Here is a 115,343-nt window from a genome sequence, read left to right as displayed (position 1 = left end):
TTTTATATCCTCATCTAGTTCCGATATTACAGTAAGTATTATTGGAAGATTCATTCCGCAAATTATATGAACTCTATCACTGCAATATGGAAAAAAATTCTGAGTAACACTTCCCCCTAGTATATCTGTAAAAACAAAAACCTCATCATCTTCTTTGACACCATCCATTATCTCTTTTACCTGTTCACAAATATCTCCATTGTCTATATAGGCACTTAATTCATAAACATTAGTAAACCCAGTAAGAAATTCGACAGTTTTTTTCATACCAAATGCTAATTTATGATGTGAAGCAATAACAATTTTTTTCAACTTTTCCTCCTAAACTAATACTTTAAAATAAGCTGCAAACATGCTAAAAATAATAACCATTAAAATTATTCCTGTTATTCCTATTTTTTTCATTTTTAATACCTTATAAATTCCAAAAGTTATAAGTACAGGAACTAATGCTGGAAGTATTTTATCCAGCATAGGTTGAATTGCCATTGAAACTTCTCCATACTTTATCACCATGGGTATTTTTATATTTACAACAGAAGAAACTAATGATCCTACAACAACTAATCCTAAAATAGAAGCACATTCTGTCAATAGAGCAACTTTATTTCCAAAACTTGTTACTAACTTAATTCCCTGATTATATCCTAAATGTATAAATCTAAATCTCATAAACATAAATGCTATATTTATAATAATCCATGCAATTACTCCAGTTGGATTATTTTCTAAAGCCATATATCCTGCAATTGATCCAATAATTGTTGGCACAAGTACCCAGAAAATTGTATCTCCTACTCCTGAAAGAGGTCCCATCAAACTTGTTTTTATATTCTGAACTATTTCTTTATCTTTTATTCCCCCATTGTCTTCAATAGCTAAGGTTGCTCCCAGCACTAGAGGTGCTAGCCATGGCATACAGTTAAAATAATTAAAATGATTCTGTATTGATGCCTGAAGTTCATCATCATTTTTATAAATTTTTCTTAATGCAGGATAGAGAGAGTAAACTACAGTTCCTGCCTGTTGATACTGATAGTTATACGTATTTACAGCCATAGGCATCCATCTCATTATAACTTTATTCAAATCTTTTTTATCTAAAATTGCTTTATTTTCATTATTCATCTTCCAATCCTCCTACACTAGTGACATTATCAGATGGTGTTCCAGTTGTTCCCATTTTATTTTGATTTTCACTGTAATATTTCATTGAGGCTATTAATCCTATTATAGTTACTCCTAAAATTGGAACTCCTAAATATGCAGCAAAAAAGAACCCAAGAAATAAATAATAAACATATTTTCTTACAGGCATATAATTTAGTAACATTGCTATTCCCACAGCTGGTAAAACTTTTCCTGCTATAGTCAAACCTGAAATAAACCATGATGGTGTTATTTCTAATATCTTATTTACTATTTCAGGTCCCATACTTATAGCCAAAAATACTGGAATTGCTGCTGTCAGTCCTGTAATTATTGGCCCTACCATCAATATTTTTATCATCTTTCCAAAATCTTTTTTATTTGCATAATTTTGTGATGTACGCACTACAAATCCGTTTAAAATTTTGGCAAAAACATCTAACTGAACTCCAAGCATAGCTACTGGTAATCCTATTGCAAGTCCTGCCTCCATTCCTTTTCCTGTAACAACTGCTATTGTAGTAGCTATAATTGCAGCAGTTGAATATTCAGGAACACTGCTTCCCCCTATACTTGCTACTCCCAATGACATTAACTGCAAAGTTCCACCAATATAAAGTGCTGTCTGCATATCTCCTAATATAAATCCCATTAAAAAAGCTGGTATAATGGGCCATCTCAGTCCAAAAGTCATACCATACTTATCTACAGGAACCAAAAATGCCAATATAGTTATAATAATAACCTGCCATACTGATAACATTTTTTGACCTCCCCTTGATTTTTATTTTTCTAAAAAGTTTTTAAATTGTACTATTGTATCTGCTGGTATATATTGGATTTCTATGGCAGTTCCTCTGTCATAAATTTCTCTGTATAGCTTCATTTCTTCTTTTGTTACAGTTGCTTGCCCTGATAATTTTATTTCATTATTTTTTTCTGCTGTTGCCCCTATATTCAACTTAGGTATTTTGACTCCTGCATTTATTAATTCAAGAATAATCTGAGGATTTTTTACTATTAAAAACACTGTCTGTCCTATATACTTTCCATTTTTATAATTAGTAAGAGCTGTTTCCAGACTTATGATAGATAAGGCAGACCCAGCTGGTTTTGCCAATTTCATCCCATTTTTTTTAAGTTCATTTCCAGCAACTTCATCATCTATTATCATGACTCTCATTGCTCCTACACTTGGTGCCCATTGTGATGCTACAATTCCATGAAGTAGTCTGTTATCAATACGAGCTAATTTTACTTCCATAAATCTCCCTCCTAAAAATATAAGTTATTTTGCTTTCTTTCTAATTATTCTTCAATTTATTTTTTGGTTATTTTCAACCATTTTTATTATAAATCAATTATATCACAACTTCTTTTTTTGTCAATAAAAAAACTTTATTTTATCTTACATACTGTTTTTATATAAAGCTTTTAGCTCTATTATTTTTCATTTTTAAATTTTAAAATATAATTACACTCTTTTTAAAAAATGGTTATTTTCATTCAAATTTTCAATTATTTTATGAATAGATTTATTTCTTTTTTCATGTTATAATAATGTATAAATTATGTCAGGAGGGAATCTTAAAAATGAGATTTAACGAAAGAAAAGCTTTAATAATAAATACACTGAAAAAACAGCAGATACTATCTTTTCCTGAATTAGAACTTCTTTTAGATGTTTCTCCAACTACAATAAGACGTGATCTTACTGCGCTGGAAAAAGAAGGCATTCTTTCACGTTTTCATGGTGGGATAAAGAAAAATAATGGAATCATTGAACAATCAATGAGTAAAAAACAATCTTTAAATATTGAAGCAAAAAAGAAAATTGGAAAAATAGCAGCTTCTCTAATTCATCCAAATGAATTAATTTTTATAGGTTCTGGCTCTACTACTTATTATATGATTAACTACATAAAAGATACTTCCATTACTGTAATAACAAATGGTATTCCCCATGCAGAAGCTTTAAATGCAAAAAATATTCGTGCTTTTCTATTGTGTGGTTTTTTAAAAGACAAAACTCGTTCTGTAGTTGGGAAAGAAACTAATAAATTAATCGAATCTTATCACTTTGATCAGGTGTTTTCCAGTGCTAATGGAATGAATGCTGATTTTGATATTCTTTCCACTGATGAGTATGAGCATAATATAAAAAAATCTGCCATCAGCAGAGGTAAAGTTTCATATATTATGATTGACAGTTCTAAATTTAATAAAACTGCTATGTACACTCTTCCAAGGAATGATGATACTTACATAATTACAGAATCCCTTACTGAAGAACTAAAAAAAATTAAAAATGTTATTACCCCTTCAGAAAGAGATACTAAAAAAAAATAATCTAATACAAAAAAAGAGGATGCTTTTATAAAATTATATTTTTTATAAGGCATCCTCAATTATTTTTATTTAGCTTGTCTTACTACATCTATCACAGTCCCATCCCTATATTCTACTACAGCTACTACTGTATCAGAAGTGGAAAATTTTTCTGGAACTCCTGTCAATTTTTCAATTTCTTCTTTTAACTGTTCTATAGTTTTCAACTGAATTCCTACTTTTGTCAAAATCTCAATTAATTCTGGTCTTCTAGGGTTTACGCAAATTCCTCTTTCTGTTACTAATATATCAACTGTTTCACCAGGAGTCACTACAGTTGTTACTCTATCTGTAACTATTGGAATTCTTTTTCTCATAGTTGGAGCTACTACTACTGTTAATTTTGCTCCAGCTGCTGTATCTGGTGCTCCTCCTAATGCTCCCATTATTATCCCTGTTGACCCAGTCAGTGAATTTATATTATAATCTGTATCTATTTCTGTTGCTGACAAAATCATTACATCTAGTTGATGAGCACTGCAGCCCTTATTATGTGGATTGGCATACATAGAGGCTGACATTTCTATATGAGCTGGATTTTTTAGCATTGATTCTGCTGCTGCACTGTCAAAACTCTGAGTATCCAGTAAAACCTCAAAATATCCTTCTTCTAAGAACTCAACCATAGCAGCTGTTATTCCTCCAGCTGCAAATGATCCCTTTATATTATTTTCATGCATATATTCTTTCAAATACTTACATACTGCCAGAGAAGCCCCCCCAGAACCTGCCTGAAATGAAAATCCATTTTTAATATACCCAGTTGCTGTCAATACCTCTGATGCTTTTTCAGCAATTAAAAGTTCCTGTGGATTCTTAGTTATCCTTGTTGCTCCAGTTGCTATCTGTTCTGGATCACCTATTGATTCAATTACTACTACATAATCAATCTGAGTCATAGGAATACTGATTCTCTTTAATGGAAAAGGCATTAAATTATCAGTTATTGCTACTACTTTTTCTGCATATTGAGCATCCACCATTGGATATCCCATAGCTCCAAATGCTGATTTTCCCTCTGCACCATTCATATTTCCCATTTTGTCACAGGCTGGAGCTGCTATAAAGGCTACATCTATTTTTAATTCTCCTGCTTCTATAGCCCTCGCTCTTCCTCCATGAGTTCTAAATATCACAGGTCTTCCCAAGATATTATTTCTAGAAATCTCTTTGGCTATCTCTCCCCTCAGTCCTGAAGTATTTATCCCAGTAACCACCCCATTTCTGATGTGTTCAATCAATGGTTCATGTGCCTTTGTCAATGAAGAACAGACTAAATTAAGATTTTTTATTCCCATCTTGGCAATTTCATCCATTACCATATTAAGTACATAATCTCCATTTCTTAAATGATGGTGAAAAGAAATTGTCATTCCATCTTTTATTTCACATTTCTCTACTGCTTCTTTTATTGAAGCCAGTATTTTTGAATCTCCTGGTTTAGAAAAACTTTTTAATGGAGCATATTTTCTTCCTGTTGGTTCTGTAGCAAAAGGCCCAGCATAAGGTTTTACCTCTCCATATCCTTTAATATATTCTGGGATTTCTCTCTCTGCTTTATTTTTTATATTTTTTATTTCCACCTTATCTCGTCCTCCTAACTATTTAATCATTCCTGCACTTTTAGCCAGTCTAACTACTTTTTCTGCCTTGGCAATTACTGGAATATCCACCATTTTTCCATTTACTGTGATTACTCCCCCTTTATTGATATTGGCAGCTTCTGCTGCTCTGACTATTTCCAATGATTTTTCGAGTTCTTCCTTATTTGGTGTAAATATCTTATGAACTATCTTTATCTGTGATGGGTGAATACAAGATTTTCCAGCAAACCCCAAATTCATTGAAGTTTTTACCTCAGCTTTGAATCCTTCTTCGTCATCTAAGTCAGACCATACAGTATCAATCGCATCTACTCCTGCAATAGCAGCTGCCATTACCACCAGAGTTCTAGCCACAAACAGTTCTTTTCCCTCTTTAGTTCTCTCTGCTCCCATAGTTCTTGTGAAATCCTCTGCTCCAAAAGATATTGATGTTACCCTTGGAGATGCTGTTGCAATACTTACAGCATTCATAACTGCCAAAGGGGTTTCCAGAGAGCATTGTATCTTACAAGCCCCATTTTCTATTTCATATTCTTTCTCAACTTCAGTCAATAGTTCATCAAGTTCTTTTACCTGTTCAGGAGTTTCGCACATAGCAAGTCTCATTTTTCTAAGCCCAGCTGGAACTAATATCTTTACATCATCTCTTCCAAATTCTGTACTTAAAGGATTAATCCTTGCAAATATTTCTGTATCTCCATAATCTACTGTCTTTAAAGCTTCAGCCAATAAATCTCTGGCAGCATCTTTATCTGCATATTTAACTGCATCTTCTAAATCAAATAAAACACAGTCTGCCCCATAGAGATGAGCTGTTACCAGCATTTTAGGATTATTTGCTGGAGCAAACAACATGGTTCTTCTTGCTCTTTTTTCCATTATTTCATCCCTCCTGTTAAAGCTCTTCTCACTGCAGTTCTTGTTCTTCCTTTAATTACAAAGTCTAATGCTCCAAAATCCTGTACCAACACTTTTGCATTATCTATTTTCATGTCAGCCAATACCTCTTTCACAGCTTTTTTCATAAGATTCCCAAACATTTTTTTATTCTTTGATTCTATCTCTATTTCAATTCCACTATTATCTAAATTTACAGTAACCAAAGCATCTGAATCCTTTTCGTTTCCACATACTCCCACCATATTATCTCCTCCTTTGTTTCAATTAATTGTACAGTACAACTTTAACCCTTTTCCAGTGAAAAGTTCTAAAAATTAACCTAGCTTTTTAGTCACCTATATTATACTCAATTTTTTCTTAATATAATATTAACATAAAGTTCATAAAAGAGGAGACTTAAAAGCTAGAGTAGAATCTCTGCTTAAGTGTCATCCTCTTTTTATCAGTTCTAGTTATTTTTAGCTTTTCTTAAATATTCTTTTACTCCCTGTGTCAAATATTTAGTTATAGAAGTAAGAATAAACTTTGCTCCATATCCAGTATATTTTCTAGCTGTTTCATCATCAGTTACAAAAATTCCTGCTGTTTTTCCTTTAGCTATAATTTTGCTGATAGTTTCCTCTATAATTCTTTCCATTTCTGGATGTGAATTTGGAATTCCTAAAGATGCTGCTAAATCGTTTGGTCCTATAAAAAACATATCTATCCCTTCCACTTCTAATATTTCATCCAAATTTTCTATAGCAGCTCCTGTTTCCAGCTGAATACTTATAAAGACCTCTTCATTTGCCTTTTTCAGAAATTCAGTCTTATCTTCTATAAGACCATATGATGATGCTCTTGTAAAATATGCTATTCCTCTTTCACCCTTTGGTGGATAAAATGCTGATTTTATTACCTCTCTAGCATCTTCAGCTGTATTTATAACAGGAACAAGAATTCCCTCTGCTCCCATATCCAGTACCTTATGAATCATATCTGGAGTACTGTTTGTACATCTTACAAGGACAGAAGTTCTCTGACATTGAGCTGCTCTTATCATATCAAATATTGTTTCTTGATTCATAATCCCATGTTCATTATCAATAATAATAAAATCAAACCCAAGTCTTGAAGTATAGTCAGCAACATCTCCCAATGCAAAAGGAACAAATGTTCCAAACAGAGTCTCTTTCTTTAATCTTTTCTTTAAATTTTCCATATTTTTTATATGATAATTACAGAAATTACCATACTCCTCCTCATGTTTTAAATTTTATTTATATATCTTTCTATTAGTTATATACTCTTCTTTTATTTTCTGCAGTATTTTTTCATCATTAATTATGTCATAAGCTGTTCCAGCAATAGCTTTTGCTCCATATATTACACAATTATGAGCCTCTTCTGATTTTCCTGCATTTATATATTCCTGAGAATGTGAAGATGTTCCTGTAGGAACAAATTTTACTCTGATACAGCTTCCTGGTATTTCATGCATAACATTACCAAAATCAGTTGAGCCAGTTTTTTCTCTAGGTTTTGTAATTCCAGGAATTCCTATAAGCTCAGCATTTTTAATGAAAAGATCATTTAATGACAGCACAGGTATCTTATTATCAAGAGATTTCCCTTCTGTCAGCTCATATTCTACTCCACTCATAATAGCTGCACCTCTGATTACATCTTTAAAACGTTCTACTACAGTATCAAGATATTCTCTCGAAAAAGAACGAAGTGAGAACTTACCTACTGCTTTTGCTGGAACTACATTCTCTGGTCCAGGTAATTCTTTGACAGTATAGTGCATACGTACATCATCTTTTACATGTTCTCTCATAAATTCTATTCCTTGAAAAGATAGAAGCAGAGCATCAAAAGCACTTCTTCCACTTTCAGGCATCAAGGCAGCATGAGCTCTCTTTCCATGATAAGTCACAACAAAAGATGATTGAGCCAAACATTTTATATCTGTGCAAGTATCTGGAGCTCCATGCATCATCAATGCTACATCTATATCTTTGAAATATCCTGCTTTGAGCATATTTAATTTCCCACCAAAAGTTTCTTCTCCAGGAGTTCCATAGACCACTATTGAAAAATCTTTATCTTTAATTATATTTTTTAATGCTGCTGCTGCTCCTACACAAGAAGGTCCCTGCATATGATGTCCACAACCATGCCCCAGTCCCTGCAATGCATCATACTCACAAAGTATTCCTATTCTTGCTCCACCATTTCCTTTATTATACACAGCTCTGAAAGCTGTTGGTAAGCCTGCTATTCCTCTTTCCACCTGAAAACCATTTTCTTCTAAATAGTTTGTCAATACCTCTGCTGCTTTTACCTCGTTTCCATCACACTCTGGATTATCAAAGATAAAATCTGACATCTCTATTAACTTCTTTTTCTCTATTTCTATTTCCTTAAATAACTTTTCTTTCATTTTTTCTCCTCTTTTTTACATTGGTCCTAATTTTATAATTTGTGCTATTATAATCATAACTGATCCTACCACTAACCATAGGATAAAACATTTCCACATAAATTTCATCCAACGGTCATAAGGGATATTAGCTGCTCCTATTATTCCCATTAATGCAGTTGATGTAGGAAGAATATAGTTACAGAAACCATCTCCAAAGTTAAATGCTAAAATTGTAGTCTGTCTTGTCATTCCAATTAAGTCAGCTAAAGGAATCATTATAGGCATAACTACTGATGCCTGCCCTGAACCTGATGTTATAAATACATTTATTATTGTATTAGCAATCAACATTCCTACTCCCTGCAGATAGAAAGGAATAAGATTCAACACTTTAGCAAGGGAATGAACAACAGTATCAATGATCTGTCCATCTGCCATTATACTACCTATACTTCTTGCAAGTCCAATTATAAATGCTGCTCCTAACATTATTTTACATCCATTTAGAAATTCTTTACATATTGTATTAGCATCAAACCCAGCTATTATTCCTACTACTATTCCTAAAGTAAGAAAAATACAAGACTGCTCTTTTAAACTCCAACCAAGTAGTATACATCCATAAACTATTGCTCCCAATGCTACTACCAAACATAAAATTATAGTCCATTTACGTCCATCCATCTCTCCAAAATTTTCTAAATTAGTAGTTTCTTTAAGTTCATTTTTCAGATCTAAATCATACATAGGAGAAATCTCTGGATTTTTTCTTACTTTCTTTGCATATCTTACCAGATATATATTTGTTGCTATAAAATATACTATAAAACATATAGAACGATATCCTATTCCTGAATACAAAGGAAGATCTGCTATTTTTTGACTAATTATTGTTGTACTGACATTGAGAGTTCCTGTAGAAAAACCAATAGCTCCTCCCAATAGAATTATAGCTACTCCACAAATAGAATCCAATCCCAATGCCAATGACATCATTACCATTACAGGAGCAAAGGCAATAAACATATTTACTCCTTGAGTTGTACATATAAGTCCAAATACTAAAGTAAGAATAGGAATAAATACACCTATATGATTAGAAAATTTCTTTGCCAGTTTAGCTATTACTGTTTGAAGAGCTTCACTTTTAGTCAGCATATGAAATGCTCCCCCTGAAAATAGTATTACCAATAGAAGATCTATATTTTTAATAAAGGCTTCTACTATATACATAGGAATCATTAATGGATTCACTGGAGTATTTTTTATATAATTAAATTTAGTTGGATCTATTACTTTTATCCCTTTTTCATTAGCATATCTTGCATATTCTCCCCCTGGAATAATCCAAGTCAAAACTACTGCAGTCACTATAATAACAAAAATAATAACAAAAGTGTGTGGCATTTTAAACTGTTTTTTAGGCTTTTCTTTTCCTTTTTCCATAACTTTTCTCCTCTTTCCTATTTTTTTGTATTAAAACCATGCATAGTTTTGTATTGCTTTTTTAAATTAAAATTATTATAATACAATTATAACTATTAGTCTAATTTAAAATTGTTTTATTTAGTATAGCCTAAAGCTATATTTTACTAAAAGGAGAAAGATTATGGACTTAAGAGAACAAGAATATGTTACAGTTTTGGCTAAACATGGAAATATTACAAAAGCAGCTGAAGAATTATATGTTTCCCAGCCTACTCTTAGTATTTTTCTAAAACGTCTGGAAGAGAGAATGGGAATAAAGCTATTTCAATATATTGGAAAAAAAATGGTTCTTACCCAAGCAGGAGAATTATATGTAAAAAGAGCAAAAGAACTTCTCATAATCCAAAATCAATTTTTAGGAGAACTTTCAGATTTAGTTGCTGGATATACTGGTAGAATAAGAATTGGAACTCATATTCGTCGTACCAGCTTTTTCATTCCAGAATTACTTGTAAAATTTGAAAAAAGCTATCCAAATATAGAGATTGTTTGTTCTGAAACAAGTAGTGAAGAAATGGAAAAAATGTTATTAGAAGGTGAATTAGATATTATCTTTACAAATAAGTTAATGTCCCTTGATAAGCTAAATGTTATTTCTATCTATAAGGATAAACTTCTTCTTGCTATTTCTCCCAATAACCCTGCCTGCAAGTATGCTGTTAAAATTAAAGATCATGAATACCCATGGTTAGATTTAAATCATGTAAAAAATAATAGATTTATAATTCAAGATATTGAACAAGCTACAAGAACTTTTACTAATAAAGCTTTGGCACATGCTAAAGTCAATCCTGAAAAGATTTTTGTTATCAGAAATATGGAAGCTGCTTCTCAACTTGCTGCTGAAGAATATGGTGTTGCCTTTACTATGGCAAGTTATGCAAAATATTTTTCTTACTACAAACCAGTGAATTTCTATGAAGTGGGGGCTCCTGATTTTTTTGTAAATATTTGTGTTGCCTATAGAAAAGATTTTTATCTTCCTACATATATTCAAGATTTTATTTCCTTGATTAGAAAAACCTTTGTATAAAAAAGTTTTAAAATATATGTCTGTTTTTTATAAAACATTGGAGGGAAAATATATGATAGATAATAACACTTTATTGAGAGAAGGATTAGAAGCTTTTTCTAATTTTATAATAATAAATGCTGATGGAGAAGTAGTTTATCTAAACAAGGTCTATGCCCGACTGCTGGGAATTGACCAAAAAGACGCTATTGGAAAGAGAGTGGATAAAATCATCCCCAATACAAGACTGCTTAATGTTATAAATACTGGTATTCCTGAAATAGGGGCAGTAATGAATCTCTTTGATCATGAACATAATAAAAATATAACACTAATTTGCAACAGATATCCTATTATGTATGAAGATAAAATTATAGGAGCAGTGGCTATGACTACTCTAAACAATATGTCAGAAGTGAAAGCTCTAGAAAAGGAAATAACAAAAATTAAAGAAGAAAACAGAAAAATTAAAAAACAGCTGGAACATTATCAGCAAACTTCAAATCCTTTGTCGCGAGTAATTGGAATATCTTCTGAAATAAAGAAATCAAAAGATCTAATAGAAGAGTATGCAAAATCTAATTTCCCTATACTTATAACTGGAGAAACAGGGGTAGGAAAAGAAGTTTTTGCTGATGCAATTCAATATTTAAGTAATCGAAGCTTGAACAACTATATAAAAATAAACTGTGCTTCTATTCCAAAGGACTTGCTGGAAGCTGAATTATTTGGTTATGAAGAAGGAGCTTTTTCAGGAGCTAGGAAAGGTGGAAAAATTGGAAAATTTGAATTAGCAAATAATGGAACTATTCTATTAGATGAAATAGGAGAGATGCCACTTTCATTACAAGCAAAATTACTTCGTGTCCTTCAGGAAAAAGAGATAGAGAGAGTTGGAGGGCTGGAAACAATAAAGTTAAATATAAGGATCATCTGCTGTACAAATTCTGATTTGGAATATCTGGTAAAAGAAAAAAAATTCAGAGAGGATTTATATTATCGAATAAATGTAGTGGAACTCGATATTCCACCTTTGAGAGAGCATATAAAAGATATCCCCATTCTATGCAAATATTTTATAAATAAATTTAATGAAGAAGAGTATTTTGAAATTAAAGAAATCTCTCCTCAAGTATTAGAGATATTTAAAAAATATGACTGGCCAGGAAATGTAAGGGAATTAAAACATGTTATAGAAAGAGCAGCTTTTTTATGTAAAGGTGACAGTATTGAATTAAAAGACTGTCAATTTTTTCTGAATAAGATAAACACTTCTAAAAACTCTGTAAAAAACAAGAGTTCTCTAAAAAATATAAAGAATGACAGTGAAAAAAATGCAATAATTGAAGCTTTAAAAAAATCTAAAAATAATAAAACAAAAGCTGCTGCATTACTGAATATAAATAGAAGTCTGCTCTATTTTAAAATGAAAAAATATGATATTGAGCAATGACACCTGTTAATAACAGCAACACTTTGTCCTAGAAATAGGACTTTTTTCATTTTATAAAAAATAATTTTTCTGAAATAAAGATATATTTTGATTGGCATAAAAAATGCTTATATAATACTAACCTCTATTCACCATATCACCAAAATACAACATCTCTATAACATAAGCAAAGAATAGTATAGTAGTAAAGTAATTGGAGGTATCCTATGATTAAAAATATAAGTGTAATTGGTGCTGGAACAATGGGACATGGGATAGCAAATGCATTTGCTAGGTATGGCTATAAAATAAGTATGTATGACAGAAATAAAAAAAATCATGAAAATGTGATGGATGAAATAAAATCTGAATTAGAATTTATGGCAGAAGAAAAATATATAGATAAAGAATTAATAAATTCAACCTTATCTAATATAAAGATTTTTTCCAATTTAGAAGAAACAGTTAAAGATTCTGACTATGTAATAGAAACCATCTCTGAAGATGTAAAATCAAAACAAGAACTATTTAATCAATTAGATAAAATCTGTCCTATAGATACAATATTATCCAGTAATACATCAAGCTTATCATTATCAGAAATTACAAAAGATATTTCCAGTGAAAGAAAAAAACGTGTAATGATATGTCATTGGTATAATCCAGCTCACCTTATGCCTATAATAGAACTTTCATATTTTGGAAATATGTCTGAGGATATATTTTCAGATGTCTATGCTCTCTATATAAGTATTGAAAAGCAACCAATAAAAGTAAGAAAAGATATTCCAGGAATGATAGCTAATAGATTGCTTCATGCACTGGCAAGAGAGGTTTTTTATCTTGTTGAAACAGAAGCTGCTTCATCAGAAGATATTGAAAAAGCATTAAAATATGGTCCAGGATTTAGAAGTGCTACAACTGGAATATTAGAATCAGCCGATTTAGGAGGATTGGATATATGGTGTACAGTGGAGGATAATCTTTTTAAAGAATTGAACAACTCTGACAGAGTCTGTGATTTAATGAAGCAAAAAGTTAAAGAAGGTTGTTTAGGTTTAAAAACTGAAGAAGGATTTTTTAAATATCCTAAGGATGAAAAAGAAAAAATAAGGAAAGATTTTTTTAGACGACTAATAATTCAGCTTAAAGCAAGTAAGAATTATTAAAACAGAGGAGGAATAAACATGAAGAAGACAATTATCACAGCAGCAATAACTGGAGCAGTACATATTCCAAGTATGTCTGAATATCTTCCTGTTACTCCACAGGAGATAATAGATGAAGCTGTGGCTGCTCATGAAGCAGGGGCAGCAGTAGTCCATATACATGCAAGAAAAGAGGAGAATGGTGAACCCACAGGAGATCCTGAAATAATGAAGAATATTGTAGATGAAATAAGAAAAAAATGCAATGTTGTAATAGGAATAACTACTGGAGGAGCTATTGGAATGTCTTCTGAAGAAAGACTTGCAGCTGTTCCTTCCTGTAAAGCAGAACTTGCTTCATGTAATGCTGGTTCTGTAAATTTCTGTTTTTCTCCTATTGCAGACAAAATAAAAGAACCAAAATATGGCTGGGAAATTCCATTTGTTAAAAATACATATAATCTTCCTTTTATAAATACTTTTCAAGGAATAGAAGATTATATAAAAGTTATGAAAGAAAATGGTACAAAGCCTGAATTTGAAGTATATGAAGTAGGAATGATAAATAATATCGCATATTTTATGAAAAAAGGCTTATTAAAAGGTCCTGTATATATTCAATTTGTTTTGGGAATTATGGGGGGACTTCCTGCTACAGTGGATAATCTTCTATTTTTATACAATACAGCAAAAAAACAACTAGGAGATAATTTTGTATGGTCATGTGCTGCAGCTGGAAAAGATCAATTTGATATAGTAACAGCAGCTGTTATTCTTGGGGGAAATGCAAGAGTTGGAATGGAAGATAATCTATACATAGAAAAAGGAAGACTAGCAAATTCAAATGTAGATGGAGTAAAAAAAATAAAGGAAATCATAGAATTATTAGGAAAGGAAACAGCTACATCAGATGAAGCAAGAGAAATTCTTCTTGCTGAATAAAATTCATCTAAAATAAAAAATATCTTGGAGGTAAGACATGATTAAAAAATTAACAAATTTCTGTACAAACATGGTACAGGCATTTTTACCTGATCCTTTTATTTTTGCATTAATATTATCAGCAATAGTATTTTTATTAGGAGTACTGACAAATGGAGAAACACCATATCAAATGGTATTGCATTGGGGAAATGGATTCTGGGGGTTTTTAGGATTTTCAATGCAGATGGTACTTGTAATAATATTTGGAAATTGTCTGGCAACTGCTCCAATTTTTCATAAACTGGTAAAAAAACTTGCTTTAATTCCAAAGACTCCAAAGCAGGCAGTCGCATTTGTTACTTTTTCAGCAGCTATAGCTACTCTGATTCAATGGGGGTTTGGATTAGTAATTGGAGCTATTCTTGCAAAAGAAGTTGCAAAAACAGTAAAAAAAGTGGATTATCCTCTTTTAATAGCATCTGCATATTCAACATTTATGCTATCTGTTTTAACTAGTTCAATCACATTGAAAGCAGCAAGTAATGTAGATGAGCTTACAAAAATAACTGGGGGAACAGTTACTCAACTTATTTCTCTGGGAACTACAAGTTATCACATCACTACTTTAATAGCCCTTTTAATAATGCTTATTACTCTTCCTTTGTTAAATGCAGCTATGCATCCTAGTGAAGAACATACAAAAACTATTGATGCAAATTTATTAAAAGAAGAAACTGTAGTAATGGAAAGACCTGAAAAACCTACTGTGGCTCAACGTCTCGAATACAGTAAAATCATACCAGTATTGATATTTATCTCAGGAATCACTTTTGTAATAAATCACTTTTTCATCCTTGGTAAAAGTCTTAATATTGATATAATGAATTTCATTCTTCTTATATTTGGAATTTTACTACATAAAACACCTATCAACTATATACAGGCTGTTGGAAATGCTGCAAGAAATTCAGCAGGAATTATATTACAGTTTCCGTTCTATGCTGGAATTATGGGAATGATGACAGGATTAAATTCCACTGGAGTATCAATAGCAGGATTGATATCTGAAAAAATGGTAGCTCTTTCTTCACCTCATACATTTCCTCTGTTATCTTTTGGAAGTGCAGCTATAGTAAATATGTTTGTTCCATCTGCTGGAGGACAATGGGCTGTACAGGCACCAGTATTATTTCCAGCAGGACATGCATTGGGAGTAAGTCCAGCATTGACTACTATGTCTTTGTGCTGGGGAGATACATGGACAAATATGATACAGCCATTCTGGGCATTACCTGCTTTGGGAATAGCTAAACTTGGTGTCAGAGATATTATGGGATACTGTGTAATGGTATTCTTATGGACAGGAATTATTATTCTGGCATCAATACTTATGTGGACATATATATTTTAAAAAATCTTAAAACTAAAAGAGGGTGATTTTTGAATCAACCTCTTTTTTTTATATTCAATATGTTTTCTACATATAATTTAATCTTCTATAAAATTTACCTCTTTTATTTCTGATATTTTATTAACTTCTTTATAAAATCACTTGCAGGGTTTTTCAATATATTTTCTGGAATATCAAACTGTTCTATTAAGCCATTATTTAAAATCAGCACTTTCGTCCCCAATCTCAAAGCCTCTTCTACATCATGTGTCACAAATAGTATAGTAAGCCCTGTTTCACTTTGTATTCTGATTATCTCATCTTGTAAATTTTTACGAGTAATTTCATCTACTGCACTGAAAGGTTCATCCATGAGAAGAATATCTGGTGAGGCTGCTAAAGCTCTTGCAATCCCTACTCTTTGCTGCTGCCCTCCTGAAATCTCATCTGGATAATGTTCTAAAAGTTCTTCATCTAATCCCACAATTTTCAGCCATTTATGAACTGCCATCTTTGTTCTTTTTTTATCATTTCCATTAAGGAGAGAAGGAACATATGAGATATTCTGCTCCACAGTCATATGAGGGAAAAGTATACTTCCCTGAATAGCATACCCTATATTACGCCGTAAATCTACTGGATTGCTTTTCAAAATATCCTTTCCATCAATCAATATACTTCCCTCATCAAAACTAAGAAGTCTATTTACTAATTTTAAGAGAGTAGTTTTTCCACATCCTGAAGGTCCTAGAATTGTAACAAATTCTCCTTCTTTTATTTTCAAATTTATATCTTTGAGAATCTTTTTATCCCCATAACTTTTAGAAATATTTTTAAATATAATTTTATCTTTCATAATCTTACTCCTTCACATATCCTTTTTCAATCAAAAATTTATGTGCCACATTACTAGGTTCCATCTTCATACTTTCAACCTGATAATTCATCTCTGCCATATCTTTGTCAGTTATACTATTTTCAAGCTTTAAGAGAATATCTTTTAATTCTGGATGAGTTTCAAATACCTCTATTCTCACAACATTTCCAGCCTTATATGAAGGATAGAAAGAAAGGTCATCTTCAAGTACAACAATATCAGCATCTGCCAGCTGTCCATCTGTTGTAAATATATTCATCGCATCAATTTTTTCATCTTTTATAGCCTGATATTTCAATCCAATATCCATATCCATTGTAGATGAAAATCTCATGTGATAAGCTTTTGATAAAGCATCATATCCATCTTCACGTTCAAAGAAATCATACTCTGCTCCAAAAATTAGTTTGTCAGATACTTTTGCTAAATCTGAATAAGTCTTTAATCTATATTTATCTGCTGTTTTTTTATTCACTGCCAAACCATAAGTATTATTAAATCCATACATTCCATGCCATATCATATTAAAATCTTTCTGATACTTCTTATTCATCTCTTCAAAAAGCTTTTCTGTATAGATTCCTTTTTCTTTTAATACCTGATTCCATCCTGTTCCTGTATACTCTGGATATAAATCAAATTTTCCAGCTTCCATTCCCAGCTGAATATTAGTAGTTCCTCCTCCAACTCCAGATGTGAGCTTTACAGTTAAATCTGTATCATGTTCTATTAATTCCTTTAACATCTCTCCCAAAATATATTGCTCTGTCATAGGCTTTGTAGCTATATGAATTACATTTGAAACAGGTGTAAAAAATGCAGAAACGACAAATTTAATCAATATTGCAGTACCTATAACTCCCATAATAGCAGTATAGATATACTTGCTCTTTTTCCTTATTGACAATAATTTTTCTCCAAAATTAAGAATTGCATCAAAGAAAATTGCCAGAAAAGCAATAAGCAGACTTCCTGTCATAGTCATAATTGGATTATTTGTTGTAATTCCACGATAAATTGCTACTCCCAATCCTCCTGCTCCTATGAAAGAAGCTATCCCTGCCAGTGCAATTGTCATAGTAACCATACTTCTGAATCCTGAAAAAATAACTGGAAATGCTAAGGGAAACTTTATTCTAAAAAGAATCTGCCATGTTGTGCTTCCCATTCCCTTTGAAGCTTCTAATATAGCTGGAGAAACATTTGCAAGTCCAATATAGGTATTTCGTACCATTGGAAGCATTGCATATATAATAAGTGCAGTAATTGCTGTCTTGTTTCCTATACCTGAAAAGGGTATAAGGAATCCCAACAGAGCAATAGATGGAATAGTATATAAAAAATTTACAACAGATAAAATAATCTTTGAAATATAACGAAATCTTTCAATAAAAATACCGATCCCAAGACCTATTACAGCAGCAATTATTACAGCTGTAAATGAGATATAAATATGCTGCCAGAGTAAATCTAAAAAGAAATTTTTTCGTTCTAATAATATTTTAAAAATTTGTATAATCATAGAAACTCCTTAATCTTTTTTTAATTTGATAAAGAGAATGACTTCTAAATAAAAATATAACTTTAGTTTTTTAGCCATTCTTACAAATAGACTTTGATATTTATACATATCAATTATGTTGTTATTTAAGTATAACATTTAAAATCTGACATCAGTATGTCATAGTTTAAAAATAAAAAATTAAGAAATTATAATAAATATGAAAAAAGATATAAATAGAAAAATGGTGCTGTATCAAAAAACAGTACCATTTTGCTAAATTATAAGTTTTATTCCCTTTAAACATTAAAATATATCTTTTTCATCTACCCAGATATTAATTTTATAAACTCATTTGCAGCAGGAGTCAGAAATTTATTTTTTATATAAACATACTGTATCTCCCTTTGAATATCCTCTTCATCAAAATCAAGAGCTGTTACCAATCCACTTTCCAATTCTCTTTTTACAGAATTTACAGAAAGAATTGAAATTCCAATATTATTAATAACAGATTCCTTAATAGCTTCCTGATGACTGATAAAAAGTTTATTATTAAAATCAAAATTATATTTTTTAAATACCTTATCTAAAAATTTAGACTGAGATGAAGTTGGTTCTTTTGTTATATACAAGTCATCTGCAACATCAAATAAAGAGCAGGATTTCTGTCCAAATAATCTATGCTTATTTCCCACTATTAGTTTCAGATTATCATCAATATACTTATTAATAACGTAATAATTATCTTCTTCTACAATATAGTCTGAAAGAAAAATAAATTCCAGTTGATTTTTATGCAGCATATTCAATATATTTTTAGAAGAATTAATTATCATATTTATCTCTATTTTTGGGTATTTATTATGAAATTTTGAAATAAATTCAGGCATCAGATACACTCCAATAAAGTTTGTTGTTCCAAAATTTAAAGTTCCATGTTCTAAGTTTTCAATCTGCTTTATATACTCTCTTGCATTATAATAAGATGCCAACATCTCCTCTGCATATTTTTTAAAATATTCCCCCTGAACAGTGAGAAATATTTTCTTCCCAATACGATTAAAAAGAGGCACATTAAGCTCATCTTCCAGAGCCTGAATTCTTTTGCTTAAAGCTGGCTGTGAAATATAGAGTACTTCTGATGCCTTTGCAAAGTGCTTTATTTCTGCTAAAGTTACAAATGATTCTATTTTATCTATATCCATAAAAATCTCCTCCCACACAAATGATAACAAAAAGTTATCAAAATGTAAAGATAATTCGATTGCATTAATAAACTGAAATGTTTATAATAGATTCAACAGTAACTCATTAAATACAAAAATTACTAAAATCGATTTATTAGTAAATGTTAAAACAAAGGGAGGAAGAATTAAAATGTCAGTCACTCAAAAGAAAAATCTAGTACCCATACTCAGTACCATAGGGGCAGTTATTGTATTCTTTGTAATACTATTAATGCCTCTGCCTCAAGGAATGTCAGCAGCAGCTCAAAAAAGTTTAGCTCTGTTTACATTTGCATTAATAATGTGGATTGCTAAGCCAATTCCTATTTATCAAACTTCAATTATTATCATTTTGCTACTTCCATTAATTGGAGCTGTAAAAAAACAAAGTCAGGCTTTTGAAACTTTAGGTTATAGTATTATCTGGCTAATGGTAGCCGCATTTGTATTAACTTCAGCAATGAGTGCTTCAAATCTTGGAAAAAGAATTGCACTTATTCTAACAACTAAGTTCTCAAAAACTCCTACTCAAACATTAATAGTTTTTGTATTCATTAACTATATATTAGCATTCTTTGTCCCATCTACAACTGCAAGAGCTTCACTGATTGCTCCAATCATCTTAGTTATACTTGAAGTGTACAAAGCTGTTCCAGGAAAAAGTAATTTTGGAAAACTGATAATGCTTCAGGGAGTACAAAATAATGCCTTTGCTACATCAGTAGTAATGACTGCAACTTCAGCACAAGTATTAGCTCTTGGATTTATAAATGAACAAACTGGAGCAAGTGTTGGATATATGTCTTGGTTGTTAGGTTCTCTTCCTCAGGCTCTTCTTACTACTATAATCGCCTTTATTGTGGGACTTAAATTATACAGCCACAAAAATGAACTTGGAGATGTAATGAGTAATGCTACAATTTCATTGAAAAAACAACTGACTGATCTTGGACCTATGTCAACAAATGAAAAGAAAGCATTATTTATCTTCATGCTAACACTATTTTTATGGGCAACAGGAGATTACCAGCAAGCATGGTTTGGGTTTAAAATCAGTACTGAACAAACTGCTGTTTTAAGTATGCTTCTTTGCCTGCTTCCTGGAATTGGAGTTATCACTTGGAAACAAGCAAGTATCAAATGGGACTTGATGGTATTCTCAGCAGGAGCTTATGCTGTAGGAAATGCTGTAGACAATACTGGTGGAGCTGCATGGGCCATTGATAAATTAATAAATATTATTGGATTGGATAAAATGTCTCATTCTCTAGTGGCAATCACTTTAATTTTTATAACTGTATTCAGCCATCTTATCTTTACAAGTAAAACAGTAAGAACAACTATCTTGATTCCAGCCATTATTGCATTAGCAAAACAGCTCGGTATGGACCCAGTGTCACTAGCTCTTGTTTGTTCTTTTGGAATAGCATATACAATTACACTGCCACCACACTCAAAAGTTAATACTCTATACTTTGGTACTGGGTACTTTGATGTTAAAGATGAACTTGTGTATGGATTAATTTCTTGTTTCATAGGATCATGCTCACTATCATTGATTTACTTCACATGGATAAAATTTGTTATATAAGGAGATAAATAATTATGGAAAGAAAAGTACTTTTGGCTATAGCAGATGGATTAGGAGACAGACCTTGTGAGGCACTTGGAAATAAGACTCCTTTAGAATATGCTGAAACCGAAACTTTAGATATGCTTGCAAAAAATGGGACAACAGGAATTATGGATTTATACAAAGCAGGAGTACCAGTAGGTACAGACCTTGGACATCTGATTCTATTTGGTTATGGAATTGAAGATTATCCTGGAAGAGGTCCTATTGAAGCTTTTGGAAAGGGAATGGAATTAATAGAGGGTGACATTGCCTTTAGATGTAACTTCGCAACTGTTGATGATGATATGAATATAGTTGACCGTAGAGCTGGAAGAATCAGAGAGGGAACAAAAAAACTGGCAGACGCTTTAAGTGGAATGATGATTGATGGAATTACAGTTCTTTTCAAAGAAGCAACTGAACATAGAGCAGTTATGGTTCTTAGAGGGGAAAATTTATCTTCTGCTATCTCTGATACAGATCCTAAAAAAGAAGACCTTAAAATAAAAACTTCTACAGCAAAAGATGACAGCAAAGAAGCTGCTTTCACTGCTGATCTATTGAATAAAGTTATTGTAAAAGCTCATGAGATTTTGAAAAATCATCCTTTGAATATAAAAAGAATTGAAGAGGGAAAATTTCCAGCTAATTGTATTGTTACAAGAGGAGCAGGAAAAATGCCTAAAATAGAAAAAATAACAGAAAAATTAAAATTTAAGGCCTGCTGCATTGCTGCTGAAGATACAGTTCTAGGTGCTGCAAGATTAGCTGGATTTGAAACTGTAACTGACAGCAGTTTTACAGGAAATATTGATACAAATATTGAAAAAAAAGCAAAGGCAGCTGTGGGAGCTTTAAAAACTAATGATCTTGTAGTCTTACATTACAAAGCTACAGACTTAATGGGGCATGACAACAATCCTCAGGGAAAAGTTGAAGCCATAGAAAAATATGATAAAATGCTTAAAATTGTTCTTAACCTCATAAAAGAAGAAAAATTAAATGATGTAATTATTGCCCTTGCTGCTGACCATTCAACACCTTGTGAAAGAAAGGAACATAGTGGCGATCCTGTTCCTGTTGTTATAAATGGAAAAAGTATCAGAAAAGACTACGTTGAAAAATATGATGAAATTTCTTGCAGTCAAGGTGGGTTAAATAGAATTAAAGGTTCTGATTTTATAAGTATTCTACTTGATTATTTAGAGTTAGTAGTTAAACAAGGAAATTAATTATTTTGAATTTAATTGATATTAAAAGTTATTATGTAAAAAGGTGTCAGTCTTCAAAAGTTCTAACACCTTTTTTATTTTGGAAATACAATATCTATGACACTCATATATAAATAGATAAATATTTTCAAAGCAAATTGAAATTAGTGGATTTTTTAGTCCATAAAATCATAGTGAAAATTACAGATAAATCTATAATTTTTTCAAAAAGGACTCTCCATTATCTGGAAGTATTCTTCCAAAATATTCAGCTACAGTTTGCCCAATATCTGAAAGAGTCTTTCTTTCTCCTATATTTTTTCCACTTAATTTATTTTTTTTATAAACTAAAATTGGTACTAATTCTCTTGTGTGATTGGAATGACCAATATTTGGATCATTTCCATGATCTGCAGTCACTATAAGTATATCTTCCTCATCTAATAATTCCATAACTAATTTTAATTTTTTATCTACAACTTCAAGTCTATTCCCATATCTTACTGAATCTTCCTGATGTCCAGCTAAATCTGTTTCTTGTATATTAGCACAAATAAATCCAGTTTTATTTTCTTTAATCTCCTTAATTAGTCTGTCCATAATTTCATCACTATCTACACCAAAAATAGATTTCCCATTTAGATTCTCAACTATATCTGCAACCTTTCCTATTAAAATAGTTTTGGCTGCTCCTTCTAAAATCTTTGGCAACTGTACCCCACTATTGATTCCATATCCCATATGTTGTACTTTATATCCTTTTTTATAAACTCCAGACTTTGGAGCATTTATTCCTGCAAAAATCAAGTCTTTGCATTCATAGGCATCTTTTATATTTTCTAATGTTACTTCTTCACCACCAAAAGTTATAACCCTAGGAACTTTTACAGCTCTTCGTACAATTTTTCCTATCTTTAATAATTCATCATAGCTTATGAGATCTAAAGCTCCAGTTATATTATAAACTTGTCCTAAGTCAGCTTCAAGATTATCCCCTACAGTGGCACACTTATTTATTATTAGTATTTCTTGTGGAGAACCAAATCTTTCAACTGAATAACCATACTCTTTAAGTTTTTTCTCTACTTCATCAATAGCTTTATAAAAAGGTTCAACTTTAGGTTTTTTAGGATAGGTTCCCATAAGTTCTTGATGTCCATAAAAAGTGTCACACCAAAAGTGCATTAAATTTGCTTTTCCGTACACAGCTTCCTTTGAATATTTTACATTTCCAATTTCTAGTTCTGCTGCATTGGCAATACCTAATCTTTCTAAATTAGGTATATATAAATTAGGATTGCTCTCCAATACACTTTTATATGTATTTGCTCCTATGTCTTGAGGTCGAACCATTTCTACATCTTTCATTTCACCAATTCCAAAACTATCTAATACCAATACTACAAATCTTTTCATAATTACATCTCTCTTCCTAAACTGTCATAAATACCTATAATTTTAGGATTTTTATCCTTTATTCCTTCAATCAATGCTACATTGCTTCTTGTAACAAATATCTGAGTTCTAAAAGCTCCAATAACTGTTTCTCCTACTTTATTATTTCCACATATTTCAAAATAATAATCAATACTCTCCATAGTAGGAAACTCTATTGTTTCTCTTCTCATTTTTTCAAACTCTTTCCCTACTAAAATATTTTTCATTCCAGAGCGCCTATAGTGTCCCCCACCATAACAATAGGATTTTTTATCTAAATTATGAGATATTTCAGATACATAAACAATTGCAGGTATTTCTCCATCTAAATTTTTACTGTTAAATGGAGTTGTTCCTGTCAGAGCATGTCCTGGTTCCCCATGAGTTCCACCATGAACTTTTATATCCTCAATATTTTCTAAAGAAGTAACTGATGGCATATTCAATTGCTCCACAATAATTCCCATATCTTTCAATATTTTCTCAGCTTTTTTTATTGTTTCAATATTTTTAGTTCCTTCAATTATATTTTTATCAAAGTTATATAAAAAACATGGAAAAGATGTAAGTCCATTAATTCTGACATTTTTAAATTTCAAAATATTTTCAGACACTTCTTTTATTTCATCTAAATAAAATCCACCACTTTGACCTGAGTAAATTTTACTGTCTTTTTCCAAAACTCTTAACATTATATCTTGAATTTTTCCATATTTTTTTGCTATTGAATTAATCTCTTTTATTTTTTCTAAAGAATAAACAGTTATAATCTCAGGATTATGACAAATAACCCTTTCTACAAGAGCTGAAGGAATTTGAACTAAATGACCAACATTTCCAAGTTTTACTCCGTTGTTCATCATAACTAAAGTTTCTTTAAAATCTACAGTTACAACACCACAAAATCCAATTTCAATCAATTTTTTAGCTAAATATGGAATTCGCCCAAACTGTTTTGTCATAACATAAAGTTTTATTCCATTCTTTTGTGCTTTTTCATAAAGATCTCTTCCATTTTTTAAAATAGCATCTACATCCAAAACATATGTATCTGGTAAAATTTCACCTTTTTGATGAAGTTCTATTGCTGTTTTTATTAATTCAGAATTTTTTTCTTGCAAAACATCCAAAAACATATTATTTCACCTCTTTTGCCATTCGATAACTCTCTTTTAATATTCTAACTATTGTTTCTACCCCAGCTCTATTAGGGTTTATTCTAATCATCCTTTTTTCTAAAGTTGAATCTAGGGCTCTAAAAGTACCTGAAACTCTATAGAACAATGGTGAAAATTCATACTTTGACTCTGCACCTACAGGATTTGGCAAAGCTCCTAATTTTTCAGCATGAATCAGCATCTCTTCAGCAATATTTTCTTTTAACTCCACAATAATCACTTTAGACTGTGCATTCACAAGATAAGCTGCATTTATAAATTCTAATTCTCCATTATTAAATAAGGTGTACAATTGATCATTTACCTCTCCTTGAATAGCAAGTGATACAGGTGCATATACCAAACCTTTTAAAACATCTAATGCTTCATGTCCTTGGACTTGCCCTCCTCCAGAGTAGTTACTTTTGACTATTTTTTCAATAAATTCTTTTTTTCCAACTATACACCCAATTCCTTCAGGCCCTAATAATTTAAAAGTTGAAAATGCTGAAAGATCAGCACCTAATTCACTGCCAATTTCTTTTACCTTCATAACAGCATAATTATCATCTGTAACTATGGGTATTTGGTATTTTTTGATTTCATCAATAACTTCTTTTATATTATATGAATCATCTATTTTTTGACGAGTATATTGTATTAAGGCAGCATGAAAAATATTATTTTTTAATACCTCATTTAATTCACTTAAGTTATTAAAATCAGCCTCGACTTTTTCTATTCCCATTATTTTAAAAGTTACATTAGTTGTAGGGTAAACTGGAGCTTTATGTACTAATACTTTTCTTTCTTTTTTCTCATCTAAAATACTATAAAGTCCCCACTTTATAGCTGCTGTTCCTGAACCTCTTACAAGTACTGCTGCTTCACTGTTAAAAAACTCTGCTATAACTTTTTCAGCTTTCTCTGTAGTTAAAGGTTTATTTAATTTTTTAACAACTCCAAGATCACCTCTAGTTAAAATTTCATGCCCTTGAAAATGCCTTGTTATTATATCTATCATTTTAAATTGTTTCTCTTTTGCTGCTTCTATTCCTATAGACTCCAATGGATATGTTCTCATTATTTACTCCTAATTCCTAAAATTTTTTTTGGATTTTCTACCAATATCTTTTCTAAAAGTATCTCTTGTACTCCTATTTTTCTTAATCTTGGAAGAAAATTTTCAATTAAATATGCATAACCAATTCCACCATTGACTTTTAAATGAGATTTTCTTGTTAAATCAACAGACATTATTATTTTATCACTCCACCCTTCATCACAGAGTTTCTTTATAAACTGGGCCCTAATTTCATCAGGTAAATAGCTATTTTTTCCAATAGTATCAAATTCTATATAGGCTCCTCTTTTAAGAAGAGATCTTATATAATCTAAATTATTAGCTAAAGCTGTATGACCTAAAATAACTTTATTTAAATCTACTTTTAAATTTTCTAAAAAATCTAGCTGCTCATGTCCTAATTTTCCTAAACTTGTGTGAGTTGTTATAAAAACTCCCGTTGCTTTTTGAGCTATAGCTGCTGCATGAAAAACTTTTTTCTCAAGTTCAGTCATAACTTCAAAACCAGTTCCAATTTCACCAATAAATGTTGCACATTTCTTTTTTCCATCTATTCCAATTCTTATATCATCTATCATTTTTTGAGCTAATTTTTCGACATTTAATTCCTCAACTTCTTTTGGTAAAAATGGTTCTTTATAGTAGCCTGTAGACATATATATTTTTAACCCTGTATTTTCTTCCATTTTCATAACATAATCTACATTTCTACCAATTCCTATATTAGTCACATCTACAATTCTTGTTACTCCAAGCTCTTTTAATCTTAAGAACTCCTTTTTTGTTTCTTCAAAAGAATCTAATTTACAATCTAGATTATTTTTCTCTTTGGAAAGGTCAATTGTTACATGCTCATGCATATATGTTATATCTTTAATCATATTCCCTCCAATTTTTAAATTCTCTGTTGTCTATCTCTTTTAGTGGATAATTTAAAAAATACTCTTTGTAAAGTTCTGCTCTTTTGTCTTCACTTAAAATGAATGCTACTTCCAGTAAAGATTTTAAATATTTTTCACCCTTTGGCACTACTATAACTATTGCACTACCAATATCACCAGTTGGAATAGTTATGGCTGAACAATTCAACATATTCAAAACTTTTAAAAATCCTTTATTTGAACTTTTTTGAATTTCACTAGCTTTTTTACCCATAACCCCCAAAACAGAATCTCCTATTCCTTCAATTTCTATATCTTTTTCTAAATATATAAACATCTTGTAACTCTTAAATATATCTTTTAAAAAAGTTATCATATCCTCTCTTTTATAAGGTCTTTCACTAATCTTTAAAAAGTCTATCTCATAACTTTTACTTAACTTTTTACAATCTTCTAAATGCAAATCTATAACACAGCATTTTTCTATCTTTTCTTGAGATTCAGTTAAAAATATCTCACAAGTTTCTTGTAAATCTGAAAAATTTTGAGCAATCACTCCAATTCCTGGAATGAATTCTATGGAATCAGTAGATTTTTTTCTGCTTCTTCCCTTTATTCCAATTCCAGATAATAAAGCTGAATAAAGATTTAATCCAATGGCAGGTCCCAATACAGATCCTCCTCCATCAGTTCCAATTCCTATGGTATTTAATCCATATAAAATATTTATAGCTGTTCCACTGGATGACCCAATCATTAATTTTCCAGTAATAGGATTTAAAAGATTTAAATCTACAGCTCTTCCTCTATCACTGCAATTATCAATTGTATTCCAAGAATATCCTTTTACAAGTAATTTTTTTATAAATTCATTACTTATTTCACTGGTATCTTTAATTCCAAAAGTTTTGTAGTTAGAGTTTTTTCTGAAAAGTTCTAAAATTATATTTGGATTTTGCTTTTTTACACTTCTTCCTAAAAACTCCTTTGTCCTTTGTATTCCAGAAAGAACTTTTAAATCCATTTCTTCACCTCACTATAATTTAAGAGGAGTAAAAACTCCTCTTAAATTTTTTTATACACCATATAAACCTAAAATTGAAAATATATTTAATAAAATTCCAAACAATATAGCAGCAACTGGTCCTACTGCCATATCTACAAGTGGTTTTTTAGCTGTTTTATTTAATAAATAAACTCCAGCTACAAATAAATACCCAAGACCTGAAGCCATAGCATCAGCTGCAATCATTCCTCCAACAATTAATGCAACTTCTAAAACTTTAGACATAGCTGTTCTAATTTGATCTCCACATCCCTTTACTCCAGGAAATTTGTCCAAGAACTTAGCTATGGCACCAAGAGCATAGATCTCAATGCATATAGTTGCTGCTCCCCCAACAAAGGCAATTAAAGGATTTCCTGAAAAGATTCCTACAGCAAATACAAATGTCATTCCTGCAGGTGCATAAACCCCAGTAGCTATAGCTGTTGTAGCAACTAATGGTACAAATCCAATAGCTCTAGCAAGAGCAGCAAGTCCTGCTTCTGAAGTTTTTCCATCAGCTAAGAGATTTAAAGATATTGGATCTCCTGCTACTAGATGTAAACTTATAGCAGCAGATATTATTCCCCCCATAAGTGCTAATCCTAAAATATTTTTCTTTATTCTTTCAACTCTAGCAGCAAATATATTCAGTAACATTGTATTTGAACCTGGAGCATCTGTTACCACTTTTTCTCTCATAGCAAAAGTTATCATAATTATCATAGCAACAAGCAGAGCCATTCCATCTGGGTTTAAAACTATTTTACTTCCATCAAACATGAATGTTCCATATTTTTGAATAACCTGTCTCACAATTATTGTCAATCCAAAAGTTGTAGCCCCTTTTTTATATCCATACTGATAAGCTACCACTAAGGCTGGAAAAGCAGCAAAGGCAACTATAATAGGAGATCCTACTTTTCCAAGAGATGGTAAAAAATTTACTGGTAATTTAGCAAAAATATCTACAACAACTTTTAAACCTAAAGTTATAAGCAATCCGTAAAATCCACCAGCCACAGTTGAAAATACTGCTCCTTTTTTGTCAGAGCTAAAAGATGATCCTATTATATCAGTTCCTAAAAGAATACTATGAATTAAAATTATATGTGTAGTAAGTGAAAAAGGGATTCCAAACCCTACAACTAAACCAAAACTTAATGCAAAACTTGTAGCTGCTAATGACTTTCTATCCATTCTTCCTTCTAAAAATTCAGGAACAATAGGTCTCAATCCATCATTAAATACAGCCACTCCTCTGTTAGCTAAAAGTGCTGCTAAACTTCCTAATAATACTGCAACTATATAGTTCATCTATACCTCCTATTTTAAAATCTCTGCTAGAATAACTGGTACAACCACATCTATATGTTGAGCTGTAAATCCAAAAGCCTTTTTTCCAGCTGCAATTTCAGCTATAATTTCTTCATTACTTTTTATATTTCCTGGCATTGAAACTGTAGCACAGTTATTTGCTCCTAAAAGTGCAATAGCCATAGCTAAAGCTCCACCACCACCTGTATTACAAGCTCCTAAATAATAATCTGCTGTATTTGTTTTTACATCCATAGCTGCTTCAATATCCGTTTTTACTGTTACAATTGCTTTGTCACCACAAATATTTATTACCATTTGTGCTAATCTGTCTTTATCAATTTGTCCACCTATTACTATTCTTTTCATACTTTTCACTCCCTCATTATTTTTAATAATTAGATATTTTCTAAAATCACACAAATATTTACCAACATATATTTTTTTTCATTTTCTGGTAAAGTCACATCTAAAACTTTTGATAAATCCTTATAGATAAGATGGGCTTTTTCAATATATTCACTTTCTAGTGCCTCTTTAAATACATCTTCATCTATAGCTTTTACTGGCTCATTATTTTTTACTCTCATTATAGCCATTGACAGATGAGTAACCATCATTGCTCCATTCTCTTCAGTTAGTTCTATTTTATATTTTTTACTAAACATTTGGATAACATTCAACATTACATCCTTTGTGCAATCTGTTATAGCTTTTGAACTATTTAATATATCTAGCCTAGTTTGTAAATCCATTTTCCCTCCAATATTTATTTAGTCTATAAGTTTAAATTTTTCTTTATCAAAAAACTTTTTAAATATATTTTTAATAACTTCATTTCCTTTTTTTATTACTATAACAGATTCAGTAGCTAAAAGATTCCCTTCATTTTCATTAAGCTCTTCAATAACTATTCCATGTTTTTCTAAATGTATCATTTTATCTAAAACATCATCATAGTTCCATATAGCTGCATCTATTTTCTTAGCAATCAGGTTTTCAATAACCTCTGAATATTTAATATCTATAATCTTAATATTTTCATTTTTTTGAAAATTAAAATTCGTTAAAAAAATATGATCATTAGATTCAGAGTCTTTTCCAACATTAATTACTTTACAATCTTTTCTTTTTAAAATAACATGTTTTGTCACATAAGTTCTTGGACCAAATTCCTCTATAATCTCCAAATTAAATCCACTATCAATAGCATTTTGAGCAGCTAATTTTGAAACAACACCAAAATGGTAAACACCCTCTTCTATAAGTTTTTGCCTTACATATCCTCCTCTCATATGAGAAAAATATAATGGGATAGGTATTTTCAAACTATTTGTAATGTTGTCCATTATTTTTTTATACCTTTGGGAATATGTTATTGGCATAACACACAAAAGATAGTTTATTTTTAAAATTTCTAATAATTTTTTATAATCTATATTTTCAATAACAGTTCCATATTTGCCTTTTTTCTTTAAATCTATCGCTTTTATATCTGTTAATTCTTTCAAAGCTTTTTGTATTGTTCCTAAAGAAAGTTCTAAGTTTTCTGAATAATTTACTATTGTATCTAAATTATTTTCTATTTCTCTACTTAAAATATCTTTGGATAGGTTTATTATAGCCTTTTGTAATTTTCCAGTTTGATTATTCATAATTTTCCCCTTTTTTAATTTTCATTTTTTTGAAAATAAGGTTTATATATTTATTATAACCTATTTTTTTTACAATATCAACATTTTTAAGAAAATTAAAACTAATTTAAAACATAAATTTTATTATAAAAGTGGATATAATTATGAAATAATATTTGATTTTTAGGATTCATAGATAATTTATAATTATAACTTTAGTTTTATTATTAGCATAAGAAAAGTAAGCTATATGGCACTTCTTGACATAATATAAAATATAATTTATACTTTATTAAATCATTAAATTTTTATTATAACAATATGGAAATATATTGGAGGAATAATATGGGGAATTTATTAAATAGACTTTTAATCATGTTGAATGATAATGATTTAGATTCTACAAATTATCACATTGCAATGACATTATTAATGAATTTTCATTCATTGCATAAGCTTTCCATTGGAGAAGTAGCAAAATTATGTAACGTGTCAAAGTCTACAATTTCTAAATTTATCAGGATTTTAAATTTTGAAGACTATGCAGATTTTAAAGCTTCAGCTTCCTTCAAGGAAAATAGATATGGTTATAATTTAAATTATAATCAAAATATAGCTGAATATATAGAAAAATATGGATATAGCTCATATTTAAAATGTATTCAGCAGGATATAGATTCATTAAATGGAGAGGAAAATTTAAAAAATATAGAAAAACTGGCACAAGATCTCATTAGTTACAAAAAAGTTGCAAGTTTTGGTTTGCTGTTTTCAGAAATTGGAGCTATTGATCTGCAAATGAAATTAGCTTATAATGGTAAATTTTTAATTACAAATTTAGATGATGTGAAACAAGATACATTTATTAGGAGAGCAGATGAAGAAACATTAATAATTATATATTCTAACTCTGGATTTTATCTGAAAAAATATCAACTATCTGAATTTCAAGAAGAAAAAGATTATTCAAGAACAAAAGCAAAGATTGTTTTGATAACTGGAAATGAAGAGATGAAAAATTATTCTGGTATTGATAATTGCATAGCCTTCCATCATAATTCAGAAATTCAAAGTCATTCTATAATTTATCCTTTGATAAATGATCATATTGTAAATAAATATCGTCAATTAATAAAAAATAAATAGTTTTATAGAAATAGTGTATTATATCAAATTAAATAATACACTATTTTTATTTTTTAATTATTAATAGCATATAGTTTCCAAAAAACGAACTTTTAAATACTGATAAAAAAGTATGCTATGATATGGCTATAAATTCAAAAAGTAAAATATTATGGAGGTTATAACATGGTGAAACAAAATTATGACCAATTAGCAAAAGAGATTGTATTTCTTATTGGTGGAGAGGATAATATAGTAAATTTGACACATTGTGTAACTAGATTAAGATTTAAACTGAAAGATGAAACAAAAACTGATGAAAATAGTTTATCAAAACTTAAGGGAGTAATTTCAATAGTAAAAGGAAATGGTCAATTTCAAGTAGTAGTAGGAAATGCTGTAGAAGATATTTTTAATGCAATTCAAAAACAATATTCAATAGGAGAAACAGAAACAAAAGAAGAGAAAAAAAGCGGAACTATATTTACACGAGCTTTAAATATGATGTCAGCAATTCTAAATCCAATTGTTATTGCTTTAGCAGGAGCTGGTATGATAAAAGCTCTTCTTGTTATTCTTACAACAACATTGGGAATATTGGATACAAGTGGAGGAACATATAAGATATTGGCAGCAGCTGGAAACAGTGTATTTTACTTTTTACCATTATTTTTAGCTTATTCTTCTGCAAAAGCTTTTAAATGCAATCCATATATAGCACTAGCAATAGTGGCAACATTAATGGAGCCGAATTTTACAAACCTTATGTCAAAACCAGGTGATATAACATCATTTTTAGGAATTCCTGTAGTTTTGATAGGATATTCTGGAAGTCTGGTTCCTGCTATTGTTTCTATTTTGATTTATTCTAAATTAGAAAAGATTTTAAAAAAATTTATTCCTAAAAATATAGAACTATTTGCCCTTGCATTTGTTGCTCTTCTCATAATGGTACCTCTTACTGTCATTGTAATTGGACCAATTGGCGTATACCTTGCAGATCAAGTAGGTAATTTAGTTAATTTTTTAAGTGTAAAAAATGGGTTATTAACAGGAGCTGTTATTGGAGCTGGCTGGACTTTTCTTGTAATGTTAGGAGTACAGTGGGGTGTTGTACCTATTATGATTAATAATATTTCAACATATGGTTATGATGTGATACGGCCTATGATAGCAGCAGCAACATTTGCAAGTGCAGGAGCTGCATTTGGAGTATTTTTAAAAGCAAAAAACAAAGAAAATAAAGCATATGCACTTTCAGCTACAATTCCAGCCTTATTAGGAGGAATTACAGAGCCAATTGTGTATGGAATCTCTTTAAAATACAGAAAACCTTTTATAGCTCAAGTAATAGGAGGAGCAATAGCAGGTGGATTTATGGGGATGATGCATACTAAAGCTATAGTCTATGTATTTCCAGCACTGACTACTTTACCTGCATTTTTAGGAGAAACATTTATATATTATGTTATTGGAATTACCCTTGCATTTGTAATAACAGCAGTAATCACTTACTTTTTAGGAATAGATGAAAAAGAAGATGAAGAAATTAAAGTAGATAGAGAAGTTTATGAAGAAAATAGCAGTAAAACTAAAAGTGATCTTGAGGATATAATTATTAAATCTTGTATTGATGGAGAAGCAGTAGAACTTAGCAAGGTAAAAGATGAAGCCTTTGCATCTGAATCTATTGGAAAAGGTGTCGGAATCATCCCTGCAAAAGGGATTCTTTATGCTCCAGCTGATGGAGAAATTTCAACTGTATTTGTTACAGGCCATGCAGTAGGAATGGTGACTGACAGAGGTGCAGAGATACTAATGCACATTGGAATTAATACTGTTGAAATGAATGGAGAAGGATTTGTAAAAAAAGTAAAAGATGGACAGAAAGTAAAAGCAGGGGATGTCTTAATAGAATTTGATATAGAGAAAATAAAAAAAGCAGGATATGATACAACTACTATAATGGTAATTTCAAATACTGAAGATTATTCTGATGTAAAAGTATTAAATCTAGGTAAAGTAAAACAAAATAATGATATTTTAATAATCAGACAAGGCAATAAAAATCAATAAAGTTTAAAATAAACTTAATTTTAAATTTTTGAGCATAACAAAAAAGATTTATTAAATCTTTAAAATTTATATTTAATTTAAATTAGGAGGTAATTTTGTGAAAAAAAATATTTTTCCAGCAGATTTTTTATGGGGAGGAGCTACTGCAGCGAATCAATGTGAAGGAGCTTGGAATATAGATGGAAAAGGAATATCTATTGCAGATTGCACTAGAATAAAAAAGAATGTTAATAAAAAAGATTATAAATCACTTCATGAAATTAAAAGTGAAGATATTGAACGTGCAATGTCTACAAATGACACTATTGAATATCCAAAAAGACATGGAATAGACTTTTATCATTACTACAAAGAGGATTTGGACTTATTTCAAGAAATGGGATTTAAAACTCTTAGAGTCTCTATTCAGTGGACAAGAATATATCCAACAGGAATAGAAGAAGAGCCAAATGAAGCAGGATTAAAATTTTATGAAAACCTTTTCAAAGAAATGAAAAAAAGAAATATAGAACCACTTGTAACACTACATCACTATGAACTGCCGCTATATATCTGCAACAATTTTCAAGGGTGGTATCAACGTGAAGTAATAGGACTATTTTTAAAATTTTGTAAAACAGTTTATACAAGATATAAAGGATTAGTAAAATATTGGCTTACATTTAATGAAATTGATAGTGTATTCAGACATCCTTTTACAACATTAGGAATGGTTCCCGACAGATTTCCAAAAGATAAATTTGAAGAAGTTGTATATCAATCATTGCATCATCAATTTGTGGCAAGTGCATTAGCAACAAAATATCTGCATGAGATAATACCAGAAGCTGAGATGGGATGTATGATTACTAAAACATTATCTTATCCAGAGAATTGCCATCCTCAAAATGTGCTATTAGCTTTAAAAGATAATAGAAAAAATAATTTTTATTCAGATGTTCAGGTAAGAGGTACTTATCCACAGCATATAAAAAATGAGTGGGAAAGAAAGAATATTACAATTCACTTTGAAAAAGAAGATGAGGAAGTCTTAAAGAAATATACTGTTGACTATGTGGCATTCAGTTATTACATGAGTAAAATTTCAAGTATAAATGAAGAGGGAAAAGAAAGAGTAAGTGGAAATATAAGCAGTAGTGTTAAAAATCCATATCTTGATATAACAGAGTGGGACTGGCAAATTGACCCTACAGGTCTAACAACTTCATTGATTGACTTATATGACAGATATGAAAAACCACTATTTATAGTAGAAAATGGATTGGGGTATAATGATGCTATTGAAACTGATGGAACTATCCAAGACGATTATCGTATTCAATATTTTAAAGAACATATTTCAGCTATTGCAGAAGCAATAGAAGAAGGAGTAGAGGTAATGGGATATACTCCTTGGGGTTGTATAGATTTAATAAGTATGTCAACTTGTCAAATGAGCAAGCGTTATGGATTCATCTATGTTGATTTAGATGATGATGGAAATGGAAGTTATAAAAGATACAAAAAAAAGTCATTTGAATGGTATAAAAAAGTAATAGCTACTAATGGAAATAATCTTTTAGATTAAATAATATTATTTTAGGAAGTCTGATATATTAGACTTCCTTTTTATCATTTTAACTATATAATACATTAAAATTTTCACTCTAGTTTTATTTCAATTTTCTTATTTTTAAATAAAAAATGAGAAGCTTTGATTTCTCTAGCTTCTCAGTATTTTTATTAAATGCTATTATTTTTCAGAGTAAATTGAAACTTGTTTTTTGTCTTTTCCAAGTCTTTCAAATTTTACATACCCATCAATTAGAGCAAACAAAGTATGATCTTTACCCATTCCCATATTATTTCCTGCATGTATAGCAGTTCCTCTTTGTCTAACTATGATGTTTCCAGCTTTAACAACTTCTCCATCATATTTTTTGATTCCAAGATATTTAGGATTTGAGTCTCTTCCGTTTTTAACAGAACCTTGCCCTTTTTTATGTGCAAATAATTGTATATTTAAAGTAAATTGCATCTATTTTTCCTCCTTCTCTACAAGCTTTACATTTTTAGGATATTCTTTTGATAAATTTTCAACCATTAAAGCCATGCTTTCTAGAAGAGTATCTAGTTCCCTTTCTTTACCTTTATTATCCATTCCTCTCATATCTACCCTAAGGTATCCATCAGAATCTATATCAAATTTGGGTATCAGCTCAAGAACGTCCTGCATTCCCCCTAAAGGCATTTGTAATGCCATTGACAGGGCTGCACATACTATATCTTCTCCATATTCAGCATAGTCCGAATGACCAGTAGCCTTGTATCCCACAATTCTACCATTTTTTCTAAAGATTTCAACTCTTGTCATAAATTAATTAAGCGTTGATTGAAGTAACTTTGATCTCAGTAAATGATTGTCTGTGACCTTTTTTTCTGTGGTATCCTGTTTTTGGCTTGTATTTGAAGTTAACAACTTTAGCACCTTTACCTTGAGCTACTACTTCTGCTACAACCTTAGCTCCGTCAACTACAGGAGTTCCAACTTTTACAGTTTCTCCATTAGCTACTAAAAGAACTTCAGTTAATTCTACAGTTGCGTTAACTTCAGCATTTAATTTTTCTACTCTTAATACGTCACCTTCTGCTACTTTGTACTGTTTACCACCAGTTTTTATAACTGCGTACATTTTAACACCTCCAAAAGTATTGCAATCGCTGGTTTAGGGTTGCTGATGACCCTTTCCAAGCGTAATCTACGGTAAAGTATATCATAATACATATGAAATGTCAATAAAAAGAAGATATTTATTAAGCTTTAATGTAAAATATTTCCTTTTCCTTTGGATAATTAAAAACCTCTTTGATAAATTTCAATTAAAACACCTTAACTTTATAAAAAAATTTTAACTTTTGAAAAATACAATATTTATATTTACTAACCCATATTTAAAAATTGAAGTTTTATTACTTTTTGCAGTTTTACAACAGAACTTATAAATCCCCACTAAATATCTAAAAAAGAAATTTTTAACCACTATATTTTCTTTTAACCAGATTTATTTGTGGATTTCAGAAATATTATTGTATACAATTTTTATTGAAATAGTTCCTGTATATTGACTCTCAATAAATATTACTTCTTATTTTTATAGAAAAAATATACTATAATAGTAATAAGAAACATTAAGGGAGGGATTGATATTTTAAAAATACTTTTTATTCATGCTTGGAACAAAACAGAAAAATCATACAGAGGAATATTTTCCAATCTAATGACATATCCATCACTCACTTTACCTACATTGGTATCACTAGTACCAAAAGATATAAGTGCAGAAATAGATGTTTGTGATGAAATATCATATAAAGTAGATTATAATAATAAAAAATATGATATTATTGTAATTTCTTTTGATACCTCTTCCAGCAAACAGGCATATATACATTCAAAAGAATTTAAAAAAAGAGGTGCATATATTGTAATGGGAGGATATCACACCTCTGCTGTACCTAAAGAAGCAGCAGAACATTGTGATACTGTAATAATAGGAGCAGGTGAGATATCTCTTCCTGAATTTTTTCATGATTATCTCAAGGGAGAACCTAAAAAAATATATAATAATCAAAATATAGATGTAAGAAAAATAAAAATGGTTCCAAGGAATGTGATAAAAAGCAAGAGATATATGAAGGTATCACCAGTAATAGCTGATAGAGGCTGTGATAACAAATGTAGTTTTTGTGCTATAAGCGAGATGTGGAAAAGTAATCCCAGACCAGTAGAAGATGTGATTGAAGAAATAAAAAGTTTAAAAAGCGATAAAATAATATTTTTTGACCCAAATTTCTTCTATCCTAAAGAGTATTCTTTAAAATTAATGAAAGAAATGGAAAAACTAAAAATAAAATGGGCTGGAAATGGTACAGCTGATGCTCCTTTTGACGATGAGCTTATGGAAGCTGCCAAAAGAAGCGGATGTTCAGGTATTCTCATAGGGTTTGAATCTCTTAGAGAAGAAACTTTAAAAGGAGTAAATAAAAAATTTTCCAATGTAGAAAGATATAAAGATTGCATAGATAGAGCTCATAAATATAATATAGCAATAAATGGTTGTTTTGTATTGGGAATGGATGGAGACACTGAAGAAGATTTACTGGCACTCCCTGAAAAAATAAAATATTTAGGACTAGATTTGGCAAGATTTTCTATTTTGACTCCTTTGCCAAATTCTGAACTATATAGAAAAATGGACAAAGAAGGCCGAATAATTATAAAAGACTGGTCTAAATATACACAAAACAACACAGTTTTTCAACCAGAGAATATGTCTATGGAAAGACTGGATGAAATATACAGAAAAGTATGGAGAAAAACCTACACATTTAAAAATATATGGTTTAGAATAAAAAATTCTTCAAATAAAACTCTCACAGAAAAGTTCATACTCCTTGGAGCAAATATAGGCTTTAAATACCTAGGAATACAAGGAGATTAGAATGAAGGTAACAATAATAAGAGTAAATATGTTTGAGAAGAACAGCAATGACGCAATGAAACCTCTTATATTTCCTATACTTGACAGTCTTACCCCTGAAGGGATTGAGTTAGAATTTTTTGATGACAGGATAGAAAAACTTCCCACAGAAATAAATTCTGACATAATTGTTTTTTCAGCAGAAACTTTTTCTATCAAGAGAACATATATGTTATCCCAAAAATATAAAAAAGATGATAATATCACTGTTATTGGCGGATTCCATTCCACTGTATTGCCAGAAGAGAGTAAACTATACTGTGATTGTGTCTTAGTAGGAGATGCTGAAGATACATGGAGTAAAATGATTGAAGATTATCAGAAAGGCAAATTAAAAAAAATATATGTATCGAAATTTAATAGGGATCTTGGATATATCGAACATTATCACAAATCTTTTGAAGGAAAGAAATATCAACCTGTAGGAGTAGTACAATTTTCCAGAGGGTGTAAATTTGACTGTGATTTCTGCTCCATAAAATCAATGTATCAAAAAAATGTAAGACAGAAAAACTGGGATATTGTAGAAAGAGAATTGAAAGTTCTTAAAGAAAAAATACTATTCTTTATTGATGATAATCTCTTTTATAATAAAGAAAGTTTTTTTAAATTTCTTCAGATAATAAAGCCTTTAAAAAAAAGATGGGTATGTCAAATAAGTTTAGAGATAGCTTTCCAAGATGATATGCTGGAAGAAATGAAAAAAAGTGGCTGTTTTATGGTATTAATAGGTTTTGAATCTATGAACAGTCTGAATCTTCAACAAATGAATAAAAAAGCTAATCTAACAATTAGTAATTATGATAGTGCTGTGGAAAATATATATAAACATGGATTACTTATATATGGTACTTTCATATTTGGATATGACTATGATACCTTGGAAAATGTAAAAGGAACAGTAGATTTTGCTCACAAACATAACTTTGCAGTTGCAAATTTTAACCCTTTAATACCTATGCCAGGCACAAAACTTTATGATAGACTGGAAAAATCAGAAAGATTGCTATATAAAAAATGGTGGCTGAAGGAAGGGTATTGTTACGGAGATACTGTATATACCCCTGTAGGAATGTCTTCTGAAGATTTAAAAAATCTATGCAGAGATGCTCGTTTTGAATTTTACAGTATAAAGAATATATTAAAAAGATTGATAAAAAACAGACTTCATCTTTCTTTGAAAAATATGTGGATATATCTTTTGATAAATATAGTTTCTAGAAAAGAGATTCATCAAAAACAAGGAAGAGTACTGGGAGGAAGATGAAATGAAAATAACATTGATAAAGCCTAATATCGGAAAAAAGGGAGATAATCTTTATGTAGATGAAGGAAGAATGGAACCTCTCCAGTTAGGAATATTAGCTGCCCTTACCCCAGAAGATATAAAAGTAGTGATGTATGATGACAGAATGGAAGAAATTCCTTATGATGAATATACAGATTTAGCAGTACTCACAGTTGAAACTTTCACAGCTAAACGAGCTTATGAAATAGCTGAAAACTATAGAAATAAAGGTGTAAAAACCCTTATGGGGGGAATGCATGCAATGTTGATACCATCTGAAGTTCAGGAACACTGTGATTCTATTATAGTTGGGGATGCTGAACCTGTATGGGAAGAAATGATAAAAGATCTAAGAGTTGGAAAATTGAAAAAAAAATATGAGGGGGAGCAACCTCTCATTCCTCAGAAAAATATTATTGCAAGAAGAGATATTTTTGAAGGAAAGGGATATCTTCCTATAACTCTTATCCAATTTTCCAGAGGATGCAGGTATAGATGTAATTTCTGTGCTTCCAGTGCATATTTTAAAAACAAACACTTTTGCAGAAGAGTAGAAGATGTTGTCACAGAAATAAAAAGCCAGAAAAGAAAATTAATTTTCTTTGTAGATGACAATATCACAGCAGATTTTCAAAAAGCAAAGGAACTATTCAAAGCATTAATCCCATTAAAAATAAAATGGGTAAGCCAAGGAAGTATGGATATGCTTTATGACAATGAACTCATGGAACTCATGGTAAAAAGCGGCTGTTTAGGATTGGTAATAGGATTTGAATCTATAAATGAAGAAAACCTCAAAAATATGAATAAAAGTTCAAATAGACAAAAAAAATTTGATAAATACAAAAAAGAAATAGAAATATTGAGAAATTGGGGGCTTCAAACATGGGCAGCATTTACAGTTGGACATGATGGAGATACTATAGAAAGCATTCAGGAAACTTGTAACTTTGCTATTGAAAATAAATTCTGTTTTGCAGCATACAATATTTTGATGCCTTATCCAGGAACTCCCCTTTATGAAAAACTAAAGGAGGAAGGAAGACTTCTCTATGATGGAAAATGGTGGCTTCATGATGAATATAAATTTAATTATTCAGCTATTCTTCCTAAAAATATGACACCTGATGAGTTAACAGAAATTTCTTTCTGGTGTCGTAAAAAATTCAACAGCCCTTTCTCCATATTTAGAAGAGCTTTTGACTTTAAAACAAATATGAGAACACCATATAGATTTTTTACATATCTTATCTATAATCCTCTTTTTAGAAAAGAGGTACATAAAAAACAAGGAATGAAATTTGGAAATAAATAAGGGAGAGCAAATGAATCTAAAAGGAAAAATTGTTAGTATAGACAAAATTAACAATAAAGATATTGATGAAATGTATGAACTTATGACAAAATTTTATGACAATATGGAAAAGGATATTTTTACAATGGATTTTTATAACAAAGATTATTGTATAATATTAAGAGATGAAAAAGGTAATATAAAAGGTTTTTCAACACAAAAGCTAATAAATTTTTCTGTTGAAGGAAAGGAAATATATGGAATATTTTCTGGGGATACAATAATACATAAAAGTAACTGGGGAAGTTTGGAATTATTCAGAATATTTGCAGATTTTTTCTTTGATATAGGTGAAAAATATGAAGATTTTTACTGGTTTCTCATTGTCAAAGGATATAAAACATATAAAATTCTTCCAACTTTTTTTAGAGAATTTTATCCAAACTCCCTTACAGAAATACCAGTAGAGATGAAAAAAATAATGGATAATTTTGGTGAAAATTTTTATCCTAAAGAATATAATAAAAAAACTGGAGTTATAGAATATAAAAAAATAAAAAAAGATAAATTGAAAGAGGGAGTTGCAGATATTACAGAAAGACATTTGAAAAATAAAGATATAAAATTTTTTCAAGAAAAAAATCCAAAATATTTTATGGGAAATGATATGGTATGCATCACAAAACTCAAAAAAGATAATCTCTTAAATGAGGTAAAATCTTTGCTTTCATTGGAGAGAGAAAAATGATATGTTGGTTTGTAAATACACTCATCTGCTCCCTTTATAAAAAAGAGTACAAAAAATATATGAGCTGCAAAAATATCAAAGAAGTTCAAGAAGAGAAATTCAAAGAGATTCTTGAAAAAAATAAAGATACTTTATATGGGAAAAAATACAACTTTAGTGAGATAAAAACACCTGAAGAATATAGAGAAAAAGTTCCTCTCACAAATTATGAAGACTATCTGGAATATATAGAACTGATAAAAAATGGTGAAAAAAATATCCTTACTAAAGAGGGAATAATTCTTTTGGAACCAACAAGCGGCTCTATGTCATCTAGTAAATTAATTCCATATACAGAAGGATTAAAAAGAGAATTTCAAGCTGGAATTAAACCATGGATATACTCTCTATATAATAATTTTTCTGAAATAAAAAAGGGAAAAAGTTACTGGTCTGTTACTCCCATGACTACTGAAAAAAAATATACATCTGGAGGAATTCCAATTGGTTTTGAAGAGGATAGTGAATATTTTGGCAAAATAGAAAATTATCTTATGGATATAATATTTGCCTCTCCTAAAAATATAAAGCTAGAAAAAGACATAGATAATTTTTATTTAAAAACAGCTGTAAAACTTTTAGAAACAAAAAATCTTTCTCTTATATCTGTATGGAGTCCATCATTTTTGCTTCTGCTGATACAATATATCGAGAAAAATAAAGAGGAGCTTTTAAAAAAAATTTCACTTAGAAGAAGAAAAGAAATAGAAAATTATCTTATCAATGGTGAATATTCTGAGGTATGGAAAGATTTAAAAGTTATCAGCTGCTGGGGTGATGGAAATGCTGCCCACTATATTAATGATCTGAAAAATATTTTTAAAACAGCAGCAATACAACCAAAGGGAATTCTTGCTACTGAGGGGTTTCTTTCCTTTCCTATTGGAGATGAAGAAGGAAGCAGAATAAGTTATTATTCACATTTTTTTGAATTTATAGAAATGGAATCCAGAGATATAAAACTTGTTTATCAGCTAGAAGCTGGAAAAAATTATGAAATAGTACTTACTACAAGTGGTGGTTTGTATAGATATTGTATAGGAGATATAATCACAGTGATAACTGTTAAAAATGGAAATCCTGTCATCAAATTTTCTGGAAGAAAAGGAATTGTCACTGATCTTTTTGGAGAAAAGATCAGTGAAGAGTTTGCAGGTAAAATTTATAAAGAGCTGAAAGCACAATATTTTATGCTGACACCAGAAAAAAATAGATACAGACTTTATTTGAAAAATCAGTGGAAAATCTCTAACTCAAAAATAGATGAGATGTTCAGAAGAAACTTCCATTATGATTACTGCAGAAAACTTGGTCAGTTAAAAGAGATTGAAGTATTCATACTTACAGGAGAACCTGAAAAAGAATATACAGAATACTGCTTAAAAAAAGGGCAGAGATTAGGAGACATAAAACTGAAAATACTTTCTCTAGAAAATGGATGGGATAAAGTGTATACAGGATATTTACAAAAGGGGGAAAAATGAGGATAGTTTTCTTAGCTCCATCTGGGGCTATGCACAGATATAATGGAAATTTTGGGAAGGTGCTTCATTATGCGCCTCTTACTCTCACAACACTGGCATCACTTATACCTGCAGAAATAGATGCAGATGTTGAAATATTTGATGAATCATCTGAAAAAATACCTTTAAATCTAAAAGCTGACCTCATTGTTATTACATGTATTACAGGAACTGCTCAAAGATGTTATGCTTATTCAGATTATTTTAGAAGTAGAGGGATAAAAACTGTCCTTGGGGGGGTGCATCCTTCTCTTATGCCAGATGAAGCTCTAAAACATGCAGACGTTGTAATGACAGGATTTTCAGAATTTACATTTCCTCAGATGATAATGGATTTTAAACTAAAACAATTAAAAAGACTCTATGTACAGGGAAATGATTTTTCTATGGGAGGAAAGCCATTACCAAGAAGAGATCTATTGAAAAAAGGATACATAACAAAAAATACAATAGAAGCTGTAAGAGGCTGCTCTCTTCCTTGTACTTTCTGTGCCTATCCTGCAGCTTTTGGAAAGAAAATATATAAACGTCCTGTGAAGGAAGTAATAGAAGAAATAGAAACTTTTAACTCAAAAATAGTTCTCTTTCCAGATGTAAATCTCATAGCAGACAGAGAATATGCACTAGAACTTTTTAGAGAAATGATACCTCTAAATAAATACTGGCTGGGGCTGGCAACATCATCTGTTGGAATAGATGATGAACTGATAGATATTTTTCATAAAAGTGGATGCAAAGGTCTTCTTATAGGTTTTGAATCTATCTCTCAGGACTCTCAAAAATATGTGAACAAGGGAATAAATAATGTAAATGGATATTCAGAACTTATGAAGAGGCTTCATGATAATGGAATACTTGTACAAGGATGCTTTGCTTTTGGAGGAGATGAAGAGGATGTTTCTGTTTTCGAAAGAACAGTGGAAGCTGTAATAAAATCAAAAATTGATCTCCCTAGATATAGTATTCTTACACCTTTCCCTAAAACTGATTTTTATGCTGAATTGGAAAAACAAGGAAGAATAATAGAACATAATTGGGCAATGTACGATGTAGAGCATTGTGTATTCCAACCTAAAAAAATGACAAAAAAACAATTAGAAGATGGAACTGCATGGGCATGGAATGAAACATATAAAGCAAAAAATATTTTAAAGAGGTTGGCTCCTTTTAATCATAGTCCATGGCTTTCTTTTCCTTTAAATTTTGGCTATAGAAATTATGCAAAAAAATATGAGTATTTCACTAAAGAAGTTATGTGTGATAACTCAGATATACCTTTATCAGAAGGAGGAAATAAGAATTGAAAATAATATTTATTGTTCCTGCCATTGGAAAGAAAAAAGGTGAAAAATATATAGGAACATGGAAAATGGAACCTCTTACAATAGCAGTATTAAAATCTCTTACTCCTTTAGATGTAGAAACAGTCCTCTATGATGATAGAATCGAATTGATAGATTATGGAGCTAAAGCTGATGCAGTGATAATTCCTGTGGAAACCTATACTGCTAAGAGAAGCTATGAAATAGCAGAAAATTTCAGGAGAAGAGGAATAAAAGTAATATTAGGTGGATATCATGTAACTTTGATACCCAAAGAAGCAGAAAAGTATGCAGACTGCATTATCACTGGAAATGCAGAGACGATATGGAATGAGGTAATAGAAGACTGCCGTTCCAATACTCTAAAGAAAAAATACAAAGGAGAAACAACATATCTTCATATTCAGCCTGATAAAAGTATATTTGAAGGAAAAAAATATGTACCTGTATCTCTTGTGGAAACAGGGCGAGGATGTTGTAACAGCTGTGAGTTTTGTGCTATAGCAGGATACTATAAATTTCATTACTACCCTAGACCTCATGAAGACATAGTAAGGGATATAAAGGATTCTAAACATAAATATCACTTTTTAGTAGATGATAATCTAGTAGCAGACAGAAAAAATGCCATGGAACTTTTTAGAAAACTAGAACCTTTAAAAATAAAATGGGCTGGACAAGGAACTCTAAATATGGCAAAAGACAAGGATCTTCTTACTGCAATGAAAAAAAGTGGCTGCGAAATAATATTGATAGGTTTTGAAAGTCTTGATACAGATAATCTTAAACAGATGAATAAAGCTGTAAATATCATGGAAGCTGAGCGAGATGAGCTTGTTCAGCGAATACATAATGCTGGAATAGGAATTTATGCTACTTTTGTCTTTGGTTATGACAATGATACCCAAGATACTATAAAAAAGGCAGTTGAATTTTCCAAGAAACATAATTTTTATACAGCAGCATTCAATCATTTACTTCCCTTTCCTGGGACAAAACTCTATGATAGATTGAAAAATGACAACAGACTGTTGTATGATAAATGGTGGCTGGAAGAAAATTACAACTATGGAGAGCTGGCATTTAAACCTAAACAAATGAGTCCTGAAGACCTAAGTAAAGCATGTCAGAATGCAAGAAAGGAATTTGCTTCCTTTAAAACTGTATTCAAAAGAGGAATACAGGCTATGAAATATAGCAGTCCTATGCTGTGGAGCCTCTTTTGGATAATGAATTTAAGTATAAACAATGAAATTGATCAAAAAATAAATGTACCTATAGGGAGGAATTTAGATGAGTTTCCAAAATAAAAAATTTACTCTAACAAGGGCAGAAAAAAAAGATACTGGAGATATTGAAAAAATCATGAACAGTGGGAGTTTTAGTGGTGGGATAGAAGTTCAATATCTAAGAGGGAATGACCCCCTTGCTTCTTTTGAGAAAGAAGGAACTGAATCTTTTATATATATTCTCAAAGAAAAAGAACATGGAGAAGCTGTTGGGATGGGAGGATGTATAGTAAGACCTGCCCTTGTAAATGGAAAAATTAAAAGAGCTGGATATCTTACAGGGTTAAAGATTATTCCTGAATATCAGAGAAGAGTCATGTGCATCCCAGAGATATATAGATTTTTTTATGAAGAAACTAAAAATTATATAGACTTTTACTACAGTTCTATTCTTGAAGAAAATACAGCTGCTCTCCTGCTTTTGGAAAAAAGACATAAAAATATGCCTGAATATAGATTTCTTGACAGTTATATTGTATATTTTTGTAAAACAGGAAATTTCAAGAAAACAAATTTTCAAATAACTAGATGTGATTTTTCTCAAGCTGAAGAGTTTTATATAAAAGAAGCTCAAAAATATAATCTCACATACCCTTCATTGAACAGCAATGATTTAAAAAATGGAGAATTTTATGGTATCTATGAAAATTCTCAATTATTGGGAATAGGATATCTCCTCAACCAACAAGATTATAAGAAATATGTGATAAAAAATTATTTGGGAATCTACAAATATATTTCAAAACTTCCTACACGACTTTTAAAATATCCTTCATTTCCAAAGGAAAATCACTCTGCTGACTATACATCTATGGGAATAATGGTAAAAGATAACAATGTCGAACTTGGATATGAACTTATCACACAACTGCTAAAAATTTCCCCTAAACGTGATTTTGTGATGTTGGGACTTTTAGAAGAAGATCCTCTGAATAAAGCCTTTTCAAGAATTAAAAATATTAAATATCGAAGCAGAATATATCATGTAACTTGGGATAAAGAAGATAAAACAACTGATGAACTTAAAGAAGCTCTTTTGAAATTAGAGGTAGCATTTTTATAATCATGTAATAGTATTTATTTTTTTTTAAAGTAATATCTATTCTATAATATTAAAAGGACAGCTGTTAACTTAAACCGCTGTCCTTATTATTTTTTTATAATTTTATCTCCTTTTTCTCTTCAATAGCTTTTATTATTCCTTTTACTACTTTTATAGAAATAAGTCCATCTTCTGCTGTTACAGGAGATTCTTCATTTCTTAAAATAGTATTTACAAAAGCATCTATTACACCAGTTTTTGTCTGATTGTCATTTGTCTGTATAGCTTCAACTTCCAGCTCTTCCATTTTTCCATCTTCATAGATTATTTTAATCTGATATTTAGGATCATCATATATTCTAATTATCCCCTTCTCCATATACAAAACAGTTGAATTATCTTCCTGTCCATAATATGTCCAGCTGAAAGTTCCTGTCCCTATTGCTCCACATACCATTTTTAATACACAGATTGCATTGTCATAAACTTCTACAGGATCTCCATTCTCAAAAGTTTTATGAAGAGTTCCTCCCATTCCACATACACTTTCAAATTCTGAGTCTGTAAGATATCTGATAAGATCTATTTTATGAACTCCCAAATCTCCTATTACCCCAAATTCACATTTATCTTTTTGGAAAAACCATGTATTTTTAGATTTACTCTCTGTCCATGATTCAGGGCCTCCATGTCCAAAAGTAGTTCTGAAAGTGATTACTTTTCCTAATTCTCCACTTCTTATTATCTCTCTCACTCTTTTATGAGCTTCTGTAAATCTCTGATTATGATCCATCATAAATATTTTTCCAGTTTTTTTCTGCATATCTGCTATTTTCTCTGCTTCCTCTACATTTTTAGTCATAGGCTTTTCACACAATACATGTTTCCCAAGCTCCATAGCTTTTGTAGAGATAATACAGTGCATATTATTAGGAGTACAATCACTTACTGCATCTATTTCTGGATCATTTAAAATATCCATATATTCATCTACAGCTTTTCCACCAAATTTTTCTACCATTAATTCAGCTCTTTTTTTATTCAAATCATAAAATGCTGCTATTTCCACATGGGGATTATCCAGATATTCAGGAGCATGTCTTTTTTCAGTTATAGAACCGCATCCAATTATTCCTACCCTTATTTTCTTCATCTCTGCCTCCTACATCCTTTCCTTTAAATATTTATACCCCAATTCAAGACCCTCTTTTACTTTTTCAACTGTATCCTGATACTCTAAATCTTCATGCTCTATTACCAACTCATCATCATACCCAATTTCTTTTAGTGTATCAATAAATTTTTTCCAGTCTATATCACCTTTTCCTGGCATTCTATGTCTCCAGAATCCCAGATCCCAGCTATCCTTTCTCCCTAATTGCTTTCCTAAAATACTGTAATATTTTTTCTTATCCTCAAATACCTCTGTATCTTTAGCATGAACTTCAAATATTTTATCCTTGTAATCTTTCAAAGCTTGAATATAGTCTATTCCCAGCCATAATAAATGTGATGGATCGTAATTCAATCCAAAATTATCATATGGAAGTCTTTTAAACATCTCATCCCACAATTCTGGAGAATATGAGATAGTCCCTGCCCATCCGCTTTCATGCCACCCTGGCATAGAACAGTTTTCTATTATTATTCTTACATTTTTTTCTTTCGCATACTCAAGTATAGGCTTGAAAACTTTTTCCATCTCATCAAAATTTTCCTCTATTGGAAGGGTCATATCTCTTCCTATGAAAGTTCCTACATTTTTTACTCCTAAAAGTGAGGCTGCATCTATTACTTTCATTAGATGATCATTATATCCTTTTCTCTTCACAGGATCATGATCCAGATTATTGTCATAATAAGCAAGAGTTACAATTGTCATCTCATTTTCTTTAAGAAAAGCATTCAACTTATTTGCCTCTTCTTTAGTAAAATTTACTACATCTATATCGCTTCCTGAATAATCTCTGGAATTTGTTTTAGGCCAGCATGAAACTTCTAATGTTTCAAATCCTATCTTATGAGCCCATTGTATTTTTTCATATATTGACATATCTCCCATAATCCCAGTTAAAAATCCTAATTTCATATGAACCTCCATAAGTTTGTTATATTTTAATCATTACCTTTTTTACTTTGGAAAATTACTGCCAAAATTATTATTATTCCTTTTACCAAACCTGACAGAAATGGTGGAATACGAGCTGCTATAAGGATACCTTCTATCATTTGAAGCATTATAGCTCCCAAGAAAGTTCCCATTATTTTTCCTCTTCCTCCACTCATAGATGTTCCACCAATAGCAACTGCTGCTATTGCATCCAGCTCAAAAGACATTCCCACATTAGCTGCTGTGATAGAAGTAAGTCTTGATGAAAGGAGAAAAGAAGCTATTCCTGTTAAAAATCCTGTAAGTGTAAAACATAAGGTTTTTACTTTTACTACATTTACTCCAGTAAGGAAAGTAGCATTTTCATTAGAACCTACAGCATATACATATCTTCCAAATTTAGTATATTTCACTAAAATAACCATAAGTATAGTTATTATTATAAAGATTACTGCAAGGTTAGGCACACCTAAAAACTTCCCTGCTGCTATTTTCCTAAAGCTCATAAGTATCTTCATCTTAATATTAAAAGGCCCGCCCTGTCCAAGCTGAACTATTATAGATCTATAGGCACTCATTGTAGCAAGAGTAACTATGAAAGGTGCCATTTTCCCTTTATTTGTTATCAGTCCATTAATAGTTCCTAGTAAAGCACCAAATGCCATACAGAAGAGCAACATTATAAAAGGACTTTCTATTCTATTGAGAACAACTACTCCTAATCCTGCTACAAGGGCACATTGCGACCCTACTGACAAATCTATCTGCCCTGATATGATAATAAGAGTCATTCCAAGTGCTATTATCCCTTTAATAGATGATTGAAGCATAAGTGTAGATAAATTTGTCCATGACAGGAATGAGTGATTTATTGCAGTTGCTATTACAACAAGTACTAAAAAAGAAAATACAAATGTATAATTAGAATATATTTTTTTCATATCTAGATTTTTATTCAACTGACTCATATTTTTTCCTCCATATTTGCTCCTGTAGCATAGTGCATGATGTTTATCTCACTGAACTCATCTCTTGTCAGTTCTTTATTTATTCTTCCTTTATACATTACAAAACACCTATCTGCTACTTTATTTATCTCTGGATATTCAGAACTGAATATTATTATTCCCTTTCCAGTTTTAGCCAATTCATTGATTATCTTGTAAATTTCAAATTTAGCTCCTACATCTATTCCCTGTGTAGGATTATCAAGAATTATCACATCAGTATCCAGTTCAAGACATCTTCCTATAATTATCTTCTGCTGATTTCCTCCTGAAAGTGATGTTATATAGTCATCATAGTGTCCAATTTTTGTGGACATCTCTTTTTTTCTTGCATCAAATCTTTCTATTTCTGATTTATCATCAATAAAAAGTTTTTTATGTTTTGAAACAAATCTTGAAACAGAAAAATTATTAAGTATACTCATATCTTTTATAATAGAACGTTCTTTTCTATTTCTCTGTACCATACTTATTCCATTTTCCACTGTATCTTTTATACTTCTATACCCAAGTTTTTTTCCATTTATCCATACTTCTCCAGAATCTATTTTACATACCCCATACAACGCCTCTGCAAGCTGATCTCTTCCATCTCCATGCAGCCCTGTAACTGCTACAACTTCCCCTTTTCTCAAATTAAAAGATATATCTTTAAATTTTCCTTCTGAAGTTATATTTTTTACTTCCATCAATATTTCTTCTGATATTTTTTCTTTTTCTATCTTTTCATTTTCTATACATCTTCCCACTAAAAGTTCAGTAGCTTTTCTTTCATTTATATCCTTAAAATAACCACTTTCTATAAACATTCCATCTCTAAGCACTGTATATCTGTCACAGATACTGAAAAGCTCTGGCATTTTATGAGATATATAAATCATAGTCACTCCTTGCTCCTTTAATCTTCTCATAAGAACAAAAAGCATTTCTATCTCTTTATTAGTTAAAGCTGTTGTAGGCTCATCCATTATTATAAGCCTCGCATCAAAAAGAAGAGCTTTAGCTATTTCAACAAGCTGTTTTCTTGATGTTTCCAAATGTCTTACTTCCATTTCAGGGTCAATATCCAGATTCATTTTTTCAAGAATTTCTTTAGATCTTTTTATCATTTCTTTCTTATTTAGAAATCCATATTTATTAAGAAGCTCCTCTCCAAGAAAAAGATTTTCATAGACAGTAAGATCATTTACAAGATTTAATTCCTGATGTATAAATCTTATTCCCATTCCCTGTGTTTTCTTAGTATTAAGGTCTTCTATTTTCTCTCCATTAAAAAAAATCTCTCCCTGTGTAGGCGGAAATGTCCCTGCCAGAATATTCATCAGAGTAGATTTCCCTGCTCCATTCTCTCCTAACAGTCCGTGTATTTCTCCTTTATCTACACTGAGGGAAACATCTTTCAAAGCCTGTACAGGACCAAAACATTTCACTATATTCCTCATCTCCAAAAGCATGATTTTTATCACCTACCCCATTTTTTAAATAAGGGTGGGAATTCCCACCCTTAAATTAATTTATTTTAGATTCCACTTTCATATCTTATTTTCCAATGCTCACTCTTCATATAGTCTTTGTAGTTATTGTTATCTATTGTTTCTGTAGGAATAAGATATAGTCCAGAGAATGTTTTTCCATCTAATATATCTGCACCCATTTTAACTGCATCTCTTACCATTGTAGGAGAGAACAGATAAGTTACTTGATCTATTCCTAAATCATTTTTGAATATATCAAAAGTTTCTATATTTTCTCTTCTTCCACCAACACCAGTTACAAGTTTAATATTAAGTTTAGCATTTCCACTATAACTCATTATTGCATCTAATACTCCAAGCATAACTTCATCATCATGAGTAAATACAGCTTTTATACTTTCCACTTCATCTTTTTTCAAGCTATTAAGAAGTGTTTCCATTTGTTCCTGAGCTTTTGCTCTTTGCCAGTCAGTACTGAATTGTTGAAGAATATTAATATTTTTATCAGCAGTTTTAGCAAATCCATCTGAACGTTGTTGAGGAACTGTAGAGTTATCCCCTTTGAACTCAAGGATATTAACTTTTCCTTTTTTCAAATCTTCAGCAAAGTATTTGTTCAAATATCTTCCAGTCTCTTCTCCTATTGTAAAGTTATCTCCCATAACTTCAGCAGTAGGTTTAAATTCATCAATTAAACGGTCGTAGATAATTAATGGAATCTTAGCTTCCATAACTTTCATAGCCCCAGATCTTAATTCATTCCCATTATGTGGCCATAAAACAATACAATCAACTTTTTCATTAATCAAGGTATCTAACTGGTTATTTTGTTCTGATGCTTCAGCAGAAGTAAGGAATTTGTATTCAAATCCATTAGCCTTAGAATATTCCTCAGCTGCTGCTCTAGCGTGTTTTATACTCTCTCCCAAAAATCCATGAGTTGCATTAGGCATAACAATTCCCAGAACTTTTCCTCCAGCACTTGCAAATGCAGCTACACTTAAAAGCAATAATGTTGCTAATAATGTAAAAAATCTCTTCATCAAATCAATCCTCCTTATATTTTATTAGAGATATCTCTCTACTTTAAAACAAATTTATTGGTTGTTTCTCTGACTATAAGCTCATGGTCTAAAATGATTTTTTCAGGATCACTGTATTCTCCTGTTATTTTTCTCACCAAGCTTTTTACTGATTCTGCTCCTAATTCATATCCTGGCTGTGATACTGTTGTAAGTGATGGTTCTGTAACTGCTGAAAAATCTATATTGTCAAATCCTATTACTGCTGCTTCCTGTGGTATTTTCATATTTTTAGTATTGAGAGCTTTTAATATTCCTATAGCTATCACATCAGATACTGCAAATATTCCTATATTTTTTACCTCTCTATTATTTAAAATTATATTCATATGTTTCTGAGCTTCTTTTATAGACAATTCATCTAAAAGTATTTCATTTTCCTTTTTAAATTCCAGTCCATTATCTCTCATAGCTTCTATTAATCCCTCTCTTCTTAATGTAGAATATGTATAATTTTTTTTCATTGAGAAAAGATATATATCTTTCTTCCCTATTGATATAAGATGACTTACAGCTTCATAAGCAGCTTTTTTATGATCTATAGTCACATAAGTAAGTCCATTTTCCTCTATATACTCACTGCACTGAACTATCTTTTTGAAAACGTTTTCATCTTTTATTTTTTCCATTATCTTATCTTTTTTTATTTTCTCCATAAGTATTATTCCATCTACAAGTTTGGTATTCAACAGAGTGAGATAATCTAATAATTGTGCTTCTGATGAGTAGCTGCTTCCTAAAATAATATTATACCCCATACTTTTAGCTGTTACTTCTACTCCCTCTAAAATGGCAGAATAATAAGGATTTGATATCTCTGGAACTATTATCAAAAGCATATTGCTTTTAGTTCTTTGAAGGCTGCTTGCCATAAAATTTGGTGTATAATTTAATTTTTTTATAGCTTCCTCTACCCTTTCCCTTGTTTCTTTTTTTACATTTTTCCCATTTATAACTCTTGAAACAGTAGCTAATGAAACTCCTGCATATTCTGCTACATCATTTATTTTCATCTTGTTATGCACCTCTTTTTGAAAACGTTTTCATCTCTCCTGTTGATAAATTATATAACTCATGATCTCTATTTTGTCAATAGCTTTTTAAACATTTTTTTCTATTTACTTACATTTACTTCCAATTATTTTCATATTATTATTTAGAAAACCTCTGTATCCTTTAATCTCTAAAAAATATATTATTGATTTTTTATGAAAAATAATATATTATTTACTAAGATAGTAAATAATATATTTGAGGATGATGACATGATATTTCAAAGAACTGAACTTTTGATAGGAAAAGAAAACCTTGAAAAACTTCAAAATTCTCATGTAATAGTATTTGGGGTTGGAGGAGTTGGAGGCTTTGTCATAGAAGCTCTAGCCAGAGCTGGCGTTGGGGAATTATCCATTGTAGATTTTGATACTGTGGATATTACCAATCTCAACAGACAGATTATTGCCTTACAGGATACTGTGGGAAAATTAAAAACTTCTGTTATGAAAGACAGACTTCTTTCTATCAATCCAGATATAAAAATACATGAGTATTCAGAAAAATTTTCAATAGAAAATTATGATAAATTTTTTAAAGGCAAAAAGTATGATTATATAGTAGATGCAATTGATTTAGTGACTTCTAAACTGGTACTAGCTGAAACAGCTCAAAACACTGGTACTCCAATTATTTCTTCTATGGGTACTGGAAATAAAATTGAACCAACAATGCTTGAAGTAGCTGATATCTACAAAACTTCTGTATGTCCTTTAGCTCGTGTTATGAGAAAAGAGTTAAAAAATAGAAGAATAAAAAAATTAAAAGTGGTTTATTCAAAAGAAATCCCCAGAAAACCTGAAAATGAAACTGGGAGCAGAGAAAAAAAGGTAAATGTCGGAAGCATATCTTTTGTTCCTTCAAGTGCTGGGCTTATAATAGCAAGTGAAGTTGTAAAAGATATCTGTAATTTATAGGAGGAATAAATATGAAAAAAATAGGAATTTTTTATGGAACAACATCTGGAAATACCACTGGTATAGTTGATGAGATAGAATTCTACCTTAGAAAAGATGACTACCAAACATATAATGTAGCTGATGGAATATCTGAAATAAAAGATTATGAAAATCTTATTCTTGTCTCTCCTACTTATGGAGTTGGAGAATTGCAAGAAGATTGGAACAATGTTTTTGAAGAGTTTAAAAATATAGATTTCACAGGTAAAACTGTTGCCATAGTAGGACTTGGAAACCAGTTTGCTTTTGGTGAATCATATGTTGGAGCTATGAAAATACTTTATGATGCTGTTGTAAAAAATGGAGCAAAAGTTATTGGATTTACTTCTACAGAAGGATATCATTATGAAGAAACTGAAGCAGTTGTAGATGGAAAATTTGTAGGTCTTGCTCTTGATGAAGGAAATCAGGGAACAGACACTCCAGATAGAATTAAAGAATGGATAGAAAAAATTAAACCATATTTCAACTAAAAATTAAAGAGGTTGACACCGTCAACCTCTTTTTATATTATTACTTATTTACTTTTACTCCAAAGACAACCTTTTCTCCATTTACATTAAATTCTCCTGTGAATCCATCTGCTTGTCCAAAGACTATTTCATCAGCAAGAGTATCATGCTTAATTTCTTCAGCATTTCTTTCAATGATTTCTTTAATTTTATCATTATCTTTTTCATAGAATATAATGTGATCAGTTACATCAAAATCTGCCTCTTTACGCATAGATTGAATTTTACTGATAACTTCTCTTACAAATCCCTCTTCTATTAATTCAGGAGTAAGTTTAGTATCAAGTACAACTGTTATCCCTCTATCTTCAAGAGGCATATATCCTTCTGTTTGAGCTGTTTCTATCAACAAATCATCTACAGTAAGAGATGCTTCCTCTCCATCAGCTAATTTAATAACTAAAACTCCATTAGTATCCAGCTCTTTTTTAGCTTTGCTTCCGTCCATCTCTGCCAACAGAGTACGGATTTCATTTACTTTCTTACCATATTTTTGTCCTAACACTTTTAATTGAGGTTTGAAAGTATATGAAGTAAATTGTGAAGTATCCTCTACAAAGTGAATCTCTTTAATATTAAGTTCTTCTTTTATAATGTTTTGATAAAGCTCTCCAACTTTATGTCCAGCTTTTACATAAATATTAGCTACTGGCTGTCTATTTTTTATATTAGCTGCATTTCTTGCTGCTCTTCCTAAAGTAACTACCTGGAGAACTTCTTCCATATCCTCTTCAAGTGCTTTATCTATAAGATCTTCATGTACTTCTGGGAAATCAGTCAAATGAATACTTTCAGGTGCAGTTTTATCTATACTGCATACCAGATTACGATAAATTTCTTCTGTTATAAATGGAATCATTGGTGCAGCAGCTTTTGAAATAGTAACAAGAGCTGTATATAAAGTCATATATGCTGTAATTTTATCAGCAGTCATATCTTGTACCCAGAAACGTTCTCTGCTTCTTCTTACATACCAATTACTTAATTCATCTACAAAATCCTGAAGAAGTCTTGCAGCTTCAAGAAGTTTGTAATCAGCAAGGTTTTCATCTACACCTTTTACTACTGTATTCAATTTAGAAAGAAGCCATTTATCCATAACAGTTAATTTATCTCTGTCCAAAGTATATTTAGTAGCATCAAACTGATCTATCTCAGCATAAAGAACAAAGAAAGCATAGGTATTCCATAATGTAGCCATGAATTTACGCTGCCCTTCCTGAACCGCTTTTCCATGGAATCTGTTAGGAAGCCAAGGAGCTGAATTTATATAGAAGTACCAACGAATAGCATCTGCTCCATAAGTAGCAAGTGCTTCAAATGGGTCTACTGCATTTCCCTTAGATTTAGACATCTTCTGTCCATTCTCATCTTGTACATGTCCCAATACAATTACATTTTTGTATGGTGCTTTATTGAAAATCAATGTAGATATTGCAAGAAGCGAATAGAACCAGCCTCTTGTCTGATCAACAGCTTCAGATATAAAGTCTGCTGGGAATTGTTTTTCAAATAAGTCTTTATTTTCAAATGGATAATGGTGCTGAGCAAAAGGCATTGACCCTGAATCAAACCAACAGTCAATAACTTCTGGTACTCTTGTCATTTGTTTTCCACAATGAGGACAAGTTATAGTTACTGCATCTATATATGGACGGTGAAGCTCAATATTCTCAGGGCAGTTAGGTGACATAGATTTTAATTCTTCTATGCTTCCAATAGCGTGATTATGTCCACATTCACATTCCCATACATTCAGAGGAGTTCCCCAGTAACGATTACGGCTGATTCCCCAGTCCTGAACATTTTCAAGCCAGTCACCAAAACGTCCTTTCCCTATAGTTTTTGGTATCCAGTTGATAGTGTCATTGTTTCTGATAAGGTCTTCTTTTACAGCTGTCATTTTGATAAACCAAGATTCTCTTGCATAATAGATAAGAGGAGTGTCACATCTCCAGCAGTGAGGATAATTATGCTCGAATACAGGTGCATCAAAAAGAAGTCCATTCTGTTCAAGAGTTTTCAAAATATCTTTATCTGCTTTTTTACAGAATACTCCAGGCCAAAGTGTTTCTTCTGTCATTTCTCCTTTAGAATCTACTAATTGTACAAATGGAAGATCATATTTTCTTCCTACATTGGCGTCATCTTCTCCAAATGCAGGGGCTGTATGAACTACTCCAGTACCATCAGTCAATGTAACATAAGTATCACAAGTTACATACCAGCATTTTTTATCTGGTTTTACAAAATTAAATAGAGGTACATATTCTTTGTACTCTAAATCTTTTCCTTTGTAACTCTCAATAATTGTATAGTTTTCTTTTAATACTGTTGGAACTAAAGCTTCTGCCATGTAGTAAGTATATCCTTCATGCTGAACTTTTACATAAGTTTCATTTGGATTTACACAAAGAGCCACATTTGAAGGCAGTGTCCAAGGAGTAGTTGTCCAAGCTAGAATATATGCATCTTCGTCTTTCACTTTAAACCTAACTATTGCTGATCTTTCTTTTACATCTTTATACCCTTGTGCTACTTCGTGACTTGATAGAGGTGTTCCACATCTTGGGCAGTAAGGAACGATTTTAAATCCTTTGTAAAGTAAATCTTTTTCCCATATTTGCTTCAATGCCCACCATTCAGATTCAATGAAGTTATTGTCATAAGTTACATATGGTTTTTCCATATCAGCCCAAAATCCAACTGTTTTAGAAAAGTCCTCCCACATTCCCTTATATTTCCACACACTTGTTTTACACTCTTCAATAAATGGTTGTAGTCCATAACTTTCTATTTGATCTTTTCCATTTATTCCCAATAATTTTTCTACCTCAAGCTCTACTGGAAGTCCATGTGTATCCCATCCAGCTTTTCTTGGTACATCATAACCTTTCATAGTTCTGTATCTAGGTACCATATCTTTTATTACACGAGTTAAAACATGCCCTATATGTGGTTTACCATTAGCTGTAGGAGGTCCGTCATAGAAAGTATATGTCTTATCTCCTTTTCTTAATTCAAGACTTTTTTCAAAAATTTTGTTCTCTTCCCAGTATTTTTCAATTTCCTTTTCTCTTTCTACGAAATTCAGACTCGTAGACACTTTTTTATACATAAAACCCTCCTGATAAAAAGTTTAGATTGTAATAAAAAAGACAGCTATGCAGGCTGTCTTCAACTTTCAATTTATTTCCTTAAGAAGAATAACTTAGACTACATAAATAATATCTATAATATTTTTATTGAAAGCATATTATTGATATTATTATAATTATAGCAGCTCTTAAAGTCATTTTCTTCTCCTTGTTATATTTTCTAAGTACAATATATCACATATCCTATACAAAAGTAAACCCTATTTTAATTTTATTCTTTATATAACAAAAGGATAAAAGAAATTTTTTAAATTCATTTTTTCTTTTATCCTTTATATTTAATCATTATTTATTTACACATTTCAAGTTTAACATTTTCTCTACTCTCTGGTCCTTTTGATAAAGAGTCATTGTAGAATCCCCATAATTTTCTATTTTTGTTGGTGTGCCATTAGCAATTTCTAAAACTTTTTGTACAATTAAATCAGCCCCCTGGCTAATCCCCATAGTTCCTTCCATTATTTCTGCCACATTGACATCTATATCATCATTCATCAAGTCAGAATTTCCACTTACTCTTATAACTGGGACTATTGCATTATTAAACCCTGCTGCTCCACTTGTCCACAATATTATATGAGCTCCTAAAGCTGCATAATTTACTCCTGCTCCTCCACAAAGCATAGTTACTTCTGACAAATAAAACCCTGCTTTAGTAGGCTTTTCAATGAAATCTTTATTTATTTGAAGAACATCTTGAATAGGTTTAGTTCCCATTTTATGCAATGCTCCTAAAGATTTCTCTTCTATTGTTGTTAATCCTCCTACACTGTTTCCTATACTCATTGTTTCTACATCTGTTCCTTCTACACTCCAACGAGCACGTTCATTGTTTATCAATATTTCAATTTTTTCTCTAACCTTATCAGAAACAGCTCTCTTAAATAATATTTCATTACATCCTTGTAACTCAAATAATTCTCCTCCAATACAAGTCATTCCCATATCTATTAATTTATCAATAGCCACTCCTACACTAGGATTAGATGCTATCCCTGAACTTGTATCACTTCCTCCACATTTAACTCCAACAACAAGTTTATCAAGTGTAAATTTCTCAAGTTTTAAATTTTTTATATATGCATCTATATCTGCAAGAATTTTTCTTCCTTTTTCTATTGTTTGTTTTGTTCCTCCGTTTTCCTGGCATACAAGAGTTGCAGTTAATTTTCCAGTCTCTTTTACTGGATCTGCTATCTGTTCAGGTAAAATACTTCCACACCCCATAGCTAGAACTATAATCCCTGCTGCATTTGGATTTTTAGAAACTTCTATCATTTGATTAAATGTTTCTTCATTTCCTCCAAGCATACATGTATACCAGTTTGTCAATACCACTGCATTTTCACTTTTTTCCGCTATTTTTCTTGCTATTCCATCACAACATTCATCTACTGAAATAATTAAAATTTTATTTCTTATACCTACTGTTCCATCAGGTCTTTTATATCCTAAAAAGTTCATCATTTTTCCTCCTCTTATTTTAACTTTATATTCATCTGTCTAATAATTTCTTTTTTAAAAGCAGGAGGAATATCTACTGATAAACTTTTTACATTATGAACATGTACTAATTCTCCTTTTGATATTCCTTTTGTTAATTCTCCTATTTTTTCACCATATTTTATAACCGCTTCCCCTTTTTTTAAATCAAATAAGGCTATTTTATTTCCATAAGGTATATCCTCTTTTGCTTCTATTTCGTATAAAAATTCATTTTGTTCATTATATATTCCAACTATATCTCCACATTTTACATCATTCAGAACTGTAGATACCTGATCTTTTTCATGCATTCTCACACTTCTTTTCATTACATTAATCTCCCTTAATAATTTATTTTTTATCTATCATATGTGCTTCAATCTGTCCAAAATCTTTGAACATCCACTGAATCATTCCTATAAGCATTACTATCATTATAAAGATAATTGGTACAGCTGTTATTATTGCACAAGTTTTTATTGTGTTTAGATTTGCTTTAATAAGAATCATTGTAAGAGGCACTAGAGCCAACATTACACACCAAAAAAGACGTAACATAGGATTAGGTTCTTCATTATTTTTAAGTCCTATTGATGATGTAGTTGCCATTGTAAATGCTGCTCCATCTAATGTTGTAGCAAGGAATAACAATGTTACTATGCAAAATACTATCATAAAAATTGAACCAAATGGTAATGAACGCAATACTTTAACAATAGCAATATTATCTTGTCCATTACTCAACATTCCTACCATATCAACGACTTTATTAAGCTGTCGTTCTAATGACAAACTTCCTAAAACTCCAAAGAATACAAAACATCCGAAACTTCCACTAATCAGTGTATTCGCAACTACAGAACGTATATTTCTTCCTTTTGAAACTTTTGCTATAAAAATCCCTGTAAAAGGTGCATAAGTTATCCAATACAACCAGTAGAACATAGTCCAAGATTCTGGAAAACCTGATTTTCCTATCGAATCTGTGAATAAACTCATTCCTATAAAATTTTGAAACATCAGGCCTAAAGATTGAGTTGTGTTATTAATTATAAATAACGTTGGTCCAAAAACAACTACTGCTACAAGGAAAATTATAACTAATTTTATATTCCAGTCTGCTATTTTTGACATTCCTTTTTGAATACCTATATATGAACTGAAAGAATATACAATTGAAATAACTACTATTATAAGAAAATTTATTATAAAACTTGGCTGTATTCCAATTACATTACAGAAAATTTCTGTAACCAGAGGAACTGATACCCCCAATGTTATACTTAATCCTCCAAAGCAGATAAATATAAATAATATATCCACTATTCTACAGATTATCCCATCTTGTTTTAACCCTGTTATTGAACTTATTACACTACTTAAACTAAGTCCTTTATTTTTTCTGACATGAAAATGATAAGCAATAGGAATTCCTGCAAGTGCATATAAAGTCCAAGCACTTATTCCCCAATGAAACATTGAATATGTAACACTCATTTCATATGCTCTGATAGAGTTAGGTACTATTCCTAAACCAGGAGTTCCTATATAATAAGCCCATTCGATAAATGCCCAATATACTGTTGCAGATCCAAGTCCACAACATATCATCATAGACACCCATTTAAATGTTGAGTATTCAGGTTCTCCCTCTCCTAATTTTATTCTCCCAAATTTACTGAAAGATATTCCTGCTAATAAAATGACTCCAATGAAAGTAAATAAAAGAGTTAATGATCCAAATACATCAGTGAATAATTTAAATATCTTATTTGCTATTTCCTGAGAAGATTCAGGCATAAAATATAAACATCCTACTATAATAAAAACAACTATCAAGCTTACTATAATTAATAATTTATCTAACTTTTTCTCCATTTCTCCCCCTCTATTTCATTCTATATTTTTTTATCATTTCCTCATCTAATTCTATTCCTAATCCTATACAATCAGGTACTGTTACATATCCATTTTCAAAAGGAATTCTATTTTTTACTAAATCCTTGAAAAGCGGACTATTACTTTGAGAATATTCCATCAAATCCCCATGCTCTGTTGCTGCTAAAAATTGAACTGTTGCTGCTAATAAAATCCCTGTACTAAAACCATGAGGAATTAATTTAGTTCCATTTAATTCAGCCATATCATATATTTTACACAGTTCACTTATTCCTCCACATCTTGTTACATCAGGCTGAACTATATCTGGCTGTGCACTTTTTAAAAATTCTTGAAATTCATAACGTGTAGTTAATGATTCTCCTCCAGCTATTTTTGCTGATGACACTCCTGATAATTTTGAATACCCTTTTAAATCATCTGCTAGTATAGGTTCCTCTATCCAGTTCAAATTATATTTTTCTAGTTTTTTTATCATTGATAATGAATTTCCATATGTTCTCCATTTACTTGCAAGATCTATTTCTAACTCAAAATCATCTCCTAATTCTTCTCTAACTGCTCTTACTATTTTTTCATCTAATTCTGGACTATCTCCTAAAACTCCACCACCAAATTTTAAACTTGTGAATCCTTGATTTTTTAGTTCACGAGCTATAATTTTATTCTCTTCTGGAGTATCTGCTGGAATAAATGTTCCATATGCTCTTATTTTATCTCTATATTTTCCCCCCAGCAACATATATATTGGAACTTTATAATATTGAGAAGCTATATCCCAAAGAGCTATGTCAATAGCACTTATAGCATGTATCCCTGCTCCCCTTCTCCCTACATAGTTGGAAGCCCAATACATCTTATCCCATAGTTTTTGTATCTCTAATGGATTTTCCCCTATCAATAGTCTTTTCAATCCACTACAGTATAAATTTGTCTCTGGTGCTTCTATAATCGCTTTCACAACCACTGGTGAAGTATCACTTTCTCCTACTCCAACTATTCCCATGTCTGTGTGAACTTTTACAATTACAGCATCCTCACCCCATTCACATGGACTATCCATTGGTGGTATTCTCAAACAAATAACTTCTACATCTGTGATTTTCATATGACATCTCCTTTTTTAATTAAGATTATTGTCTTATATATAAGCAATATCTATGCCATTTTTATTCTTATTTTATTTCAATCTAAAAAGCTTATTTTTTTCTTTCATTTTAAAATATATTTCTTTTTTGAGTTTTTTTCGACTCGAAAAGTTGAATCATTTTCAATTCAACGACTTGATTTCAACTCAATTTTAAAGTATAATAACATTATGTAATATTTTTGAACTTTTTATAATTAGGGGGGGAAATAATGTCATTTAAGAATTTACCTTTCAATATTAGTCTTGAAACAATTATGAAAATTATCGATAATATGTATGATGAAATTCTGATCTATGATAATCGCTACAATATTGTATATATTAATAAAGCCTGCCAAAGACATTATAATTGTACAGCTGAATCTATGATTGGAAAATCTTTTTTTGATTTTATAAACAAGGATAATAATTCTTGGGATTGTTCCATTCTTCCCATTGTATATAAAGATCGAAAACCTTATGCTGTTAAACAAAAAACATTTCTGGGAACTGAATTATTTACTATTGCAATTCCAATTTTTGATGAAAAAAATATTTTAAAATATGTTGTTATGAATGTAAGGGATAATACAGATGGTATAAAAATTTATAATCCTGATTATACATACAAAGATTCCATTGTAAAAAATATAGAGCCGCCTAAGAGCAATAATATTAAAATGCAGGAACTTCTAAAAATGATTGAGCGTATAAAAAATATTGATACTCCATGTATTTTAACTGGCGAAAGTGGAACTGGAAAAACTATGCTGGCTAAATATATCCATTCTATCAGTGATCGAGCAAATGAACCTTTTGTAAGTTTAAATTGTGCCAGCATTCCAACAAACTTAGTTGAGAGTGAATTATTTGGTTATGAAAAAGGTGCTTTTACAGGAGCAAATTCAAAAGGTAAAAAGGGGCTCTTTGAAACAGCAAACAAAGGAACTCTATTGTTAGATGAAATATCTGAACTTCCTCTTTCAGCTCAATCAAAATTACTTCATGTCCTGCAAGAGCAAAAATATTTACCAATTGGTGGAAATAAACCTATTGAAATTGATGTAAAAATAATTGCTGCAACTAATAAAGACTTGAGAACTTTAGTTTTCAACAAGCAATTCAGAGAAGACTTATATTACAGATTGAATGTTATAGAATTATATCTCCCCCCTTTAAGAGAGAGAAAAGAAGATATTTCATTTTTAATAAAAAGTTTTATTGAAAAGTTTAATAAAAAATATTTTTTCTCCAAATCTTTTACAAAAGAAGCTTTAGAAATACTAGAAGCTGCTCAATGGAAAGGAAATATAAGAGAATTACAGCATGCAATAGAAAGACTTATGGTTACTAATGATAGTTCTATTATCGGAATTGAACACCTTTCTGAAAAGCTTCCTAATCATTCTTCAGACAAAAATTCTATTGAAGAAGATTTTAGTATGTCATTTGATGAAAAGGTAAGTCATTACGAAGCCAATCTAATAAAAGAAGCTTATCAAAAATTTAAAACTTCAAGAAAAGTAGCTCAATACTTAAAAATAAGCCAAACCAAGGCTAATAAATTAATTAGAAAATACATAAATAATAATTCTTTATAAAAACCTAACTAAAAAAGATGTTCTTCCTTAATTTTAGGAAAAACATCTTTTTTAGTTCTTTTATTTTTGTTTATATGACTATTAATTATCTATACCAGATTTTTAGTTATTCTTATTTTTATTTTCTTGTATGTTGTTATCAAAAGAGGAACACTTACTGTCATACATAAAAGTTCTCCCAATGGAAGAGCCAGCCATAATCCTTTTTCTCCCAGAAATATTGGGAGTATGAAAAGAAGTCCTGCTACACATACAAGTGAACGGCACATTGCCACAGCTGCTGATTCCATAGGTTTTTCCACAGCAGTCAAAAAAGAACTGATTATAACATTCACAAATGAAAATAAATATTGAAATACTACAAAGCTCAAAGCTCTTCCAGTAAGAGCTATCAAATCAGCATTATCTTTTGAGAATACCTTTATAATAGGAGCACTATTAAATTTCATTACAAAGAAAAAGAAAAACCCTATGCTTCCTCCTGTAAAGAAAGCTGTTTTCAATACCATGTATATCTGTTCCATTCTTTTAGCACCAAGATTGTAGGAAACTATTGGCTGAAGTGCTTGTGATAATCCAAAAAGACATATATTTACCACTGTATTTACATAGAAAACAATAGTTAATGCTGATACTCCTATTTCTCCAATTCTTCTGATAAGTATATAGTTAAAGATAAAAGTAGCAAGAGCACTTGATACCATTGTGAGCATTTCAGAACTTCCATTATATAATATCTTTCCTAAAAGAATCCTGTTCCCATTAGGTTTTACTATATTAAGCCTGCTTCTGTTTTTAAAATAATTCCACATAAGAACTGCTCCAGCAGTTCCATTAGCTGCAGAAGTAGCAAGAGCTGCTCCAAGTACTCCCATATCCATCTTTACTATAAAAAGATAATCCATCAAAACATTTCCTGCAAGACATATTGTACAACTCAAAAATACAAGATTTGGCTTACCAGCTATTTTTATAAATCCCTCTGTAAATATTGGTATATTATATGGTATATTTAATACTAACATAGTTAAAAGGTAAGCTTTTACTAATGGAGCAAGAATTTCCGTTGCTCCTAATATTCCTATTATTCCATTTATAAAAAGAAATCCTAAAAGAGATATACTTCCTAAAAACACTACAAATATTTGAAGAGTAAATGACATTATCTCATTAGCTCTTTTAAATTTTCCTTTTCCTAAAGCTATTGAACAATATACTCCTCCACCAGCTGCTATCATCAGAGCTATACTATTAGTAAATAATATTATTGGCATAGACAGATTAATTGCTGCAAGTCCAGATGCTCCTTGAGTATTTGCTATAAATATACCATCTACCATCATTTGTATAGATACTATCAACATTCCCACTATACTTGGGACAGCAAACTTAAAAAACAGTCTGCTGACATTTTTACTTTCTAATTCATTATTCATTTTCTCACCTTCTCTATTACAAAAGAAAAAGATAACTTAAAAGCTGATATCCCTTTTAAGTTATCTCCCCCTTAAAACTTTGGAAACTCTTTTGATTCCTTTATAAATTCTACTAATGTTTCTAACTTTACCTTTGGATGATTGGAAGAAACTCCTACTATCGTTCCTTCTACTATTGGTGCATCTACTATTTCTACTCTTATTTCATTTTTTAATCTTTCTTTTGCTGTTTCTGCATTGCTCACTGAACTTCCCAAATCACAAAGTATCACTACTCCATCACCTTGTTCAGCTTTTCTTATTGCTTTGGTTATAACTTCAGGACAGGTCCCATACCCGTCATCATTTTCTAGTCCACCGCCATTTTCCAGCATAAAATCACTATTTTTAAGCTCCATACAAAAATTGATTATCTCTTGTGAAAGTTTAGGATTATGTGCGACTACTACTATTCCTACCATATTTCCCCCATAGAAACTATATTTTTATACTAACCTATATAACTTTTTTTTATTTAATTGTCAATAGCTGAAAACAATTTTTTATTTTATACTTTTGACAGTGTTTTTCACTTTTTATATTATAACATAAATTTTATATATATGTTAAATTTTTTTAAAAATAATAAAGGAAACTTTTAAAATCTCAGAGATAATAAAAATTTCCTTTTTAATATATTATTATTTTTTATTTATATCTTTTCAGCTGGCAATTTTTGCTGCCTCCTGTATATTTATACTGTCAAAAAATTTTTCAAGATATTTAAATGTATAGTCAAGGTTGTATGTTTTTATATTAATATTCTTTCCATTGTAGTTAAAGCTTATGTTAAAAATTTTATTTTCAGAAGAAACATTACATATTAATTTCACTGTCTTAAATGAAGTTTCCCACTTTTTATTTTTTATTAATATTTTCATATCCTTTACCCCCTTTACTATATCTAAAAATAGTTTATCTATATTTAAATATATATTAAACTATGAAGATGCTTTTGTCAACTCTTTTTTATTTTTGTTGTAAAATTTTTATTTTTATATTATAATTATTTATATATAGATACACAGGAGGTGCAATATGAATTTTAAAACCTTTTTAAGAAACCATAGGGAAGAAATGGGTTACAGTCAAAATAGGTTAGCTAAAACAATCGGAATTACCCAATCATATTATAATACAATAGAAAGAGGAGAAGTGAGAAATCCTCCTAGTGAAGAGATACTTGATAAGATGATAGCAATTCTTCAATTGAGTGCAAAAGAAGCTGCTGAATTTAAATATTTAGCTGCTATTGAAAGAACTCCAGCAATAATACTGGATGAACTAAAAAAACTAGCAAAACAAAAAGATGCTTCTCCAAGAGTTGCTGCATCTGAATTAAAAGATTTAGATAATTACATTCCTCTTTATTCAAGAATAAGTGCAGGAATAGGAGTATTTACTGAAGAAGAACCTGTAGATTTTATATCTATTCCAGGTGTAAGAAATATTGAAACTCTTTTTGCTGTTAATGTGAAGGGAGATTCTATGGAGCCAACTATCAAAAATTCTTCTATTATTCTTTGCAGGAAAGGAGTAGAAGTAAGAAATGGCGAAATAGGAGCTTTTATAGTTAATGAAGAATCATATGTAAAAAGATTGAAAGTAACTGGAAATTACATTGCACTAATCAGTGACAATCCTAATTATCAGCCTATTTACATAGGACCTGGTGAAGAATTCAGTGTTGTAGGAAAAGTATTGAAAGTTATAAACGATATTCAATAAATAAAAAAACTGTACCCTCTCTTTTATTTAAGATTTTAGGTACAGTTTTTTATTTGTTTTCTATCTTACTGTTGACTTTATCCACTTATCTCCACGAAGCCTTATAAGACAGGCTACCATTTTCAATGGTGTTTCAAGTCTTAATATCACAAGAACCAAAGCTGGGTTCCAATGCCATTTAAAAGCCGCCATAAATCCTATTGGAAGCAGACACCACAAGAATGATATATCCACAGTTGCTGCAAACCTTGTATCTCCACTTCCCCACAATATTCCTCCTATAATAGGAGCTGATATTGCTCTGAACATAGTGATAAAAGCATATGCAAGCATAAAATGTCTGGCTAATTTCAAAGTAGCTGGCTGTAAGCTGTAGAATGAAAAGAATGGTTCACTTACACCTAATAAAAATGCAGCTGTTATCACTCCACATACAGCAAAGAATTTTACAAGAGCTTTTGAAGCTTTCTTAGCTGCTGCAATTTCTCCAGCACCAATATATCTTCCCATAATTACAGCTGAAGCACTTCCCACTCCCTGTACAAATGAGAGAGCAAACTGATGAAGTACATTACATATACTGTTAGCTGCCACTACAGCTGCTCCCATATGCCCTAATATCGCTGAGTGAGCTGAAAGCCCCAGCCCCCAGAATAATTCTCCAATTATTACAGGAAGTCCATATTTTATCATATCTTTAAACAGTATCCGATCATAAAGCTTCAGCATTATAGGTTTAAATTTTAAAACTTTCTCATATTTTTTTAGATATATCATTACTAGAGCTACTTCTACTCCTCTAGCCATTACTGTTCCCAATGCAGCTCCAACTATTCCCATTCTTGGAAATCCAAAATGTCCAAAGATAAATACATAATTAAAAAATACATTTGTAAAAAATGACACTGTATATATCCATAGAGAAAGCTTTACATCCTGCAGACTTCTTAATACTATTAAAAATGTTGTAGTTATTCCAAAACATATATATGATACAGAAACTGCTCTTAAATATTTTGCTCCCTGCTCTATAACTGCTGTTTCAGGAGTAAATATTTTCATAACTGCTGCTGGACATATTAATAATAGCAGAGTAAATATAACACTCAAGCCTATTGCCAGTTTTAATACCATTGCTGCTATTTTTCTCAGATTTTTTAAATCTCTTTTTCCAAAATACTGACTGCATAGAACTCCTGCTCCACATCCCAATCCAGATACAAGTATAGAAAAAAGAAAAAATACCTGCCCAGCCAAACTTGAAGCTGACAGCACAGTTTCTCCCAAACTTCCAAGCATAAGTGTATCCATCATATTTACACTATATGAAATTATATTCTGGAATGCAATAGGCATAGTTATTGCCAAAAGGTTTCTATAAAAAGCTTTATCCAAGATTATTCTCCCCCAATAAATATTTCATAATCATCTAAAATAAATAAAGCCTCCTGCTCTCCCTGAATTTTCTTTATCTCTTCTGAAAGATTGAAATCTTTTATCTCTGAATGTACAATATCCATTTGTTATTATTTTAGACTTGTCCACTTCATTAGCTATCAAATTTAGATGATTAAATTTCTGATTATCAAAATATATTTTCCCATTTTTTTCTACAAAACTTTCAGCTATTATATCAGATGGAAATTTTTCTGAGAACAGGTCTTTAAATTCCTGCCCAACTTCATAATTTTCCTGTCCAATACCTATACCAAAAGCAAAATAAACATTTTTTATATCTGTTCCATAATTTTCTTCCATTAGTTTTACAGCTTCTAAAGTTATTTCCTGAAGAGTTCCTCTCCAGCCAGAGTGTACTAGTCCAATAACTTCTTTTACAGGATCATAAATATATACAGGAAGACAATCAGCATATTTGGTAAATATAACTACATCTTTTCTGTCTGTTATAAATCCATCTGTATTTTCAAAATATTTCTGGTCTATCTCTTTTATTACCTGTATATTTTTACTATGAGTTTGATATCCTGATATCAGTATTCTGCTTCCAAGAGCAAAATCTTCTACAAGTTCTTCCCGTGTTTTCTGTTTTGCATTCCCATAGGAGATATCTGTAAATATAGTTCCTATTCCCATATCTTCAAATTCTCTTATTATTAAATGGCTTCCTTTATCTTCAAACATATCTTACCTCTTTCTATATGAGATTTTTCTTTACTTCCAAAACTTTTTTCAAATTTTCTGTCAGTTTTTCAAATCCAGGGAAATCTAATGATTGAACTCCATCAGAAATTGCACATTCTGGATTTTCATGTACTTCTACCATTGTCCCATCTGCCCCAGCTATTACTCCTGCCAATGTTACAGGCTCTACAAGATTTCTTCTTCCTGTTCCATGACTTGCATCTATTATTATTGGAAGATGTGATTTCTCTTTTATTAAAGGAATGGCATTTATATCCACAGTATTTCTAGTTATTGTTTCAAATGTTCTGATTCCTCTTTCACACAGTATTATTTTTGTATTTCCATATGCAACTATATATTCTGCTGCCATAAGAAGATCTCTCATTGTTGCACTTAGCCCTCTCTTTAAAAGTATAGGCTTATCACATTTCCCAAGCATTTTAAGAAGGCTGAAGTTCTGCATATTTCTTGCCCCTATCTGAAGTATATCAGCATATCTGGATACAAGAGATATATCCTGAGTATCCATTACTTCTGTTACTACTAAAAGGTCGTACTTGTCTGCTGCCTCTTTCATGTATTTTAGTCCCTCTTCTCCCAAACCTTGAAAATCATAAGGAGAGGTTCTTGGTTTAAAAGCTCCTCCTCTCAATACCTGGGCTCCAGATTTTTTTACTCTTTCAGCTATTTCAAATATAGATTTTCTACTCTCAACAGCACAAGGACCAGCCATAAGCATGAAGTTTCCTCCACCTATTTTTCTTCCTTTGATGTCTATCACAGTATCTTCTTTTTGAAATTCCCTGCTGACAAATTTATAGCTTTTTCCAATGGGAACCATTTCATCAACGCCATCAAAAGACAGAAGTACATCTATATCTACATTTTTTTTATTTCCCATTACTCCTATTTTCAGGATATCCTCATCTTCTATTATTATAATTCCTAATCCGTTGCTTTTTAAAAATTCTATTATTTTTTCTTTTTCATGTTCACCAATATTTTTTTTAGTTTTTATATACATAATTACCTTCCGATTAAATAGTTTAGATTCTCTATCAGCTAAAATCCAATTTTTTTCTTTTTAGGCTGAGGAAGATTTTTCAACGGCATGACATATGTCACTCCAGGATTCAAATCTATTCTCATTCTCACACAGTCTTTATTTTTAGAGAAAAATTGTCTTATTTTCGTTCTTATTACAGCTTCTCCATCTAAAAATTTTGAGCCATATCCATGTATCACTTTTATCTCTTTTCTTTCGCCTTTTTTGTATAAAGCATTATATTTAGTTATAAAAACCCTCAAAGCATCATCAAAGTTCATTTGATGAAGGTCGATTTCATTATACATTTCAGCAATATCTCCTAATTTTTTTTACAAAAAAGCCTGTCAAAAACTTTAGCCTTATTTAATAGAATAACATAATTTACAAAAAAATAAAAGAGATATATCCTCTTATGGAAATATCCCTCATAACTTTATTTAAAATAATACTTTTTAATCATTTACTGAATTCTAACTCACTTCATTCAATAATATTATTTTTTACATTTTATTTGTTTCATTAATTACACAAACTTTTCTAATTTCCAAATTTCTAAAATTTAGTTTAGATTTTTATTTTTCTATACATTAATTATTTATTTATAATTTTTAAATATCTTTCTCTAGTCTAATTTCATAAATTGGCTCATCACACCATTCAGTTTCCAAAAATCTATCTGTTTCATAAAATCCTTGATGACTATAAAATGATAATGCCCTGTCTAAATTACTTGCTGTCCAGAGAAAAATATGTTTGTACTCACATTTTTCAGCAAATTTCAGCAGATTATCCATCATTGCTCTTCCTACTCCATATTTTCTATATTCTTTTTCTACAATAAACCAACGAAGCTGTCCTTCCCATAGCTTGTCAGAATCTGGTATAATCAAAGCTATGGCTCCAATGGGTTTTCCCTCTGCTTCAGCAATCCAAATTTTTTCTCTTTCAAACTTTGTTACAACAAGAAAATCATCTAAAGTTTTTTTTACATAATCATAAAAGCTTCTTTTGATGTACCCATATTCTGTTGAATATATCTCCCAATGCTTCTCAACAATAAAATCTAAGTCCTCATTTTTATACTCTCTAATTATAAAATTCATAGTCCCCCCTAAAATGCTGCTGTATAAAATTATTTTTGTCTTTGCTTAATTTCACTGGACTAAGCTATCTACTTTTAACATTTTTATGATACTGAGTCAACTGTTTTTTCAATCCAAAGTCAACTTAATTGATAAAAAAGTCCTTTATCTTTATGAAGTATCCTATATTAAAAATAAAACATATGACAAGTACCTTGTATTTTTGATATAATAATAGTGTTAAATATTTGAGATTAACATAAAATTGCTGGTTAAAGGGGGAAAATTATGAAAGATTTAAATAATAAGTGTAAAATTGCTGTTGTACAAGCTGCTCCAGTAATGTTTGACAAGCACCTTTGTACTGAAAAAACTATCAAATTAATCCAAGAGGCTTCAGAAAAACAAAGTGAATTAATCATATTTCCAGAACTTTTCATTCCAGGATATCCCTATGGAATGACATTTGGTTTTACTGTAGGCAGCCGTAATGCAGATGGTCGTAAAGACTGGAAAATGTATTATGACAATTCTATTTTAGTTCCAGGAGAGGAAACAAAAGCTATAGGAGAAGCAGCAAAAAAAGCTAATGCCTATGTAAGTATTGGAGTTTCTGAACGTGACCCTGTCAGTGCTACACTTTACAATTCAAATCTATTTTTCTCACCAAAAGGAGAGCTGATTGCTGTACATAGAAAATTGAAACCTACTGGTGCTGAACGTGTTGTCTGGGGAGATGCAGATAAAGGATATTTCCCAGTTGTTGAAACTCCTTGGGGAATAATGGGAAGCCTTATCTGTTGGGAAAGCTATATGCCTTTAGCTAGAGTTGCTTTATATGAAAAAGGTGTCACTTTATATATTTCTCCAAATACTAATGACAATGAAGAATGGCAGGCAACTATTCGTCACATAGCTATTGAAGGTCACTGCTATTTTATCAATTGTGATATGTATTTTACAAAGAATATGTATCCTAATGATTTACACTGCCCAGATGAAATTGAAAAACTTTCTGATATTGTATGTCGTGGAGGAAGCTGTATAGTTGATCCATATGGACATTATGAGACTGAGCCTGTCTGGGATAAAGAGAAAATTATCTATGCAGAACTGGATATGGAAAAAGTTCCTATGAGTCGTATGGAATTTGATGCTTGTGGACATTACTCAAGACCTGATGTTCTTGAACTAAAAATTAAAGAATAATTTATAAATATTAAAAGAGGAAAATCACAGACAGAATAATCTATCTTTGAACCTTCCTCTTTTTAATTTTCTTCAATATTTTTTAATTTACTATTTGACTGTCTTTTCTAAGTTGTTCTATATCTACTGTTTTTATAAAAGTAACTATATCCTTCCACATTGAGTGGTATCCATATCCTCCATTCAACATTTCATTTAGAGCTTTTTCTCTTTCCCAGTTCTGATAGACCATTCTGTACAAGGCAACCATCATTCCAGTACGATCTGCTCCATGATAACAATGTATTAATATTGGTTTTCTATTTGTGTCTGGATTGTTTGGATTTAAAAGATACATCACTTTTACTGCATCTTCATATTTAGGATTCCATGCTCTCATACTTACATGTATAAGATTTAATTCTGTATTTTTAGCCAACTCTGTATCTTTTTGTTTAGAACGCAAAGAAATTACTGTTCCAATTCCAAAAGATTCTATATTTTTCATCCCAGTTTCTGTAGGCTGTGCAGAACGAAATAAAGTTTCAGAAACTTTATAAAAATTGTCTACTCCCTGTATTTTTATTGGGACAGCTGTTTCTTTTGAATCTGTTGTTTTATTTATTGTTTGAGCTGAGCAATTTGTTAAAATAAAAAAACTAAAAAATACTACAATAATTGGCAATATTTTTTTTATTTTTAGTGTTCTTTTTAAAATTTTAGTATCCATATAGCAGTCCTTCTTCCTTCTTAGCAGTATTGTTTTTTATTTTAACTCAATTATAGCACATACTATTATTTTCTAACATATTTTATATTAGGAAGAAAAATTACTTGCCCTTCTCCTGCTCTTTCTAATAAATATTTTATTTTTTAAAAAAGTTATATTTTTCAAATTAATATTTTAAGCATTTACATTAACTGCTGCAACCTTTTCACATTTTTTCTGTACCACTTTCCAATCTTTATTGTAACGATGTTCATCAACAAATAATACAAGTATAATATTAACTGCAGCAACTCCTGCAAATACTCCCTCTCTTGAAGTTTTTCCTGTTTCCTCTTCTGCTTTTATTCCTTTCCATCTATTGACTTTAAGGTTTTCTATTGTTGAAGCTATCAATGGATTTATTCCTAAAAGTATCGAAGATCTTGAATACCCAGATGATTAATTTTAAGTAATAAAAAAAGCTGAGTAACATTAAAAAAAATGTTTTACTCAGCTCTCTTTTTTGTATAATATAGTTACCACCCTAATTATACAAAGGAGACATACATGCAAATCAAACATATTATCTCTAAAATCAATATAACAAATCTTTTAGGTAAAATCAAGAAATATTTTAAAAATGAGCATTTTGAGGATGTTAAACAGACTATTCAAAAATTCTTAGCTTGTTCTATTGATAAATCTTTTCTCTCTCTTCAATGCCCTAATTGTCATGATGCACATAAAATTAAAGTTACTTGTAAATCTAGATTTTGTCCTTCCTGCGGTAAACGTTATTCTGCTCTTTGAACTGAAAAAACTTCCGCTTCTCTTATTGATGTTAAACATAGAAGTGTCCTTTTTACTATTCCTGAAGAACTTAGAATGTTTTTCTTCTATGATAGAGATCTTTTAACTAAGCTTGCTTATGCTGTTAATGATGTTTTTAAATATCAATTTCATAACATTAAAGCAAAAAATCAAAGAATTCATAAAATTTCAAAATATTCTTCTAAATACTTTACTAACTCAGATATCATTCATTATGGATTGATTACTGTTATTCACACCTTTGGACGCGATCTTAAATGGAACCCTCATATTCATGCTATTGTTACTTTAGGTGGTTTCAATAAAAACTACCAATTTCTTGAAAAAAAATATTTTCATGTCAATTCCATTGCTGGACAATGGAAAAAAATGGTTATTGATATTGTTAAATCTGGAAATTATGACAAGCCTGAAATTAAAGCTAAAGCTTATGCTGCTGCTAACTACCTTTATCGCAAAAATACAAGATTCTTTTTCAATGTTGCAAAAAATGATTTAAATAATAATATTTATGCAATTAAATATATTGGCAGATATCTAGCAAGAGCTCCTATCGCAGAATATAAAATTATTGATTTTTATGATAATAAGGTTACTTTCTATTATGAAAGTCTTGCTGATGATAAACAAAGAATTGAGCTTACTTTAGATGCAGAAACATTTCTTTCCAAATTAATTATTCACATTCCCCCTAAACATTTCAAAATGATTAGGCGCTTTGGAATCTATTCTAGAAATATTAAATCAGAACTTAAAAACATCATGAAATTCATGAGAAAATATGTCTCTAAATATTCCAATTTTACTTTTTATCAACTTGAAATATGGAAAGCTTTTGGAGTAAATCCTTTTTATTGTTTTAAATGTAATACCAGAATGAAAGTTAAAAAAATATCATATTTTAATATACATACAGGCTCCATTTGCTGGAAAGAATATCGCTAAATAGCTGATTAACAATCAGCTTTTTTGTGCTGTCAATTTTAATCTTATTCAATTAATATATCTAATATGAATACAAAATAATTAACATTTTTTATTTTTTCAAAAAATTTATCAAATTATAATTTCCTAAGAAATAAAAAAAGACCCTGATTTTTTTCAAGGTCTTTTATTTTATTTCTTAATCCATTCATTCAGCTCTTCATCTGTTGCTAGTACATAGTGCTGTCCATCTATGTGATTCTGCTTTCCCTTTGTATAATCTATTCCGCTGTTCTTGTAGTCATAAGTCATTGCAATTCTTGCCTTTTCCACTCTAGGATCGGGAAGTGGTATTGCTGACAAAAGGCTCTTTGTATATGGATGAATAGGATTACTGAATATTTCTTCTGTTGTTCCTGTTTCTACCAAATGTCCCAAATGAAGTACTCCTATTCTGTCAGAGATATATTTTACCATAGATAAATCATGTGCAATAAATAGATATGCTGCTCCTGTTTTCTTTTGAAGTTCCTTCATTAGATTTACTACCTGTGCCTGTATCGATACATCTAAAGCAGAAATAGCTTCATCTGCAATTATCAGTTCAGGATTCATTATCAATGCTCTGGCTATTCCTATACGCTGTCTTTGTCCTCCAGAAAATTGATGAGGATATCTCATTGCATGTTCATGTGACAACCCTACTAGTTCAAGAATATGATAAACTTTCTCTTCTCTTTCTTTTTCATCTTTGTAAAGTTTATGGATATCCAGTCCCTGAGCAATAATATCTATTACTTTCATTCTTGGATTCAGACAGGCCATAGGGTCTTGAAATATCATCTGCATCTTTGTACGAAGATGTTGTAGCTGACTTGCAGATAATTTCCCAGATATTTTTACCCCTTTGAAATTAACTTCTCCATCTGTAGGTTCATATAAACGAATTATTGAACGACCTGTTGTAGATTTTCCTGATCCTGATTCTCCAACCAATCCATATGTTTCTCCTGGATAAATATTAAATGATATATCATCTACAGCTTTTACTGTAAATTTTTTATTTATTTTAAAATACTGTTTCAAGTTTTTTACTTCAAGCAAAGGAGTTCTTTCCATAATTATTTACCCTCCTTTATCATTTTTTCTATACGACATTTTAAAGAAGCAGGCATTTCCACCTTAGGTGCATTTTCATGGAGAAGCCATGATGACACGCGATGTTTTCCTCCCACATTGAACATTGGAGGTTCTTCTCTGAAATCTATATTTAAAGCATATTCATTACGAACTGCAAAGGCATCTCCTGGTACTTTATTCAGTAGATTTGGTGGAGTTCCTGGGATAGTATACAATACCTCATCATTTGCCTCAATGTCAGGCATAGATGACAAAAGACCCCATGTGTATGGATGGCGAGGATCATAAAATATCTCATCTACACTTCCTTTTTCCACTATCTTTCCAGCATACATAACAGCTACATAATCAGCAACTTTTGCCACTACTCCAAGGTCGTGTGTTATATAGATTACAGAGATATTTTTCTTAACCTGTATATCTTTTATCAATTCAAGTATTTTTGCCTGAATAGTAACATCTAATGCTGTAGTTGGCTCATCACATATTAATATTTCTGGATCACAAGCCAGAGCTATTGCTATGACAACACGCTGACGCATACCTCCAGACAGCTGGTGAGGATAGTTTTTCATACGTTTTTCAGGTTCAGTAATACCTACTTCTTCTAATAACTCTACTGCCTTTTGATAAGCTTCTTTTTTAGAAACTTTGTAGTGATAGCACATTCCCTCCATAATCTGCTTCCCTATAGTCATAGTAGGATTCAGAGATGTCATAGGGTCTTGGAATACCATTGCAATACGTTTTCCACAAATATGTTTCTGCATTTCTTTAGGAGTTAGTTTTATTATATCCCTTCTTATCTTTTCTCCCTTTTCATTTGTATATTTAAATATAATAGTTCCATTATTAATAAATCCATTACCACTCAAAATTCCCATTATAGCTTTTACTGTTACAGATTTTCCTGATCCTGATTCTCCAACTATAGCAATAGTTTCTCCTTTGAATAAATCTAAACGAACACCACGTATAGCATTCACAACTCCATTAGCTGTATGAAAACAAATATCTAAATCACGAATTGATAATATTCTTTCTTTCTCCATATTTTCTCTCCTACATCTCTTTCATTTTAGGGTCAAAGGCATCCTTTAATCCATCAGCAAGCAAGTTAAAGCTCAACATAAGAATAGCTAATATCGTAGCTGGAATAATAGTCATATATGGAGATATCATAAATGACTTGAATCCATCTGATATCATTACTCCTAATGATACATTTGGTGCTGGAATTCCCAAACCTACAAAGGAAAGTGTTGTTTCCATAAATATTGCATTAGGTATTGAAAACATTGACATGATAATAAGCTGCCCAAATATATTTGGCAGAATATCCTTAAATATTATATGCATATCTGATGCTCCTAATGTCTTTGAAGCAAGAACAAACTCCTGTTCTTTTAGTTTAAGCATCTGAGCACGAGCAATACGACTCATCCCTATCCATCCTGTCAGTACCAGAACAAATAAGATGGGAATAATTCCTGGTTTTAAAATTACCAACATAAGTGTAGCAATTACCAAAGTAGGAATAGAATTTATTACCTCAACAATACGCTGCATAACCATATCTACTCTTCCACCAAAATATCCTGAGATAAGTCCATATGTCATACCAACTGCCATATCTATAATGATAGCTGCTCCAGCTACCAGCAATGAAATACGAGTTCCGCTCCATGTTCTCAGCCAGATATCTCTTCCCATCGTATCAGTTCCAAAAAGATAGAATATATCTTTTATCTTTTTCACTGCATACATATCCTTTCCTTTCATATATCCATCTGCTATTCCTAAGTTTTGTAGAAAAGGAATTTTGGGAGGCAGACTTTGATGAGCAAGATTATTTCCATTGATTTGAAAATGAGAAAATATAGGAGCTATTATTGACATTAAAATTATTATACATATGCAGATAAGTCCAATTACTGCACCTTTATTAGCTTTTAAACGTATAAAAAAATCTCTCCAGAAAGAATGGTTCTCATAGACTTTATCTATGTATAGGTCTTTATGATGAGCAAGTTTGAAATCATCTTTCTGAAAAACTATTCTTTGATCACTCATTTGTTCCTCCTTTTACCAGTCTGATACGTGGATCAATTATTCCATACAGAAGGTCTACTATCAACATTACAATAATATACATCAAGCTGTAAATAAATGCACAAGCCATAATTACATTGTAGTCATTTACCTGTATTCCCATTGTTAACAACTGTCCAATTCCTGGTATTGAGAACATTTTTTCTATTACCAGCGACCCCGTCATCAATCCTACTATCAATGGTGCCAAAATTGTTACTACTTGTATCAAAGTATTTCTTAAAGCATGACGGAATATCAATGTTCCTCTGCTCAAACCTTTAGACTGTGCCAGCTGCATATATTCACTTCCCAATACTTCTGACATCTCACTTCTCGTAAAACGAGCTATATTTGCCACAGTAAAAACCGAAAGCGCCACTGTGGGCATTATACTTGAAATAAATGGCTGATGAACATTATACAGTACTGGAAGTATATTTAATTTTTTAGCAAATAACAAAATAAAGAATAGTGCGAAAACAAATGATGGTATAGATACCCCTATAACTGCCAGTAATGAAGATAGTGTATCTATCCATGTATTTTTTTTCAATGCAGCTGTTATTCCCAGAAGCAATCCTAAAACTATTCCTACTACAACAGCCTGGAGTCCTATACGGATAGATGTCCATAGACGAGCATCAAGCATTTGTGATACAGGCATATTTTGCTGAATAGAATAACTCACACCAAAATCTCCCTGCAACATAAGTTTTAGATAATTAAAAAATTGAACAAGAAATGGTTTATCCAATCCATATTTTGCTTTTACTATTGCCATTTGAGCCTCTGTCAATTTTTCATCATTAAATGGTGTTCCAGGCATCAGCTGGAGCATTAGATACAATATAAAAACTATGACAATAAGAGTTATAGCAGCAATAGCTAAACGTTTTATTATATATTTAATCATTTTTCCTTTACTCCTTTAAAAGTTACTCTGCCAACACAATCTTTAAGCAGTATACTGTCACTAACAATTTAACTTTCTATTTATTGAATTTTATATAATAAAAATACAGCACAATACCAAAACAGCATTGTGCTGTATAAATAATATATTTTTAAATTATTTTCTTATAATATTTTTATAAATTGTAGGTATACCTACTGAGTGGAATTCAAATCCTGTTAAGTCCGGATTTATCATAACTGCTGAACCTGTTTGATATACAGGGAGAATAGCTGCATCATCTAAACAAACTTTTTCAGCTTCTTTTAATGCTTCCCATCTTTCTACAGGTTTACCAGTTAAATCACCTTTACTTGCATCAAAGATAAGTTTGTCATATTTTGCATTTGACCAATCTCCATAGTTAGATGCTCCTCCAGTAATCCATAAATCAAGATAAGTCATAGGATCAGCATAGTCTGGACCCCAACGAGTAAGCCCTAATTCATATGTTTTCTTTCTCATTAACTGCAGACGAGCTTTCTTAGGCTGTTGTTTCAAAGTAATTGTCATTCCCACCAGATTTGTTTCTATTTCTGATTTCAAATATTCAGCTACTTTTTTACTAGATTCAGTATCTTCAAATAACAGTTCATATGTAAATTTATCTTTTCCAAGTTCTTTTTTAGCTTTTTCAAAATATTCTTTTGCTTTTTCTTTATTTACATTTAAATATGTTGGAGCAGTTTCACGAAAATCTTTTCCATCAGGTCCTACTGCTAGTTTTACAGGAACTGCAAAGTTAGCAGCTATTGAACCATCTTTTAAAAGAAATTTAGCTATTTGCTCTTTATCAAATGAAGTAGCTATTGCCATACGAAGATTAAGATTTTCAAGTCCTGCTACTTTTTGATTAGGAGATATGTACCATAAATAACTACCTAAAGTATTTAAAAATCCAGGGGCATCTTTATATTGCTCCACCATTTCACCAGTCAGTTTTACATAATCTACAGTTCCCTGCTCAAAGGCAACCATTGCAGACTGAGCATCTTTTACTACTTGGAAATTCAGTCCATCTATTTTTACTTTATCAGCATCATAATACTGATCATTTTTTATCATTGTATAGTTTGCACCTTGATTCCATTCTGTCATTTTGAAAGGTCCATTAGACAAGATTGCTTCTGGAGTAAGTGCATACTGTTCTTTGTATTTATTATAAAAATCTTCACGAATTGGGTAATATACTGGAAATGCAACTAGCTGATCAAAGAATGGAACTGGATATTCAAGTTCTATCTTCAATGTTTTATCATCTACTGCTGTTATTCCCAATTCAGAAGCTGGTTTTTCTCCTGATGTTACTGCACCAGCATTTTTTACACCTGCTACCTCTATCATATATCCATATTGTGATGCTGTCTTAGGATCAGCAAGACGTCTCCATGCAAATACAAAATCATTTGCTGTTACTGGCTGTCCATCACTCCATTTTGCATCACGAATAGTAAAAATACGTACTTTTCCATCTTCACTTACCTCTTCCTTCACTGCCATACCTGGAATAGTATTTCCAGCAGCATCAAGCTGATAAAGCCCTTCACTCACTGCTGCAATAGCCTCAAAGGCAGTCCCGTCAGTTGCTACTCCTGTATCCATTGAAGAAAGTTCCACATCATTTGCAATTGTTACAATATTATTCTTTACTGGCTCTGTTTTAGTTTCTGCTGGTGCTGGTGCTTCTTTACTTCCACCACATCCAGAAAGTATCCCAAATACAAACAATGCCAAAAGAATCACTTTAAACTTTCTCATATGCTCTCCCCCTTTAATATTATAGTTGACATATTTTTGTTTGATGTAAGTATACAACTTCAAGTAACTCCTGTCAAGATATTTTTGATATATTTTTTTCATTTTTCAGTTTTTTGAAATTTTATTTCTATTATTTACTTATATTTTATTTTTAATTTTTATTTTCCTTGAATTAAACAATATACAAAGAGAATGAATTACAATTTTTACACATATTTTTTCCTTGTTCAATTTTCATAATATTAAAAATTATTTTTTACTAAAAATGGAACAATTAATAATTATAAGTATTTATTATAGTTAAATTTATAGAATTTGTGGACTTTTCTTAAAAAATATTAATTCTTAATTTTTACTATTACAATTAAAAATAGCTTATATCACTAAAAAACATAGAAAAAAGAAAAAGTTGAAGCTAGTTTAATTCCAGTTTCAACTTTTAAAAATTTTTTTAATATTTATTATTTTATACTAAGCATGTGATAACAAAGGAAACATAATCTTATTATTCTTAAATATATTTTCCTTCCCTTTTAAAACAAACAATGTATCTTCATTTATTATTTGAGAACTAAAATATTTTTCTCTATTCTTTGGAGTAAATCCTAAAGTAACTTCTTTTATATTTTTTAAAGGGATGCTAAAAATTACTTCTTCCATAGAGCAGATATTATTACCAAAAATATCAAAACAAATTAGTGTATTTTCTTCCTTTTCTGCAATACATACTATATCATATTTTTTAGAATAATATATAGAATCTTTCATAAAAGAACTGCAATAAAACATAAGTAACCCATAATTATTTTTCATAGGTAATATAGAAAAAGGATTTGATTTTCTATAGCACTTTTTTAGTATTTCATTATCTTTTTCTACACTTATATTAAGTTTTCTAAAATCTCCTTTCATTTCATAAAAAGGCATCTTACACTGATATTCAACTGCTTTTACAAACCCAAATTTTGGATAGAAATCAAGAACAGTAGAATTTGCAAATAAATAAACAGCATCACACTTATCTTCCCATTCTGAAAGAATTACTTTAATCAGCTGAGAAGAAAATCCTCTATTTCTATATTCTGGATCAGTCATTATTGTTCCTAGCTGTATATAGCGTTTTGACATGTTTTCCCATTCTGTGTCTATAATATTTACTGAAACATTTGCAACTACTTTTTTTCCATCTTTCACTATTGTATATGGAATATATTTTTCTGTCCAAAATCCATTTTCATACCAATTTTGAAAAGATAACCCAAAAGTTTTTTCTGCCAGTTTTATAAAACTTTGACGAAGGATATCATTAGCTCTTATTTGTTTAACTAATTTATATTCCATAATATCACTTCCTTTACAGCTTTGAAAATTTTATATTTTACCTTTATTATTTTATTTCTTCTGCTAATTTTTTCAATATCTCTTTTGTGGCATCTGATTCTGTATCCTGTTTCTTTATTGGAGTTCCCTCTAAAACATTCGCAGTTGAACATGCTTTTTCTAAATCTTTTATTGTTTTAGTAAGTCCTCCTCCTCCATGCATACAAATAGGAAGAATTGTTTTTCCTGTAAAATCATATTTCTCCAAGAAAGAAAATACAGGCATTGGTAATGTTCCCCACCAGTTAGGAAATACTAATACTATTTTATTGTAGTCAGAAATATTTTCTAGTTCTGCTTTCAACTGAGGTCTTTCTTTTTTTAATTTTTCCACTCCAGCTTGGGCTACACAAGTAATATATTTATCTGGATATTTTTTTACTGCTTCAATTTGAAATATAACAGCATTTAATTCTTCTTTCATTATTTCTGCCACTATTTTTGAACTTCCACTCCAAGTAAAATAGACAACTAATACTTTATTTTCCATAATTATTCCTCCATTTGAAATATAAAAAGCTTATTATTTATCCAAAAATATATATTCTATTTAAGGTATAGTATAATATATAAAAAATATTGTCAAATTATATAAAATAAAACAGAACTCAAAATAATTATAAGAGTTTTTTCTCTTTATTTTAAGTTCTGTTTATTTCTCATTATACATTTTTATTATTTTTATACTATAATCATATACTAAATTACTATTTTATTGTCATTTTTATATTTCAGGAGAAAATAATCCAGTTTGAGAATTTCTTTGCTGTGTTACAGCTCTTGAATCTTTTGTTAAATCATCAAGTTTCCCTTCTCTTTTCATTATCAGAAGAGTTTGAATATCTTTAAATTCTGTCATCATATTATAATCTCCTGAACTATCCCCAGCTACTAATATAGGTTCTTTCCCTTCATGTTTAGGTTTTATAAATTTATTTATTGCCTCTACTTTTCCCTTAGTCTGAGTTTGTGGATAATCTTTCCTATATTCTGTAGTAAACTTTCCATCTTTTATTTCTAATCTCATTCCAAAAATATTTTCTTCTGGCAGATTATATCCATATGATCTATCAGTAGCAAAGACTTCTACTACCTCTTCTAATGATGCTGATACTACATATACTTCTATTCCATTATCTCTCAAAGTATGAAATAAATTTGCTGTTTCAGGTTGTGTTCTTAATCCACTTTTATACATATTACTTACTTTTCCAGCTTTTCCTTTAAGAATATCACTTGATTCTAAAACATATTTGTCCAACCTATTTCCTATACCAAAATCATTTGCCTCTTTTGCTAATTCTTTCACCTCTGCTGGAGTCATTCCAGTAAATAGATAAAGAACCCATGGATAAGCTATATCATGAGAAAAAGTTCCCCCAATAGCTTCATAAAGAAATGCTAATTTCCCTCTAAAATCTTTAAATTCCTCTGTTTTTTGTATATCTTCAAGAGTCATTTTCCTATTTTTTATATAATTTTCATAAAGAAAACCATAATCTTTATCTAAGTCTTCTCCTATTTTTTCTATATTTATATTTTGTCCATCAACATTCTTAAATTCATCTGCAAAATTATCCATAGGAATATCTTTTCTTATAGCTTTTTTGAATTCTGCTGGAGTCATTTTAAATTTTAAATTATCTATTTGATATCTAAATAGATTTTCTTGGGTATCTTGATATATAGATGTATAATCCCAGTCAAAAACTACATAATTTCCTTTGTTTTTATTATTTTCTATCAGTATTTCTAGTTTTTCTCTATTTACAGGATTCCATCTCCCTGGTTCCAGAAGTCCTCCTGCAAAAATTGTAGTGATTAAAAATTGGAATATTATTGCTACTTTGATTATTTTCTTTATAATCTTGTTCATAAACTCCTCCTATTTCGAAAGTTTTATGGATACTATTCTCCATAATAGATTTTCAGCAATAATTTTATATAATCTTTATCAGTTAAGCTATTTGGATTATATGTAGTACAGATATCTTTTTTTATATCTACTAATATTTCTGGAATCATTTTTTTATATTCTTCAAAATCTATTCCAAATTCTTCAAGAGATTTTTCTATTCCCATTTTCTCTTTTAAAATATTAATAAATATTCTCAAAGATTTTTTACCTTCTTCTTTATTAGAAGCAGGGAATCCTAAAATTTTGGCAATTGAGGCATATCTTCCATCAGCATTACTATTTACTTCTATTATATAAGGAAGAAGAATGGCATTGGCTCTTCCATGAGGTATATGGAATTTAGCTCCTATACTGTGAGCAATACTATGATTTATTCCTAATGATGAATTATTAAATGCTATTCCTGCCATACATGAGGCATACTGTACATTTTCTCTAGGTTCTATACTTTCTCTATCATTATAGTGTTCCAATAGATTTTCAAATATAATTTTTATAGATTCCAATGCCATAGAATCTGTAAATGAATTAGAATTTTTTGATACATAAGCCTCCAATGCATGAGTCAATACATCCATCCCAGTGTCAGCTACTACTTTTTTAGGTAAAGTTTTCATAAATTCTGGATTTAATATAGCTATATCAGGAAGCATTTTATCATCTGCCAATGCTATCTTACTGTTATTATCAGTTATAACACTATAAGAAGTTACTTCTGAACCTGTTCCACTTGTAGTGGGTATAGCAATAAATATTCTCTCTTTCTTCTTTCCTAAAAGTTCAAATATCTTGTCACCAAAATATAGTATTGCTTTACAAGCATCTATTGGAGAACCTCCACCTAAAGCTATTACACATTCTGGTTCAAAAGTTATCAATTCTGCTATTCCTTTTTGAACTATATCAACTGTTGGATTTGGAAGCACCTTGCTAAATATTTTTATTTTACAGTTAGAATTTAAATTATCTATAATTTTATCAGTAAGTTTTAACTGCACCATCATCTCATCTGTTACTATAAAATATTTTTTATAAGGAAGATCTTTCAAGAAAGAAAGGGAATCCTCTCCAAATTTAATTTCTGGTTTTATTCCAAAAGTTTTCATGCTTCCCTCCTATTTTTGTTCCTGCCAGTTTGCTGGATAAACTACATATAGAAATTTTGCATATTCAGGAGCACTAAACTGGATTTTTGAATTTTTAGGTATTAGTATAACATCTCCCTTTTCTCCTGATATTGTCCTTCCATCTATTATTATATCTAATTTTCCATCTATTATATAATCTATCTCATCATAAGTAAGAGTCCAGTCAAATGTAGTTTTTACCATTTCCATCAGTCCAGCACCTATTCTTGGTCCTTCTTCTAAAGTAAACAGATCAGTAGTGTACACTTCATCCTTTGGATTTCCTGTATCCATTCTGTCTCTTTTTGTCATCTTATTTAATTTAACTACACCAATACCACTCTTATCCATAAATTTATATTCTTGAGTGTTTTTATTTCCCATTTCAGCTTCTATGACTTTTTTTATCAGTTCTTCCAACAAAGCTTGATTTATTTCCATATCTTCACCTGCTTATTTTATTTTTTTCTCTTCAGACACTTTTCCAAACATTATCATAGCCAATATCACAGCAGATATACCTCCTACAAGTTTTCCAACTACCATTGGGAATATCATTGTTTTATCCACACCAGCTATAAATCCTAAATGATCTCCAAATACAAATGCTCCACTTACTGCAAATGCCACATTTAAAATCTTTCCTCTATTATCCATTTCTTTCAATAATCCAAACATAGGAATATTATTAGCAAGAGTAGCTATCATTCCCGCTGCTGCTTTATCATTCATTCCAAGCAGTCCTCCAAGTTTTAAAAGAGGCTTACTAAATACTTTTGTAATGAAATAAACTAATGGGAAAGCTCCAGCTAAAGTTATAGCAATAGCTCCTATTGTAGCAATTCCCTCAGATATAGGTGCCATTCCTGGAATAACAACTATTCCTGTCAATGTTTCAATTATTATTGCTGCCAATCCAATAGTTATTACAATAACAACTCCCTGTCCAAATATTGTGAATCCTTTTGTCATTTTCTCAGGTATCTTCCATAAACCTAAAGAAATAAGAACAGCAACAATAATAATAGGTACTAGATTAGCAAGCACCATAGAAAGACTATATCCTGCAGCAAGTCCTCCAGCTAAACATCCAAGAGGTATTGTTATTATTCCTGCCAGAACTCCCTTAGCTAAAAATTCTCTATCTTTTTCTTCTATAATTCCCAAAGCTACAGGAATAGTAAATACTATTGTTGCTCCCATCATTGACCCAAGAATAAGTCCTGCAAATTTTCCAGCTGCTTCTGTTTCTGCCAGCTGCATAGCCAGAGGATATCCTCCCATATCACAAGCAAGAAGAGTAGTTGCAAACATTGCTGGATCAGCTCCAAGCATTTTATATACTGGTGAAACTACTGGTCTTAAAATATTTGCCAGTACTGGAGCAAGTGAAACTACCCCTACCATTGCAAGAGCCAATGATCCCATAGCCATAAATCCTTCTTCAAACTGCTGTCCATATCCAAATTTATTTCCCAAACATCTGTCTACTGCACCAATTACCATAAACAAAACCATTATATAGATAATTATTTCATTAATCCCCATTATTTAACCACTCCTTCAATTTTTTTTAAAATCAGCTCTACTAGTTTTTTATCATATATATTAAAATCTTTTTCTAAAATTCTTGTTATCATATCTTTCATATTTTCTGCTGATTGTTTTTCACAACACTTTTTTTCTTCACATAATTCTGCTTCTCCATAGATTACTGTAATCATTTTTTCTTTAAAATAGTCCTTTACACTTGGAGATAAGATCATATCCTTATCAACATACAGTTTATTTCCATTTAAATATTGTGTTACATTATTAGGAGTTATCAACTTTTTTGCCATCCCCTATTCACCTTCTCCCTCATCTATTATTCCAATTATTGCAGCATCAATAGGAGCTTCCTCCAGACTCATAACTTTTCTAGCTGAACTTCCCTTAGTTATTAGCACTTTATCCCCTATTCCAGCTCCTACTCCATCACAAGCTACTATGGATGCTCCTGTTTGAAGCTCTACTATCATAAATTTTAATCCATTCAGATTATCTGCTTTTCTTGTAGCCCACACATTTCCAATAACTTTTCCTATTATCATATTTTCACCTTTTTGTTATTTTGATATTGTTTGCAGCTGCATATTCTTTTGCCAATTCTGTCACTGTGGTAGATGTAGATATTTCAATATATCCTTCATTTCTGCTAAAATTGTTTTTCAAAGTTCTCAGATCAAGTACCCTTCCATTATAGCTGTCTTTTTTTCCTTCAAGATATTCTTTTATTTCTATTCGTTTCAGGATTTTGACTCCATACATTTCCAATATTTTTTCATATTCTCTATATTTTTCCTGAAGTTTAGGAGGAATAAGTGGGAAACTTCTCCATTCTATTCCTTCTTCTGCCAGTATCAATTCTTTTCCTTCTAATATATAATACAGAAGTTTTTTACCTTCATCTGTTGAATATGTCCCATGAGTTATTTCTGCCAGATTTTTTATAGCCAGTTCAGATACCACTATTTTATCTGCTGTTTCTTCTATTTTAAATATATTTTCAAGATGATCCTTTAATACCATATCTTTTCCTAAAAAGCCAATAGTTTTTTTAGAATTCGCTTCTGTTTTTAAATAATATTTCTCTATCTCTCTTTTTATTATCTCTATTAATTCGTATTCATTCATAAATAACTCCATATGAATCTTTTTCTAAAAGGCAGGCATTAGCTTCATCATAATCTATATGCATACTGAATTTTGACTTGCTTGTAACTCTTATTATAACATCTTCAAATATTAAAGGTCTTTTAGAGAATACTTTTACCTTTACCAACTGTTTATCTTTTACATTCATTCTTTCAGCATCTTCTGATGTCATATGAATATGATTTTTAGCTACTATTACTCCTTCACTTAAATTTAATATTTTATCTTGATTAGTTACTAATATTCCTGGAGTTTCATTAGTATCTCCAGATAATCTTACTATCCCTTTTATCCCCAAAATTTTTGCATCTGTCATAGATATCTCTACCTGAGTTTTTTCTCTTACAGGACCTAAAATAACTACACCTTCTATCATTCCTTTAGGTCCTATTAATCTCACTCTTTCTTTACAGGCAAACTGTCCTGGCTGAGAAAGTTCCTTTACTGCTGTAAATTTATAGTCTTTTCCAAAAAGGAATTCTGCATCTTTTTCTGATAAATGAATGTGTCTTCCAGAAGCTTCTATGGGGATTCTTTTTTTCTCATAATTTTCCAGCTGCTTTTTTACAAGTTCTACTATTTTATCTATCTCCATATTCACCCTTTTCTCCTTTTAACATCATTACATATATTATGCTGCTAAGTCTATTCAATGCTTTCAGTATCTCCTTTTTTTCAGCTATTCCCTTTTCAGTTAAAAAAGTAGTAACCCCTGTTATTTCACACTCTCTGCAATTACTTCTCATTTCATTTAGCTTTAAAACTAACATACTGTTTTTCACTGAAATATCAAACATATGCCCAATTTCAAAGAATTTTTTAGGATTATGAGATATCTCTTTTATTTTATCTAAAGTTTCTCCCAACACTTTTATTTCTTCTAATTCTGTATCTAAAACTTCTGCCAATACTATTTTTTTTATAAAATCAGTTACACTTTCCATATCTTTATTAAGTTTTTCATTTCCATAATTTTCAAGTTCTTTTTGCAGTATCAACCATTTAGATTTCAAACTATCAAGTTTTCCTCTGAATATTATTCTCTTATCATTTTTATTTACAAGTATATTCCCAGATATCTGTGTCATATGTTCTGGCTTTTCAAAATAACTTTCTCCAGAAAGTCCAATATATTTAGGAGTTATTGTTTTTTCTATAATTCTTTCTACTACTTTTTCATGCACTGCAGTTTTTTCTTCAACAGCTCCTTCTTTTACAACTTCTATTCCTTTATCTGTAAGAAATTGTCTTGCTGATGGAGTTATTATAGTTCCATTTTCCACTATGAACTTTTTAAATTCTTCTTTTTTATATAGACTTTTTAGTTTATCTTCTGTCAAAACCATAACCACACCTCTCTATCCTTTAGCAATTTCAGAAAGGACTTTTTTCACTAACTCCTCTAGGTTCAATTCTTCTAAAGAATCACACTCTCTACAATTCTCTTTTTCTCTAAAATCTTCCAACTCCTTTACTCCCCATCCTACTTTTCTTATATTTAAAAGATTCATAGGAGTTACATTATCAGAAGTTGAACTTCCTCCTACTGCTCCACATCCTAAAGTTAAAGCAGGAGCTAAATTTGTACTTCCACCTATTCCCCCCAATGATCCTGGAGTATTAATCAGAAGTCTTGATACTGGTTTTTTCAATGCAAATTCTTTTACAAGCTCTTTATTTTCTGTATGAATAATCATTGTATGCCCTTTTCCTTCATTCATAAGAAGTTCTATAGCTCTTTCACAAGCTTTTTCCCAGTTCTCAGCTGTATAGAATGCAAGTATTGTAGTTAATTTTTCTCTTGAATATGGATTGCTCTTTGATACAGTTGACTGCTCAGAAAGTAATACTCTTGTTCCTTCTGGTATTTCAATTCCTGCTAATCCAGCTAATGTTTGTGCATCTTTTCCTACTATTTGAGGATTCATAGTTCCATTTGCTCTCAATATAAATCTACCTAGTTTCTCTGATTGCTCTGGTGTTAGAAAATATCCTCCCTGTCTTCTCAATTCATTCATTACTTCCTGTTTATTTGAAGGCTCTACTATAATAGATTGTTCAGAAGCACATATAACTCCATTGTCAAAAGTTTTACTATCCATTATTCTTTTTACTGCCTTTCTTACATCAGCAGTTTTTTCTATATATGCTGGTCCATTTCCTGGTCCTACTCCTATAGCTGGAGTTCCAGAACTATATGCTGCCCTTACCATAGCTTCTCCACCTGTAGCTAAAATCAATGCTGTATTCTTATGTTTCATAAGTTCATCTGTCGCTTCCATTGTAGGAATCTCTATTACTCCTATCAATCCTTCAGGTGCTCCTGCCTCATAAGCAGCTTTTTTCAAGATTTCAACTGTTTCAATAATACATTTTTTTGCATTAGGATGTGGACTTATAACTATTCCATTTCCTGCTTTTAATGCTATAAGTGTTTTATATATCACTGTAGATGTTGGATTAGTTGATGGAATAAGTCCTGCTATTACTCCCACTGGAACAGCTACATCCATAACTGAATCCTTTTCTCCAAGTATCCCTATAGTTTTCATATCCTTTATAGACTCATAAACAATTTCACTTGCAAATCTATTTTTAATTACTTTGTCCTGCCATTTCCCAAAACCAGTTTCTTCATTAGCCATTTTTGCAAGTCTTTCTGCGTGTTTTCTCACTTCCATAGACATAGCTTCTACTACCTTGTCTACCTGTTTCTGAGTAAATTCTGCATATATAGCCTGAGCAGTTTTTGCTGCTTTCAGTAAATCTCTCACCTGTTGAATTGATAATAAATCTTTATCCATATGTATCTCCTTCTATATCAAATAAACTTAATTATATTCTTGTCTGGATTATTTATTAGAGATTTCTCTCTATATTTTATTTTTTCGTCAATGGAAGTCATTGCTTCTGTTACAGAACTAGTATCTCCTGTAATAACAAAATAGCTCTTCCCTGCTATTCCATTTCCTAATATAAGCTTCAAAGTTTCTACTGTATTGCTTTTTAAAATCATATCCAGTGCTTTTACACTTTCAGATATTGTAAAAAATTCTATTATTCCCATAGAACTTCCTAATTCTTTTTTATCTCTTTTTTCTAATATTTCTATTATTTTATTAGAAACACCAGAAATAATCTCAAATTTTATTTCACCAGCAACTTCTTGAAAAGCACTTTTCACATCTTCATTTTCCCCATAAACAATAAAATAATATTTTCCAGGGCATGTAACCCCAGCTTTATATATAGTCACATTTGCTTTTTTTAAAACCATATCCAGATTTTTTAGTCCTTCTGGAATATTGTTGAATTCTGCTATCCCAATAGTTTTCATAGAACCCCTTTTTTAATATAGGAGGCTAACTGAAGCAGCCAGCCTCCTATCAGAATTATTTTGAAGATTTTGGTAATATGATCTCAACTTCTGAGTGAGGTCTAGGTATTACATGAACAGAGATTAATTCTCCTATTCTGTCAGCTGCTGCTGCACCTGCATCAGTAGCTGCTTTTACTGCTCCTACATCTCCTCTTACAAGAACACTTACAAGTCCTCCTCCTACCATCTCTTTTCCTACTAATGTTACATTTGCTGCTTTTACCATTGCATCTGCTGCTTCAATTGCTGCTACTAATCCTCTAGTTTCTATCATTCCTAATGCGTTTAATGTTGCCATTCAAATCAACTCCTTATTTTCTTTTAGATTTATTTTCTTTTATCATTGGTTTTTCTGCTAAAGTATCAACTGATTTTTCAATTATTTCTGTTTCTTCAATCTTGACTTCTTCTTGTACTTCCATTTTTATTTCTTCTATTTCTGAATCTTTTTTTTCTGTTATTTCTTCATTAATATTTTCAATAGTAGTTATACTATTTTCCTCTATCATTTTAGAAACCATCTCATCAGGTCTTGCTATTACATGGCTGCTTACAAAGACTCCTAACTTTTTAGCTGCTTCTGCCCCAGCTTCTACAGCAACTTTTATAGCTCCTACATCTCCACTAAGTTCAACAGTAACTATACCACCTTTTACAATATGTCTATTTACTATTTCTACTTCAGCTGTTTTTAAAGCTACATCTGCTGCTTCAATAGCTCCTACTAATCCAATAGTTTCTATCATTCCCAAAGCCTTCATATTTTACTCCTTAATATTTTGTAGGATTCTGAGCAACAAACTTTACTGCATCAGCAAAAGCTTCACAAGCTGCTTTGCAAGCTGACTGACTTCCTGTAAGAAGTCCTCCACCAAAGTTTGTTTCAGAAGGTGGTCCAAAGAAAGCTGTAAGAGTAACATCAGCTGCTTTTAATGCTGCATCTAAAGCATACATAGCTTCAATTGGGGGAGCTATTAGATAAGCCAGTGCTTCTCCTTCCTCCACACCAGCTGTCTTAGAAAGATAGCTTCCTGTTCTTGATACACAGTGAGCATAGTATGCTATTGTATCATCTTCATTTGCACTATAGAAAGATGCTTCGTTTTCTATAAAATCCACTATTGCATTCAATCCGCTTCTTACTTCTGCTGGTGTAGGTCCAGCTATTATTCCAATTACCTCTCCAGCCAGTTTTGTATTAGCATTTGCAGCTCCTCCATAAAAAGATTTCCCATATACCACTGTTACTTCTGCCATTTTTGTAGCCTGATCCAGTGCTGTATATGTAACATCATCACAGTCTGCTGTTACTATTCCAATACTTTTATATCCTGCTGGTAAATTTAATTCTTCTGCCATTTTGTCATCTACATTAGGAATAAGTTTTACCCCTAATACATTTGGTTTTAAAGGATCATTAATCATTTTTCCCTCCACAAATTAAAGTTTTAAGTCTTGTCCACTTGCCTTAGCATCTAATATTTTTTTGATTATGTGAGCTATATGTGCTCCAGCTTCAGAAGCTGGTGTTCCATTCTTATGAATATTTGAAACTACTGTTCTTTTTGATTCAGGAATTCCCATATATCCTTTATAAGTGATATAAGCACTCATACTTTCTGAAGTTGCCAGTCCAGGTCTTTCTCCAATAAGTACGCAAGTAACTTCTGCATCTAGTATTTCTGATACTTCATCAGCAGCTCCTACTCTTCCATATTTTAGAAAAAATGGTGTTCCTGCTTCTATTCCATAAGATTTTAATCCATTGATTATAGCTGGAAGTGTATCTTCTACATTTGCTTCAATAGCTGTAGAACTAAGCCCATCAGATACAAAAATTTCTACTTTTGGAGATTTTTTAGCTTTTTCTTTAAGAATATTTATTGATTCTTCATTCAATCTTCTTCCTAAATCTGGTCTTGTCATATATTCATCTTTTGAATGACATTTAGTCTGTACTGTAAAAAGATTATTTGCATTCAGAAATTCTTCTGAAACATCTGTATATACTGCGTCTACTGCTGAAGCATGGTCTGCTCTGAATCTCAGCATTGTATTTGTTGTATATCTAGTCCCTGCTCTTGATATTCCTATTCTTGCTGGAGTTTTCTTTTTATATTTCATCAATTCAGCTTCATTTGCAGGATTCTTTAATTCAATTACATCTCTAAGATCAATTTTTGTAATATCTATAAGATCACTTTCTGTCTTTTGCTCTGCCTTTTCTTTAAACTTATTATCAGTCCCCATCTCTTTTAGAACCTGTGAAATTATTTCTTTTAAATCTCTTTCAGAAACCATTTTATCCTCCTACTTTAAAAATATTGATGCATCTCCTGCTATTTCTGTCAGCTTTCCATTTTTTCTTATTCCCATTTTTTCCAACCACTCATCAAACTCTTTTATTGGTTTTACTCCCAATGTTTCTCTTAGAGTCTGAATATCATGATATCCTGTACATTGGTAGTTAAGCATAATATCATCTCCTGCTGGAACTCCAATAAAATAATTGCATCCTGCTGCTGTCAATAGAACTGATAAACATTCAATATCATTTTGATCTGCCTTCATATGATTTGTATAACAAACATCAACTCCCATAGGGATTCCATGTAGTTTTCCCATAAAATGATCTTCAAGTCCTGCTCTTATTACCTGTTTACTGTCATATAGATATTCTGGACCTATGAATCCAACAACTGTATTTACCATGAAGGGAGAGAATTTTTTAGCAAATCCATAACATCTTGCTTCCATAGTTACTTGATCTACTCCATGATGTCCATTTGAAGAAAGTTCAGAGCCTTGTCCTGTTTCAAAATACATAACATTTGGTCCTGCTCCTGTTCCTTCTTTCAATGCAAGTAATCTAGCCTCTTCAATCATATCCCCTGTAATCCCAAATGCCTCATTTGATTTTTGTGATCCTGCTATACTTTGGAAAATCAAATCAGTTGGTGCTCCTCTTCTGATAGCTTCCATCTGTGTAGTTACATGAGCCAAAACACAAGTTTGTGTTGGTATTTGATATTTTTGTTTAATTTCATGGAATCTTTCCAGAACTCTTATTACACTGTCAGCTGTATCATCAACTGGATTAAGACCTATAACAGCATCTCCTACTCCATAAGTAAGTCCTTCAAGAAGTGAAATCATTATTCCATCTGGATCATCAGTAGTATGATTTGGCTGTAATCTTGCAGCTAATATTCCCTCTCCTCCAATTGTTGTATTACAATGAGCTGTAACTATCATTTTTCTTGCAGCCTTAATCAAATCAAGGTTTGACATAAGCTTTGCTACTGCTGCGATCATCTCAGAAGTAAGTCCTCTTCTAATCCATTTGATTTCAGTATCTCCTACCTCATCGCTTAAAAGCCATTCTCTTAATTCTCCAACTGTCCATTCTTTAATCTCATCATAAATTTTCAGATTTAAACCATCAATGATTATTCTTGTTACTTCATCCTCATCATAAGGTACTGCTGGATTTTCCTTTAAGTCTTTCAGCTGAATGTTTGAAAGAACTTCTTTAGCTGCCACTCTTTCTTTCATCGATCTTGCTGCTATTCCTGCCAGTTCATCTCCAGACTTTTGTTCATTCGCTTTGGCCATTACATCCATCAAAGAATTGAATTTGTAATCTTGACCAAAAAGTCTCGCTTCTAATCTCATTAATATTCACCCCACCTATTGATAACTACTTAATACTAAAGTTTTTACTATAACAGGAAGCACACTTCCGCTCCCTAATGGTCTGCCTATATCAATAAAATCTCCATCTGCTACTTTGATACTATCTATGCAGATAATTGGAACTTTATTGCCATATTTTAGTGAAAGTCCCTGCCCAAGAGCCTTTCCTATATCATTTTCTATTACCAGTATTACTCTGTCCACATTTGTGAAAACATCATAAATTCCATCTGCCAGTTCTAATATTTCTCTGTATTTCATATTGGTTTTTCCTGTAAGACCTATAGCCACCTCTTGAATTCCATCTTCAACCTTGAACCATTCTCTTTTTTTTCGTAAATTCATTTTAAGGCTTTCTATTTCTTTTTCATCACTTTGAGCAATTTTTAATACTGGTATATTCTTGATTGGAAAAATATCCTCAGTGTAAGTTATTGTACTTCCACTGATTTCTGTAGTATGAGATCCTGCTCCTACAACTGTTGCACCTATTGTTTCACCACTTTTTATAATGCTTATATTTTTTTCTTTAAAAATTTTAAGTATCTCTTTCCCCAGAACAATTCCTATATCTCTATATTTGAATTCATCTCCAGAGTATTGATTATATATAAAATCTGCTACACCTCCTGAAAAGTTTACAAATTTTAATTCAGCTTCTCCTCTAAAATCTTTATCAGTGATAAGATACCTATATTCATCACTTTTAGGTATTGCTCCTACAGAACTTAAAAGTATCTCTCCCAGCTTTCTGCATAATTTTCTTATTTCTTCCCTATCTGCTGTTTTGCCTATTTTTAATGTTTGAAGCTTCATATCATCTATTAGCTTTTCGAATTTTTTATAGATATATATTATTTCCAGTGAATTATCCTTAAACTTTATAAGTCTTCCACCAATATCCATGCAGGTAGTATCTACCACTTCTCCATTTTTAAATAAAGCTATATTAGTTGTTCCTCCACCTATATCCAGATTATAGACTGTTGTATTATTTCTTTCAGAATAGTCCATTGCCCCTGCTCCTTTTCCAGCTATTACACTTTCCAGATCAGGACCTGCTGTGGCTACTACAAAATCTCCTGCCATTCCACTTAAAGCATTAAGTACATCTCTAGCATTAGATTTTCTTGCTGTTTCTCCAGTTATTATTACTGCTCCTGTAGAAACATCTTTGATAAATACCCCTGCTTTTCTATATTCATTCTGTATTATCTGCTTAACTTTTTCAGCATCTATTTCAGTCAGACTTAGAAGAGGGGTAAAATATATTTCACTTCTGTAAAATACATCTTTGGATATAATTTTTATTTGTGGAACTCTTGCACCAGAAGCTATATTTTCCAATGTAATTCTGGTAAATACTAGCTGAGTAGTTGAAGTTCCGATATCTATTCCTACACTGATGATTTCTTCTTTCATCAACTTCCTCCTGAAAAATCAAAATAAAAAAAGCCAAAGAAAAATAGGATAACCTATCTCTTTGGCTTCATTGCCTTTTTGAATACACATCCTTGTGTATTAATTATTTTTTATTTCAAATTCTATTGTAGTTCCTTCATTGATTTTACTTTTTAGTTCAAAATTTCCTTCCAGTTTGTCAGTAACAAGCTTTTCTACTATCATTAGCCCTAAACTGTTTTCTCTGTATTTTTTTGCATCCATTCCAACGCCATTGTCAGAAATTGTTATTTTAGAAAAAAAAGTTTTCTTTTCTATAATGACATCAATTTTTCCTTCTACTCTGTTGTGAAAAGCATAATGTATTGCATTCTGAATAAGTTCATTTATTACTAAAGCTACAGATGTTGCTTTATCTGAACTAATGATAAAGTCATCTCCTATCATATTAAACTCTATTTTTTTTGTTTTGTCAATAATATTTTCAAAAGAATTTTTATATAATAACTGTAATATTGTTTTTATATTAAGACTATCCATTCCATTTTCAGATAGTACTTCATGTGTTACAGCTATACTTAATATCCTGCTTATTGTTTCATCTAATATTTTTTTAGTTTCATCATTTTCCACACGTCTTTTCTGTATTCTTAAAAGACTTGCAATTGTTTGAAGATTATTTTTTACTCTATGATGAATCTCTTTTATCACCACTGATTTTAATAAAATCTCCTGTTCATTGTTTTTTTCTTTGGTTATATCTCTGATTACCATTACTATACTGTAATTATCTTCCTCCAAAGATGTAATAAAATAAGCTATTGCTAAAATTATATTTGAAATAGTAATTTCTATGGTTTTATCTGTTTTTTGTTTTAAGATTTCCTGAATGCTCGTTTTTGTAAGAGCTATATTTTCAAACTGTTCTCCTACAATTGATTTTGAAAACCCCAAAGAGGCATATATTTTTTCAGCTATTTTATTAATATATGTCACTATTCCATCTTGATTAAATACTACTATACCATCCTTTACAAATTCTGGAATTCTGCTTCTTGAAATATCTATATCTCTAATAAGCTTTGTTGCTGTAAAGTTAAAAAGATCTGAATTAAATTCATGTTCCTGGCTCTCTCTATACTCTACAATTATAACTCCTATAACCTCTTTTAATTCATTAAAAACTGGCATTATATTTTGAAATACATGCTGTTCTTCCTGAGTAATAGCTTTATAGTTTTTAGAAGGTAGTCCTGTTAAAAAAGTTCGAAAAACTGCTGGTTCCTTTGATGAGTGTGCCATTTCCCCATCTATATTTTTTGAATAAAGACTGTTTGTTTTAGGTCTTGCATGATATACAACAACAGCATTGTCTTTATCTTTTGTAGGACAATCTAAAAATACATCCATATTAAGTATATTGCTGAGTATAGAAACAGTTTCAGACACTCTTTCTATTTTTTCAATATCTGAAGCTGTCAATGTTGAACACATTTTACAGTAATTTCTTATCATATCAATATTCCACCTGTCAATATTATTATTTCAGCCAAATCAATTAAAGCTATTCTTTTCTTCATACTTATATTTCTCATTTCTTGGTAAGCTTCCTTCTCAGAAATATTCTTGTTTTTCATTAATATTCCTTTAGCTTTTTCTATCTTCTTTCGCTCTTCTAATTTTTGTTTTGCTCCCTCAGCCTCATCTTTAAATCTAAGCAATCTCATATGAGTACTGTAAATCATTTCTAATCTTGAAAGAAATATCTCTTCGTCTATAGGTTTTATTAAATATCCCATCACAGAACTTTCTGTTGCTTCATGAATATACTCTTTAATATTATATGCTGTCAGCATAATGATACAACCAGAAAATCCCTCTTCATTGAGAACTTTTGCCGTTTGAAGTCCATCCATCAAAGGCATCTTTACATCCAATAGTAGAATATCTGGCTTTTTTTCACGACATATTTTTAAAGCTTCCAACCCATCAGAAGCTTCTCCCACGACTTCATAACCATTTTCTTTAAGCATTTCTGCAATATCCATTCTTGTCAATGTTTCATCTTCAGCTATTACTATTCTTACTTTCATCCCCTATACCCAACCTTTCTTTAAGCCTTACAATCTCAATTTCATCATCTAATCCCATATAATATATTTCTTCTGCTCCTGCACATCTTAAAAAACTCTCTGCATTACTACAATCAAGCTGGAGATCTTTTTTAGTTATTATTCCTATTATAATTTTTCCTGTGAACATAGTAGAAAATTTAGGTGGAAAGAATGTTTCTTCATCTAAGGCTGATTGGACAAATGCTATTATATCAACATCGTTTGCTGTAACTGTCAAAGCTTTGTAGTAAAATTTATTTTCAATATATTCCCCAGGAGTATCAATAATATTTTCCTCAAATAGTATCATCTGTGTCTTTTTATAATTTATATCAAGTCCATTAATTCTTTGGGCAAGAGTAGTTTTTCCACACCCTGTTCTCCCTATCAGCATCATTCGCATATAAATGTCACGACCTTGTAAGTTCAGATATGGAAAATTTTAATGTTGTAGAAAGAAAGCTAATCACACTTTTTAATGAACTCTCTATACTTGATACATCTCCATTTATTACTAGTGTTCCACTAAATCTATCTAAAAATCCTATCTCTATGTTCCCAGATTTTGTAGCTATATCTGCTGCTATTATAGCTGCTTCACCTGGTGTAATTGTCAGTATTCCTATCGCTTGTGTAGTTTCAGTATTTAATCCTATTTTTTTACAAATATCCTTATCTGGATGAGCTATCAAATGTGCTAAAGTTACTTGTTTCCCAGGAACATATTCCTGTATTACTCTATTTTTTTCCATTTTTATCTCCTTTTGATATAAAAAGATTTTTTTATACACAATTTTATTATATATAAGCACATTTTTTATTTTTTTTCAAATGCTTTTATTTTTCAAACTTTTTTATCTACTTCTAAACACTGAAACTGATTGGATTTCTTTAGTAAAAAAAATTATTAAAAAAATTTTTTTTATAATATTATTTTTTTATTCCTAAATTTAAAATAAAAAAATAGAGAAAAATAATTCTCTATTTTCTTCACCAGTTATTTATACTATATTTTTAGTATTTTCAATCACGTTACATTAAAAATATAATTATATTTTTTAATTTTTCTTCCAATGTTTTGTTGTAAAATCAGCAAATCCTTTAAATGTATAATCTTCATTTTCTGGTCTTTCTGTCGATATTTTTTTGAAAAAGCATGATGGAATCTCATTTAGTTTTAAACATTTCGATATACATAAATCACATCCTTTATCATGGTTAACAGGATTAAATGGACATTTATGATCTGTACAGCTGCAAAATTCTTTAACATTCATAGTAATTTCATCTCCTTTTTTATTACATTACATAATTTCTTCAGCTCTTTTATACAGTAATATTCCTTTTTATTGCTGTCAGAACTCTTTCATATCAGTATAAAATTATCTGCTTCTCTTTATCTTACATTTAATTAATATCTCTGTCAATCATTAATACTTTTTTAAATACTGTTCTCCTTCTTATCTTCACAAAAATATTTACTTTGATAACATTAATATATCACTGGAAGTTAACTCTAAGACAAGTTTTTCCCAAAATATTTTTTATTCTAATGTAATTCTATAAATCTTTTAGTTTGATTATATCATTTTGTGCCAGAGAACTGTTCTTTATCATATGCTTATTAAGCATAGATTTATATGTAATATAGGTATTTGATATTGAATTACTTCTGCTATATAATAAGATTAAAAAGTATAAATTGTTATAAGGGCAGGTGATTAAAATAAATATAGAAAAATTTTTAAATCATGTAAACAGTGGGAAGCCAATTCCTACTGGAACAGAAATTCATAATTTTATGGTAGGACTAAGCAATGAAGCTATGAAAATTACAACTAAGTTGAATAGTTCTTATCATACTCCAGAAGAAATCAGAGAGTTGTTTACTCAGCTTACTGGAAATACAATAGACAGTTCCTTTTGTATATTTCCACCATTTTACACAGACTGTGGGAAAAATATTCATATTGGAAAAAATGTTTTTATAAATACCTGCTGTCACTTTCAAGATCAAGGGGGTATCTTCATTGGAGATGGAGTACTCATTGGACACAATGTAACTCTGGCAACTCTTGATCATGGTTTTGCTCCTGAAGACAGAGGTACTACATATCCAGCACCAATTATTCTGGAAAAAAATGTCTGGATTGGTGCTAATGTAACAATTGTATCTGGTGTCAGAATAGGAGAAAATGCAATAATTGCAGCAGGAGCAGTAGTTACAAAAGATATCCCTGCAAATGTAGTTGCTGGAGGAATACCAGCAAGAATTTTGAAAGAAATATAATCATCAAAGAAATTTAAAATGTAAAAGGAGAAAAAATATGAAAAAAAATGTTTTAATTATTTCTGCAAGCCTACGCAAAGGAGGAAATTCAGATATATTAGCATCTGAATTTGAAAAAGGTGCACTTGAATCTGGACATGAAGTAAAAAAAATAGATCTTTATAACAAAACTATTAATTTCTGTAAAGGGTGTCTAGTTTGCCAGTCAACTAAAAAATGTATTATAAAAGATGATGCCAGTGACATTGTGGGAGAGATGCTTCATAATGATGTTGTTGTATTTGCTACTCCAATATATTTCTATGAAATGTGTGGACAGATGAAAACTTTATTAGACAGAACAAATCCTCTGTTTCCATCAAATTATTCATTTACTGACATCTACCTTCTGACAGCAGCAGCTGATGACAACAAAAATTCAATAGATGGAGTTATTAAAGGACTGCAGGGCTGGATAGACTGTTTTGAAAAGACAAATTTAAAAGGTGTAGTAAAAGGACTTGGTGCTGATACTGCAGGATCTATTAAAAATTTCCCTAATGTTTTAAAAGAAGCTTACACTATGGGAAAAAATATTTGATTTTTTAAATATTTAAAATCTATAATCTAATTCTTAATCTTTAAATTCAAATACTTATATACCTTTTAAGCATAAAACAATCTTTAATATAAGTATTAGTTATCCAAATGTTTTTGTTATATACTTTACTCAAGATTAAAAACATTAAAATTCAAGGAGGTTAAAAATGAAAAAATCATCATCTTTATTATCAATTTGTAAAAGGGCAATGATCGGAATGACTTTAATGACTGCTGGAGTAGGGAGTGTTTTTGCTGCTGATATGTCCAATGGTGCAGATAATTTCTATAAAAGTGATAAAGTAACTTTACAAAAAGTTACATTTCAAAATCAGTATAAGATGAAGGTTGCAGGTAATCTTTTTATTCCTAAAAATATGAATCAAAATGCTAAAAATTCTGCAATAATTATTGGGCATCCTATGGGAGCAGTGAAAGAACAATCTTCTAATCTCTATGCTCAAAAACTTGCAGAACAGGGATTTGTAACTCTAGCAATAGACTTATCATTCTGGGGTGAAAGTGAAGGACAGCCTCGTAATGCTGTATCTCCTGATATCTATACTGAAGACTTCAGTGCAGCTGTTGACTATCTTGGAACTAGACCATTCATTGATCAAAACAAAATTGGAGCTCTTGGTATCTGTGGAAGTGGAAGCTTCGCTATCAGTGCAGCAAAAATTGATCCTCGTATGAAAGCTATTGCCACAGTAAGTATGTATGATATGGGATCTGCTAACCGTAATGGACTTAATCATTCATTGACATTAGAGCAGCGTAAACAATTTATTGCTGCTGCTGCTGAACAACGTTATGTAGAATTTAATGGTGGAAAAACTGAATACACAAGTGGAACTGTACATAAAATTGATGAAAACTCATCATCAATTGAAAAAGAATTTTATGATTTCTATCGTACTTCACGTGGAGAATTTACTCCTGAAGAAGCTACTACTGAAACAACTACCCATCCAACTCTTACAAGCAATATAAAATTTATGAACTTCTATCCATTTAATGACATTGAAACTATCTCTCCTCGTCCAATGTTATTTATTACTGGAGATCAGGCTCACTCAAAAGAATTTAGTGAAGATGCATACAGACATGCAGCTGAACCAAAAGAATTACTTGTTGTTCCTGGTGCTGGACATGTTGATTTATATGACCGTGTTGATATAATACCTTTTGATAAATTAGGTAATTTCTTCAAGACAAATTTAAAATAATTACTTTCCTTTCCCTTTCAAATAATATTTGGAAGGGATTTTTATCACAATAAAAAAAATTAAAATTAATTCTTGACCTAGAGTCCACTCCAGATGTTAGACTTGATATATCAAGAAATAAATCAAAAAATATTATTGTATAAGGAGAAAAAGATATGTATTTAGAAAAAATAAACAGTCCAAAAGATTTAAAAGGAATGAATATTGAAGAATTAAAAAAATTGGCAACTGAAATGAGAACTGCCCTGCTTAATAAACTGAGCAAAACTGGAGGACATATAGGCCCAAATCTTGGAATGGTTGAAGCAATAATTGCTATGCATTATGTTTTCAACTCTCCAATAGATAAATTTGTATTTGATGTATCTCACCAAAGCTATCCTCATAAAATGCTTACTGGAAGAAAAGATGCTTATCTTTATGAAGAACGTTTTCATGATGTTTCAGGATATACAAATCCTGAAGAAAGTGAGCATGATATGTTTAATATAGGACATACTTCAACATCTGTCAGTCTAGCTTCCGGTCTAGCAAAAGCAAGAGATTTAAAAAATGATGCTGAAAATATTATTGCTGTTATTGGAGATGGTTCTCTAAGCGGCGGAGAAGCATTAGAAGGACTGGATTTTGCTGGAGAATTAAAGAGTAATTTCATCATTATTGTCAATGATAATGATATGTCTATTGCTGAAAACCATGGAGGATTATACAAGAATCTAAAAAAACTTAGAGAAAGCAATGGAGCTAACGAATGTAATTTCTTTAAAGCAATGGGATTAGACTATATCTATGAAAACGAAGGAAATGATATTGAAAAATTAATTGAAGCATTTACAAAAGTAAAAGATATTGATCACCCAATAGTTGTTCATATCAATACTCAAAAAGGTAAAGGATATAAATTTGCTGAAGAAAACAAAGAAAACTGGCACTGGAACTTCCCATTTGATATAGAAACAGGAAATGTATCACTGTCTTTTGGTGAAGATTATGGTTCAATAACTGGGGAATATCTATTGAATAAAATGAAAAAAGATCCTAAAGTAACTGCTGTTGTTGCAGGTGTTCCAACTAATATTGGATTTACTTCTGAAAAAAGAAAAGAAGCAGGAAAACAATTTATAGATGTTGGAATTGCTGAAGAACATGCTGTTGCTATGATTTCAGGAATTGCTAAAAATGGCTGCAAACCAGTATTTGCTACATATTCAAGCTTTATCCAAAGAACATATGATCAAATATCACAAGATTTATGCATTAACAATAATCCTGCAACTATTCTAGTAAATGGAGCATCTATTTACAGCATGAACGATGTTACACACTTAGGTATTTTTGATATTCCATTGATTTCAAATATTCCTAATATTGTTTATCTGGCACCTACTTCTAAAGATGAATATCTTGCTATGCTGGACTGGAGTATAGAACAAACTCAATATCCTGTGGCAATTCGTATTCCTAGTAATGATGTTATATCAGACAATAGACACGTTGATACTAATTACAGCAATATTAATAAATATCAGCTGGATGTAAAAGGAAGCAAAGTGGCAATACTAGCATTAGGAGATTTCTATCAATTGGGAGAAGAAGTTTCAAAAGAGATAGAAAAGGAACTTGGATTTATACCTACATTGATTAACCCAAGATATATTACAGGACTTGATGAAACAATGCTTCAAGAACTTCAAAATAATCATGATATGATTATCACTTTAGAAGATGGTATCTTAAATGGTGGATTTGGAGAAAAAATAGCATCTTTCTATGGAACAGCAGATATGAAAGTTAAAAATTATGGCTTCAAGAAAGAATTTATTGATAGATATGATGTAAAAGAAATCATGAATGAAAATGGCATTACAAAAGAACAAATAATCAAAGATATTCTCAAGTGTAATATTCTATAGGCACTGTAAAATTACCTTGTAAAACAATTTATAATTTTCTATTTATTTTAACTTACTACAAAAAAACTACACCCTTTATCTTAATTCTGGGTGTAGTTTTTCATATAATTATATACAATATTTTTCTTAATACTCTTCAACTAATTTTTTAATCAAAATTTTATTCTCAATCCTAAACTTACTTGCCAATTTCTTTCAAATTTACTTCCAAATGTTTTTTCTATATTGTAATATATATTTGTTGTTCCTGTTTTTCCTACTTCAAAATATCCTCCTATACCTGCTTCCAGCCATGTATCTTTCCCTTTATATTTTTTATTTACTGTTGTATCTATGCCCGTTATTCTAGCTCCATAATCTCCTGAAAATTCCTGTAGTATTCCTGTTTTTATAAAATGACTGCTTCTTTCAAAATCATAACCTGCATACATTCCTGCTCTTCCCACCAAGCTGTTAATATTTTTCTGCTCTACTTTTATACCACTGTTCATTGCATAATCAGCTCCTTTTACAAATGTATAGTCCATTTGCATTTGTGGGATCATATACCAGCTATTCTTTGTATATTTTTTTCCATACTCAAAACTTATACTCCCTGACCATGTATCATAATCAGTTTTCATTTCCTGCATATCACTTGTATAATTTTTATGTTCATTATTTATATAACTATATTTAACTACTAAATTTGCATAGCTATTATCCTCCATTACAAAAGATTTATATAGAGATATTCCTATATCATAATTTTTACCATCCCCATTTTTGAAATCTGTTTTTCCCTCTTTTTTATGTACTGCAAACCCTGTAAAAATACTTCTTTTTTCTGTTTCTTTTCTCTTATCATATCCTATCTGCAATGCATTGTATTCATTTTTAAATTTTTCAGATGACTTATTGTGCTCCATTTGTCCACTTGATGTTCCTGCCCATGTACCATTTTCAGAAGTACCATTATGTATCTCACCAAGTCTTTTATGGACAGAATTTAATTCTGAACGTGATGACACAGCACTCATATAATTTAAAGTTATTGCAGTTTCTATATTTTTTATTACTTCTCCTTCTTGCTTCTCTACTCCAGTTACATACCATGTATTCTTTTCTCCTGCTTCTCCTTTTATATTTTCTTCAAGTGACAATACATAATCATATATACTTGCTGTGTCTGTAAATTTAGTTCCTTCAAAAGTTACATTTTTATCTGCAGAAGCTATCTTAATAGAAGAGCTTTCTTTGTCAGAAAAATTATGATTTACTAAACCTGTAATAGAAGTTTTTCCTGCTTGAATATAATTTTTTTGTGCTGCATCTGCTTTTTCTATATTGATACCATCTGTTTTATCTCCTGTCTGATCTCTATCTTCTGGAGATATATCCATAATATATGTTCCTCCACTTCCAGATGTCTTATCAATTGATATAACCTGTTTTCCTTTGATAGTTTCTCCACTGTAATTCTGTGTCATATCTACTATTCCATTTTCTATATCAAAATTTGTTACTGCACTATTTTGTGGAACATACCATACTGCATTATTTTTTAATCCAAAATTAAATATGCCTCCATTATTTTTAAAAGAAGCTCCTTCTAAATATGAATCATCAGTATCTAATAAGATGTCTGTTACAGCCCCAGCTTTTGTTGAGAATATATCCCCTTGAATTTTTTTACTGTATCCTTCATCTTCTATTGATACACTCCCATTCTCATTATATACTGCATATCCATCTGAATATATGCTGGTTCCTCCATTAAGTTTTATATTTCCTTCTTCATTCCATACTGCTCCTATTATATTATTATTTCCCAATCCTGAAGCAGTTATTATACTTCCATTCTCTATTGTAAGTTTTGAAGATGAACCACCATTATATACTGCTACTACCTGATTTGCATCTTTTCCTACTGCACTTATTTCAGCTTTTTCCCCTATATTTAATGTTGAATTTTTTGTATTGCTAATTCCAAAAACATTATTCTCTTGACCTATAGAATCCAGACTTGATATAATCTTTACTCTATCTCCTATTTTAATACTTCCACTATTCTCACTGTATAATCCCATTACAAAAACAGTATTTTCTCCTGAAGCTGTTATAGTTCCCCCTTCTTCTATTATCAACTCTGAAGATGCTCCGTTATTATACACCGCTGAGATCTGTCTTGCACCTTTTCCCATTACATTTATTTCAGAATTTTTCCCTATATTTAATGTTGAATTTCCTGTATTATATACAGAATAAGCAGAATTCTTTTGATCTTTTGAATCAATAATTGAAGTTATTTTTCCTTCATTTCCTATCTTCATTTTCCCCTCATTCATGTTATACAACCCCATTATAAAATTAGTATTTTCCCCTGAAGCTGTTATAATTCCTCCATCTTCTATTACCAACTCTGAAGATGAATCACGATTGCATACTGCTGATATTTGATTTGCATCTTTTCCCATTACATTTATTTCAGAATTTTTTCCAATATTCAACATTGAACCTTCCTTGTTATATACAGAATAAGCCTTATTCTCTTGATCCTTTGAGTTAAGAATTGAAGTTATTTTTCCTTCATTTCCTATCTTCATTTTTCCTTCCTTTGTGTTATGCATTCCTACTACAAAAGCAGTATTTTCTCCCAAAGCTGTTATAGTTCCTCCATCTTCTATTACCAACTCTGAAGATGAATCACTATTATATACTGCTGATATTTGATTTGCATCTTTTCCTATTACATTTATTTCAGAATTTTTTCCAATATTCAACATTGAACCTTTCATATTATATACAGAATGAGCAGTATTTTCTTGATTTTTTGAATTGAAAATTGAAGTTATTTTTCCTTCATTTCCTATCTTCATTTTTCCACCACTATTATTATACAATCCCATTAGAAAATTAGTATTTTCTGCCCAAGCTGTTATAATACTCTTATCTTCTATCACAAGTTCTGAAGATAATCCATTATATACTGCTGACACTTGTCTTGCATTACTTCCTTTTACATTTATCTCAGAGTCTGTCCCTATATTCATTGTTGAATTTCCAGAATTATAAACAGTATATGCAGAATTTTTTTGATTTTCTGAATTAAGAACAGATGTTATTTTAGCTCCATTTCCTATTTCAAAATTTGAATTTGTATTATTATATATTGCTGACTGTGAAGTTGCATTATTTCCTTTTGTACTTAATATTGCATTATTTCCTATTATCATTTTCCCATTCTTTACATTTTTGATTGCATAAGATCCACCAGTTGCTCCATTAAAAAGATTTATTTCTGTTTCTATTATTAAATCGTTCCCAATTGTTACTGTATTTCCAGTAACACTATAAATCCCTAGTGCCTGATTATTATTTCCACTCACTGCATTTGTTACTTCTGCTTTTATTTTTACGTTATCTCCAATAACAATACCATAGTTATCATTAATTTCACTAAAATTTGTACTAATTCCTGCTACAAATCCTGCTGAAGCTGAAACATTTATTTCACTTCCTCTTCCAAAATGAGTTAATGATGTCCCATTAAGATATACTCCATAAGTTATTGAATTTGAAGCAACATTTCCATTTGCTGCAATATTTATTTTGGTATTTTCTCCCAAAATTAATTTTCCTCCATTAGTAACTCCAACAAGGCTTGTTGTATTTCCTTCTAATTCTTCTGTAGTAACATTTATTTTCAACTCATCTGACATATAAACTTCACTTGTATCATTTATTAATCCTTTTCCATAGAGAACACTACTTATAGTTCCTGTTTTCTTATTTAATATTGTATTTATTTCATCTATATTAACTGAAATGTTTTCTGAATTTTCTATTTTTAATCCATTCACTTCTTTATAGGCCCCAAGATTTATATCAGACACATCTATTACTTCATTACTTTTATTTTTAATTTCTATTCCCATTTCTATATCTTGTAAATTTTCTTCACTATATCCTATATTTTTAATAATTACAAATAAAACTAAAATTTTCAATGTTACTTTTATTTTTTCTTTAAACCTTTTTTTAGAATTTTTCTTCATATTCTTTCCCCTTTAATATTCATTTCTCTAAAATATTCTCTAAATCATTAAAAAATCTAATGTTCTCTTTTATATAAGAAGGCGAACAGTAAGTGCTCTAAAGTTCCTTTTTTTAGAATTTCATTTTTTTATACCTATTTTTTTTAAAATATATAAATCTTGATTTTTTTAAATTTAAAGGATATAATAAATATAAATAAGTGTTCGCTTTATTATATAAACACGAACTATTTTTTGTTTTTGAATTTTAATCAGATTTTAAGATATTTTTAGCATTGTAAAAATTAAGTCTATGAAATGCAAGAAGAATTTGTTATGATAGGTAAAGGTTAGATATCAGAAAAAATATTTATAGATGGAAAAAATTTCTATTAAAATTTACATAGACAAATTTAAAAAATTAATAATATAGAAATTTATTAGATTATCTAACTAAAAAAAGACAGAGATTTATACTACACTTTTTTTAATGTAATATTTATTCTCTGTCTTTTAATTACTTATTTTAATAGCTTATTTTTACTTTTTCATTTATTTTGAAATTTTTACTCTCTTCTCCCTGAATACTTGTATATAGTTCAGATTGAGAATTTTTTATTTTAAAAATTGTGTAAGCTCCCATAAACTCTTTTGAAACAATTACCCATTCTCCATTTTCTGATTTCCTCATAGAAATATCCTCTGGACGCAGCAAAACTTTTTTTCCATCTTTTGTAATAAAATTTGCTTTCCCTATAAAATCAGCTACATAATCATTCGCTGGATTATAATATATTTCCTCTGGTGTCCCAATTTGTATGATTTCTCCCATATTCATAACTACTATTTTATCAGAAAGGCTCAAAGCTTCTTCTTGATCATGGGTTACAAATATCATACTGATATTCAGTTTTTTTTGAAGCTGCTTTAGCTCCTCTCTCATACTTATTTTTAATTTTGCATCAAGATTGCTGAAAGGTTCATCTAATAATAAAAGCTTAGGGTGAAGAACTAAAGCTCTGGCTAAAGCAACTCTCTGCTGCTGCCCTCCACTTAATTCGTGAATAGAAACTTTTTCATATCCTTCCAAGCCAACTATTTTCAGATAATCCTGAACTAAATCTTCCTGCTCTTTTTTAGATATTTTTTTATATTTAAGTCCATACTTTATATTTTCAATAACATTCATATGAGGAAAAAGAGCATAATTTTGAAAAACTGTAGATATATTTCTTATTTCAGGAGGAAAATTAGTAATTTCTTCCCCTTCGAGATATATTTTTCCAGTTTCAGGCTGAATAAATCCTCCTATTATATTTAAAAGAGTTGTTTTCCCACAGCCGCTCGGTCCTAAAAAAGATATCAATTCTCCTTTTTCTATTGAAAAATTTATATCCTTTATCCCTCTGGTTTTATCAAACATTTTTCTTATATTTTCAATTTTTAGATACATTTTCCATCACTCTTTTCACTCTATTTTTTTAAAAATCTGTAAACTGCAATATTCAAAGAAAAAGTAACAATAGTTATAGCTAGTGCTGTTATAGAAGCCAGTCCATATTCTCCCTGTGCTACATGAGTGAACAGTACAACCGTAGCTACATTAGTTCCTGGAGAAATCAGGAAAATAATAGCTCCTATTGTTGTCATAGTAGCAATAAAGCAGTTGATAAAAGAAATTAGAAAAGCTGGTTTTAATACAGGAAATATTATATCCAATAATATTCTAATTTTAGAAGCTCCTAAATCTTTAGCTGCCTTCTCCATATTAGGATTAAGTTTAGTCAATATTGAATCTCCTGCCTTTGCTCCTATACTTATCTGTCTGAAAGTACAGTTTAGTATAACTATAGCAGCTGTTCCAGTCAAAGTAAATATTCCTCTGTTAAAAGCCAGTATATATCCCAATCCAAAAAATGTTCCTGGAATAATATATGGAAGGCTGGCAAAAAATTCAATGATCTGCATAAATTTATTATCTCTATTTTTGTTATAATAAGAGATTAAAATTCCTATTACTGATGAAAGAATCCCAGCTATAAAAGCATAAATTATACTTCTTAAAAATACTTTCAAGGCAGACAGCTGAAATCTTTCTAAATATTCAAAAGTAAATTCTATTCCTTTAGAAGTATAGTTATAGAATCCTGAAAAAAATATTGCTGAATATTGTAAAAGCATGATTAAAAAGAAAAACCATGCTGTTATTCCTAAAATAGTTTTTACCCAAACTGGAAGTTTAAATGATATATTTTTCAATCCACTACCCTTTATATCAGAAGCCAGATTTAAATTTTTAATTAAAACTTTTCTGTAGAGCCAGAATGCTAAAAGTGCAGGTAAAATGAGGAGCAATGTCATAGCTGCTGCCTTAGGCATATTACCCTCACCAATCACAGTCAAATATGCTTCTGTTGCCAGTGTGCTATATCTCCCCCCAATAATAACAGCACTTCCAAAATCTGCCAGATTCTTTGTAAATAAAATAAAAAATGTTCCTATAAGTGCTGGAACTGATAAAGGAAAAATAACCCTTTTTACAGTTTCCCATGGTGAAGCACCTAGTGATCTTGATACTGCAATCAAATTATAGTCAATATTCTTAAATATTTCATAAAGCATAAAAGCAGCAAAAGAAATTTCCCCTATAATCTGCAATAGTATAATTCCTTTTAAACCATAAGGATTGATATGCAATCCCAAAACCCTATATGTAATAAGCCCTCTTCTTCCAAAAAGCATAATATACGATATTCCAAAAATAAAAGGTGGCGATATCATAGTCAGCATTAATAAATAATAGAAAAAATTTCTAATTTTTTTTCCTGAAAAAATCATATAAAAAGCTATAACAGCTCCACATATAGAAGATACTCCAGCTGATACTGTTGAAGTCATCAATGTATTTTTCAGCAGAACATAATTTTCACTGAAAATACCTCTATAAAATTTCAATGTGAAACTATTATTATCAAAAAAACTTGTTTCAATTATTCTATAAATGGGGTAGAAACAAAAAAGTACTACCCCACTGATAACTAGAAATAATATAAGATTATATATAAAATTATTTTGCTTTATTTCCAAATCTTTTATTCCATTCATTTAAAACCTTTTCTCTCTCATTTCCTAATCTCTCAATATCAATATTGATTAATTTGTCCATGTCAATAGTCTTTATACTTTCAGGTGTCTTGATACCATTTCTAACCATAGCTCTAGGATCTTCATCTCTAATAACTGTCTGTCCTTTTTCTGATAATGCCCAGTCTATAAACTTTTTAGCTTCTGGTAAATTTTCAGCATTTTTAAATATTGCCATCCCTGCTGGAACCCAAGGTATCATATCTTCGGGATAAATAGTTGTTACAGGATATTTTCCTTCCATTAATATAAACTCCCCAGACATAGGAATTACAGCCACCCCAAATTCTCCAGTAGTAACTTTCATTGGAGGCTCTCCTCCTCTTTTAGCTAAAAAAGGTACATTTTTATTCAATGCTTCAAAATATTCCCATGCTTTATCCTCTCCAAGCTCTTGGATAAGATTATCTACTAATGCATAGTTAGTTCCTGAAATAGCTGGATTAGCCATAATAACTTCATCTCTGTATTCAGGTTTTGTCAAATCTGCCCAAGTTTTAGGAGCTGCTAGTTTTTTATCTGCCAATATTTCATTATTTACCATAAAGCCTACAAGAACTAGAGAAACACCTGACCAGTATCCATCTTTATCTCTATATTTCAAAGGCACTTCTTTCATTTCTGGTGAAATATATTGTTCTAAAAGTCCTTTATTTTTAGCAGTGATAAAACTATCCAGTCCTCCACCAAACCATACATCAGCAGATGGTTTCCCTTTTTCAGCCTGTAGTTTTGATAAAACCTCTCCAGATGACATATCTATAAAATCTACTTTTATTCCAGTATCCTTTGTGAACTGTTGGAATATCTTTTCCTTTCCTCCATATGCTGCTACGACTTTAAGACTTCCTTCTGCAAAAATATTAAAGCTCAAAGCCAACATAAAAATTGCAGATAACAATGATATTTTTTTCATAAATTCCTCCCGTTTTATTTATTCTATTACTTCATATTTATTATTTTTATATACTAAAGGTTTACACTTGTTAGTTTTCAAAGCTTCTATAAGTTCTTTTACATTATTGACTCTATAAGGGAGAAGAGTGGCAAATACTCCTACTTTTTCCTTTACATGAGCATCACTTGAGCCAAGCACCTGTATTCCAAGTTTATTTGCAGTTGCTACAGCCAGTCCATTATGGTACTCACTAGTGCTTCCATTATATCCCTCAATAGCTGTAAGCCCTTTTACCAAATTAAGTTTATCTTCCAATCCTCTGTTGTTTGTTCTGTATGGATGGGCAGCAGTACAAGTTCCTCCTGCTTTTGCTACATAATCTATAAATTCCTGAGCAGTCATCTGTTCCTCTGGAAGTTCATCAATTCCAAATGCAACTATATCTCCATCTTTAGTCAGATATTCCACTCCAGGAAAAATTGGAAAATTATATTTTTGAACAAGTTCTTCTATCTCTTTTCTTACATCAGTACTCTCATGATTTGTAAGAGCAATTCCATCTAATCCTTTTATTCGAGCTTCTTTTATAATTTCCTCTATTGATACATGACTATCTGAAGAATATTTATTATCATGTAAATGCAAGTCTACTTTCATCTGCTTCTCCTTCATTAATAGTTTTATTATTTACTCTTTCTCGATTTTATATTATATCATATTTATGAACTTTTTCTCAGAAAATTTTCCTTATTTTCTAATCTACTTAATTATACTTAATTTCTCAATCTAAGCTAAATATTTATTCTCAATCCAGAATAAAAAAAGAGAGATTCTTTTCTTTCATTAAATTACTTTATAGTTATTTCAATTATAAAGAATTAAATTTTTAGTTAACTGTCAGTTAATTTTTCCATAAAAAAAAAGAGCCCCAAAAGGCTCCTTCTAATTTAAAAACTACTCAGCTGATATAGCTGAAACAGGACATCCACCTGCACAAGCTCCACAATCAACACATGCGTCTGATATTCCATATTTTCCATCATCAGTTGCAGAAATTGCTCCTACTGGACAAGTTCCTTCACAAGCTCCACACCCTATACAAGCATCTTTATCTATTACGTGCATTATAATCCCTCCTAATATTCATAAATTTTTTTAACTACCTAAAGTTTATATCATTTTTTATATCTTGTCAAGTGTAATTTAAAAAAAATGTTGTATTTTCAAACACTTATATTTTGATTGCCAAATTAATTTAATACACTTTCTTCATATTCAGATTAGGCATCATGCTCTAATAAATCGTTAGCTTTTATTATAGTAGTGAGTTTTCTTCCATATTCTTCTCTTATTTCAGAGTAGTTATTCAGATGTTTTACCAGTTTTAATGAATTTTCTCCATTAACTATTGCTGTTCTAAGCTGTTTGTAAGCTCCATGTCTTGCTAATGTCATTATATAATCTTTTACAGACTCATCTATAGTTTCATATTTTTTATAGTAAGTTCCTTTTCCTACCTTAACACTTTTACTCTGATCTTTTGAAAAAGATTTCATTCCAAAAAGATTATTTCCCTTTTTAGCTACATTTGAAGTCCCCCATCCACTTTCCAGAGAAGCTTGAGCTATTACCAATGAAGTGGGAGGCACTATCATTCTATTCAAAAGCTCATCTGTATTCATATTTTTTACTTTGTACTTAGCAAAAGCATTATTTAAAATATCTTTTTCTTCCTGTGTTGTTACACCTTTTTCTATTATTTTCTTTATCTGCTCTTTTTCAGTTTTTATCTCTATTTCAATGTTCTCAATTATTGGTACAAGAGTCTGTATAAATAATTTTTTTCTTTCATTTCCTTGTATTGCACTAAAATCAATTCTTTTACTTAGATAAAACTGTTTATTCTTTAGTTCACTTTCATT

The 115,343-nt window shown here is 30.6% G+C and carries 111 protein-coding genes and 1 pseudogene (2 of these 112 running past the window's edge); 30 read left to right on the top strand and 82 right to left on the bottom strand.

The genetic code is table 11. The annotated features are described in order from the left end of the window. The 4 genes in view from E0E45_RS17080 to E0E45_RS17065 are tightly spaced (at most 21 nt apart) and all read right to left on the bottom strand, a layout consistent with a single transcriptional unit that may run on beyond the window. Positions 1-312, bottom strand: the 5' portion of a protein-coding gene (locus E0E45_RS17080; RefSeq protein WP_130892246.1) for a PTS sugar transporter subunit IIA. Its footprint begins 93 nt before the window's first position; the window shows 312 of its 405 coding nt (coding positions 1-312); it begins with the start codon at positions 310-312; the stop codon falls past the left edge of the window. A gap of 9 nt (positions 313-321) precedes the next feature. After that, a complete protein-coding gene (locus E0E45_RS17075; RefSeq protein WP_130892245.1) occupies positions 322-1,128 on the bottom strand; it encodes a PTS system mannose/fructose/sorbose family transporter subunit IID in 807 nt (268 codons plus the stop codon). Next, complete coding sequence (locus tag E0E45_RS17070) at positions 1,121-1,912, bottom strand: PTS mannose/fructose/sorbose/N-acetylgalactosamine transporter subunit IIC (RefSeq protein WP_130892244.1); 792 nt, start codon at positions 1,910-1,912, stop codon at positions 1,121-1,123. Before E0E45_RS17070 ends, E0E45_RS17075 begins: the two co-directional genes overlap by 8 nt. A gap of 21 nt (positions 1,913-1,933) precedes the next feature. Continuing rightward, positions 1,934-2,413 carry a PTS sugar transporter subunit IIB gene (locus E0E45_RS17065; protein WP_130892243.1) on the bottom strand — a complete coding sequence of 160 codons (480 nt, stop codon included), beginning with the start codon at positions 2,411-2,413 and terminating at the stop codon, positions 1,934-1,936. Positions 2,414-2,742: 329 nt separating this feature from the next. Here E0E45_RS17065 and E0E45_RS17060 point away from each other — a divergent pair, with 329 nt between their 5' ends. Next, the gene (locus E0E45_RS17060) at positions 2,743-3,498 is read left to right on the top strand and encodes a DeoR/GlpR family DNA-binding transcription regulator (RefSeq protein ID WP_172604212.1); all 756 of its coding nucleotides are present in this window, start codon (positions 2,743-2,745) and stop codon (positions 3,496-3,498) included. 65 nt (positions 3,499-3,563) lie between these two features. On the opposite strand, the gene citF is transcribed toward E0E45_RS17060, so the two are convergent. The 6 genes from citF to E0E45_RS17030 form a co-directional block, all read right to left on the bottom strand. Then, on the bottom strand, positions 3,564-5,114 hold the full coding sequence (gene citF / locus E0E45_RS17055) for a citrate lyase subunit alpha (RefSeq protein WP_197730072.1): 1,551 nt from the start codon (positions 5,112-5,114) through the stop codon (positions 3,564-3,566). 24 nt (positions 5,115-5,138) lie between these two features. After that, entirely contained in the window at positions 5,139-6,020 is an 882-nt protein-coding gene (locus tag E0E45_RS17050) for an HpcH/HpaI aldolase/citrate lyase family protein (RefSeq protein WP_130892240.1), read from the bottom strand. Next, on the bottom strand, positions 6,020-6,283 hold the full coding sequence (gene citD / locus E0E45_RS17045; protein WP_130892239.1) for a citrate lyase acyl carrier protein: 264 nt from the start codon (positions 6,281-6,283) through the stop codon (positions 6,020-6,022). The genes E0E45_RS17050 and citD overlap by 1 nt, the downstream gene beginning before the upstream one ends. Positions 6,284-6,489: 206 nt before the next feature. After that, on the bottom strand, positions 6,490-7,242 hold the full coding sequence (locus tag E0E45_RS17040) for an HpcH/HpaI aldolase family protein (protein ID WP_130892238.1): 753 nt from the start codon (positions 7,240-7,242) through the stop codon (positions 6,490-6,492). A gap of 54 nt (positions 7,243-7,296) precedes the next feature. Then, positions 7,297-8,466: a M20 family metallopeptidase gene (locus E0E45_RS17035; RefSeq protein WP_130892237.1), complete on the bottom strand. Its 1,170-nt coding sequence runs from the start codon at positions 8,464-8,466 to the stop codon at positions 7,297-7,299. 15 nt (positions 8,467-8,481) lie between these two features. Continuing rightward, entirely contained in the window at positions 8,482-9,894 is a 1,413-nt protein-coding gene (locus tag E0E45_RS17030) for a YfcC family protein (protein WP_130892236.1), read from the bottom strand. A gap of 163 nt (positions 9,895-10,057) precedes the next feature. Between E0E45_RS17030 and E0E45_RS17025 the strand changes: the two genes are divergently transcribed. The 5 genes from E0E45_RS17025 to E0E45_RS17005 all read left to right on the top strand — a co-directional run bounded on the left by E0E45_RS17025 (position 10,058) and on the right by E0E45_RS17005 (position 15,863). Beyond that, entirely contained in the window at positions 10,058-10,969 is a 912-nt protein-coding gene (locus E0E45_RS17025; protein WP_130892235.1) for a LysR family transcriptional regulator, read from the top strand. A 52-nt stretch (positions 10,970-11,021) separates the two neighbouring features. After that, the gene (locus tag E0E45_RS17020; protein WP_130892234.1) at positions 11,022-12,401 is read left to right on the top strand and encodes a sigma-54 interaction domain-containing protein; all 1,380 of its coding nucleotides are present in this window, start codon (positions 11,022-11,024) and stop codon (positions 12,399-12,401) included. Positions 12,402-12,607: 206 nt separating this feature from the next. Further along, entirely contained in the window at positions 12,608-13,549 is a 942-nt protein-coding gene (locus tag E0E45_RS17015; protein ID WP_130892233.1) for a 3-hydroxyacyl-CoA dehydrogenase family protein, read from the top strand. An 18-nt stretch (positions 13,550-13,567) separates the two neighbouring features. Next, entirely contained in the window at positions 13,568-14,470 is a 903-nt protein-coding gene (locus tag E0E45_RS17010) for a 3-keto-5-aminohexanoate cleavage protein (RefSeq protein ID WP_130892232.1), read from the top strand. A 37-nt stretch (positions 14,471-14,507) separates the two neighbouring features. Beyond that, positions 14,508-15,863 (top strand): short-chain fatty acid transporter, encoded by a 1,356-nt coding sequence (locus E0E45_RS17005; protein ID WP_130892231.1) that lies wholly within the window; start codon positions 14,508-14,510, stop codon positions 15,861-15,863. Between the two features lie 103 nt (positions 15,864-15,966). On the opposite strand, the gene E0E45_RS17000 is transcribed toward E0E45_RS17005, so the two are convergent. The 3 genes from E0E45_RS17000 to E0E45_RS16990 all read right to left on the bottom strand — a co-directional run bounded on the left by E0E45_RS17000 (position 15,967) and on the right by E0E45_RS16990 (position 19,428). Further along, positions 15,967-16,698, bottom strand: coding sequence for an ABC transporter ATP-binding protein (locus E0E45_RS17000; protein WP_130892230.1), 732 nt, complete (start codon positions 16,696-16,698; stop codon positions 15,967-15,969). Positions 16,699-16,702: 4 nt separating this feature from the next. Beyond that, on the bottom strand, positions 16,703-18,241 hold the full coding sequence (locus tag E0E45_RS16995; RefSeq protein ID WP_130892229.1) for a glycine betaine ABC transporter substrate-binding protein: 1,539 nt from the start codon (positions 18,239-18,241) through the stop codon (positions 16,703-16,705). A gap of 305 nt (positions 18,242-18,546) precedes the next feature. Beyond that, entirely contained in the window at positions 18,547-19,428 is an 882-nt protein-coding gene (locus E0E45_RS16990; protein ID WP_130892228.1) for a LysR family transcriptional regulator, read from the bottom strand. Between the two features lie 172 nt (positions 19,429-19,600). On the opposite strand from E0E45_RS16990, the gene E0E45_RS16985 reads away from it, so the two are divergent. Next, complete coding sequence (locus E0E45_RS16985) at positions 19,601-21,040, top strand: SLC13 family permease (protein ID WP_130892227.1); 1,440 nt, start codon at positions 19,601-19,603, stop codon at positions 21,038-21,040. A gap of 14 nt (positions 21,041-21,054) precedes the next feature. Next, a complete protein-coding gene (locus E0E45_RS16980) occupies positions 21,055-22,296 on the top strand; it encodes a 2,3-bisphosphoglycerate-independent phosphoglycerate mutase (RefSeq protein WP_130892226.1) in 1,242 nt (413 codons plus the stop codon). 192 nt (positions 22,297-22,488) lie between these two features. Here the strand turns inward: E0E45_RS16980 and E0E45_RS16975 are convergent, their stop codons facing one another. Genes E0E45_RS16975 through E0E45_RS16935 form a run of 9 tightly spaced genes read right to left on the bottom strand, consistent with a single transcriptional unit; the run spans position 22,489 to position 30,851 of the window. Continuing rightward, positions 22,489-23,691 carry a phosphopentomutase gene (locus E0E45_RS16975; protein WP_130892225.1) on the bottom strand — a complete coding sequence of 401 codons (1,203 nt, stop codon included), beginning with the start codon at positions 23,689-23,691 and terminating at the stop codon, positions 22,489-22,491. Positions 23,692-23,693: 2 nt separating this feature from the next. Continuing rightward, complete coding sequence (locus E0E45_RS16970; RefSeq protein ID WP_130892224.1) at positions 23,694-24,848, bottom strand: alanine racemase; 1,155 nt, start codon at positions 24,846-24,848, stop codon at positions 23,694-23,696. 1 nt (position 24,849) lies between these two features. Then, positions 24,850-25,953, bottom strand: a complete 1,104-nt coding sequence (locus E0E45_RS16965; protein ID WP_130892223.1) for an aminotransferase class V-fold PLP-dependent enzyme — start codon at positions 25,951-25,953, stop codon at positions 24,850-24,852. Further along, positions 25,953-26,834, bottom strand: coding sequence for a phosphotriesterase family protein (locus tag E0E45_RS16960; RefSeq protein ID WP_130892222.1), 882 nt, complete (start codon positions 26,832-26,834; stop codon positions 25,953-25,955). The genes E0E45_RS16965 and E0E45_RS16960 overlap by 1 nt, the downstream gene beginning before the upstream one ends. After that, positions 26,827-27,858 (bottom strand): amidase family protein, encoded by a 1,032-nt coding sequence (locus tag E0E45_RS16955; RefSeq protein ID WP_130892221.1) that lies wholly within the window; start codon positions 27,856-27,858, stop codon positions 26,827-26,829. The genes E0E45_RS16960 and E0E45_RS16955 overlap by 8 nt, the downstream gene beginning before the upstream one ends. A 51-nt stretch (positions 27,859-27,909) precedes the next feature. Next, positions 27,910-29,196: a YhfT family protein gene (locus E0E45_RS16950; RefSeq protein WP_130892220.1), complete on the bottom strand. Its 1,287-nt coding sequence runs from the start codon at positions 29,194-29,196 to the stop codon at positions 27,910-27,912. Positions 29,197-29,205: 9 nt separating this feature from the next. Beyond that, the gene (locus tag E0E45_RS16945) at positions 29,206-29,565 is read right to left on the bottom strand and encodes a DUF2620 domain-containing protein (protein ID WP_130892219.1); all 360 of its coding nucleotides are present in this window, start codon (positions 29,563-29,565) and stop codon (positions 29,206-29,208) included. Between the two features lie 29 nt (positions 29,566-29,594). Next, positions 29,595-29,951, bottom strand: a complete 357-nt coding sequence (locus E0E45_RS16940) for a PRD domain-containing protein (protein WP_130892218.1) — start codon at positions 29,949-29,951, stop codon at positions 29,595-29,597. Positions 29,952-29,969: 18 nt separating this feature from the next. Further along, positions 29,970-30,851 carry a YhfZ family protein gene (locus E0E45_RS16935; protein ID WP_130892217.1) on the bottom strand — a complete coding sequence of 294 codons (882 nt, stop codon included), beginning with the start codon at positions 30,849-30,851 and terminating at the stop codon, positions 29,970-29,972. Between the two features lie 324 nt (positions 30,852-31,175). Here E0E45_RS16935 and E0E45_RS16930 point away from each other — a divergent pair, with 324 nt between their 5' ends. From E0E45_RS16930 to E0E45_RS16920, 3 genes are all read left to right on the top strand, one after another. Continuing rightward, positions 31,176-31,976, top strand: coding sequence for a MurR/RpiR family transcriptional regulator (locus tag E0E45_RS16930; RefSeq protein WP_130892216.1), 801 nt, complete (start codon positions 31,176-31,178; stop codon positions 31,974-31,976). Between the two features lie 165 nt (positions 31,977-32,141). Then, positions 32,142-34,031, top strand: a complete 1,890-nt coding sequence (locus E0E45_RS16925) for a beta-glucoside-specific PTS transporter subunit IIABC (protein ID WP_130892215.1) — start codon at positions 32,142-32,144, stop codon at positions 34,029-34,031. Positions 34,032-34,128: 97 nt separating this feature from the next. Further along, positions 34,129-35,598 carry a glycoside hydrolase family 1 protein gene (locus E0E45_RS16920; protein ID WP_130892214.1) on the top strand — a complete coding sequence of 490 codons (1,470 nt, stop codon included), beginning with the start codon at positions 34,129-34,131 and terminating at the stop codon, positions 35,596-35,598. 165 nt (positions 35,599-35,763) lie between these two features. Here E0E45_RS16920 and rpmA read toward each other — a convergent pair whose 3' ends face one another. Genes rpmA through rplU form a run of 3 tightly spaced genes read right to left on the bottom strand, consistent with a single transcriptional unit; the run spans position 35,764 to position 36,703 of the window. Next, a complete protein-coding gene (rpmA, locus tag E0E45_RS16915) occupies positions 35,764-36,048 on the bottom strand; it encodes a 50S ribosomal protein L27 (protein WP_005949932.1) in 285 nt (94 codons plus the stop codon). Beyond that, positions 36,049-36,384: a ribosomal-processing cysteine protease Prp gene (locus E0E45_RS16910; RefSeq protein WP_005978932.1), complete on the bottom strand. Its 336-nt coding sequence runs from the start codon at positions 36,382-36,384 to the stop codon at positions 36,049-36,051. Between the two features lie 7 nt (positions 36,385-36,391). Beyond that, on the bottom strand, positions 36,392-36,703 hold the full coding sequence (rplU, locus tag E0E45_RS16905) for a 50S ribosomal protein L21 (RefSeq protein ID WP_130892213.1): 312 nt from the start codon (positions 36,701-36,703) through the stop codon (positions 36,392-36,394). A 585-nt stretch (positions 36,704-37,288) separates the two neighbouring features. Here rplU and E0E45_RS16900 point away from each other — a divergent pair. Genes E0E45_RS16900 through E0E45_RS16865 form a run of 8 tightly spaced genes read left to right on the top strand, consistent with a single transcriptional unit; the run spans position 37,289 to position 47,117 of the window. Beyond that, a complete protein-coding gene (locus E0E45_RS16900; protein WP_130892212.1) occupies positions 37,289-38,512 on the top strand; it encodes a B12-binding domain-containing radical SAM protein in 1,224 nt (407 codons plus the stop codon). A 1-nt stretch (position 38,513) separates the two neighbouring features. Continuing rightward, a complete protein-coding gene (locus E0E45_RS16895) occupies positions 38,514-39,818 on the top strand; it encodes a B12-binding domain-containing radical SAM protein (RefSeq protein WP_130892211.1) in 1,305 nt (434 codons plus the stop codon). 1 nt (position 39,819) lies between these two features. Further along, the gene (locus tag E0E45_RS16890) at positions 39,820-41,154 is read left to right on the top strand and encodes a B12-binding domain-containing radical SAM protein (protein WP_130892210.1); all 1,335 of its coding nucleotides are present in this window, start codon (positions 39,820-39,822) and stop codon (positions 41,152-41,154) included. A 10-nt stretch (positions 41,155-41,164) separates the two neighbouring features. Further along, positions 41,165-41,881: a hypothetical protein gene (locus E0E45_RS16885; RefSeq protein ID WP_130892209.1), complete on the top strand. Its 717-nt coding sequence runs from the start codon at positions 41,165-41,167 to the stop codon at positions 41,879-41,881. 59 nt (positions 41,882-41,940) lie between these two features. Next, positions 41,941-43,404, top strand: a complete 1,464-nt coding sequence (locus tag E0E45_RS16880) for a GH3 auxin-responsive promoter family protein (RefSeq protein WP_232044143.1) — start codon at positions 41,941-41,943, stop codon at positions 43,402-43,404. Beyond that, positions 43,401-44,747 carry a B12-binding domain-containing radical SAM protein gene (locus E0E45_RS16875; protein ID WP_130892207.1) on the top strand — a complete coding sequence of 449 codons (1,347 nt, stop codon included), beginning with the start codon at positions 43,401-43,403 and terminating at the stop codon, positions 44,745-44,747. Before E0E45_RS16880 ends, E0E45_RS16875 begins: the two co-directional genes overlap by 4 nt. Beyond that, complete coding sequence (locus E0E45_RS16870) at positions 44,744-46,075, top strand: B12-binding domain-containing radical SAM protein (RefSeq protein WP_130892206.1); 1,332 nt, start codon at positions 44,744-44,746, stop codon at positions 46,073-46,075. The genes E0E45_RS16875 and E0E45_RS16870 overlap by 4 nt, the downstream gene beginning before the upstream one ends. Then, positions 46,059-47,117 (top strand): hypothetical protein, encoded by a 1,059-nt coding sequence (locus E0E45_RS16865; protein WP_130892205.1) that lies wholly within the window; start codon positions 46,059-46,061, stop codon positions 47,115-47,117. The genes E0E45_RS16870 and E0E45_RS16865 overlap by 17 nt, the downstream gene beginning before the upstream one ends. Positions 47,118-47,211: 94 nt before the next feature. Here E0E45_RS16865 and E0E45_RS16860 read toward each other — a convergent pair whose 3' ends face one another. The 6 genes from E0E45_RS16860 to E0E45_RS16835 all read right to left on the bottom strand — a co-directional run bounded on the left by E0E45_RS16860 (position 47,212) and on the right by E0E45_RS16835 (position 53,783). After that, positions 47,212-48,249, bottom strand: a complete 1,038-nt coding sequence (locus E0E45_RS16860; RefSeq protein WP_130892204.1) for a Gfo/Idh/MocA family protein — start codon at positions 48,247-48,249, stop codon at positions 47,212-47,214. A gap of 9 nt (positions 48,250-48,258) precedes the next feature. Further along, the gene (locus E0E45_RS16855; RefSeq protein ID WP_130892203.1) at positions 48,259-49,185 is read right to left on the bottom strand and encodes a sugar phosphate isomerase/epimerase family protein; all 927 of its coding nucleotides are present in this window, start codon (positions 49,183-49,185) and stop codon (positions 48,259-48,261) included. Between the two features lie 26 nt (positions 49,186-49,211). Beyond that, positions 49,212-50,174, bottom strand: a complete 963-nt coding sequence (locus tag E0E45_RS16850) for an ABC transporter permease (RefSeq protein WP_130892202.1) — start codon at positions 50,172-50,174, stop codon at positions 49,212-49,214. Beyond that, the gene (locus tag E0E45_RS16845) at positions 50,171-51,667 is read right to left on the bottom strand and encodes a sugar ABC transporter ATP-binding protein (protein WP_172604211.1); all 1,497 of its coding nucleotides are present in this window, start codon (positions 51,665-51,667) and stop codon (positions 50,171-50,173) included. The genes E0E45_RS16850 and E0E45_RS16845 overlap by 4 nt, the downstream gene beginning before the upstream one ends. 65 nt (positions 51,668-51,732) lie before the next feature. Continuing rightward, positions 51,733-52,731 carry a substrate-binding domain-containing protein gene (locus E0E45_RS16840; protein ID WP_130892200.1) on the bottom strand — a complete coding sequence of 333 codons (999 nt, stop codon included), beginning with the start codon at positions 52,729-52,731 and terminating at the stop codon, positions 51,733-51,735. Positions 52,732-52,769: 38 nt separating this feature from the next. Continuing rightward, positions 52,770-53,783, bottom strand: coding sequence for a LacI family DNA-binding transcriptional regulator (locus tag E0E45_RS16835; RefSeq protein ID WP_130892199.1), 1,014 nt, complete (start codon positions 53,781-53,783; stop codon positions 52,770-52,772). 252 nt (positions 53,784-54,035) lie between these two features. Here E0E45_RS16835 and E0E45_RS16830 point away from each other — a divergent pair, with 252 nt between their 5' ends. Beyond that, positions 54,036-54,740: a tRNA threonylcarbamoyladenosine dehydratase gene (locus tag E0E45_RS16830; protein ID WP_172604210.1), complete on the top strand. Its 705-nt coding sequence runs from the start codon at positions 54,036-54,038 to the stop codon at positions 54,738-54,740. Positions 54,741-54,751: 11 nt separating this feature from the next. After that, positions 54,752-55,255, top strand: coding sequence for a flavodoxin (locus E0E45_RS16825; RefSeq protein ID WP_130892197.1), 504 nt, complete (start codon positions 54,752-54,754; stop codon positions 55,253-55,255). Positions 55,256-55,295: 40 nt separating this feature from the next. On the opposite strand, the gene ileS is transcribed toward E0E45_RS16825, so the two are convergent. The 5 genes from ileS to E0E45_RS16800 all read right to left on the bottom strand — a co-directional run bounded on the left by ileS (position 55,296) and on the right by E0E45_RS16800 (position 62,944). Then, positions 55,296-58,412, bottom strand: coding sequence for an isoleucine--tRNA ligase (gene ileS, locus E0E45_RS16820; protein WP_130892196.1), 3,117 nt, complete (start codon positions 58,410-58,412; stop codon positions 55,296-55,298). 325 nt (positions 58,413-58,737) lie between these two features. Continuing rightward, positions 58,738-59,919: a UxaA family hydrolase gene (locus tag E0E45_RS16815; protein ID WP_130892195.1), complete on the bottom strand. Its 1,182-nt coding sequence runs from the start codon at positions 59,917-59,919 to the stop codon at positions 58,738-58,740. A gap of 11 nt (positions 59,920-59,930) precedes the next feature. Continuing rightward, positions 59,931-60,266, bottom strand: a complete 336-nt coding sequence (locus tag E0E45_RS16810; RefSeq protein WP_130892194.1) for a UxaA family hydrolase — start codon at positions 60,264-60,266, stop codon at positions 59,931-59,933. A 22-nt stretch (positions 60,267-60,288) separates the two neighbouring features. After that, positions 60,289-61,815, bottom strand: coding sequence for a BCCT family transporter (locus E0E45_RS16805; protein WP_130892193.1), 1,527 nt, complete (start codon positions 61,813-61,815; stop codon positions 60,289-60,291). Positions 61,816-61,825: 10 nt separating this feature from the next. Then, a complete protein-coding gene (locus E0E45_RS16800; RefSeq protein ID WP_130892192.1) occupies positions 61,826-62,944 on the bottom strand; it encodes a mandelate racemase/muconate lactonizing enzyme family protein in 1,119 nt (372 codons plus the stop codon). A gap of 251 nt (positions 62,945-63,195) precedes the next feature. Between E0E45_RS16800 and E0E45_RS16795 the strand changes: the two genes are divergently transcribed. Beyond that, positions 63,196-64,566, top strand: a complete 1,371-nt coding sequence (locus tag E0E45_RS16795; RefSeq protein ID WP_130892191.1) for a sigma-54 interaction domain-containing protein — start codon at positions 63,196-63,198, stop codon at positions 64,564-64,566. Between the two features lie 89 nt (positions 64,567-64,655). On the opposite strand, the gene E0E45_RS16790 is transcribed toward E0E45_RS16795, so the two are convergent. The 3 genes from E0E45_RS16790 to E0E45_RS16780 form a co-directional block, all read right to left on the bottom strand. Then, complete coding sequence (locus E0E45_RS16790) at positions 64,656-66,002, bottom strand: MATE family efflux transporter (protein ID WP_130892190.1); 1,347 nt, start codon at positions 66,000-66,002, stop codon at positions 64,656-64,658. A gap of 71 nt (positions 66,003-66,073) precedes the next feature. Further along, positions 66,074-66,463: a PTS-dependent dihydroxyacetone kinase phosphotransferase subunit DhaM gene (locus E0E45_RS16785; RefSeq protein WP_130892189.1), complete on the bottom strand. Its 390-nt coding sequence runs from the start codon at positions 66,461-66,463 to the stop codon at positions 66,074-66,076. 240 nt (positions 66,464-66,703) lie between these two features. Next, a complete protein-coding gene (locus E0E45_RS16780; protein WP_130892188.1) occupies positions 66,704-66,922 on the bottom strand; it encodes a hypothetical protein in 219 nt (72 codons plus the stop codon). Positions 66,923-67,079: 157 nt separating this feature from the next. Between E0E45_RS16780 and E0E45_RS16775 the strand changes: the two genes are divergently transcribed. Further along, positions 67,080-67,769 carry a helix-turn-helix domain-containing protein gene (locus tag E0E45_RS16775; RefSeq protein ID WP_130892187.1) on the top strand — a complete coding sequence of 230 codons (690 nt, stop codon included), beginning with the start codon at positions 67,080-67,082 and terminating at the stop codon, positions 67,767-67,769. A 60-nt stretch (positions 67,770-67,829) separates the two neighbouring features. On the opposite strand, the gene E0E45_RS16770 is transcribed toward E0E45_RS16775, so the two are convergent. The 5 genes from E0E45_RS16770 to E0E45_RS16750 all read right to left on the bottom strand — a co-directional run bounded on the left by E0E45_RS16770 (position 67,830) and on the right by E0E45_RS16750 (position 72,065). Next, positions 67,830-69,164 (bottom strand): MATE family efflux transporter, encoded by a 1,335-nt coding sequence (locus E0E45_RS16770; RefSeq protein ID WP_130892186.1) that lies wholly within the window; start codon positions 69,162-69,164, stop codon positions 67,830-67,832. 30 nt (positions 69,165-69,194) lie between these two features. Continuing rightward, positions 69,195-69,911: a peptidoglycan editing factor PgeF gene (pgeF, locus tag E0E45_RS16765; protein ID WP_130892185.1), complete on the bottom strand. Its 717-nt coding sequence runs from the start codon at positions 69,909-69,911 to the stop codon at positions 69,195-69,197. Between the two features lie 13 nt (positions 69,912-69,924). Then, positions 69,925-70,938 (bottom strand): 3-deoxy-7-phosphoheptulonate synthase, encoded by a 1,014-nt coding sequence (gene aroF / locus E0E45_RS16760; RefSeq protein ID WP_130892184.1) that lies wholly within the window; start codon positions 70,936-70,938, stop codon positions 69,925-69,927. Positions 70,939-70,976: 38 nt separating this feature from the next. Next, the gene (locus E0E45_RS16755; RefSeq protein ID WP_008698410.1) at positions 70,977-71,267 is read right to left on the bottom strand and encodes a Smr/MutS family protein; all 291 of its coding nucleotides are present in this window, start codon (positions 71,265-71,267) and stop codon (positions 70,977-70,979) included. Between the two features lie 303 nt (positions 71,268-71,570). After that, complete coding sequence (locus tag E0E45_RS16750; protein ID WP_130892183.1) at positions 71,571-72,065, bottom strand: GNAT family N-acetyltransferase; 495 nt, start codon at positions 72,063-72,065, stop codon at positions 71,571-71,573. 267 nt (positions 72,066-72,332) lie between these two features. Here E0E45_RS16750 and E0E45_RS16745 point away from each other — a divergent pair, with 267 nt between their 5' ends. Next, a complete protein-coding gene (locus E0E45_RS16745; RefSeq protein WP_130892182.1) occupies positions 72,333-73,253 on the top strand; it encodes a carbon-nitrogen hydrolase family protein in 921 nt (306 codons plus the stop codon). Positions 73,254-73,335: 82 nt separating this feature from the next. Here the strand turns inward: E0E45_RS16745 and E0E45_RS16740 are convergent, their stop codons facing one another. Beyond that, positions 73,336-73,962, bottom strand: a complete 627-nt coding sequence (locus tag E0E45_RS16740) for a fused DSP-PTPase phosphatase/NAD kinase-like protein (RefSeq protein ID WP_130892181.1) — start codon at positions 73,960-73,962, stop codon at positions 73,336-73,338. 174 nt (positions 73,963-74,136) lie between these two features. Then, positions 74,137-74,355, bottom strand: coding sequence for a hypothetical protein (locus E0E45_RS16735; RefSeq protein ID WP_130892180.1), 219 nt, complete (start codon positions 74,353-74,355; stop codon positions 74,137-74,139). 153 nt (positions 74,356-74,508) lie between these two features. On the opposite strand from E0E45_RS16735, the gene E0E45_RS16730 reads away from it, so the two are divergent. After that, entirely contained in the window at positions 74,509-74,751 is a 243-nt protein-coding gene (locus tag E0E45_RS16730; RefSeq protein WP_130889724.1) for a transposase zinc-binding domain-containing protein, read from the top strand. Between the two features lie 15 nt (positions 74,752-74,766). After that, a pseudogene (locus E0E45_RS16725) lies at positions 74,767-75,717 on the top strand (IS91 family transposase); the annotation flags it as partial. A gap of 171 nt (positions 75,718-75,888) precedes the next feature. Here the strand turns inward: E0E45_RS16725 and E0E45_RS16720 are convergent. The 29 genes from E0E45_RS16720 to E0E45_RS16580 all read right to left on the bottom strand — a co-directional run bounded on the left by E0E45_RS16720 (position 75,889) and on the right by E0E45_RS16580 (position 100,629). Further along, positions 75,889-76,815, bottom strand: coding sequence for an ABC transporter ATP-binding protein (locus E0E45_RS16720; RefSeq protein WP_130892179.1), 927 nt, complete (start codon positions 76,813-76,815; stop codon positions 75,889-75,891). Between the two features lie 2 nt (positions 76,816-76,817). Further along, positions 76,818-77,888, bottom strand: a complete 1,071-nt coding sequence (locus tag E0E45_RS16715; protein ID WP_130892178.1) for an ABC transporter ATP-binding protein — start codon at positions 77,886-77,888, stop codon at positions 76,818-76,820. A 10-nt stretch (positions 77,889-77,898) separates the two neighbouring features. Continuing rightward, complete coding sequence (locus E0E45_RS16710; RefSeq protein ID WP_130892177.1) at positions 77,899-78,909, bottom strand: ABC transporter permease; 1,011 nt, start codon at positions 78,907-78,909, stop codon at positions 77,899-77,901. Beyond that, positions 78,902-79,843: an ABC transporter permease gene (locus E0E45_RS16705; protein WP_130892176.1), complete on the bottom strand. Its 942-nt coding sequence runs from the start codon at positions 79,841-79,843 to the stop codon at positions 78,902-78,904. Before E0E45_RS16705 ends, E0E45_RS16710 begins: the two co-directional genes overlap by 8 nt. Positions 79,844-79,999: 156 nt before the next feature. Next, positions 80,000-81,640, bottom strand: coding sequence for a peptide ABC transporter substrate-binding protein (locus E0E45_RS16700; RefSeq protein WP_130892175.1), 1,641 nt, complete (start codon positions 81,638-81,640; stop codon positions 80,000-80,002). A gap of 471 nt (positions 81,641-82,111) precedes the next feature. Continuing rightward, positions 82,112-82,981, bottom strand: a complete 870-nt coding sequence (locus E0E45_RS16695) for a GNAT family N-acetyltransferase (RefSeq protein WP_130892174.1) — start codon at positions 82,979-82,981, stop codon at positions 82,112-82,114. Positions 82,982-83,027: 46 nt separating this feature from the next. Next, on the bottom strand, positions 83,028-83,510 hold the full coding sequence (locus E0E45_RS16690; RefSeq protein WP_130892173.1) for a flavodoxin: 483 nt from the start codon (positions 83,508-83,510) through the stop codon (positions 83,028-83,030). 234 nt (positions 83,511-83,744) lie between these two features. Continuing rightward, the gene (locus tag E0E45_RS16685) at positions 83,745-84,896 is read right to left on the bottom strand and encodes an HAD family hydrolase (protein WP_130892172.1); all 1,152 of its coding nucleotides are present in this window, start codon (positions 84,894-84,896) and stop codon (positions 83,745-83,747) included. Positions 84,897-84,928: 32 nt separating this feature from the next. Continuing rightward, on the bottom strand, positions 84,929-86,044 hold the full coding sequence (locus E0E45_RS16680; protein WP_130892171.1) for a 1-propanol dehydrogenase PduQ: 1,116 nt from the start codon (positions 86,042-86,044) through the stop codon (positions 84,929-84,931). 9 nt (positions 86,045-86,053) lie between these two features. Further along, positions 86,054-86,500 (bottom strand): cupin domain-containing protein, encoded by a 447-nt coding sequence (locus E0E45_RS16675; protein ID WP_172604241.1) that lies wholly within the window; start codon positions 86,498-86,500, stop codon positions 86,054-86,056. A gap of 18 nt (positions 86,501-86,518) precedes the next feature. Continuing rightward, entirely contained in the window at positions 86,519-87,613 is a 1,095-nt protein-coding gene (eutH, locus tag E0E45_RS16670) for an ethanolamine utilization protein EutH (RefSeq protein WP_130892169.1), read from the bottom strand. Beyond that, positions 87,613-87,906, bottom strand: coding sequence for a hypothetical protein (locus E0E45_RS16665; RefSeq protein WP_130892168.1), 294 nt, complete (start codon positions 87,904-87,906; stop codon positions 87,613-87,615). Before E0E45_RS16665 ends, eutH begins: the two co-directional genes overlap by 1 nt. A 3-nt stretch (positions 87,907-87,909) precedes the next feature. Next, positions 87,910-88,158, bottom strand: coding sequence for a EutN/CcmL family microcompartment protein (locus tag E0E45_RS16660; protein ID WP_130892167.1), 249 nt, complete (start codon positions 88,156-88,158; stop codon positions 87,910-87,912). A 4-nt stretch (positions 88,159-88,162) separates the two neighbouring features. Beyond that, positions 88,163-88,741: a hypothetical protein gene (locus E0E45_RS16655; protein WP_130892166.1), complete on the bottom strand. Its 579-nt coding sequence runs from the start codon at positions 88,739-88,741 to the stop codon at positions 88,163-88,165. Continuing rightward, entirely contained in the window at positions 88,734-89,357 is a 624-nt protein-coding gene (gene pduL, locus E0E45_RS16650) for a phosphate propanoyltransferase (RefSeq protein WP_130892165.1), read from the bottom strand. Before pduL ends, E0E45_RS16655 begins: the two co-directional genes overlap by 8 nt. After that, positions 89,344-90,108, bottom strand: coding sequence for an ethanolamine utilization protein (locus E0E45_RS16645; RefSeq protein WP_130892164.1), 765 nt, complete (start codon positions 90,106-90,108; stop codon positions 89,344-89,346). The genes pduL and E0E45_RS16645 overlap by 14 nt, the downstream gene beginning before the upstream one ends. Before the next feature lie 12 nt (positions 90,109-90,120). Then, a complete protein-coding gene (locus tag E0E45_RS16640; RefSeq protein WP_130892163.1) occupies positions 90,121-91,566 on the bottom strand; it encodes an acetaldehyde dehydrogenase (acetylating) in 1,446 nt (481 codons plus the stop codon). Positions 91,567-91,583: 17 nt separating this feature from the next. After that, positions 91,584-92,099 (bottom strand): BMC domain-containing protein, encoded by a 516-nt coding sequence (locus E0E45_RS16635; protein ID WP_130892162.1) that lies wholly within the window; start codon positions 92,097-92,099, stop codon positions 91,584-91,586. 55 nt (positions 92,100-92,154) lie between these two features. Next, positions 92,155-92,439, bottom strand: coding sequence for an ethanolamine utilization microcompartment protein EutM (eutM, locus tag E0E45_RS16630; RefSeq protein ID WP_005949821.1), 285 nt, complete (start codon positions 92,437-92,439; stop codon positions 92,155-92,157). A 13-nt stretch (positions 92,440-92,452) separates the two neighbouring features. Next, a complete protein-coding gene (locus E0E45_RS16625) occupies positions 92,453-92,902 on the bottom strand; it encodes a BMC domain-containing protein (RefSeq protein WP_130892161.1) in 450 nt (149 codons plus the stop codon). Positions 92,903-92,912: 10 nt separating this feature from the next. After that, positions 92,913-93,566, bottom strand: a complete 654-nt coding sequence (gene eutL / locus E0E45_RS16620; RefSeq protein ID WP_130892160.1) for an ethanolamine utilization microcompartment protein EutL — start codon at positions 93,564-93,566, stop codon at positions 92,913-92,915. Between the two features lie 15 nt (positions 93,567-93,581). Continuing rightward, entirely contained in the window at positions 93,582-94,391 is an 810-nt protein-coding gene (gene eutC, locus E0E45_RS16615; RefSeq protein WP_420026346.1) for an ethanolamine ammonia-lyase subunit EutC, read from the bottom strand. A 60-nt stretch (positions 94,392-94,451) separates the two neighbouring features. Then, positions 94,452-95,816: an ethanolamine ammonia-lyase subunit EutB gene (locus E0E45_RS16610; protein ID WP_130892158.1), complete on the bottom strand. Its 1,365-nt coding sequence runs from the start codon at positions 95,814-95,816 to the stop codon at positions 94,452-94,454. Positions 95,817-95,831: 15 nt separating this feature from the next. Further along, positions 95,832-97,259, bottom strand: a complete 1,428-nt coding sequence (gene eutA / locus E0E45_RS16605) for an ethanolamine ammonia-lyase reactivating factor EutA (protein WP_130892157.1) — start codon at positions 97,257-97,259, stop codon at positions 95,832-95,834. A gap of 99 nt (positions 97,260-97,358) precedes the next feature. Next, positions 97,359-98,753, bottom strand: coding sequence for a sensor histidine kinase (locus E0E45_RS16600; protein ID WP_130892156.1), 1,395 nt, complete (start codon positions 98,751-98,753; stop codon positions 97,359-97,361). After that, positions 98,750-99,331, bottom strand: a complete 582-nt coding sequence (locus tag E0E45_RS16595; RefSeq protein ID WP_130892155.1) for an ANTAR domain-containing response regulator — start codon at positions 99,329-99,331, stop codon at positions 98,750-98,752. Before E0E45_RS16595 ends, E0E45_RS16600 begins: the two co-directional genes overlap by 4 nt. Continuing rightward, complete coding sequence (gene eutP, locus E0E45_RS16590; RefSeq protein WP_232044142.1) at positions 99,306-99,749, bottom strand: EutP/PduV family microcompartment system protein; 444 nt, start codon at positions 99,747-99,749, stop codon at positions 99,306-99,308. Before eutP ends, E0E45_RS16595 begins: the two co-directional genes overlap by 26 nt. A gap of 13 nt (positions 99,750-99,762) precedes the next feature. Next, positions 99,763-100,104, bottom strand: coding sequence for an ethanolamine utilization microcompartment protein EutS (gene eutS / locus E0E45_RS16585; protein WP_130892153.1), 342 nt, complete (start codon positions 100,102-100,104; stop codon positions 99,763-99,765). Between the two features lie 306 nt (positions 100,105-100,410). Next, a complete protein-coding gene (locus tag E0E45_RS16580) occupies positions 100,411-100,629 on the bottom strand; it encodes a DUF6485 family protein (protein ID WP_130892152.1) in 219 nt (72 codons plus the stop codon). Between the two features lie 440 nt (positions 100,630-101,069). Here E0E45_RS16580 and E0E45_RS16575 point away from each other — a divergent pair, with 440 nt between their 5' ends. From E0E45_RS16575 to E0E45_RS16560, 4 genes are all read left to right on the top strand, one after another. Beyond that, positions 101,070-101,642, top strand: coding sequence for a DapH/DapD/GlmU-related protein (locus E0E45_RS16575; protein WP_232044141.1), 573 nt, complete (start codon positions 101,070-101,072; stop codon positions 101,640-101,642). 37 nt (positions 101,643-101,679) lie between these two features. Further along, positions 101,680-102,222, top strand: a complete 543-nt coding sequence (locus E0E45_RS16570; RefSeq protein ID WP_130892151.1) for a flavodoxin family protein — start codon at positions 101,680-101,682, stop codon at positions 102,220-102,222. A gap of 166 nt (positions 102,223-102,388) precedes the next feature. Further along, positions 102,389-103,450 carry an alpha/beta hydrolase gene (locus E0E45_RS16565; RefSeq protein ID WP_130892150.1) on the top strand — a complete coding sequence of 354 codons (1,062 nt, stop codon included), beginning with the start codon at positions 102,389-102,391 and terminating at the stop codon, positions 103,448-103,450. Between the two features lie 155 nt (positions 103,451-103,605). Then, positions 103,606-105,363 carry a 1-deoxy-D-xylulose-5-phosphate synthase gene (locus E0E45_RS16560; protein WP_130892149.1) on the top strand — a complete coding sequence of 586 codons (1,758 nt, stop codon included), beginning with the start codon at positions 103,606-103,608 and terminating at the stop codon, positions 105,361-105,363. Between the two features lie 152 nt (positions 105,364-105,515). Here E0E45_RS16560 and E0E45_RS16555 read toward each other — a convergent pair whose 3' ends face one another. The 7 genes from E0E45_RS16555 to E0E45_RS16525 all read right to left on the bottom strand — a co-directional run. Further along, the gene (locus E0E45_RS16555; RefSeq protein WP_130892148.1) at positions 105,516-109,400 is read right to left on the bottom strand and encodes an autotransporter outer membrane beta-barrel domain-containing protein; all 3,885 of its coding nucleotides are present in this window, start codon (positions 109,398-109,400) and stop codon (positions 105,516-105,518) included. A gap of 505 nt (positions 109,401-109,905) precedes the next feature. After that, positions 109,906-110,832, bottom strand: a complete 927-nt coding sequence (locus E0E45_RS16550; protein WP_130892147.1) for an ABC transporter ATP-binding protein — start codon at positions 110,830-110,832, stop codon at positions 109,906-109,908. Between the two features lie 20 nt (positions 110,833-110,852). After that, positions 110,853-112,334, bottom strand: a complete 1,482-nt coding sequence (locus tag E0E45_RS16545; RefSeq protein ID WP_232044140.1) for an ABC transporter permease — start codon at positions 112,332-112,334, stop codon at positions 110,853-110,855. Positions 112,335-112,446: 112 nt separating this feature from the next. Then, on the bottom strand, positions 112,447-113,439 hold the full coding sequence (locus E0E45_RS16540) for an ABC transporter substrate-binding protein (protein WP_130892145.1): 993 nt from the start codon (positions 113,437-113,439) through the stop codon (positions 112,447-112,449). Positions 113,440-113,457: 18 nt separating this feature from the next. After that, positions 113,458-114,078, bottom strand: a complete 621-nt coding sequence (locus tag E0E45_RS16535; RefSeq protein WP_130892144.1) for a PHP domain-containing protein — start codon at positions 114,076-114,078, stop codon at positions 113,458-113,460. Positions 114,079-114,375: 297 nt separating this feature from the next. Beyond that, positions 114,376-114,546, bottom strand: a complete 171-nt coding sequence (locus E0E45_RS16530; protein ID WP_130892143.1) for a 4Fe-4S binding protein — start codon at positions 114,544-114,546, stop codon at positions 114,376-114,378. 155 nt (positions 114,547-114,701) lie between these two features. Next, positions 114,702-115,343: the 3' portion of a glucosaminidase domain-containing protein gene (locus E0E45_RS16525; protein ID WP_232044139.1), read on the bottom strand. Its footprint extends 69 nt past the window's final position; the window shows 642 of its 711 coding nt (coding positions 70-711); its start codon lies off the right edge, out of view; it ends in the stop codon at positions 114,702-114,704.

It is taken from the genome of Fusobacterium ulcerans ATCC 49185, from assembly GCF_900683735.1.
GTDB lineage: Bacteria > Fusobacteriota > Fusobacteriia > Fusobacteriales > Fusobacteriaceae > Fusobacterium_A > Fusobacterium_A ulcerans_A.
Note: the sequence above shows the minus strand (reverse complement) of the source record. Positions and strands in the feature narration are given on the sequence as shown.

Excerpts from the sequence above, each read along its gene's own strand:
- E0E45_RS17075 (WP_130892245.1), bottom strand. The coding sequence starts at position 1,128 with ATGAATAATGAAAATAAAGCAATTTTAGATAAAAAAGATTTGAATAAA.
- E0E45_RS17070 (WP_130892244.1), bottom strand. The coding sequence starts at position 1,912 with ATGTTATCAGTATGGCAGGTTATTATTATAACTATATTGGCATTTTTG.
- E0E45_RS17065 (WP_130892243.1), bottom strand. The coding sequence starts at position 2,413 with ATGGAAGTAAAATTAGCTCGTATTGATAACAGACTACTTCATGGAATT.
- E0E45_RS17060 (WP_172604212.1), top strand. The coding sequence starts at position 2,743 with ATGAGATTTAACGAAAGAAAAGCTTTAATAATAAATACACTGAAAAAA.
- E0E45_RS17050 (WP_130892240.1), bottom strand. The coding sequence starts at position 6,020 with ATGGAAAAAAGAGCAAGAAGAACCATGTTGTTTGCTCCAGCAAATAAT.
- citD (WP_130892239.1), bottom strand. The coding sequence starts at position 6,283 with ATGGTGGGAGTATGTGGAAACGAAAAGGATTCAGATGCTTTGGTTACT.
- E0E45_RS17040 (WP_130892238.1), bottom strand. The coding sequence starts at position 7,242 with ATGGAAAATTTAAAGAAAAGATTAAAGAAAGAGACTCTGTTTGGAACA.
- E0E45_RS17035 (WP_130892237.1), bottom strand. The coding sequence starts at position 8,466 with ATGAAAGAAAAGTTATTTAAGGAAATAGAAATAGAGAAAAAGAAGTTA.
- E0E45_RS17030 (WP_130892236.1), bottom strand. The coding sequence starts at position 9,894 with ATGGAAAAAGGAAAAGAAAAGCCTAAAAAACAGTTTAAAATGCCACAC.
- E0E45_RS17025 (WP_130892235.1), top strand. The coding sequence starts at position 10,058 with ATGGACTTAAGAGAACAAGAATATGTTACAGTTTTGGCTAAACATGGA.
- E0E45_RS17020 (WP_130892234.1), top strand. The coding sequence starts at position 11,022 with ATGATAGATAATAACACTTTATTGAGAGAAGGATTAGAAGCTTTTTCT.
- E0E45_RS17015 (WP_130892233.1), top strand. The coding sequence starts at position 12,608 with ATGATTAAAAATATAAGTGTAATTGGTGCTGGAACAATGGGACATGGG.
- E0E45_RS17010 (WP_130892232.1), top strand. The coding sequence starts at position 13,568 with ATGAAGAAGACAATTATCACAGCAGCAATAACTGGAGCAGTACATATT.
- E0E45_RS17005 (WP_130892231.1), top strand. The coding sequence starts at position 14,508 with ATGATTAAAAAATTAACAAATTTCTGTACAAACATGGTACAGGCATTT.
- E0E45_RS17000 (WP_130892230.1), bottom strand. The coding sequence starts at position 16,698 with ATGAAAGATAAAATTATATTTAAAAATATTTCTAAAAGTTATGGGGAT.
- E0E45_RS16995 (WP_130892229.1), bottom strand. The coding sequence starts at position 18,241 with ATGATTATACAAATTTTTAAAATATTATTAGAACGAAAAAATTTCTTT.
- E0E45_RS16990 (WP_130892228.1), bottom strand. The coding sequence starts at position 19,428 with ATGGATATAGATAAAATAGAATCATTTGTAACTTTAGCAGAAATAAAG.
- E0E45_RS16985 (WP_130892227.1), top strand. The coding sequence starts at position 19,601 with ATGTCAGTCACTCAAAAGAAAAATCTAGTACCCATACTCAGTACCATA.
- E0E45_RS16980 (WP_130892226.1), top strand. The coding sequence starts at position 21,055 with ATGGAAAGAAAAGTACTTTTGGCTATAGCAGATGGATTAGGAGACAGA.
- E0E45_RS16975 (WP_130892225.1), bottom strand. The coding sequence starts at position 23,691 with ATGAAAAGATTTGTAGTATTGGTATTAGATAGTTTTGGAATTGGTGAA.
- E0E45_RS16970 (WP_130892224.1), bottom strand. The coding sequence starts at position 24,848 with ATGTTTTTGGATGTTTTGCAAGAAAAAAATTCTGAATTAATAAAAACA.
- E0E45_RS16965 (WP_130892223.1), bottom strand. The coding sequence starts at position 25,953 with ATGAGAACATATCCATTGGAGTCTATAGGAATAGAAGCAGCAAAAGAG.
- E0E45_RS16960 (WP_130892222.1), bottom strand. The coding sequence starts at position 26,834 with ATGATTAAAGATATAACATATATGCATGAGCATGTAACAATTGACCTT.
- E0E45_RS16955 (WP_130892221.1), bottom strand. The coding sequence starts at position 27,858 with ATGGATTTAAAAGTTCTTTCTGGAATACAAAGGACAAAGGAGTTTTTA.
- E0E45_RS16950 (WP_130892220.1), bottom strand. The coding sequence starts at position 29,196 with ATGAACTATATAGTTGCAGTATTATTAGGAAGTTTAGCAGCACTTTTA.
- E0E45_RS16945 (WP_130892219.1), bottom strand. The coding sequence starts at position 29,565 with ATGAAAAGAATAGTAATAGGTGGACAAATTGATAAAGACAGATTAGCA.
- E0E45_RS16940 (WP_130892218.1), bottom strand. The coding sequence starts at position 29,951 with ATGGATTTACAAACTAGGCTAGATATATTAAATAGTTCAAAAGCTATA.
- E0E45_RS16935 (WP_130892217.1), bottom strand. The coding sequence starts at position 30,851 with ATGAATAATCAAACTGGAAAATTACAAAAGGCTATAATAAACCTATCC.
- E0E45_RS16930 (WP_130892216.1), top strand. The coding sequence starts at position 31,176 with ATGGGGAATTTATTAAATAGACTTTTAATCATGTTGAATGATAATGAT.
- E0E45_RS16925 (WP_130892215.1), top strand. The coding sequence starts at position 32,142 with ATGGTGAAACAAAATTATGACCAATTAGCAAAAGAGATTGTATTTCTT.
- rpmA (WP_005949932.1), bottom strand. The coding sequence starts at position 36,048 with ATGCAATTTACTTTAAATATACAATTATTTGCACATAAAAAAGGGCAA.
- E0E45_RS16910 (WP_005978932.1), bottom strand. The coding sequence starts at position 36,384 with ATGACAAGAGTTGAAATCTTTAGAAAAAATGGTAGAATTGTGGGATAC.
- rplU (WP_130892213.1), bottom strand. The coding sequence starts at position 36,703 with ATGTACGCAGTTATAAAAACTGGTGGTAAACAGTACAAAGTAGCAGAA.
- E0E45_RS16900 (WP_130892212.1), top strand. The coding sequence starts at position 37,289 with ATGACATATCCATCACTCACTTTACCTACATTGGTATCACTAGTACCA.
- E0E45_RS16895 (WP_130892211.1), top strand. The coding sequence starts at position 38,514 with ATGAAGGTAACAATAATAAGAGTAAATATGTTTGAGAAGAACAGCAAT.
- E0E45_RS16890 (WP_130892210.1), top strand. The coding sequence starts at position 39,820 with ATGAAAATAACATTGATAAAGCCTAATATCGGAAAAAAGGGAGATAAT.
- E0E45_RS16885 (WP_130892209.1), top strand. The coding sequence starts at position 41,165 with ATGAATCTAAAAGGAAAAATTGTTAGTATAGACAAAATTAACAATAAA.
- E0E45_RS16880 (WP_232044143.1), top strand. The coding sequence starts at position 41,941 with ATGAGCTGCAAAAATATCAAAGAAGTTCAAGAAGAGAAATTCAAAGAG.
- E0E45_RS16875 (WP_130892207.1), top strand. The coding sequence starts at position 43,401 with ATGAGGATAGTTTTCTTAGCTCCATCTGGGGCTATGCACAGATATAAT.
- E0E45_RS16865 (WP_130892205.1), top strand. The coding sequence starts at position 46,059 with ATGAGTTTCCAAAATAAAAAATTTACTCTAACAAGGGCAGAAAAAAAA.
- E0E45_RS16860 (WP_130892204.1), bottom strand. The coding sequence starts at position 48,249 with ATGAAGAAAATAAGGGTAGGAATAATTGGATGCGGTTCTATAACTGAA.
- E0E45_RS16855 (WP_130892203.1), bottom strand. The coding sequence starts at position 49,185 with ATGAAATTAGGATTTTTAACTGGGATTATGGGAGATATGTCAATATAT.
- E0E45_RS16850 (WP_130892202.1), bottom strand. The coding sequence starts at position 50,174 with ATGAGTCAGTTGAATAAAAATCTAGATATGAAAAAAATATATTCTAAT.
- E0E45_RS16845 (WP_172604211.1), bottom strand. The coding sequence starts at position 51,667 with ATGCTTTTGGAGATGAGGAATATAGTGAAATGTTTTGGTCCTGTACAG.
- E0E45_RS16840 (WP_130892200.1), bottom strand. The coding sequence starts at position 52,731 with ATGAAGAGATTTTTTACATTATTAGCAACATTATTGCTTTTAAGTGTA.
- E0E45_RS16835 (WP_130892199.1), bottom strand. The coding sequence starts at position 53,783 with ATGAAAATAAATGATGTAGCAGAATATGCAGGAGTTTCATTAGCTACT.
- E0E45_RS16830 (WP_172604210.1), top strand. The coding sequence starts at position 54,036 with ATGATATTTCAAAGAACTGAACTTTTGATAGGAAAAGAAAACCTTGAA.
- E0E45_RS16825 (WP_130892197.1), top strand. The coding sequence starts at position 54,752 with ATGAAAAAAATAGGAATTTTTTATGGAACAACATCTGGAAATACCACT.
- ileS (WP_130892196.1), bottom strand. The coding sequence starts at position 58,412 with ATGTATAAAAAAGTGTCTACGAGTCTGAATTTCGTAGAAAGAGAAAAG.
- E0E45_RS16815 (WP_130892195.1), bottom strand. The coding sequence starts at position 59,919 with ATGATGAACTTTTTAGGATATAAAAGACCTGATGGAACAGTAGGTATA.
- E0E45_RS16810 (WP_130892194.1), bottom strand. The coding sequence starts at position 60,266 with ATGAAAAGAAGTGTGAGAATGCATGAAAAAGATCAGGTATCTACAGTT.
- E0E45_RS16805 (WP_130892193.1), bottom strand. The coding sequence starts at position 61,815 with ATGGAGAAAAAGTTAGATAAATTATTAATTATAGTAAGCTTGATAGTT.
- E0E45_RS16800 (WP_130892192.1), bottom strand. The coding sequence starts at position 62,944 with ATGAAAATCACAGATGTAGAAGTTATTTGTTTGAGAATACCACCAATG.
- E0E45_RS16795 (WP_130892191.1), top strand. The coding sequence starts at position 63,196 with ATGTCATTTAAGAATTTACCTTTCAATATTAGTCTTGAAACAATTATG.
- E0E45_RS16790 (WP_130892190.1), bottom strand. The coding sequence starts at position 66,002 with ATGAATAATGAATTAGAAAGTAAAAATGTCAGCAGACTGTTTTTTAAG.
- E0E45_RS16785 (WP_130892189.1), bottom strand. The coding sequence starts at position 66,463 with ATGGTAGGAATAGTAGTAGTCGCACATAATCCTAAACTTTCACAAGAG.
- E0E45_RS16780 (WP_130892188.1), bottom strand. The coding sequence starts at position 66,922 with ATGAAAATATTAATAAAAAATAAAAAGTGGGAAACTTCATTTAAGACA.
- E0E45_RS16775 (WP_130892187.1), top strand. The coding sequence starts at position 67,080 with ATGAATTTTAAAACCTTTTTAAGAAACCATAGGGAAGAAATGGGTTAC.
- pgeF (WP_130892185.1), bottom strand. The coding sequence starts at position 69,911 with ATGTTTGAAGATAAAGGAAGCCATTTAATAATAAGAGAATTTGAAGAT.
- aroF (WP_130892184.1), bottom strand. The coding sequence starts at position 70,938 with ATGTATATAAAAACTAAAAAAAATATTGGTGAACATGAAAAAGAAAAA.
- E0E45_RS16755 (WP_008698410.1), bottom strand. The coding sequence starts at position 71,267 with ATGTATAATGAAATCGACCTTCATCAAATGAACTTTGATGATGCTTTG.
- E0E45_RS16750 (WP_130892183.1), bottom strand. The coding sequence starts at position 72,065 with ATGAATTTTATAATTAGAGAGTATAAAAATGAGGACTTAGATTTTATT.
- E0E45_RS16745 (WP_130892182.1), top strand. The coding sequence starts at position 72,333 with ATGAAAGATTTAAATAATAAGTGTAAAATTGCTGTTGTACAAGCTGCT.
- E0E45_RS16740 (WP_130892181.1), bottom strand. The coding sequence starts at position 73,962 with ATGGATACTAAAATTTTAAAAAGAACACTAAAAATAAAAAAAATATTG.
- E0E45_RS16730 (WP_130889724.1), top strand. The coding sequence starts at position 74,509 with ATGCAAATCAAACATATTATCTCTAAAATCAATATAACAAATCTTTTA.
- E0E45_RS16720 (WP_130892179.1), bottom strand. The coding sequence starts at position 76,815 with ATGGAAAGAACTCCTTTGCTTGAAGTAAAAAACTTGAAACAGTATTTT.
- E0E45_RS16715 (WP_130892178.1), bottom strand. The coding sequence starts at position 77,888 with ATGGAGAAAGAAAGAATATTATCAATTCGTGATTTAGATATTTGTTTT.
- E0E45_RS16710 (WP_130892177.1), bottom strand. The coding sequence starts at position 78,909 with ATGAGTGATCAAAGAATAGTTTTTCAGAAAGATGATTTCAAACTTGCT.
- E0E45_RS16705 (WP_130892176.1), bottom strand. The coding sequence starts at position 79,843 with ATGATTAAATATATAATAAAACGTTTAGCTATTGCTGCTATAACTCTT.
- E0E45_RS16700 (WP_130892175.1), bottom strand. The coding sequence starts at position 81,640 with ATGAGAAAGTTTAAAGTGATTCTTTTGGCATTGTTTGTATTTGGGATA.
- E0E45_RS16695 (WP_130892174.1), bottom strand. The coding sequence starts at position 82,981 with ATGGAATATAAATTAGTTAAACAAATAAGAGCTAATGATATCCTTCGT.
- E0E45_RS16690 (WP_130892173.1), bottom strand. The coding sequence starts at position 83,510 with ATGGAAAATAAAGTATTAGTTGTCTATTTTACTTGGAGTGGAAGTTCA.
- E0E45_RS16685 (WP_130892172.1), bottom strand. The coding sequence starts at position 84,896 with ATGAACAAGATTATAAAGAAAATAATCAAAGTAGCAATAATATTCCAA.
- E0E45_RS16680 (WP_130892171.1), bottom strand. The coding sequence starts at position 86,044 with ATGAAAACTTTTGGAATAAAACCAGAAATTAAATTTGGAGAGGATTCC.
- eutH (WP_130892169.1), bottom strand. The coding sequence starts at position 87,613 with ATGGGGATTAATGAAATAATTATCTATATAATGGTTTTGTTTATGGTA.
- E0E45_RS16665 (WP_130892168.1), bottom strand. The coding sequence starts at position 87,906 with ATGGCAAAAAAGTTGATAACTCCTAATAATGTAACACAATATTTAAAT.
- E0E45_RS16660 (WP_130892167.1), bottom strand. The coding sequence starts at position 88,158 with ATGATAATAGGAAAAGTTATTGGAAATGTGTGGGCTACAAGAAAAGCA.
- E0E45_RS16655 (WP_130892166.1), bottom strand. The coding sequence starts at position 88,741 with ATGAATGAATACGAATTAATAGAGATAATAAAAAGAGAGATAGAGAAA.
- pduL (WP_130892165.1), bottom strand. The coding sequence starts at position 89,357 with ATGGAGATAGATAAAATAGTAGAACTTGTAAAAAAGCAGCTGGAAAAT.
- E0E45_RS16645 (WP_130892164.1), bottom strand. The coding sequence starts at position 90,108 with ATGGTTTTGACAGAAGATAAACTAAAAAGTCTATATAAAAAAGAAGAA.
- E0E45_RS16640 (WP_130892163.1), bottom strand. The coding sequence starts at position 91,566 with ATGGATAAAGATTTATTATCAATTCAACAGGTGAGAGATTTACTGAAA.
- E0E45_RS16635 (WP_130892162.1), bottom strand. The coding sequence starts at position 92,099 with ATGAAAACTATTGGGATAGCAGAATTCAACAATATTCCAGAAGGACTA.
- eutM (WP_005949821.1), bottom strand. The coding sequence starts at position 92,439 with ATGGCAACATTAAACGCATTAGGAATGATAGAAACTAGAGGATTAGTA.
- E0E45_RS16625 (WP_130892161.1), bottom strand. The coding sequence starts at position 92,902 with ATGAAGGCTTTGGGAATGATAGAAACTATTGGATTAGTAGGAGCTATT.
- eutL (WP_130892160.1), bottom strand. The coding sequence starts at position 93,566 with ATGATTAATGATCCTTTAAAACCAAATGTATTAGGGGTAAAACTTATT.
- eutC (WP_420026346.1), bottom strand. The coding sequence starts at position 94,391 with ATGGGGACTGATAATAAGTTTAAAGAAAAGGCAGAGCAAAAGACAGAA.
- E0E45_RS16610 (WP_130892158.1), bottom strand. The coding sequence starts at position 95,816 with ATGAGATTAGAAGCGAGACTTTTTGGTCAAGATTACAAATTCAATTCT.
- eutA (WP_130892157.1), bottom strand. The coding sequence starts at position 97,259 with ATGAAAGAAGAAATCATCAGTGTAGGAATAGATATCGGAACTTCAACT.
- E0E45_RS16600 (WP_130892156.1), bottom strand. The coding sequence starts at position 98,753 with ATGATAAGAAATTACTGTAAAATGTGTTCAACATTGACAGCTTCAGAT.
- E0E45_RS16595 (WP_130892155.1), bottom strand. The coding sequence starts at position 99,331 with ATGAAAGTAAGAATAGTAATAGCTGAAGATGAAACATTGACAAGAATG.
- eutP (WP_232044142.1), bottom strand. The coding sequence starts at position 99,749 with ATGATGCTGATAGGGAGAACAGGGTGTGGAAAAACTACTCTTGCCCAA.
- eutS (WP_130892153.1), bottom strand. The coding sequence starts at position 100,104 with ATGGAAAAAAATAGAGTAATACAGGAATATGTTCCTGGGAAACAAGTA.
- E0E45_RS16580 (WP_130892152.1), bottom strand. The coding sequence starts at position 100,629 with ATGAATGTTAAAGAATTTTGCAGCTGTACAGATCATAAATGTCCATTT.
- E0E45_RS16570 (WP_130892151.1), top strand. The coding sequence starts at position 101,680 with ATGAAAAAAAATGTTTTAATTATTTCTGCAAGCCTACGCAAAGGAGGA.
- E0E45_RS16565 (WP_130892150.1), top strand. The coding sequence starts at position 102,389 with ATGAAAAAATCATCATCTTTATTATCAATTTGTAAAAGGGCAATGATC.
- E0E45_RS16560 (WP_130892149.1), top strand. The coding sequence starts at position 103,606 with ATGTATTTAGAAAAAATAAACAGTCCAAAAGATTTAAAAGGAATGAAT.
- E0E45_RS16555 (WP_130892148.1), bottom strand. The coding sequence starts at position 109,400 with ATGAAGAAAAATTCTAAAAAAAGGTTTAAAGAAAAAATAAAAGTAACA.
- E0E45_RS16550 (WP_130892147.1), bottom strand. The coding sequence starts at position 110,832 with ATGTATCTAAAAATTGAAAATATAAGAAAAATGTTTGATAAAACCAGA.
- E0E45_RS16540 (WP_130892145.1), bottom strand. The coding sequence starts at position 113,439 with ATGAAAAAAATATCATTGTTATCTGCAATTTTTATGTTGGCTTTGAGC.
- E0E45_RS16535 (WP_130892144.1), bottom strand. The coding sequence starts at position 114,078 with ATGAAAGTAGACTTGCATTTACATGATAATAAATATTCTTCAGATAGT.
- E0E45_RS16530 (WP_130892143.1), bottom strand. The coding sequence starts at position 114,546 with ATGCACGTAATAGATAAAGATGCTTGTATAGGGTGTGGAGCTTGTGAA.